Source organism: Pseudotabrizicola algicola (assembly GCF_010915705.1).
GTDB lineage: Bacteria > Pseudomonadota > Alphaproteobacteria > Rhodobacterales > Rhodobacteraceae > Pseudotabrizicola > Pseudotabrizicola algicola.
Genome location: NZ_JAAIKE010000003.1, coordinates 341,061 through 447,028, shown reverse-complemented (window position 1 = coordinate 447,028; position 105,968 = coordinate 341,061). Strand labels below are relative to the sequence as shown.

85 protein-coding genes and 2 tRNA genes (1 of these 87 only partly in view) are annotated in these 105,968 nt (G+C 65.3%); 36 read left to right on the top strand and 51 right to left on the bottom strand.

Annotated elements, in window-relative coordinates; translation table 11 throughout:
* The 18 genes from tuf (G3572_RS11750) to G3572_RS11665 all read right to left on the bottom strand — a co-directional run.
* Positions 1-1,094: elongation factor Tu (tuf, locus tag G3572_RS11750; protein ID WP_164612544.1), on the bottom strand; the 1,094-nt coding region annotated here is incomplete at its 3' end.
* Between the two features lie 88 nt (positions 1,095-1,182).
* Positions 1,183-3,309, bottom strand: coding sequence for an elongation factor G (fusA, locus tag G3572_RS11745; protein WP_164611993.1), 2,127 nt, complete (start codon positions 3,307-3,309; stop codon positions 1,183-1,185).
* 9 nt (positions 3,310-3,318) lie between these two features.
* Positions 3,319-3,789, bottom strand: a complete 471-nt coding sequence (gene rpsG / locus G3572_RS11740; RefSeq protein ID WP_100195924.1) for a 30S ribosomal protein S7 — start codon at positions 3,787-3,789, stop codon at positions 3,319-3,321.
* Between the two features lie 11 nt (positions 3,790-3,800).
* Entirely contained in the window at positions 3,801-4,172 is a 372-nt protein-coding gene (rpsL, locus tag G3572_RS11735; protein ID WP_100195923.1) for a 30S ribosomal protein S12, read from the bottom strand.
* A 279-nt stretch (positions 4,173-4,451) separates the two neighbouring features.
* Entirely contained in the window at positions 4,452-5,330 is an 879-nt protein-coding gene (locus G3572_RS11730; RefSeq protein WP_164611991.1) for a DMT family transporter, read from the bottom strand.
* Positions 5,331-5,487: 157 nt separating this feature from the next.
* The gene (locus tag G3572_RS11725) at positions 5,488-6,702 is read right to left on the bottom strand and encodes a metallochaperone AztD (RefSeq protein ID WP_164611989.1); all 1,215 of its coding nucleotides are present in this window, start codon (positions 6,700-6,702) and stop codon (positions 5,488-5,490) included.
* A 252-nt stretch (positions 6,703-6,954) separates the two neighbouring features.
* Positions 6,955-11,196 (bottom strand): DNA-directed RNA polymerase subunit beta', encoded by a 4,242-nt coding sequence (gene rpoC / locus G3572_RS11720; RefSeq protein WP_164611987.1) that lies wholly within the window; start codon positions 11,194-11,196, stop codon positions 6,955-6,957.
* 108 nt (positions 11,197-11,304) lie between these two features.
* Positions 11,305-15,438, bottom strand: a complete 4,134-nt coding sequence (rpoB, locus tag G3572_RS11715; RefSeq protein WP_164611985.1) for a DNA-directed RNA polymerase subunit beta — start codon at positions 15,436-15,438, stop codon at positions 11,305-11,307.
* A 239-nt stretch (positions 15,439-15,677) separates the two neighbouring features.
* Entirely contained in the window at positions 15,678-16,055 is a 378-nt protein-coding gene (rplL, locus tag G3572_RS11710) for a 50S ribosomal protein L7/L12 (protein WP_164611983.1), read from the bottom strand.
* A 66-nt stretch (positions 16,056-16,121) separates the two neighbouring features.
* Complete coding sequence (rplJ, locus tag G3572_RS11705) at positions 16,122-16,637, bottom strand: 50S ribosomal protein L10 (protein ID WP_164611981.1); 516 nt, start codon at positions 16,635-16,637, stop codon at positions 16,122-16,124.
* 230 nt (positions 16,638-16,867) lie between these two features.
* On the bottom strand, positions 16,868-17,563 hold the full coding sequence (gene rplA / locus G3572_RS11700; RefSeq protein WP_164611979.1) for a 50S ribosomal protein L1: 696 nt from the start codon (positions 17,561-17,563) through the stop codon (positions 16,868-16,870).
* A 5-nt stretch (positions 17,564-17,568) separates the two neighbouring features.
* Positions 17,569-18,021, bottom strand: coding sequence for a 50S ribosomal protein L11 (gene rplK, locus G3572_RS11695; protein ID WP_164611977.1), 453 nt, complete (start codon positions 18,019-18,021; stop codon positions 17,569-17,571).
* Positions 18,022-18,116: 95 nt separating this feature from the next.
* Complete coding sequence (nusG, locus tag G3572_RS11690) at positions 18,117-18,650, bottom strand: transcription termination/antitermination protein NusG (RefSeq protein WP_164611975.1); 534 nt, start codon at positions 18,648-18,650, stop codon at positions 18,117-18,119.
* 199 nt (positions 18,651-18,849) lie between these two features.
* Positions 18,850-19,044, bottom strand: coding sequence for a preprotein translocase subunit SecE (secE, locus tag G3572_RS11685; protein WP_164612542.1), 195 nt, complete (start codon positions 19,042-19,044; stop codon positions 18,850-18,852).
* 112 nt (positions 19,045-19,156) lie between these two features.
* Positions 19,157-19,232 (bottom strand) — tRNA-Trp (locus tag G3572_RS11680).
* A gap of 38 nt (positions 19,233-19,270) precedes the next feature.
* Positions 19,271-19,921: a CatB-related O-acetyltransferase gene (locus tag G3572_RS11675; RefSeq protein WP_164611973.1), complete on the bottom strand. Its 651-nt coding sequence runs from the start codon at positions 19,919-19,921 to the stop codon at positions 19,271-19,273.
* A 262-nt stretch (positions 19,922-20,183) separates the two neighbouring features.
* Positions 20,184-21,359, bottom strand: a complete 1,176-nt coding sequence (gene tuf / locus G3572_RS11670) for an elongation factor Tu (RefSeq protein WP_164611971.1) — start codon at positions 21,357-21,359, stop codon at positions 20,184-20,186.
* Between the two features lie 120 nt (positions 21,360-21,479).
* A complete protein-coding gene (locus tag G3572_RS11665) occupies positions 21,480-22,082 on the bottom strand; it encodes a hypothetical protein (RefSeq protein ID WP_164611969.1) in 603 nt (200 codons plus the stop codon).
* A 122-nt stretch (positions 22,083-22,204) separates the two neighbouring features.
* On the opposite strand from G3572_RS11665, the gene G3572_RS11660 reads away from it, so the two are divergent.
* Complete coding sequence (locus G3572_RS11660) at positions 22,205-23,584, top strand: cytochrome P450 (protein WP_164611966.1); 1,380 nt, start codon at positions 22,205-22,207, stop codon at positions 23,582-23,584.
* Positions 23,585-23,691: 107 nt separating this feature from the next.
* Here G3572_RS11660 and G3572_RS11655 read toward each other — a convergent pair whose 3' ends face one another.
* The 4 genes from G3572_RS11655 to G3572_RS11640 all read right to left on the bottom strand — a co-directional run bounded on the left by G3572_RS11655 (position 23,692) and on the right by G3572_RS11640 (position 31,058).
* Positions 23,692-24,405 (bottom strand): tellurite resistance TerB family protein, encoded by a 714-nt coding sequence (locus tag G3572_RS11655; protein WP_164611964.1) that lies wholly within the window; start codon positions 24,403-24,405, stop codon positions 23,692-23,694.
* A gap of 88 nt (positions 24,406-24,493) precedes the next feature.
* A complete protein-coding gene (locus tag G3572_RS11650; RefSeq protein ID WP_164611963.1) occupies positions 24,494-28,075 on the bottom strand; it encodes a hydantoinase B/oxoprolinase family protein in 3,582 nt (1,193 codons plus the stop codon).
* Between the two features lie 291 nt (positions 28,076-28,366).
* Positions 28,367-30,589 carry a xanthine dehydrogenase family protein molybdopterin-binding subunit gene (locus G3572_RS11645; protein ID WP_164611961.1) on the bottom strand — a complete coding sequence of 741 codons (2,223 nt, stop codon included), beginning with the start codon at positions 30,587-30,589 and terminating at the stop codon, positions 28,367-28,369.
* 1 nt (position 30,590) lies between these two features.
* Entirely contained in the window at positions 30,591-31,058 is a 468-nt protein-coding gene (locus G3572_RS11640; protein WP_164611959.1) for a (2Fe-2S)-binding protein, read from the bottom strand.
* Positions 31,059-31,146: 88 nt separating this feature from the next.
* On the opposite strand from G3572_RS11640, the gene G3572_RS11635 reads away from it, so the two are divergent.
* Positions 31,147-31,749: a TetR/AcrR family transcriptional regulator gene (locus G3572_RS11635; protein WP_164611957.1), complete on the top strand. Its 603-nt coding sequence runs from the start codon at positions 31,147-31,149 to the stop codon at positions 31,747-31,749.
* A gap of 94 nt (positions 31,750-31,843) precedes the next feature.
* Here G3572_RS11635 and G3572_RS11630 read toward each other — a convergent pair whose 3' ends face one another.
* Together G3572_RS11630 and G3572_RS11625 are read right to left on the bottom strand one after the other, a co-directional pair.
* Entirely contained in the window at positions 31,844-34,969 is a 3,126-nt protein-coding gene (locus G3572_RS11630) for an efflux RND transporter permease subunit (RefSeq protein ID WP_164611955.1), read from the bottom strand.
* A gap of 5 nt (positions 34,970-34,974) precedes the next feature.
* Complete coding sequence (locus G3572_RS11625) at positions 34,975-36,135, bottom strand: efflux RND transporter periplasmic adaptor subunit (RefSeq protein ID WP_164611953.1); 1,161 nt, start codon at positions 36,133-36,135, stop codon at positions 34,975-34,977.
* A gap of 353 nt (positions 36,136-36,488) precedes the next feature.
* Here G3572_RS11625 and G3572_RS11620 point away from each other — a divergent pair, with 353 nt between their 5' ends.
* Positions 36,489-36,869 carry a diacylglycerol kinase gene (locus tag G3572_RS11620; protein WP_164611951.1) on the top strand — a complete coding sequence of 127 codons (381 nt, stop codon included), beginning with the start codon at positions 36,489-36,491 and terminating at the stop codon, positions 36,867-36,869.
* A gap of 69 nt (positions 36,870-36,938) precedes the next feature.
* On the opposite strand, the gene G3572_RS11615 is transcribed toward G3572_RS11620, so the two are convergent.
* Both G3572_RS11615 and G3572_RS11610 read right to left on the bottom strand, forming a co-directional pair.
* A tRNA-Met gene (locus G3572_RS11615) sits at positions 36,939-37,015 on the bottom strand.
* A 49-nt stretch (positions 37,016-37,064) separates the two neighbouring features.
* On the bottom strand, positions 37,065-39,083 hold the full coding sequence (locus G3572_RS11610) for a hydantoinase/oxoprolinase N-terminal domain-containing protein (protein ID WP_164611950.1): 2,019 nt from the start codon (positions 39,081-39,083) through the stop codon (positions 37,065-37,067).
* 255 nt (positions 39,084-39,338) lie between these two features.
* Here G3572_RS11610 and G3572_RS11605 point away from each other — a divergent pair, with 255 nt between their 5' ends.
* Complete coding sequence (locus G3572_RS11605) at positions 39,339-40,577, top strand: lytic murein transglycosylase (RefSeq protein WP_240335512.1); 1,239 nt, start codon at positions 39,339-39,341, stop codon at positions 40,575-40,577.
* A gap of 47 nt (positions 40,578-40,624) precedes the next feature.
* Here G3572_RS11605 and G3572_RS11600 read toward each other — a convergent pair whose 3' ends face one another.
* Positions 40,625-41,611, bottom strand: coding sequence for a P1 family peptidase (locus G3572_RS11600; protein WP_164611948.1), 987 nt, complete (start codon positions 41,609-41,611; stop codon positions 40,625-40,627).
* A 198-nt stretch (positions 41,612-41,809) separates the two neighbouring features.
* On the opposite strand from G3572_RS11600, the gene yghU reads away from it, so the two are divergent.
* Together yghU and G3572_RS11590 are read left to right on the top strand one after the other, a co-directional pair.
* Positions 41,810-42,652, top strand: coding sequence for a glutathione-dependent disulfide-bond oxidoreductase (gene yghU, locus G3572_RS11595; RefSeq protein ID WP_164611946.1), 843 nt, complete (start codon positions 41,810-41,812; stop codon positions 42,650-42,652).
* A gap of 262 nt (positions 42,653-42,914) precedes the next feature.
* On the top strand, positions 42,915-44,123 hold the full coding sequence (locus G3572_RS11590) for an aminopeptidase P family protein (protein ID WP_164612538.1): 1,209 nt from the start codon (positions 42,915-42,917) through the stop codon (positions 44,121-44,123).
* 102 nt (positions 44,124-44,225) lie between these two features.
* On the opposite strand, the gene G3572_RS11585 is transcribed toward G3572_RS11590, so the two are convergent.
* A complete protein-coding gene (locus G3572_RS11585) occupies positions 44,226-44,480 on the bottom strand; it encodes a GlsB/YeaQ/YmgE family stress response membrane protein (RefSeq protein ID WP_164611944.1) in 255 nt (84 codons plus the stop codon).
* Between the two features lie 313 nt (positions 44,481-44,793).
* On the opposite strand from G3572_RS11585, the gene G3572_RS11580 reads away from it, so the two are divergent.
* Together G3572_RS11580 and G3572_RS11575 are read left to right on the top strand one after the other, a co-directional pair.
* On the top strand, positions 44,794-45,618 hold the full coding sequence (locus G3572_RS11580; protein ID WP_240335511.1) for a L,D-transpeptidase: 825 nt from the start codon (positions 44,794-44,796) through the stop codon (positions 45,616-45,618).
* 90 nt (positions 45,619-45,708) lie between these two features.
* Entirely contained in the window at positions 45,709-46,599 is an 891-nt protein-coding gene (locus G3572_RS11575) for a DMT family transporter (RefSeq protein ID WP_164611942.1), read from the top strand.
* Here G3572_RS11575 and G3572_RS11570 read toward each other — a convergent pair.
* Positions 46,586-46,927 (bottom strand): cupin domain-containing protein, encoded by a 342-nt coding sequence (locus G3572_RS11570; protein WP_164611940.1) that lies wholly within the window; start codon positions 46,925-46,927, stop codon positions 46,586-46,588. The two genes, G3572_RS11575 and G3572_RS11570, sit on opposite strands and share 14 nt — an antisense overlap.
* A gap of 175 nt (positions 46,928-47,102) precedes the next feature.
* On the opposite strand from G3572_RS11570, the gene panB reads away from it, so the two are divergent.
* Together panB and panC are read left to right on the top strand one after the other, a co-directional pair.
* Complete coding sequence (gene panB / locus G3572_RS11565; RefSeq protein WP_164611938.1) at positions 47,103-47,939, top strand: 3-methyl-2-oxobutanoate hydroxymethyltransferase; 837 nt, start codon at positions 47,103-47,105, stop codon at positions 47,937-47,939.
* A complete protein-coding gene (gene panC / locus G3572_RS11560) occupies positions 47,936-48,781 on the top strand; it encodes a pantoate--beta-alanine ligase (RefSeq protein ID WP_164611937.1) in 846 nt (281 codons plus the stop codon). The genes panB and panC overlap by 4 nt, the downstream gene beginning before the upstream one ends.
* Positions 48,782-48,912: 131 nt before the next feature.
* On the opposite strand, the gene G3572_RS11555 is transcribed toward panC, so the two are convergent.
* Genes G3572_RS11555 through G3572_RS11545 form a run of 3 tightly spaced genes read right to left on the bottom strand, consistent with a single transcriptional unit; the run spans position 48,913 to position 51,493 of the window.
* Positions 48,913-49,428, bottom strand: coding sequence for a flavin reductase family protein (locus G3572_RS11555; protein ID WP_435530974.1), 516 nt, complete (start codon positions 49,426-49,428; stop codon positions 48,913-48,915).
* Between the two features lie 14 nt (positions 49,429-49,442).
* A complete protein-coding gene (locus tag G3572_RS11550) occupies positions 49,443-50,336 on the bottom strand; it encodes an aldo/keto reductase (protein WP_164611935.1) in 894 nt (297 codons plus the stop codon).
* A complete protein-coding gene (locus G3572_RS11545) occupies positions 50,336-51,493 on the bottom strand; it encodes an LLM class flavin-dependent oxidoreductase (RefSeq protein WP_164611933.1) in 1,158 nt (385 codons plus the stop codon). The genes G3572_RS11550 and G3572_RS11545 overlap by 1 nt, the downstream gene beginning before the upstream one ends.
* A 116-nt stretch (positions 51,494-51,609) precedes the next feature.
* Here G3572_RS11545 and G3572_RS11540 point away from each other — a divergent pair, with 116 nt between their 5' ends.
* The 4 genes from G3572_RS11540 to G3572_RS11525 all read left to right on the top strand — a co-directional run bounded on the left by G3572_RS11540 (position 51,610) and on the right by G3572_RS11525 (position 55,808).
* Positions 51,610-52,311 carry a GntR family transcriptional regulator gene (locus G3572_RS11540; protein WP_164611931.1) on the top strand — a complete coding sequence of 234 codons (702 nt, stop codon included), beginning with the start codon at positions 51,610-51,612 and terminating at the stop codon, positions 52,309-52,311.
* 7 nt (positions 52,312-52,318) lie between these two features.
* Positions 52,319-53,437, top strand: coding sequence for a Gfo/Idh/MocA family protein (locus G3572_RS11535; protein WP_164611929.1), 1,119 nt, complete (start codon positions 52,319-52,321; stop codon positions 53,435-53,437).
* Positions 53,438-53,647: 210 nt separating this feature from the next.
* Complete coding sequence (locus G3572_RS11530) at positions 53,648-54,460, top strand: aldo/keto reductase (RefSeq protein ID WP_164611927.1); 813 nt, start codon at positions 53,648-53,650, stop codon at positions 54,458-54,460.
* 112 nt (positions 54,461-54,572) lie between these two features.
* A complete protein-coding gene (locus G3572_RS11525; RefSeq protein WP_164611925.1) occupies positions 54,573-55,808 on the top strand; it encodes an MFS transporter in 1,236 nt (411 codons plus the stop codon).
* A 9-nt stretch (positions 55,809-55,817) separates the two neighbouring features.
* On the opposite strand, the gene G3572_RS11520 is transcribed toward G3572_RS11525, so the two are convergent.
* Positions 55,818-56,867: a DUF4424 family protein gene (locus G3572_RS11520; RefSeq protein ID WP_164611923.1), complete on the bottom strand. Its 1,050-nt coding sequence runs from the start codon at positions 56,865-56,867 to the stop codon at positions 55,818-55,820.
* Between the two features lie 160 nt (positions 56,868-57,027).
* Here G3572_RS11520 and G3572_RS11515 point away from each other — a divergent pair, with 160 nt between their 5' ends.
* On the top strand, positions 57,028-58,194 hold the full coding sequence (locus G3572_RS11515; protein ID WP_164611921.1) for an MFS transporter: 1,167 nt from the start codon (positions 57,028-57,030) through the stop codon (positions 58,192-58,194).
* Between the two features lie 111 nt (positions 58,195-58,305).
* Complete coding sequence (locus G3572_RS11510) at positions 58,306-59,328, top strand: aspartate-semialdehyde dehydrogenase (RefSeq protein ID WP_164611919.1); 1,023 nt, start codon at positions 58,306-58,308, stop codon at positions 59,326-59,328.
* Positions 59,329-59,390: 62 nt separating this feature from the next.
* Here G3572_RS11510 and G3572_RS11505 read toward each other — a convergent pair whose 3' ends face one another.
* The 3 genes from G3572_RS11505 to G3572_RS11495 are packed head-to-tail and all read right to left on the bottom strand — an operon-like array spanning position 59,391 to position 61,377.
* On the bottom strand, positions 59,391-59,699 hold the full coding sequence (locus G3572_RS11505) for a P-II family nitrogen regulator (protein WP_164611917.1): 309 nt from the start codon (positions 59,697-59,699) through the stop codon (positions 59,391-59,393).
* A gap of 4 nt (positions 59,700-59,703) precedes the next feature.
* On the bottom strand, positions 59,704-60,684 hold the full coding sequence (locus G3572_RS11500) for a sodium-dependent bicarbonate transport family permease (RefSeq protein ID WP_164611915.1): 981 nt from the start codon (positions 60,682-60,684) through the stop codon (positions 59,704-59,706).
* A 48-nt stretch (positions 60,685-60,732) separates the two neighbouring features.
* Entirely contained in the window at positions 60,733-61,377 is a 645-nt protein-coding gene (locus G3572_RS11495; protein ID WP_164611913.1) for a carbonic anhydrase, read from the bottom strand.
* 143 nt (positions 61,378-61,520) lie between these two features.
* Here G3572_RS11495 and G3572_RS11490 point away from each other — a divergent pair, with 143 nt between their 5' ends.
* The 3 genes from G3572_RS11490 (at position 61,521) to G3572_RS11480 (ending at position 64,218) form a co-directional block, all read left to right on the top strand.
* Positions 61,521-61,910: a hypothetical protein gene (locus G3572_RS11490; RefSeq protein ID WP_205518694.1), complete on the top strand. Its 390-nt coding sequence runs from the start codon at positions 61,521-61,523 to the stop codon at positions 61,908-61,910.
* 95 nt (positions 61,911-62,005) lie between these two features.
* Positions 62,006-63,394, top strand: a complete 1,389-nt coding sequence (locus G3572_RS11485; RefSeq protein ID WP_435530973.1) for a leucyl aminopeptidase family protein — start codon at positions 62,006-62,008, stop codon at positions 63,392-63,394.
* Complete coding sequence (locus tag G3572_RS11480) at positions 63,394-64,218, top strand: C40 family peptidase (RefSeq protein ID WP_164611911.1); 825 nt, start codon at positions 63,394-63,396, stop codon at positions 64,216-64,218. The genes G3572_RS11485 and G3572_RS11480 overlap by 1 nt, the downstream gene beginning before the upstream one ends.
* A 50-nt stretch (positions 64,219-64,268) precedes the next feature.
* Here G3572_RS11480 and G3572_RS11475 read toward each other — a convergent pair whose 3' ends face one another.
* Both G3572_RS11475 and G3572_RS11470 read right to left on the bottom strand, forming a co-directional pair.
* A complete protein-coding gene (locus G3572_RS11475; RefSeq protein ID WP_164611909.1) occupies positions 64,269-64,616 on the bottom strand; it encodes a DUF2794 domain-containing protein in 348 nt (115 codons plus the stop codon).
* A gap of 243 nt (positions 64,617-64,859) precedes the next feature.
* On the bottom strand, positions 64,860-65,852 hold the full coding sequence (locus tag G3572_RS11470; RefSeq protein ID WP_164611907.1) for an asparaginase: 993 nt from the start codon (positions 65,850-65,852) through the stop codon (positions 64,860-64,862).
* A 174-nt stretch (positions 65,853-66,026) separates the two neighbouring features.
* Between G3572_RS11470 and G3572_RS11465 the strand changes: the two genes are divergently transcribed.
* The 5 genes from G3572_RS11465 (at position 66,027) to G3572_RS11445 (ending at position 70,817) form a co-directional block, all read left to right on the top strand.
* A complete protein-coding gene (locus G3572_RS11465; RefSeq protein WP_164611905.1) occupies positions 66,027-66,551 on the top strand; it encodes an invasion associated locus B family protein in 525 nt (174 codons plus the stop codon).
* A gap of 174 nt (positions 66,552-66,725) precedes the next feature.
* On the top strand, positions 66,726-67,916 hold the full coding sequence (gene rlmN / locus G3572_RS11460) for a dual-specificity RNA methyltransferase RlmN (protein WP_164611903.1): 1,191 nt from the start codon (positions 66,726-66,728) through the stop codon (positions 67,914-67,916).
* 142 nt (positions 67,917-68,058) lie between these two features.
* On the top strand, positions 68,059-69,105 hold the full coding sequence (locus G3572_RS11455; RefSeq protein WP_164611901.1) for a fatty acid desaturase: 1,047 nt from the start codon (positions 68,059-68,061) through the stop codon (positions 69,103-69,105).
* Between the two features lie 40 nt (positions 69,106-69,145).
* Positions 69,146-69,574: a hypothetical protein gene (locus tag G3572_RS11450; protein ID WP_240335510.1), complete on the top strand. Its 429-nt coding sequence runs from the start codon at positions 69,146-69,148 to the stop codon at positions 69,572-69,574.
* A gap of 31 nt (positions 69,575-69,605) precedes the next feature.
* The gene (locus tag G3572_RS11445) at positions 69,606-70,817 is read left to right on the top strand and encodes a winged helix-turn-helix domain-containing protein (protein WP_164612528.1); all 1,212 of its coding nucleotides are present in this window, start codon (positions 69,606-69,608) and stop codon (positions 70,815-70,817) included.
* Here the strand turns inward: G3572_RS11445 and uvrC are convergent.
* From uvrC to G3572_RS11390, 11 genes are all read right to left on the bottom strand, one after another.
* Positions 70,801-72,687: an excinuclease ABC subunit UvrC gene (uvrC, locus tag G3572_RS11440; RefSeq protein WP_354004023.1), complete on the bottom strand. Its 1,887-nt coding sequence runs from the start codon at positions 72,685-72,687 to the stop codon at positions 70,801-70,803. The genes G3572_RS11445 and uvrC overlap by 17 nt on opposite strands.
* A 319-nt stretch (positions 72,688-73,006) precedes the next feature.
* Positions 73,007-73,780, bottom strand: coding sequence for an SDR family oxidoreductase (locus G3572_RS11435; RefSeq protein ID WP_164611897.1), 774 nt, complete (start codon positions 73,778-73,780; stop codon positions 73,007-73,009).
* A gap of 3 nt (positions 73,781-73,783) precedes the next feature.
* Positions 73,784-73,966 carry a hypothetical protein gene (locus tag G3572_RS11430; RefSeq protein ID WP_164611895.1) on the bottom strand — a complete coding sequence of 61 codons (183 nt, stop codon included), beginning with the start codon at positions 73,964-73,966 and terminating at the stop codon, positions 73,784-73,786.
* Positions 73,967-74,761: a S49 family peptidase gene (locus G3572_RS11425; protein WP_164611893.1), complete on the bottom strand. Its 795-nt coding sequence runs from the start codon at positions 74,759-74,761 to the stop codon at positions 73,967-73,969.
* A 60-nt stretch (positions 74,762-74,821) separates the two neighbouring features.
* Entirely contained in the window at positions 74,822-75,031 is a 210-nt protein-coding gene (locus G3572_RS11420; RefSeq protein WP_164611891.1) for a hypothetical protein, read from the bottom strand.
* Between the two features lie 106 nt (positions 75,032-75,137).
* Complete coding sequence (locus G3572_RS11415) at positions 75,138-75,782, bottom strand: 4'-phosphopantetheinyl transferase family protein (protein WP_164611889.1); 645 nt, start codon at positions 75,780-75,782, stop codon at positions 75,138-75,140.
* Positions 75,775-80,280 carry a MupA/Atu3671 family FMN-dependent luciferase-like monooxygenase gene (locus G3572_RS11410; protein ID WP_164611887.1) on the bottom strand — a complete coding sequence of 1,502 codons (4,506 nt, stop codon included), beginning with the start codon at positions 80,278-80,280 and terminating at the stop codon, positions 75,775-75,777. Before G3572_RS11410 ends, G3572_RS11415 begins: the two co-directional genes overlap by 8 nt.
* Positions 80,280-81,284, bottom strand: a complete 1,005-nt coding sequence (locus tag G3572_RS11405) for a glycosyltransferase (RefSeq protein WP_164611885.1) — start codon at positions 81,282-81,284, stop codon at positions 80,280-80,282. Before G3572_RS11405 ends, G3572_RS11410 begins: the two co-directional genes overlap by 1 nt.
* Before the next feature lies 1 nt (position 81,285).
* A complete protein-coding gene (locus G3572_RS11400) occupies positions 81,286-87,732 on the bottom strand; it encodes a type I polyketide synthase (RefSeq protein WP_164611883.1) in 6,447 nt (2,148 codons plus the stop codon).
* Positions 87,733-87,810: 78 nt separating this feature from the next.
* Positions 87,811-89,097 (bottom strand): glycosyltransferase family 4 protein, encoded by a 1,287-nt coding sequence (locus G3572_RS11395; RefSeq protein ID WP_354004022.1) that lies wholly within the window; start codon positions 89,095-89,097, stop codon positions 87,811-87,813.
* Positions 89,094-90,554, bottom strand: coding sequence for a hypothetical protein (locus G3572_RS11390; RefSeq protein ID WP_205518693.1), 1,461 nt, complete (start codon positions 90,552-90,554; stop codon positions 89,094-89,096). The genes G3572_RS11395 and G3572_RS11390 overlap by 4 nt, the downstream gene beginning before the upstream one ends.
* A 337-nt stretch (positions 90,555-90,891) precedes the next feature.
* Between G3572_RS11390 and pnp the strand changes: the two genes are divergently transcribed.
* Both pnp and G3572_RS11380 read left to right on the top strand, forming a co-directional pair.
* Entirely contained in the window at positions 90,892-93,033 is a 2,142-nt protein-coding gene (gene pnp / locus G3572_RS11385) for a polyribonucleotide nucleotidyltransferase (RefSeq protein ID WP_164611879.1), read from the top strand.
* A gap of 193 nt (positions 93,034-93,226) precedes the next feature.
* Positions 93,227-93,820, top strand: a complete 594-nt coding sequence (locus tag G3572_RS11380; protein WP_164611877.1) for a L,D-transpeptidase — start codon at positions 93,227-93,229, stop codon at positions 93,818-93,820.
* 36 nt (positions 93,821-93,856) lie between these two features.
* Here G3572_RS11380 and G3572_RS11375 read toward each other — a convergent pair whose 3' ends face one another.
* On the bottom strand, positions 93,857-95,047 hold the full coding sequence (locus tag G3572_RS11375) for a hypothetical protein (RefSeq protein WP_164611875.1): 1,191 nt from the start codon (positions 95,045-95,047) through the stop codon (positions 93,857-93,859).
* 123 nt (positions 95,048-95,170) lie between these two features.
* On the opposite strand from G3572_RS11375, the gene G3572_RS11370 reads away from it, so the two are divergent.
* Together G3572_RS11370 and G3572_RS11365 are read left to right on the top strand one after the other, a co-directional pair.
* On the top strand, positions 95,171-96,373 hold the full coding sequence (locus tag G3572_RS11370; RefSeq protein WP_164611873.1) for a GTP-binding protein: 1,203 nt from the start codon (positions 95,171-95,173) through the stop codon (positions 96,371-96,373).
* Entirely contained in the window at positions 96,370-96,633 is a 264-nt protein-coding gene (locus G3572_RS11365) for a DUF6525 family protein (protein ID WP_164611871.1), read from the top strand. The genes G3572_RS11370 and G3572_RS11365 overlap by 4 nt, the downstream gene beginning before the upstream one ends.
* A gap of 47 nt (positions 96,634-96,680) precedes the next feature.
* Here the strand turns inward: G3572_RS11365 and G3572_RS11360 are convergent, their stop codons facing one another.
* Positions 96,681-97,337, bottom strand: a complete 657-nt coding sequence (locus tag G3572_RS11360) for a peroxiredoxin (protein WP_164611870.1) — start codon at positions 97,335-97,337, stop codon at positions 96,681-96,683.
* Between the two features lie 287 nt (positions 97,338-97,624).
* On the opposite strand from G3572_RS11360, the gene G3572_RS11355 reads away from it, so the two are divergent.
* The 8 genes from G3572_RS11355 to G3572_RS11320 all read left to right on the top strand — a co-directional run.
* A complete protein-coding gene (locus G3572_RS11355; protein ID WP_164611868.1) occupies positions 97,625-99,082 on the top strand; it encodes an aldehyde dehydrogenase family protein in 1,458 nt (485 codons plus the stop codon).
* Positions 99,083-99,341: 259 nt separating this feature from the next.
* Complete coding sequence (locus tag G3572_RS11350; RefSeq protein ID WP_164611865.1) at positions 99,342-100,415, top strand: coiled-coil domain-containing protein; 1,074 nt, start codon at positions 99,342-99,344, stop codon at positions 100,413-100,415.
* Positions 100,416-101,546, top strand: coding sequence for a hypothetical protein (locus G3572_RS11345; protein WP_354004021.1), 1,131 nt, complete (start codon positions 100,416-100,418; stop codon positions 101,544-101,546).
* 8 nt (positions 101,547-101,554) lie between these two features.
* A complete protein-coding gene (locus tag G3572_RS11340; RefSeq protein ID WP_164611863.1) occupies positions 101,555-103,483 on the top strand; it encodes an AAA family ATPase in 1,929 nt (642 codons plus the stop codon).
* Positions 103,483-103,680, top strand: coding sequence for a hypothetical protein (locus tag G3572_RS11335; protein ID WP_164611861.1), 198 nt, complete (start codon positions 103,483-103,485; stop codon positions 103,678-103,680). Before G3572_RS11340 ends, G3572_RS11335 begins: the two co-directional genes overlap by 1 nt.
* The gene (locus G3572_RS11330; RefSeq protein ID WP_164611859.1) at positions 103,677-105,038 is read left to right on the top strand and encodes a DUF6638 family protein; all 1,362 of its coding nucleotides are present in this window, start codon (positions 103,677-103,679) and stop codon (positions 105,036-105,038) included. Before G3572_RS11335 ends, G3572_RS11330 begins: the two co-directional genes overlap by 4 nt.
* Positions 105,035-105,304: a hypothetical protein gene (locus G3572_RS11325; protein WP_164611857.1), complete on the top strand. Its 270-nt coding sequence runs from the start codon at positions 105,035-105,037 to the stop codon at positions 105,302-105,304. The genes G3572_RS11330 and G3572_RS11325 overlap by 4 nt, the downstream gene beginning before the upstream one ends.
* A 7-nt stretch (positions 105,305-105,311) precedes the next feature.
* Positions 105,312-105,968: the 5' portion of a DUF1523 family protein gene (locus G3572_RS11320; protein WP_164611855.1), read on the top strand. The gene runs 15 nt beyond the window's last position; the window shows 657 of its 672 coding nt (coding positions 1-657); it begins with the start codon at positions 105,312-105,314; its stop codon lies beyond the right edge, outside the window.

The window sequence follows — 105,968 nt, the reverse complement described above, 5'->3', positions numbered from 1 at the left end:
GCGATCGGGGCGATCAGTTCGACGTTGAACTTCAGGTTGTCGCCCGGCATCACCATCTCGGTGCCTTCCGGCAGCTGGACCATCCCGGTCACGTCGGTGGTGCGGAAGTAGAATTGCGGACGGTAGTTCGCAAAGAACGGCGTGTGACGGCCGCCTTCTTCCTTGGTCAGGATATAGGCTTCAGCTTCGAACTTGGTGTGCGGCGTCACCGACTTCGGCTTCGACAGAACCTGCCCACGCTCCACGCCTTCACGGTCGATGCCGCGCAGCAGAACGCCGACGTTGTCGCCAGCCTCACCACGATCCAGCAGCTTGCGGAACATCTCGACGCCGGTGCAGACCGACTTCTTGGTGTCGCGGATGCCGACGATCTCGACTTCGTCGCCGACGTTGATCACGCCGCGCTCCACACGCCCCGTGACAACGGTGCCGCGGCCCGAGATCGAGAACACGTCTTCGATCGGCATCAGGAACGGCTGGTCAACAGCGCGGGCCGGGGTCGGGATGTATTCGTCGACGGCCTTCATCAGGGCGTGGATCGAGTCTTCGCCGATGTCCTTGCGCTCGCCGATCATCGCCTGGTGGGCCGAGCCCTTGACGATCGGAATGTCATCGCCCGGGTATTCGTAGGACGAGAACAGCTCGCGGATTTCCATTTCCACCAGTTCGATCAGCTCTTCGTCATCAACAAGGTCAACCTTGTTCATGTAGCAGACCATGTAGGGAATGCCGACCTGACGGCCGAGCAGGATGTGCTCGCGCGTCTGCGGCATCGGGCCGTCCGAGGCGGCGCACACCAGGATCGCGCCGTCCATCTGCGCGGCGCCGGTGATCATGTTCTTCACATAGTCAGCGTGGCCGGGGCAGTCGACGTGGGCGTAGTGGCGGTTCGCGGTCTCGTATTCCACGTGTGCGGTCGAGATCGTGATCCCGCGGGCGCGCTCTTCCGGCGCACCGTCGATCTGGTCATAGGCGCGGAATTCGCCGTAGTACTTCGTGATCGCCGCCGTCAGCGTCGTCTTGCCGTGGTCAACGTGGCCAATCGTGCCAATGTTGACGTGCGGTTTGGTCCGTTCAAACTTTGCCTTTGCCATCTGGGCAACTCCTCATTCAGGGATCGGATGCGGCGGGTTGCCCCGCCCTACAGGGGTGGTAGGGCGGGGTTCTCCCCGCCACACCGGATTAAGCGTATTTCTTCTGGATCTCGTCCGAGATGTTCTGCGGAACCGCGTCGTAATGGTCGAACTCCATCGAGAACACGGCACGGCCCGAGGTCATCGAGCGCAGCGTGTTGATGTAGCCGAACATGTTGGCCAGCGGAACCATCGCCGAAATCACGTTGGCGTTGCCACGGCTGTCCTGACCCGTGACCATGCCCCGACGCGAGGTCAGGTCGCCGATGACGCCGCCGGTGTATTCTTCCGGGGTGACGACTTCGACTTTCATGATCGGTTCCAGCAGTTTCGCGCCGGCCTTCTTCAGACCTTCACGCATGGCTGCACGCGAGGCGATTTCGAACGCGAGCACCGAGGAGTCGACATCGTGGAACGCGCCGTCGATCAGCGCGACCTTGAAGTCGATCACCGGGAAGCCTGCCAGCGGACCGGAGTCCATGACCGACTTGATGCCCTTTTCGACGCCGGGGATGTATTCCTTCGGAACAGCACCACCCACGATCTTCGACTCGAACGAATAGCCTTCGCCCGGTTCGGTCGGCGAGATCACCAGCTTCACGCGCGCGAACTGGCCGGTACCACCGGTCTGCTTCTTGTGCGTGTAGTCGATTTCATGCTCGCGCGAGATCGTTTCGCGGTAAGCCACCTGCGGCGCACCGATGTTCGCCTCGACCTTGAACTCGCGACGCATACGGTCGACGAGGATGTCGAGGTGAAGTTCGCCCATGCCCTTCATGATCGTCTGGCCCGATTCGAGGTCGGTTTCCACACGGAAGGACGGGTCTTCGGCAGCCAGACGGGCCAAGGCGATGCCCATCTTTTCCTGGTCGGCCTTGGTCTTCGGTTCCACCGCGATCTCGATCACCGGGACCGGGAAGGTCATGGTTTCCAGAACGACGGGGTTTGCCGGGTCGCACAGGGTGTCGCCGGTGGTGGTCTCTTTCAGACCGCCAAGCGCGATGATGTCGCCTGCGAAGGCTTCGGTGATTTCCTCACGCTCGATGGCGTGCATCATCATCATGCGGCCAACGCGCTCTTTGCGCTGCTTGGTCGCGTTCATCATCGCGTCGCCCTTGGCCAGCTTGCCCGAATAGATGCGGGTAAAGGTCAAGGAACCCACGAAGGGGTCGTTCATGATCTTGAACGCCAGCGCCGAGAAGGGCTGCTCGTCATCGGCCGAACGGGCGATGTTACGGGTTTCCGTCTCGTCACCCGGCGCAAAGCCCATGTAGGGCGGCACGTCGAGCGGGCTGGGCAGATAGTCGATCACGGCGTTCAGGAGAGGCTGCACGCCCTTGTTCTTGAACGAGGAACCGGCCATCACGGGGATGAACTCGATGGCCAGCGTGCCCTTGCGGATCAGCTCGCGCAGCTTTTCCGGAGTGGGCTCGTTGCCCTCCAGATAGGCTTCCATCGCCTCGTCGTCCTGACCGACTGCCGTTTCCAGCAGGTTCAGGCGCCATTCGTCGGCTTCGTCCTTGAGCTCGGCACGGATCGGCTGGCGCTTCCAGGATGCGCCAAGGTCTTCGCCCTCATAGACCCATTCTTCCATGGTCACGAGGTCGATGATGCCTTCCAGCTTGTCTTCGGCACCGATCGGCAGGACGATCGGAACAGCATTCGCGCCGGTCCGGTCCTTGATCATGCGCACGCATTTCATGAAGTCGGCGCCGGTCTTGTCCATCTTGTTGACGAACACGATCCGCGGAACCTTGTAGCGGTCAGCCTGACGCCACACGGTTTCGGTCTGCGGCTCCACACCTGCGTTGCCATCCAGCAGAACGACAGCACCGTCGAGAACGGCGAGCGAACGCTCCACCTCGATGGTGAAGTCGACGTGGCCGGGGGTGTCGATGATGTTGAAGCGGTACTTCTTGGACTTGTCGGACCCGTCGGTGCCGGGATCGATCTGGCGGTTCCAGAAGGTGGTGGTCGCAGCAGAGGTGATGGTGATCCCACGCTCCTGCTCTTGCTCCATCCAGTCCATCGTCGCGGCGCCGTCATGCACCTCGCCGATCTTGTGGGACTTGCCTGTGTAATACAGGATGCGCTCGGACGTGGTGGTCTTGCCGGCATCAATGTGCGCAATGATGCCGAAGTTCCGGTAGCGATCCAGCGGATAGTCGCGTGCCATGTAAACCCCTTACCAGCGGTAGTGGCTGAACGCTTTGTTCGCGTCGGCCATCTTGTGGGTGTCTTCGCGCTTCTTCACGGCGGTGCCACGGTTGTTCACCGCGTCCGAGAGTTCGGCAGCCAGACGTTCTTCCATGGTGTTCTCGTTGCGCTTGCGGGCAGCGATGATCAGCCAGCGGATGGCCAGAGCTTCGCGGCGCTCGGAGCGCACTTCGACGGGAACCTGATACGTTGCACCACCGACGCGGCGCGAACGCACTTCGACGGAAGGTTTCACGTTTTCCAGCGCCTCATGGAAAGCCTGGATCGGTTCGCGCTTCAGGCGGGTCTCCACACGGGACAGCGCGCCATAGACGATGGATTCTGCAACGGATTTCTTTCCGTCCAGCATCAGGTTGTTCATGAACTTGGTCAGAACCCGGTCACCATACTTGGCATCGGGCAGGATTTCGCGTTTTTCAGCGGCGTGACGACGAGACATGTTTCAAACCCTCACTTCGGACGCTTCGCGCCATACTTCGAACGACGCTGACGACGTTCCTTCACGCCCTGGGTATCCAGAACACCGCGCAGGATGTGGTAACGCACACCCGGAAGGTCTTTCACACGGCCGCCACGGATCAGAACCACGGAGTGTTCCTGAAGGTTGTGCTTTTCACCGGGAATGTAGCTGATGACCTCAAAGCCATTGGTCAGACGCACCTTGGCGACTTTCCGCATAGCCGAGTTCGGCTTCTTCGGGGTGGTGGTGTAGACGCGGGTGCAAACGCCGCGCTTCTGGGGGCAAGCTTCCAAGTGCTGCGACTTGGTCTTGCGCACGTTAGGCTCCCGCGGTTTGCGGATGAGCTGCTGAATAGTCGGCATTCACGTTCCTCGTGTTGCTGTCAATACTCGCCCCGAACCTCGGGACACTGCTTCTCGACGTGTGCCAAGCGCGAATCGCAAAGCACAAAACCGCATCCATCCCCAGCGCAGGGATGACGCGGTGGACTTCCAGAGGATCGGGGCATTTTCAGCCCGGATCTTGACCACATCAAGCATTCTGGCTCCGAAATGCCGATCTCTCCGCATGTCAGATAGGCGGGCGTATAGGGGGAGTCGCGTCCGATGTCAACAGCAGCCCCCCTTGCTGCCTTGACGGCATCAGGCCGGGCGGGCCTTGACCTTGCGCTCGCGCCACAGGGTGAAGATGCCCGTCGCCACCACCAGGGCCGCCCCCATCAGCGTGAGCGGGTCGGGCAGCGCGCCGAATACCAGCCAGCCCAGCAGGATCGCCCAGATCAGCGCCGTATACCGGAACGGGGCCACAAAGCCGATGTCCCCCACCCGCATCACCATCACCGCGAACAGATAGCCCACCACCAGCGCCGCCGAGGCCGCGACCACCAGCACCCCCTGCCCCGCCGTCAGCGGTTGCCAGCCTTCGGCCAGACTGGTCAGGGCCGCCGCACCCGTCACCGCCACCGCAGACCAGACCGCCACCATCACCGACGGCACCTCGCGGCTGACGCTGCGGGTGCTCAGATCGCGCACCACCACGAACAGCACCGAAAGCAGCCCCATCAGCGACCAGATATCAAAGCCCTCGGGTCCGGGGCGAATGACGATCAGCACCCCGACAAAACCGATCAGGATGGCGGTCATCCGCCGCCAGCCGATCCGTTCCTTGAACACCAGCGCCGCCGCCAGCGTCACCGCCAGCGGCAGCGCCTGCATGATCGCCGACAGGTTGGCCAGCGGCATATGCATCAGCGCGGCCAGAAACAGCACCGTTGAAACAATCTCGGCAATGCAGCGCAGCCCGATGATCTTGCCATCCCGCCGCGTCAGCAGCGGTTTCCACTGGCCCATCAGCTTGGCAAGCACGATCAGCCCTGCCAGCATCAGCCCTCCACGCAGCGTAATGGCTTGAAACAGCGGCACATCCTGCGTCAGCGCCTTCATCGCGGTGTCGTTCAGCGTAAAGGCCGCCATCGCCACCATCATATAGACCGCGCCGCGCGCGTTATCGGAAAGCTGCATCGCCGTCTCCTGCCCTCGGTCCCTGCTTAGGCCGGGCAGGCCCTGCCGGAAAGGGGCAGAGATGTGTGGGTTACAATCTGGGGTTAGGAAACGGCCCGCCCTGTCATGGCGCACCGCGTGAAATGGGCGGGCCTTTCAGCCCGCCCTTTGCCCTGCGCTAATGCGACGCGCCCGACCCGCCGGCCGCGACGATGGTATAGGGCACACCCGCCACCGGAATCTTGCGCACTTCGGCAAAGGTGTCGGTCGCGATCATCCGCACCAGCCCCTGCAACGGATCGGTGATGGCAATATGGTCGCCCGCCACCGCCAGACGCGGGCGCGGGTCCCGCCAGTGACCGTCCATCGAATAGGGCTCCGTCACCTTCACGCTCTGCGTGATCTCGCCCGACAGAATGTCCAGCAGGTGCAACTGCCCGTCTTCCGTCAGGATATAGGCATTGCGCGCCTTCACAGGGTCCAGCGCGAAATCCACCCGCCGGGTCGGCAGGTCAACCTTGCGGAACGGGGTATCGCTGCCCGGTTCGATCAGCACCACGGCATCGGCCCCGTAATTGCCCAGAAACACCTGCAAGGCGGTGCCACCCTTGAGGGTCGAGACATTCCCCTCTCCCAGATCTGCCGTCGGCAGGTGCTGGAACTGCGGTGCGCCGCCCGATGGCCCCGGCGTCGCCAGCACCACACCATCCTTGCAGCCAAAGGCAAAGACCCGTGCCGATTGCGCTTGCCCGTGAACACCGGGGCAGTCCACGCCCTCGCCCACTTGCGCGCCGGACTGGTCCAACAGCTTCAGCCCGCGCCGTGGCTCCTCCGGCGTTTCTCCCGGCATCGACACCACCAGATAGGCACCCATCGGCGCGGCAAGGCCGTGATGGGCCGCCCCCGGCTCCAGCACTTGCGGCACAAAGCTGCCCTCATGCAGCGCGCTTTCGTCAAAGACCGTCACAGCGCCCGTGCCATCATCAAACAGCGCGATCCGGCCCGATCCGTCCACCACATGCGCCGGTTTGGTGCCGGTCAGTGTCAGGTCCAGTAGTGCCGCATCGCTGACCTTCAGATCGGCATGGTCGCCGTGGTCCTCCACCGCAAGGCCGGTGTCGATCACCGCCACCTTGCCCGCATCGCCCTGCACCGCAAAAACCGTGCGGCCACTTGCGCTCGCGGTCAGCGCAGGCGTCATGTCGATGGCGAACTCGGCCAGGGCGTCGCCGGTTTCGGCATCAAAGGCCCGCACGACACCCTGCGCGTGATCCCCGATGAACAGCCGGTACTGGCTCTCTGTCGTGCCTTCGGCCCAGACTGCCGTTCCAGCCAGCGCCGTCAGCGTGGCCAAGGCCAGCACATTGCTGGCCGCAGATGAAATGCGGGTCATCCCCACCTCCTTTGTCAGATGTGGGATGTTGTTATAGTATAACATAACTGATAGCCAGAGACGAATGCGGGAAAATCGGTTTCGGTCTGCTCCCCCGCGCCAGAACCGGCCATTCCTTGCCAAATCATTAACACGCGAGGGTTAAGTAGTTGATTTCATTACATCCGTAGCCTTGTAACACAGGGGACAAAGAAAAACCCCCGCCTGCATCGCTGCAGGCGGGGGTCATCTTCAGATCAGACCGGCAGGGTCTCAGTCGCGGCTGTCAAAGGGGTCGGCCAGACCGACTTCCTTCTCCAGATCGATCACGTCCTCCATCGGAGCAGCAAGGGCAGCGGCCTGCTCGGCCTCACCCCGACGCGCCTCGATCACGTTTGTGTCCCGATCCGCGGCGATCTTCTTGACCTTGCTGGTCGCCCCGCCCGTGCCTGCCGGGATCAACCGGCCGACGATGACGTTCTCTTTCAGGCCGACCAGCTTGTCCCGCTTGCCCTGCACCGAAGCCTCGGTGAGCACCCGCGTGGTCTCCTGGAAGGAGGCCGCCGAGATGAACGACCGGGTCTGAAGCGACGCCTTGGTGATCCCCAGCAGCACCGGCTCGGCCTTCGCCTCGCGCCCGCCACGATTGCGGGCCTTCTGGTTCTCTTCCTCCAGCTCGATCTTCTCGACCTGCTCGCCCTTCAGCAGCGTGGTGTCGCCCCCGTCAAGCACCTCGAGCTTCACCAGCATCTGCCGGACGATGACCTCGATATGCTTGTCGTTGATCTTCACGCCCTGCAGCCGGTAAACGTCCTGCACCTCGTCGATCATATAGTTCGCAAGCGCCTCGACCCCCATGATCCGCAGGATGTCATGCGGAGCCGGGTTGCCGTCCATGATGTAGTCACCCTTCTGGACGAAGTCGCCTTCCTGAACGGGAATGTGCTTGCCCTTGGGGATCATGTATTCCACGGCCTGCATGGTCTCATCGACCGGCTCGACCGTGATGCGGCGCTTGTTCTTGTAGTCCTTGCCGAAGCGGACATAGCCGTCCATCTCGGCGATGATCGCGTGGTCCTTCGGACGGCGGGCTTCGAACAATTCCGCCACGCGGGGAAGACCCCCGGTGATGTCCTTGGTCTTGGCGCCTTCGCGCGGGATACGGGCCACCACGTCGCCGGGCTTGATATCCTGCTGGTCTTCGACCGACAGGATCGCATCCACCGACATCGGGTAGCTGATCGGATTGCCATTCTCGCCGCGCACCGGCTCTCCGGTGGACGGGTCCATGATGATGACCTCTGGCTTGAGATCATTGCCCTTCGGCGCGGAGCGCCAGTCGGCCACGATCTTCTGCGTCATGCCGGTGGCATCGTCGGTATCTTCGCGGACCGAGATCCCCGAAACCAGATCGACGAACTTCGCCACACCGCCTTTTTCGGCGATGATCGGCAGGGTGTAGGGGTCCCATTCGAACAGCTTGGCGCCGCGCTTCACCTCGGCCCCGTCCTTGACGTGGATCTTGGAGCCATAGGTGATCTTGTGCACCGCCCGTTCCTGACCGGCATCATCGACAATCGCGATCGACATGTTCCGGCCCATCACGATCTGCTCGCCATTGGCGTTTTCCAGCAGGTTGGCGTTCCGGAACTCGATCTTGCCCTCTTGGCTGGCCTCGAGGAACGACTGCTGACCACCCTGCGCAATACCCCCGATGTGGAAGGTCCGCATCGTAAGCTGGGTCCCCGGTTCCCCGATGGACTGGGCGGCGATGATGCCGACAGCCTCGCCCGAGTTGACCAAGGTGCCGCGGGCAAGGTCACGCCCGTAGCACATGGCGCAGACGCCCTCTTCCGCCTCACAGGTCAGCGGCGAGCGGATGCGCATGACCGCGATGCCGGCCTGTTCGATCAGGTCGGCACGACGCTCGTCGATCAGCTCACCGGCGGCCACCAGCACTTCGTCGGTGCCGGGAACCAGCACGTCATCGGCCGAGACGCGGCCCAGAACGCGGTCTGCCAGCGTCTGGATCACTTCGCCATCATTGACAGCCGCTTGCGCGGTGATCGCCCGGTCGGTGCCGCAATCATGGGCGCGAACGATGCAATCCTGCGCCACGTCCACCAGACGACGGGTCAGATAACCCGAGTTTGCCGTCTTCAACGCCGTGTCCGACAGACCCTTACGGGCACCGTGGGTCGAGTTGAAGTATTCAAGAACGGTCAGACCTTCCTTGAAGTTCGAGATGATCGGCGTTTCGATGATCGCGCCGTTCGGCTTCGACATCAGGCCGCGCATCCCGCCCAGCTGTTTCATCTGGCTGACCGAACCCCGCGCACCGGAGTGGGCCATCATATAGACCGAGTTCGGTTCCTGTTCCGCGCCTTCGGCGTTGAAACGGGGGGCCGAGATGGTCGACATCATGGCTTCGGTCAGCTTGTCGTTGCACTTCGACCAGGCATCGACAACCTTGTTATACTTCTCGCCCTGGGTGATCAGGCCGTCCATATACTGCTGTTCGAATTCCTTCACCTGATCGCGGACTTCGCCGACGATGTCCCACTTGTTCTCGGGGATCAGCATATCGTCCTTGCCGAACGAGATGCCAGCCTTGAACGCCTCACGGAAGCCCATCGTCATGATCTGGTCACAGAAGATCACCGACTCTTTCTGGCCGCAGTAGCGGTAGACGGTGTCGATGACGTTCTGCACGTCTTTTTTCCGCAGCAGGCGGTTGACCAGATCGAACGGAGCCTTGGCGTTCAGAGGCAAAAGGTTGCCCAGACGCAGACGGCCCGGCGTGGTGTCAAAGCGCTTCCACACTTCGTTGCCATGCTCGTCAATCTGCTTGATGCGCGCCTTGATCTTGGCATGAAGATGCACGGCACCGGCGGACAGGGCGTGTTCCACCTCGTCCACATTGGTGAAGACCATGCCTTCGCCGACCATGCCTTTGCGTTCCATGGTCGTGTAATACAGGCCAAGAACCATATCCTGCGACGGCACGATGATCGGCGCGCCGTTGGCGGGCGACAGCACGTTGTTGGTCGACATCATCAGGACGCGCGCTTCCAGCTGGGCCTCAAGGCTCAGCGGGACGTGGACTGCCATCTGGTCACCGTCGAAGTCGGCGTTGAAGGCCGAGCAGACGAGCGGGTGCAGCTGGATCGCCTTGCCTTCGATCAGGATCGGCTCGAAGGCCTGGATACCCAGACGGTGCAGCGTCGGCGCGCGGTTCAGAAGCACGGGATGTTCGCGGATGACTTCATCCAGGATATCCCAGACCTCGGGGCGTTCCTTCTCGACCAGCTTCTTCGCCTGCTTCACGGTGCTGGACAGGCCCTTGGCCTCCAGACGCGAGTAGATGAAGGGCTTGAACAGTTCGAGCGCCATCTTCTTCGGCAGGCCGCACTGGTGCAGCTTGAGTTCCGGCCCCGTGACGATGACCGAACGGCCCGAGAAGTCGACGCGCTTGCCGAGCAGGTTCTGACGGAACCGGCCCTGCTTGCCTTTCAGCATGTCCGACAGCGACTTCAGCGGGCGCTTGTTGGTGCCCGTGATGACGCGGCCGCGACGGCCGTTGTCGAAGAGCGCGTCGACCGCTTCCTGCAGCATCCGCTTTTCGTTCCGGACGATGATGTCCGGCGCGCGCAGTTCGATCAGCCGCTTCAGGCGGTTGTTGCGGTTGATGACGCGGCGGTAGAGGTCGTTGAGGTCAGACGTGGCAAAGCGGCCGCCGTCCAGCGGGACCAGCGGGCGCAGTTCCGGCGGGATCACCGGAAGCACGGTCAGCACCATCCACTCGGGGCGGTTGCCCGACTCGAGGAAGGACTCCACGATCTTCAAGCGCTTGATGATCTTCTTCGGCTTCAGCTCGCCCGTTGCTTCCTTGAGTTCCTCGCGGAGCGTGTCGGCAGTCTGTTCCAGATCGATGGCTGCCAGCATTTCGCGGATCGCTTCAGCGCCGATGTTGGCGGTGAAGGCGTCGGCGCCATACTGGTCCTGCGCGTCGAGGAATTCTTCCTCGGTCATCAGCTGGCCGTAGGTCAGGTCGGTCAGACCCGGCTCGATGACGACATAGTTTTCGAAGTAGAGGATGCGTTCCAGATCGCGCAGCGTCATGTCCAGCATGAGGCCGATCCGGGACGGCAGCGACTTCAGGAACCAGATGTGCGCGACGGGGGCGGCGAGCTCGATATGGCCCATCCGCTCGCGACGCACCTTCTGGAGCGTGACTTCAACGCCGCACTTTTCGCAGACGACGCCGCGATACTTCATGCGTTTGTATTTGCCGCAGAGGCATTCGTAATCCTTGATCGGCCCGAAGATACGGGCGCAGAACAGGCCGTCACGCTCGGGCTTGAAGGTCCGGTAATTGATGGTTTCCGGCTTCTTGATCTCGCCGAAGGACCACGACAGGATGCGCTCTGGCGAGGCCAGAGAGATCTTGATTTCGTCAAAGGTCTTGAGCGGCGCAACCGGGTTGAACGGGTTGGTGCTGAGTTCCTGGTTCATTTCATACCTTATGAATGGGGGCGGCGGGGGAAGGTGTGGTGCGTGCAAGCACGCACCCTACGGTCTCTGGGTAGGGTGCGTGCTTGCACGCACCCTCCTGAAACGACGTCACTCTTCCTCCGCATCCAGGAGTTCCATGTTGAGGCCCAAACCGCGGACCTCCTTGACGAGAACGTTGAACGATTCCGGCACGCCGGCCTCGAAGTTGTCCTCGCCCTTGACGATCGACTCGTAAACCTTGGTCCGGCCTGCCACATCGTCCGACTTCACCGTCAGCATTTCCTGCAGGGTGTAGGCGGCGCCGTAGGCTTCCAGGGCCCAGACCTCCATCTCCCCCAGACGCTGACCACCGAACTGTGCCTTACCGCCCAAGGGCTGCTGGGTGACCAGCGAGTAAGGCCCGGTCGAGCGGGCGTGCAGCTTGTCGTCGACAAGGTGGTGCAGCTTGAGCATGTATTTCACGCCCACCGTCACCTTGCGCTGGAACTGCTCACCCGTGCGGCCATCGAACACCACCGACTGGCCCGAGGTGTCGAAACCTGCGCGTGTCAGCGCGTCGTTCACGTCAGCCTCTTTGGCGCCGTCGAAGACCGGGGTCGCAATCGGCACGCCCTTGGTCACGTTGCCCGCCAGTTCCAGCAGATCGTCGTCGTCACGATCCGCGAAAGCCTCGGCATAGGTGTCTTCACCGTAAGCGATCCGCATGGCTTCCTTGACAGGCGTCAGATCTCCCTTGCGGCGATACTCTTTCAGAGCCTCGTCGATCTGGAGGCCCAGACCGCGTGCGGCCCACCCCATATGGGTTTCAAGGATCTGCCCCACGTTCATCCGCGACGGCACGCCGAGCGGGTTGAGCACGAGGTCGACTGCGGTGCCATCGGCGAGGAACGGCATATCCTCGATCGGAACGACCTTGGAGATAACGCCCTTGTTGCCGTGACGTCCGGCCATCTTGTCGCCCGGCTGCAGCTTGCGCTTCACCGCCACAAAGACCTTGACCATCTTCATCACGCCCGGAGGCAGATCGTCGCCGCGACGGACCTTTTCGACCTTGTCCTCGAAGCGGTGCTCGAGCGCGCGCTTCTGGGCTTCGAACTGGTCATGCAGGGCCTCGACATCCTTGGCCTCTGCTTCTTCGCCAAGGGCAAGCTGCCACCACTGGCCGCGCGACAGCGTGCCCAGCAGTTCCTCGTCAATGGTCGAGCCGGCCTTGATGCCCTTCGGACCCTTCACGGCAGTCTTGCCCATGATCAGCGTCTTGAGGCGCGCATAGATGTTACGCTCGAGGATGGCCAATTCGTCGTCACGGTCGCGGGCGAGGCGTTCGACTTCCTCACGCTCGATCTGGAGCGCGCGTTCGTCCTTGTCCACACCGTGGCGGTTGAACACACGCACCTCAACGATGGTGCCATAAGCCCCCGGCGGCAGGCGCAGCGACGTGTCGCGCACGTCAGACGCCTTTTCACCGAAGATGGCGCGCAGCAGCTTTTCTTCCGGCGTCATCGGCGATTCACCTTTGGGGGTGATCTTGCCGACCAGAATGTCGCCCGGCTGCACTTCGGCCCCGATGTAGACGATGCCCGCCTCGTCGAGGTTGCGCAGCGCTTCTTCACCCACGTTCGGAATGTCGCGGGTGATTTCCTCGGGCCCAAGCTTGGTGTCACGGGCGGCGACTTCGTATTCCTCGATGTGGATCGAGGTGAACACGTCGTCGCGCAGGATGCGTTCCGAAATCAGGATCGAGTCTTCATAGTTGTAGCCGTTCCACGGCATGAAGGCGACGATCACGTTCCGGCCAAGGGCCAGTTCGCCGAAATCGGTGCAAGGGCCATCGGCGATGACCTGTGCCCGTTCCACCGTGTCACCGACCTTAACCAGCGGGCGCTGGTTGATGCAGGACGACTGGTTCGAGCGCTTGAACTTGCGCAGACGGTAGATGTCGACACCCGGCTCGCCGGGTTCCAGCATCTCGGTGGCGCGCACGACGATACGGGTCGCGTCCACCTGATCGATGATGCCGGCACGGCGCGCCATGATGGCAGCACCAGAGTCGCGAGCCACCACGGCTTCGATGCCGGTGCCCACGAAGGGTGCGTCGGCCTGCAACAGCGGAACCGCCTGACGCTGCATGTTCGAACCCATGAGTGCGCGGTTGGCGTCGTCATTTTCAAGGAAGGGGATCAGCGAGGCCGCGACCGAAACAAGCTGCTTGGGCGAGACGTCGATCAGGTCGATCGCATCTGGCGGGTTCAGCATGAATTCGCCCGCTTTCCGGCTGGAAATCAGGTCATCCGTGAAGCGGCCCTCGGCATCCTGCGCAGCGTTTGCCTGAGCAACCGTGTGGCGCATCTCTTCGGTCGCCGACATATAGACAACCTCGTCGGTCACCTTGTTGTCGATCACCTTGCGGTACGGGGTTTCGATGAAGCCGTATTTGTTCACGCGGGCAAAGGTGGCCAGCGAGTTGATCAGACCGATGTTCTGACCTTCGGGCGTTTCGATCGGGCACATCCGGCCGTAGTGGGTCGGGTGGACGTCGCGGACTTCGAAGCCTGCGCGTTCGCGGGTCAGACCGCCCGGCCCGAGCGCCGACAGGCGGCGCTTGTGCGTCACTTCCGACAGCGGGTTGGTCTGGTCCATGAACTGCGACAGCTGCGAGGAGCCGAAGAATTCACGCACCGCAGCCGCAGCCGGTTTGGCGTTGATCAGGTCTTGCGGCATGATCGTATCGATTTCGACCGAAGACATGCGTTCCTTGATCGCCCGCTCCATCCGCAGAAGGCCGACGCGATACTGGTTCTCCATCAATTCGCCGACCGAGCGGACCCGGCGGTTGCCGAGGTGGTCGATGTCGTCGATCTCGCCCTTGCCGTCGCGAAGTTCGGTCAGTGCCTTGATGCAGGCGATGATGTCGTCGCGGTCCAGCGTGCGCTGGGTGTCAGGCTTGCCCAGATCGAGGCGCATGTTCATCTTGACCCGGCCAACGGCGGACAGGTCATAGCGGTCCTTGTCGAAGAACAGCGTGTCGAACAGCTGGCTTGCCGCTTCCACGGTCGGCGGCTCGCCCGGACGCATGACGCGGTAGATGTCCATCAGCGCGGTGTCGCGGCCCATGTTCTTGTCGGCAGCCATCGTGTTGCGGATGTAGGGGCCGACGTTGACGTTATCGATGTCGAGAACCGGAATATCGGTGATGCCCTGATCCAGCAGCACCTTGACGCTGCCGCCCTTGACCTCGCCGTCACGGTCCAGTTCCCAAGTCAGCTCGTCACCCGCTTCGACCCAGATCTCGCCGGTTTCTTCGTTGATGATGTCCTTGGCGACATAGCGGCCAAGGATATGATCGAAGGGCACCAGCAGTTCGGTGATCTCGCCCTCGTCGATCCACTTCTTGACCATGCGCGGCGTGGCTTTCTCGCCGGCCTTGAGGATGACTTCGCCGGTCGAGGCATCGACCAGATCGAACGTCGGACGGGTGCCGCGCACGCGGTCGGGAAAGAACTTGGTGACCCAGCCCTTGTTCTTCACATAGCGGTAATTCACGGTGTTGTAGTAAGCGTCCATGATCGCTTCCTGATCCATGCCAAGGGCATAGAGCAGGGTCGTCACCGGCAGTTTCCGGCGGCGGTCGATACGGGCGAACACGATGTCTTTCGCGTCAAACTCGAAGTCCAGCCACGAGCCGCGATACGGGATGATGCGGCAGGCGAACAGCAGTTTGCCCGAGGAATGGGTCTTGCCCTTGTCATGGTCGAAGAACACACCGGGCGACCGGTGCATCTGGCTGACGATCACACGCTCGGTGCCGTTCACGATGAACGTCCCGTTCGAGGTCATCAGGGGCATGTCGCCCATGTAGACGTCCTGTTCCTTGATGTCCTTGACCGACCGGGCGCCGGTGGTTTCGTCGACATCGAACACGATCAGGCGCAAGGTGACCTTCAGCGGCGCGGCATAGGTCATGTCGCGCTGCTGGCATTCGTCAACGTCATACTTGGGCTTTTCCAGCTCGTATTTCACGAATTCAAGAACGGCCGTTTCGTTGAAGTCCTTGATCGGAAACACCGATTGGAAGGTTCCCTGAATCCCCTCGCCATCGGCGGGCTTCGGGCCATCACCCGAGTTCAGGAACAAATCATAAGAAGATTTCTGAACCTCGATCAGGTTCGGCATCTCCAGAACTTCACGGATCTTGCCATAATAGCGGCGGATGCGTTTCTGGCCTACGTAAGCTTGCGCCATGCTCGTCGTCACCTTTGTCTGTCGTGTCGCGGGCGATTGAACGTCGGGCCACGTTCAGTCGCCGCTGGCGAAGGAGGGTTGGCTCTATTCATGCGATCCGTCCCGCAGGACCGCTCCCGAGCCTCGCCGCACCTGGAGAGGGGTTTCCGCGGAAACACCTTTCAAGACGCGTTTGGCTGGGGACGGATTCCTCCATCCCCAGCCGGAAGTCATCGTTGCGAATTGCTCCGCAAACGCGATTACTTCAGCTCGACCTTGGCGCCAGCCTCTTCGAGCTTCTTCTTGAAGCCTTCTGCGTCGGCTTTCGAGACTTGCTCTTTCACCTTGCCGCCAGCTTCGACCAGATCCTTGGCTTCTTTCAGGCCCAGACCGGTGATCGCGCGCACTTCCTTGATCACGTTGATCTTGTTTGCGCCAGCGTCGGTCAGAACGACGTCGAATTCGGTCTGCTCTTCTGCCGGGGCAGCAGCAGCACCAGCTGCCGGGCCAGCAACCATGACAGCGCCGCCAGCTGCGGGCTCGATGCCATACTTGTCTTTCAGGATGGTTTTCAATTCCTGAGCCTGCAGCAGGGTCAGGCCAACGATGTCTTCGGCGAGTTTGTTCAGATCAGCCATTTTTTCATTCCGTTAATAAAGATGGGGTTCCAACGACGTGAGATCAACCCACGCGAGACGCGAAGATCAGGCCGCAGCCTTTTCCTCGATGGTCGACAGGATGCTTGCGATGTTCGAAGCAGGCGCGCCAATCGCACCAGCGATGTTCGAAGCAGGAGCACCGATGCACGACACGATCTGAGCGATAAGCTCTTCACGCGACGGCATGGAGGCAACAGCTTTGACACCAGCCTGGTCCAGAACCGTGTCACCCATTGCGCCGCCGAGGATCACGAACTTGTCGTTCCCCTTGGCATAGGCTTCGGTCACCTTCGCAGCAGCGACAGGATCTTCCGAATAGGCAAACACAGTCATGCCCGTCAGAAGGTCACCCATTTTAGCGCCGGGTTTGCCTTCAAGGGCGATCTTGGCGAGCTTGTTCTTGGCAACGCGAACGGACCCACCTACTTCGCGCATTTTCGCGCGCAGGTCCTGCATCTGTGCAACCGTCATTCCCGCGTAGTGAGCAATCACCACAACGCCAGAGCTTTCGAAGATTTGGCCGAGTTCCTCGACCACTTTCTCTTTCTGGGCTCTATCCACAGTTTCACTCCAAGTATGGGGGTCTCCCCCCGGCTCAAGTTGGCCCCGATGGTCTGGGGCATTCGGGTCCGCGAAGGGTTCCGTAGGCCAAGATCACCCGAAGGTGAAAATCGTCTCGTTCCCCATCTCAGGCAGGAAATTAAGGCCGGATGGCCACCCACCGTCTCGGACAGGACCGGGCGGCGTGCGCCCGGCCATCCCTTCCCCGAAGGGTCGGGAATTCAAAAACCTCAGGCCGAAGCCGAGGTCAGGTCGACCGCAACGCCCGGACCCATCGTCGAAGAAAGCGACACTTTCTTCACATAGGTGCCCTTTGCGCCAGTCGGGCGGGCCTTGGTCACGGCATCGACGAAAGCGCGGACGTTTTCAGCCAGCTTTGCATCGTCGAACGAGATCTTGCCGATTCCGGCATGGATCACGCCGGCCTTTTCGACCTTGAACTGCACTTCGCCGCCCTTGGCAGCTTCGACAGCGGTTTTCACGTCCATCGTCACCGTGCCGACCTTCGGGTTCGGCATCAGGTTGCGCGGGCCAAGGATCTTGCCCAGACGGCCAACGATCGGCATCATGTCCGGCGTCGCGATGCAACGGTCGAACTCGATCTTGCCCTGCTGGATGGTTTCCATCAGGTCTTCGGCGCCAACGATGTCTGCACCGGCGGCCTTGGCTTCGTCAGCCTTGGCGCCACGGGCGAACACGGCGACGCGCACGGTCTTGCCAGTGCCGTTCGGCAGCTGGACCACACCGCGGACCATCTGGTCGGCGTGGCGCGGGTCAACGCCGAGGTTCATCGCGATTTCCAGCGTCTCGTCAAACTTGGCCGAAGCGGCCTTCTTGATCAGCGCAACGGCATCCTCGACGGAAACCATGTTTTTGCCGTCGAAAAGGGCGCGCGCAGCAGCGGTGCGTTTTGCAACTTTTGCCATGATGATCAGCCCTTCACTTCGATGCCGCAGGACTTGGCAGAGCCAAGGATGATCTGCATTGCCGCTTCGATCGAATTGGCGTTCAGGTCTTTCATCTTGGTTTCGGCGATCTGGCGGATCTGCGCCACGGTCACCTTGCCAGCCACCTGATGGCCCGGCTTGACCGAACCCTTGGCGCGGTTACGCTTGCCAACCGGAGGCAGACCGGCAGCCTGCTTGAGCAGGAAGGATGCTGGAGCCGTCTTCAGCTCGAGGCTGAACGACTTGTCCTGGTAGTAGGTGATGATGACCGGCGTCGGGGTGCCGGGCTGGATGTCCGCGGTCTTGGCGTTGAATTCCTTCACGAACGCCATGATGTTCAGGCCGCGCTGACCCAGTGCCGGACCGACCGGCGGGGACGGGTTTGCTTGGCCCGCTTTGACTTGCAGCTTGAGGCTGCCGATAATCTTCTTGGCCATCTGGCCTCTCCTTTGTCACTGCATCCTAAGATGCGGTTTAGTGGTCCGGTCCGTCACCGCGCTAGCACGCGGCGCTCGCCTCCCACACGCTGCACTCAGACCCCTTTGGTGACCTGAGTGAATTCCAGTTCAACCGGGGTGGCGCGGCCGAAGATCGACACCGACACCTTCAGGCGGCTGTGCTCTTCATCGACATCCTCGACCATCCCGTCAAAGCCTTCGAACGGCCCGTCGGTCACCTTGACCTTTTCGCCCACGTCGAAGCGGATCAGGTTGCGCGGCGCGGCTTCACCCTCTTCGACACGGTTCAGGATCTGGTTCACTTCCGAATCCCGCATCGGCATCGGCTTGCCCTGCGGGCCAAGAAACCCGGTGACGCGGTTGATCGACGAAATCAGGTGATAGCCCCGGTTCGTCATCTCCATCCGCACCAGCACATAGCCGGGCATGAAGCGGCGTTCTGACGTCACCTTCTTGCCGCGACGAACCTCGATCACCTCTTCGGTGGGGACCAGAACCTCGTCGATTTCTTCGCCCAGATTGGCCTCTGCCACGGCCGTCCTGATTTGTTCGGCAACTTTCTTCTCGAAATTCGAGAGAACGCTCACCGAATACCAACGCTTGGCCATGCCTGCTTCACCCTGTCTGCCCGAACGCCGCGACGCCCGAAATTCATGTATTTCCAACGACTTACGAAAACCGCTTATCGTCTCGAAGGAACAAAAAACAGCGCGCAACACGAATCATTGCGCGCCGGATCGCCCTTGAACAGGGGGCGGAATACCCCCGCCGGCCTTGGAATTCAAGGGCTAACGCGTGAAGCGCCGATCAGAATGCGGTCAGCACCGCCGAGAGTGCCGTGCGGATGCCCAGATCGACAAGGCTGAAGAAGGTCGCGGTCAGGGCGGCCATGATGAACACCATGATCGTGGTCAGCACCACCTCACGCCGGGTCGGCCAGACCACCTTGGCCACTTCGCCGCGCACCTGCTGAACAAACTGAAGGGGGTTGGTCTTTGCCATGAGCTGTCCGGTCATCCTGATTTCACGGGGTCAGATACGCGCTTGCACCGGCGAATTCAAGCCGGAACCGCATCACGGCACCGGCAGAAGACAAACGCATTGTGCGGGAGGATGGCAGGGGCAGCAGGGCTTGAACCCGCGACCTACGGTTTTGGAGACCGTCGCTCTACCAACTGAGCTATACCCCTATCCTTGGGCGGTGGGTTACGGCAGGACAGTGCGCCCGTCAAGGGGCAAACGCCAATTCCAGCGCGTCGATATCGGCCCCGACAAGCGCAGGGAGCGCCGCCTCGATCAGCGCCAGCGGCTTGTCCCACCACGACAGTGCCAGAAGGCGCGCGATCACCTCGGGCGCAAAGCGCAGGCGAAGCACGCGGGCAGGATTTCCGGCCACAATGGCGTAATCGGGCACATCGCGCGCCACCACCGCCCCTGCCCCGACGATCACACCATTGCCCAAGGTCACCCCCGGCAGAATCAGCGCGCCATGCCCGATCCAGACATCATGACCGATGACAGTGTCCGGCAAACCGGCGAAGCTGCCGCGATAAGCCGCCAGCGTCCCGGGATCAAAGACACCGAACGGATAGGTGGTGAAGCCGTCCATGGCGTGATTGGCGGAGGCCGTTATGAACCGCACACCATGCGCGATCTGGCAGAACCGCCCGATGACCAGCCGCTCGGGGGCGCCGGGATAGAGATAGGGGGCCAGATGCGCTGCCCAGTCCTGCGGCGGGTCAAAGTCATTGGCATAGCTGTGATCGCCGATGACCATGTTCGGGTGATCGATCACCCGGTTCAGATGCACCATCTGGCGGTGTGCGCGCCCATCGGGAAACACCAGCGGATGCCGCGCGCTCGGGTCAAGAAATGGCATGAATTCTCCTGTCGGTCTGAACGTCGAAAGAACGGCTCAGGCAGTCAGGTCCATGTCATCCTCCATTGGCTTTCCGGCAGGGTAGCGCAACGGGACCGCGCCGACAAGCCGCCGCCCCAAGGCCGCTTTGGCCCGTCCACGCGCAAGGCAGCGCCCCGCAGGCTGTGCCGGCAGGCAGGCAGCGCCTTCGCCCCCCGCAGCCACCAAAGAAAAAGGGCGCGCAGAACCCCGCGCGCCCTTCGATCACTAAGCCTAAAGTGGCTCAGGCGATGATTTTCGACACCACGCCTGCGCCGACGGTGCGGCCGCCTTCGCGGATGGCGAAGCGCAGTTTTTCTTCCATCGCGATCGGGGCGATCAGTTCGACGTTGAACTTCAGGTTGTCGCCCGGCATCACCATCTCGGTGCCTTCCGGCAGCTGGACCATCCCGGTCACGTCGGTGGTGCGGAAGTAGAATTGCGGACGGTAGTTCGCAAAGAACGGCGTGTGACGGCCGCCTTCTTCCTTGGTCAGGATGTAGGCTTCAGCTTCGAACTTGGTGTGCGGCGTCACCGACTTCGGCTTCGACAGCACCTGACCACGCTCCACGCCTTCACGGTCGATGCCGCGCAGCAGCACGCCGACGTTGTCGCCAGCCTCACCACGGTCCAGCAGCTTGCGGAACATCTCGACGCCGGTGCAGACCGACTTCTTGGTGTCGCGGATGCCGACGATCTCGACTTCGTCGCCGACGTTGATCACGCCACGCTCCACACGCCCCGTGACAACGGTGCCGCGGCCCGAGATCGAGAACACGTCTTCGATCGGCATCAGGAACGGCTGGTCAACAGCGCGTGCCGGGGTCGGGATGTATTCGTCGACGGCCTTCATCAGGGCGTGGATCGAATCTTCGCCGATGTCCTTGCGCTCGCCGATCATCGCCTGGTGGGCCGAGCCCTTGACGATCGGAATGTCATCGCCCGGGTATTCGTAGGACGAGAACAGCTCGCGGATTTCCATTTCCACCAGTTCGATCAGCTCTTCGTCATCAACAAGGTCAACCTTGTTCATGTAGCAGACCATGTAGGGAATGCCGACCTGACGGCCGAGCAGGATGTGCTCGCGCGTCTGCGGCATCGGGCCGTCCGACGCGGCGCACACCAGGATCGCGCCGTCCATCTGCGCGGCGCCGGTGATCATGTTCTTCACATAGTCAGCGTGGCCGGGGCAGTCGACGTGGGCGTAGTGGCGGTTCGCGGTCTCGTATTCCACGTGTGCGGTCGAGATCGTGATCCCGCGGGCGCGCTCTTCCGGCGCACCGTCGATCTGGTCATAGGCGCGGAATTCGCCGTAGTACTTCGTGATCGCCGCCGTCAGCGTCGTCTTGCCGTGGTCAACGTGGCCAATCGTGCCAATGTTGACGTGCGGTTTGGTCCGTTCAAACTTTGCCTTTGCCATTCGCCAGCGCCTTTGGATTCGGGGGGCCTGCACCGATCCGGCGCAAGCTCCATGCTACACGGGCGGCGAAGTAAGCTGTAAACGGGGGGAAATCAAGCCTGACTTGCCATAACCGCCCGCTCAGGGTGCCGAGACGAGCGTCGGCTCATCCGCAGGGCTAGGCCCCGTACGCGGCGGCAGGCCAAACCATTCGGGGTTTTGCAAAAACCACTCCTCGACCCGCTTCACCGCATTGAAGGCCAAGGCATCCATCTGCTGCTGCTTTGTCCTGGTGATCCCGGTCCCGATCACCGTATCGCCCGACAAGCTTTCAAAGACAGTAATCTGCTTACCCTCTTCATTCAGCTTTTTCTGCGCAGCATCATCCCAGACATTCGCGGTGATCACCAGAATGGACTTCGGGGCCGCCACCACCGGAATGCCCGGAGGCGCAAGCGCATAGCCATCGACCGAAATGCCGATGTTATACAGCTTGGTTCCCTCGTAACGGCCAAAGCGGTCATCGACCGCCTTCTTCATCGCGGCTTCCCATTCCTCGCCCGATGCCTCGCGCGAGATTGGCACCTTCTGCGTCTTGTCGGTCACCACGATGTTCAGCCCAAGCGCGAAATCCCCCAGCGGCACCGGCGGATCGGCAAGGTCATTCTTCGCGCATCCCAGCAATAACGAGAGGCACAGGCCAAGGCCAAGCAGAGGCGGGCTGAACAGGCGCGAACGGGTCATGATCGGTTTCCTTGCAGGGGTCAGTCTCGGGATAGCCCGTGGCGCAAGGTCGCGCAAGCGGGGGGCTATGGATGACAGAGGCGCAAATCCGCCTATATCCTGTGCAGCAGGCGGAGAAGATCATGACCGAACAACGCCCCATAACCCGCGAAACACCGCAAGCCGAACCGGTGAAAGTCCCGCTGGCAACGCGCCCTCTGGGGGTTTTCGGCTCGCTCTCTGCGGGCCGCCGCAACATCCTCGAACTGATTCCCGAGATCGCCACCCACGCCCCGATCCTGTCCGGGCGAACGGGAAAACGCTGGCATATGGTGATGGAGCCAGAGGCTTTGCGCCATATCTTGCGGGATAACGTAACAAACTACCCCAAATCCGTGGTAACCAAACTGATACTGGAACCCGCGATCGGCGACAGCCTGTTTGTCGCCGAAGGTCAGGACTGGCTTTGGCAGCGTCGCACCGCCGCGCCGGTGTTCAGCCATCGGAATGTGGCGGCGCTCGCCCCTGTGATGACAGCGGCGGCGGAACGGGCCGCCTCGCGCATTGCCAAGGGCGCGGGCCGGGCGGTCAACTGTTATGACGAAATGGTGACCGCAACCTTCGAGGTCATCTCGGATGTGACCTTCTCGGATGGCGAGGGGTTTGACCGTGCCTCGGTCCATCGCGCCATCGAGGATTACATGGCGCAGACCGCCCGCGTCTCTCTGCTCGACATCATAGGCGCCCCCGCCTGGGTGCCGCGTCCGGGCCGCCTGCTGTCGGGCGCGGCCATGCGGCAGATGAAGCGCGTCGCCGATGGCTCCATCCAGCGTCGCCGCAGCGAAGGCAATCCGGGCGTGCCCGATCTGCTCGATCTTCTGCTCGCCGGGGAAGACCCCAAGACCGGACGCAAGATGACCACACCGGAGTTGCGCGACAACCTGCTCACCTTCATCGTTGCCGGCCATGAAACGACGGCGCTCACCCTGTCATGGGCGCTCTATCTTTGCGCCTTTGCGCCAGAGGTCCAGTCTGCCGCCCGCGCCGAGGCGCAAGCGGTGCTGGGGGATCGTGCCGCGACGGCGGGGGATGTCGCGGCCTTGCCGCTGATCCGCCGGATCGTCGACGAAACCCTCCGCCTCTATCCTCCGGCGGCTTTCCTGTCGCGCACAGCCCAAGCGGCAGACCGGCTCTGCGGGCGGGAAGTGCAGCCGGGCGATACGGTGATCTTGCCGATCTATGCCCTGCACAGGCACCACGTCCTCTGGGACCGGCCCGACAGCTTCGATCCCGACCGCTTCCTCGACTCCCGTCCGGCCGACCGCTATGCCTATCTGCCCTTTGGCGATGGCCCGCGCATCTGCATCGGTGCCAATTTCGCGCTGCAAGAGGCGGTGATCATCCTTGCCACCCTGCTTGCCCGCTTCCGTTTCGATCTTGTGCCGGGCAAGCTTCCACAGCCGGTGATGATCCTGACCCTGCGCCCGCAAGGCGGGGTCTGGCTCGGCGTCACGCCCGCCTGATCTGGCCCTTCCCACCTTAGGCTTGCTGCTTTTCCAAATACTCCGGGGGTCCGGGGGCAGCGCCCCCGGGGACCGGGCCAAGGGGCCGCCTCCCGACCGGGCGCGCCTTACGACAACGCCTCCGCCTTGGCATGCAGATGCGCCACCAGCCCCGGGTCCAGATTGAGGCGTGCGGCAAGGAGAGCGAGATAGCCGCGCTCTGCCGCGCCCGTGCTGTCCACCGTCAAAAGCGACGCGGCATAGATTTCCGCCGCTTCCTCTTCGTTGCGCGCCAGCGCCGCGATGCGCCCCGCGTCCAACGGAGCATCGAGTTCTGCCGCGACCAGCGCCGCCGCCTCTGCCTCCAGCCCCAGCGCCGCGAGTTGTGCGTCAATCCGCGCGCGCTCTTCCGGGGTCACATGACCATCGGCCTTTGCTGCGGCCACCATCGCCTGCAACAGGCGCGCCGACAGGTCATTGGCCTGCGCCGGATCCGTGGGCAAGAACCGGGTTCCCTCGGGCGCAGGCAGGGCGACCGGACCGGGTTCCGCCGTCACCGCCTTGCCCGCCTGCCAGTCCTGATAGGCCTTGTAGGCAAGGCCGCCAATCAGCGCCGCCCCGCCCACCTTGGCCCCCGAGCCAAGCATCTTGCGCCCGCCCTTGGTCATCAGAATGCCCAGCAACCCGCCCGCAATCGCGCCTTTGCCAAGCGTCGACTGATTGCCCCAGATCTCTTTCGCCTTCTGGCCCAGATCACCGGCGCCTTTCGCCCCCGGCTGGCCGCCGCCGGCCTGCGAGAGCTGACCGATCACGGAATCGAGCAAAGACTTGGCGTTGAACATCATGACACTCCTGTAAGACCCACATCGGGTTTCAGATGGGGTCAGCCTGGTGGTTTCGCAACGCCCGGCCACGCCGATTTGCGCCCCTTCACGCGGGGCCCCAGCCGCCGCCCCCCGGAGTCAGCATTTCGAACACCGCATCGGCGGGCAGGCTGCATTCCGCATTGCCGCCCAAATCCTCTTGCCGTCCATCCGGCCAGATCACGCGGTTGCGGCCCAAGGCACCCGCCCTGCCGCCCGCCATGCCAAAGGGCGCAACCTCGCGGCTGCCGCAAAGCGTGGTCACTGTGACAGGCTCCAGAAACCTCAGACGGCGGACCGCGCCATCGCCTCCGGCCCATTCTCCCCCGCCGCCCGATCCGTACCGGATGCCAAAGGACTCCAGCCGCACCGGAAAGCGCTTTTCAAGGATTTCCGGATCGGTCATCCGCGTGTTGGTCATATGGCTCTGCACCGCAGCGCAGCCGTTGAAATCCGGCCCGGCCCCGGTGCCACCGGCGATGGTTTCGTAATTCTGGAACTGCGCGTTGCCCCAGACAAAATTGTTCATGGTGCCCTGCGAACAGGCCATGACCCCCAAGGCACCGTAAAGTGCGTTGCAGGCCGCCTGCGACACCTCTGTATTGCCGGCAATCACCGCCGCAGGGGGACGCGGGTTCAGCATCGTCCCTTCCGGCAGCACAATCGTCAGCGGCCGCAGGCAGCCCTCGTTCAGCGGAATGGCCTTGCCCACAAGGGTGCGGAAGACATAGAGCACAACGGCCCGCGCCACCGCTGCCGGAGCGTTGTAATTCCCGGCATGCTGGGCGCTGGTGCCGGTGAAATCCACCACCGCCTCGCGCTTGGCGCGGTCCACCCGCACCATAACCTTGATCGTGGTGCCGATATCCATCGGATAGGCAAAGGTGCCGTCCTCCAGCCCCGCGATGACCGCGCGCACAGATTCCTCGGCATTGTTCTGCACATGGCCCATATAGGCCGAAACCACCTCGGCCCCATAAGCCGCAACCACCCGCAACAACTCGCGTCGTCCGGTTTCATTGGCGGCAATCTGCGCCTTCAGGTCGGCCATGTTCTGTTCCACCGACCGCGCAGGATAGCGCGCCGAGGACAGAAGCACGCGCGTCTCCGCCTCGCGTAGCCGTCCCTGATCCACCAGCGGAAACAGATCGATCAGAACGCCTTCCTCGTCGATATGGCGACTGTCCGGCGGCGATGATCCAGGCGTGCGCCCGCCGATATCGGCATGGTGCCCGCGTGATCCCAGCCAGAACGCAGGGGTGCCATCGACAAAGACCGGCGTAATCACGGTCACATCGGGCAGATGGGTACCGCCGTTGTAGGGACTGTTGAGCATCCAGCCATCCCCGTCCCGCGCGTGGCCCTTGGTGGCGGCGATCACGGTTTTCACCGCATGCGACATGCTGCCCAGATGCACCGGAACATGCGGCGCATTGGCCACCAGATCACCCTGCGCGTCGAAGATGGCACAGGAAAAATCGAGACGCTCCTTGATGTTGACAGACCATGCCGTATTGGCAAGCGTGGCCCCCATCTGATCGGCCACCGACATGAACAGGTTGTTGAACACCTCGAGCAGCACCGGATCTGCATGGGTGCCGACCGCAGGCGCGCGGGTGATCGGAACCCTGCGCTCCAAGACCAGATTGGCCGCCGCGTCCACCCGTGCATCCCAGCCCGGCGCCAGCACCACCGTTCCCGTCGCCTCGCGCAGAATGGCGGGTCCCTCGATCCGCGTATCCTTGGGCAGATGCGCCCTGTCATACAGCGGCACCTCGGCCCATTTGTCGAACCACACAGCCTGCTGAGTCAGGGGACTGGCCGGCCCGTCAGGAGCGAAGGCGGGCGGCAGGGCGGCGCCGTCCCCGATCGCTTCCACCGCCAGCATCTCGAAGAGCAGCGCCCGTTCGGGCGAGACAAAACCAAAACGTGCCCGATGCGCCTCTTCGAATGCGGCGCGCATGCTGTCGACATCGGCAAACGCCACCTCCAGCGGTTGGTGCGAGCCCTCATACCGCAGGTGCGCGCGGGCGAGCAGGCGCGGCGCAGATGCGCCTTGGGCCGCCACCTCGGCGCGCACCTGTTCCTTGATCTCGGCCAGTTTCGCCTCGGCCTCGCGCATCGCCTCGATGGGCGCGTCGAACTGCACCTCGTGCAGGGCGCGGATCTCGGCCAGCCCCATGCCAAAAGCCGACAGCACCCCCGCAAAGGGGTGGATGAACACCCGCGTCATCCCGAGCGCATCCGCGACGCCGCAGGCATGCTGCCCCCCTGCCCCGCCAAAGCACTGCAAGGTGTAGCCGGTGACATCATGCCCGCGCTGGACCGAGATTTTCTTGATCGCGTTGGCCATGTTGTCGATGGCGATCCGGAGGAACCCCGTGGCAAGGTCTTGCGGGCTCATCTGCGGCTGGCCGGTGCTGGCGGCGATCTCGGCACTGATCGCGGCACAGCGCGCAAGGGCGGCGGCGGCGTCCAGCGGTGCGGTGCCGTCCGGGCCAAAGACCGCCGGAAAATGCGCGGGCGACAGGCGGCCCAGCACCACGTTGCAATCGGTGATCGTCAGCGGTCCGCCGCGCCCGTAGGCGGCGGGTCCGGGGTTGGCACCCGCGCTTTCCGGCCCCACCTGCAAGCGCCCGTCGCGGAAGGTGCAGACCGAGCCGCCCCCTGCCGCGACGGTATGGATATCCATCATGGGGGCGCGCATCCGCACGCCCGCCACCTCGGTTTCGAAACTGCGCTCATAGGCCCCGGCGTAATGGCTCACGTCTGTCGAGGTGCCGCCCATGTCAAAGCCGATCAGCCGGTCAAACCCCGCAGCTTTGGCCGTCTGCACCATGCCGACGATCCCGCCGGCAGGGCCGGATAGGATCGCATCCTTGCCCATGAACCTGTGTGCCTCGGTCAGCCCGCCCGAGGACTGCATGAACAGCAGCCGTCCGGTCGCGCGCCCCATGTCCAGCGCGCCCTCCACCTGTGCCACGTAGCGGCGCAGGATCGGCGAGAGGTAGGCATCGACCACCGTGGTAGCGCCCCGCGCCACCAGCTTGGACAGGCGGCTGACCTGATGGGACAGGCTGATCTGGGTGAAGCCTTCCTCGGCCGCGATCTCGCCCACGCGGGCCTCGTGCGCGGGGTTGAGGTAGCCGTGCATCAGGGCCACCGCGACCGCGCGGATGCCCTGACTGTAGGCGGCGCGGAGGGCGGTTCGGGTGGCGGCCTCGTCGAGCGGGGTGATCTCCACCCCTTCGGCATCGAGCCGCCCCGGCACCTCGGCCACCTGTTCGTGGAGGAGGTCAGGCCGCCGGATGTGGAGGGCGAAGAGATCGGGCCTTGCCTGCGTGCCGATCCGCAGCAGGTCTGCGAAGCCTTGGGTGATGAGGAGGAGGACCCGCTCTCCCTTGCGCTCCAGCAGGGCGTTGGTGGCCACGGTCGTGCCCATCTTGACCGCCGCGATGGTCCCCTCGGGGATCGGTTCGGAGGCGGTCAGGCCGAGGCACTCGCGGATGCCCTGCACGGCGGCATCGGGGTAGCGTTCGGGGTTCTCGGACAGGAGCTTGCGGGTCTCCAGCCTGCCGTCGGGGCGGCGGGCCACGACGTCTGTGAAGGTGCCGCCCCGGTCGATCCAGAATTCCCACGCCGCCGCCATGATCGCCCCCTTTTTGCCCCCCTTTTGGGTGGGGCATGTGGGGGGCGCTGTCAACGGGGGTTTGGCGGACCGCTGTGTTACACAGCCTCTGCCCCTGTTAAATCAATGGGTTAAGTTAGCGCGTTAACGAGTTGTTCAGACTTTCCCGCGCAGGGCCACGTGAGGGGAGCTGGCGCAGAGATGGGCCGTTACCGCCAAGTGCATTTCCCCGCCCGAGGCTTGGGCACGGGCGGCAACGGGCGGGCGGCTCGCGTCTCACCCCGCCACCAGAGAGGCGGCGGGGATGCAGGGTCAGGCGAAGCTGAAGGTTTTCGACAGGGGCAGTTCGCGCGCGCGGGTGCCGGTGAGGGCGAAGAGCGCGTTGGCGAGGGCGGGCGCGGCGGGCGGGGTGCCGGGCTCGCCGATGCCACGGATCTTGCTGCCGGTTTCCAGTATCCGCACCCCAATCTCGGGGCATTGGTGGAGGCGCAGGGGTTCGTAATCCCAATAGTTCTGCTGTTCCACATGCCCGCCGGCAAAGGTGATCTGCCCGTTGATCGCGGCAGAAAGGCCAAAGACCATCGCGCCGGAAACCTGCGATTCGATGTTGCGCGGATCGAGCGCGGTGCCGACATCGACCGCCGCCCAAGCGCCGGTGAGGCGGATGCCTTGCGGCGTGTCTTCCACCTCAATCACCTCGGCGGTGGGGACGCCGAAGGACAGCACGAACGCCACCCCCAGCGCGCGGTTCGGGCGCGGTGCGCCCCAGCCCGACATGTCGGCCACCGCTTCCAGCACGCGGCGCGAGGGCGCGTGGGTGATGTGCTGCAAGCGGAATTCGAGCGGGTCCACCCCCGCCAGATGCGCCAGTTCATCGACCGCACCTTCGTGGAAGAAGCCGTTGTGCGACGCCCCGACCGAGCGCCAGAAGCCTAAGGGCACCGTGCGCGGCGCGCGGTGGGCGGTGACGCGGTAGTTGGGGAATGTGTAGGGCTGTTCCCACGCGCCCTGTGACAGGGTGCTGTCGGGGCCTGCCATCGGCACGCCGAACCGCTCGCCAAAGGTTTCCATGATCGAGGGCGCAGCGATGGCAAGATCGAAGGTCTCGATCCGGCCATCGGCGACGCTGCCCGCAAAGCGGGCGCTGGCCATCGGGCGGAAGGGGCCTTGCGCCATGTCTTCCTCGCGCGACCACGTGACCAGAACCGGAGTGCCCGGCATCGCGGCGGCCACCTGCGCGGCATAGACCGAAGCGTCAAGCTCGCTGCGCCTGCCGAAGCCGCCGCCCATCAGGGTGGTGTGCAGGGTGACGTTTTCTTCGGCCAAGCCTGCCGCCTTGGCGGCGGCCTTGCGGGCAAAGCCGGGGGCCTGAGTTCCGACCCAAAGCTCCAGCCGCCCGTCTTGCAGATGGGCGGTGGCCTGCTGCGGCTCCATCGTGGCATGGGCGAGCGGGGGGACGTGATATTCGGCCTGCAGGGTCTGGCCCTTGGCCTGCGTTACATCGCCATCATTGCGGGGGGTGGCATCGACCGTTTCAGCGGCGAAGGCGGCGGCGATCTGGGCGCGCATGTCTTCGCTGGTGGCGGGGTAGCTGGCGGCGGCCCAATCGAAGGTGATGGCGTTTGCGCCCTGCATCGCGGCCCAAGTGGTGTTGGCGACCACGGCGACACCACGGCCAAGGTCGATCACCTGCTCCACCCCCGGCAGCGCGAGGGCGGCGGTGGCGTCAAAGCCGTTCATTGCGGCCCCGATGGCCGGATTCATGCGCACGGTGGCAAAGCGCATGCCGGGCAAGCGGATGTCGCCCGCGAATTGCGCGGTGCCGGTGGATTTTTCCACCATGTCGATGCGCGGCAGGGAGGTGCCGAGCAGCCTCCAGTTTTCGCGCGGCTTGAGCGGTGGAACGGCGGGCAGGTCGCTGGCCGCAGCCTCGACCGCGAGGTCGGTATACGGGATGCGGGTGCCGTCGGCGGCGATCACCGCGCCGTCTTGCGTGGTGAGCGTGTCGGCCCCCACGCCAAGGCGGCGGGCGGCGGCCTGCACCAGCGCGGCGCGGGCCACGGCCCCTGCCGCGCGCATCTTTTCATAGGCGTCTGGCGTGGAGGTGGAGCCGCCGGTGATTTGCAGCGCAAGGAACTTGGCCGGAATCGCCATCGCCCCGCGTGCGGTTTCGGCAAGCCAGCTTTCGTCGGTGGGGGCGAAGGGCACGCCCTCTTCCAGCATGGCGGCGTTGTAATAGGCGGCGGCGGGGGGGCCGTGCATGACGCGGACCTGATCCCACGGCAGGTCAAGTTCCTCGGCCACCAGCGCGGCGAGGGTGGAGTGGATGCCCTGCCCCATTTCGGCGCGGGGGGTGATGATGGTGACGCCTTCGGGGTCGATCAGCACATAGGGCGTGATGGCCCCGATGCCCGCGCCCGCGATGGGGTTGGCATGGGGTTTGCGATAGGCATAGGTGCCGAAGGCCACCCCGCCGACGATGGCGGCCGAGCCGATGAGGAAGGTGCGGCGGGCGATGGTGCGCAGGCGGCCCATGTCACACCTCCTTCAGGCGGCTGGCGGCATCCTGCACGGCGGCGCGGATGCGGGGATAGGTGCCGCAGCGGCAGAGGTTGCCATCCATCGCGTCGTCGATCTCTTGCGCGGAGGGGTTGGGGTTTTCGGCCAGCAGGCTGGCGGCCTGCATGATCTGGCCCGACTGGCAGTAGCCGCATTGCGCGACCTGATGGTCGATCCATGCCGCCTGCACCGCATGGAGCGCGGCGGGGGTGCCAAGACCTTCGATGGTGGTGACGGTTGCCCCCGCCACATCGGCCAGTGCGGTCTGGCAGGAGCGTTGCGCCACGCCGTCGACCAGCACGGTGCAGGCCCCGCAGGCGGCGACGCCGCAGCCGTATTTGGTGCCGGTGAGGTTCAGCCCGTCGCGCAGCGCCCAGAGGAGCGGCGTGTCATCGGGCAGATCGACGGTGGCGCGGGTGCCGTTCACGGTGAGGGTTGTGGGCATGGGGGCCTCCTTGTGGCTTCTGACAAAATGAGCGCGAAATGTCATAATGTCAATTGACATCGGAGAGCGGTTTCGACAGAGCTTGGGCATGAGCATCGAGGATGACAAGCTGTCCCCTGCGGGGACGGGCCGTGTGGCTGACCGTCAGGACATGATCCTTGACGCGGCCTTTCATGCCTTTGCGAGCTATGGCTATCGCCGCACCACGATGGATGACATCGCGCGCGGGGCGGGGATGTCACGCTCGGCGTTGTATTTGCACTACCGCAACAAGGAGGATGTGTTCCGCAGCCTTGCCGAGCGGTATTTCTCCGAGGCGGTGGCCGCACTGGAGGCGGCGCTGGCCGTGCCGGGGCAAAGCCCCGAGGAGGCGCTGGCTGCGGCTTTTCTGGCCAAGGATGGCAAGTTCATGGATGTGGTGCTGAGCGCGCCGCACGGGGCAGAGCTGCTGGACGCCGGAATGAATGTGACGCGCGATCTGGCCGATGCGGCATCGGCGCGCAAGGTGGCGATACTGGCGCGCTGGCTTGCGGGACTGCCGATGGCCGAGGGAATCGGTGCGCCCGAGGCGGTGGCGCGGACGATCATGGTCTCGGCGATGGGGCTGAAGTTTCCGGGCCAGACGCTGGAGGGCTATCGGCAGGGCCAGCGCCAGCTGGCGCGGCTGTTTGCGCGGGCGATTGCGGGATAGGGCGGAGGGGCAGGCACCTGGCCAATGCGCGGCGGTGCCTTGAGCCCTTGGGTGTGGCGGGTGGAGCGGTCCGGACCGGCCACGCGGCCGGCCCCTATTCGGCGGGGTGGGGGGCCGGTTTGGCGGTGGCCTGATCCAGTTCGGCGGCGAGCAGGGTGCCCTCGGCGGCGCGGGAACGCGACAGGCCCGCGAGCAGGAGATAGGCAACCGGGGTGATGAAGAGCGTGGCGAGGGTGGCAAGCCCGAGCCCACCCACGATGATCGCGCCCAGAACCGCCCGCGCCTCGGCCCCCGCGCCGCTCGCAAGGAGGAGCGGCAGGCCGCCGAGCACGGTGGCAACCATCGTCATCATCACCGGACGCAGGCGGGCGGTGGCGGCACCCTCGATCGCCGCGCGGACCGAGGCACCTTTCTCGCGCAGCTGGTCGGCGAATTCGACGATGAGAATCCCGTTCTTGGCCATGATCCCGACCAGAAGCACCAGCCCGATCTGCGAATAGACATTCAGGCTGCCCCCCGTCAGCAACAGCGCAAAGACCGCGCAGGCAAGGCCGAGGGGAACCGTGGCCATGACGATGATGGCGGAGACGAAACTTTCGAACTGCGCCGAAAGCACCAGAAACACCACGATGAGCGCGATGCCGAAGGTGATGGCGAGGCCCGAGGAGGTTTCGCCCAAGGTGGCGGCCTCGGCCAAGGGGACGACGCGGCTGCCTTCGGGCAGGACATCGGCGGCAAGGGTCTGCACCTGCGCGAGCGCATCGCCCAGCGCCAGATCGGGCGTCAGCCCTGCGGTGATCGGCACCGCACGCTGCTGCGATTCCCGTTCGAGTTGCGGTGCGATGGCGCGTTCGGTCAGCGTCACGAAGCTTGAGATCGGCACCATCTGCCCGCCGCGACTTGGCACGAAGATGCGTTCGAGATCGCCGGGGTCATTCACCGGATCAGCGTTGGAGACGAGGCGGATATCTAAGCTGTTGTCATCGAGGAACAGAGTGCCGACCGTGCGGCCATCGAGCACGGCTTGCAGGGCCTCGGCCATGCCCGCGATCTGGACGCCAAGATCTTCGGCGCGGGCGCGGTCGATTTCGACAAAGAGTTGCGGCTGCGTGGTGTCGTAGCCCAGACGCACCTGACCGAAGCGCGGGTCATCCTCCATCTGCTCGACAAGCGCACGGGCGCTTTCGGCCAGATCGTCGTAATTGTCCCCCACCAGCGCGAAGGACAGCCCCTGCCCCGCACCGCGGATGCCGAGCGAATTGCCCTGAATGGCAAAGGCGCGCACCCCGATGATGCCGCGCAGCTTGCCGCTGATCTCGGCGGCAATCTCTTGCTGGCTGCGCTCGCGGTCCGCCCAGCTTGCCAATGTGATGACGATGAAGCCGCGGTTGTCCTGCCCGCCCATGCCCGCGATGGCGAAAAGGCTGGTGACCTCGCCGCTTTCGCGCAAGGGTTCGACCAGAGCCTCGATCTCGCGCATCCGCGCATCGGTGTAATCGAGCGAGACGCCCTGCGGGGCCTGAACCGACAAAAGCACCACCGCGCGGTCTTCGGGCGGGGTGAGTTCTTGGCGCAGGGTCGGGAAGATGGCCACCGCAAGGGCGGCGAACAGCACCGCCACGGTGACGGTGACCAGCGGCGCGGCAAGGCAGAGCCGCAGGGCCGCGCCGTAAAGCCGCGCCAGCCGGTCGCCCAGCGCCGTGAGCAGGCCCGAGGGCGGTCCGGCGGGACGCAGAAGCCGCGCGGCCAGCACCGGACAGAGGGTCAGCGCAGTGGCCGAGGACAACAGCACCGCAATCGCAAGCGTGAAGCCGAATTCGCGGAACAGCCCGCCCGTCTGGCCGGGAAGGAAGGACAGCGGGATGAACACGGCGGCGAGCGTGGTGGTGGTGGCCAGCACCGCGAAGAACACCTGCTGGGTTCCCAAGACGGCGGCAGCGCGCGCGCCCATGCCTTCGGAGCGGCGGCGCACGATGTTTTCCAGGACCACGATGGCATCGTCGACCACCAGCCCCGTGGCCAGCACCAGCGCCAGAAGCGTGATGATGTTGACGGAGAAACCCACGATCCAGATGGCGGCCAAGGTGCCGATCAGCGCCACCGGCATGGCGATGATGGGAATGAGCGTGGCGCGCGGATCGCGCAGGAAGAGGAAGATCACCGCCGTCACGATCAGGACGGAGAGGACAAGGGCCAGTTGCACCTCGTTGATGGCGCCCTGGATGAAATCGGCGCTGTCGGAGGTGACGAACATCTGCACGTCATCGGGCAGAAGCGGTTGCAGATCGGCCACCACCTGACGGACCGCCTCGGAGATGGCGAGCGAATTGCCGTTGGCCTGCCGGATGATGCCGATGCCGATGCCCGTCTGCCCGTTGGCACGCAGGATGGATGCGCCCGGATCGGGGCCGAGCGTGACCTGTGCCACATCGCCAAGCCGGACGTTGCCCGCAATGGTCAGCGCCTCGATCTGTTCGGCGGTGCGGATGGCAGCGGTGGTGCGCACCAGAAGGCTCTGGCTTTCGGAACTGAGCGCGCCCGACGGGGAATCAAATGCCGCGTTGCCCAGAACGCCGCGCAGATCGGCCAGGGTGAGGCCGCGCGCGGCGAGTTGCATCAGGTCGACATCGACGCGGAACGACAGCTCGCGCGCGCCGAAGATTTGCAGATCTGCGACACCGGGGGCGGCCAGCAGGCGCGATTCGGCCAGATCGGTGACGAGTGTTGTCAGCTCGTCCGCGCTGCGGCGGTTGGAGGTGACGGCGACGCGCAGGATGGCTTCGGCATCGGCATCGGATTTGACGACGCGCGGCGCATCCGCGCCCGAAGGCAGGTTGCCTGCCTGCCGCGCCACCGCGTCGCGCAGATCGGTGGCGGCGACATCGAGATCGACGCTGTCATTGAATTCCACCGTGACGCGGCTGGAGCCGAAGCGCGAGGAGGAGGAAATGGATTTGACCCCGGCCACGCGGCCCGCCGCGCCTTCGATGACGGCGGTCACCTCGCGGTCGATGGTTTCGGGGGCGGCGCCGGAATAGCTGGTGGTGACAGAGACGACGGGGCGGTCTACGGCGGGCAATTCGCGCACATCCGCGCCGAGAAAGCCCGCAAAGCCCGCGATGACGATGAGCGCATTGAGCACGAAGGCGAGGATGGGGCGGCGCACGAAAAGGGCGGTGCTCTGCCCCATTGCGGCGGCGGTCTTGGCGCGGTTTTCCATGCGTGTCAGCTCCGTGGCGGGGCGAGCGAGACCTCGGCACCGGGGCGGAGGGCCTGCACGCCTTCGGTGACGACCAGATCGCCGGGTTCGAGGGCGGCGTCGATCAGCACCGCATCGGCATTGCGTTGCAGGATGCGGATGGGCAGGCGGCTGGCCTTGCCCGCGCGGATCAGCCAGATGAAGGCCCCGTCCGCCCCCCACTGGATGGCGAGCGGGCTGACGGCTGGCACCTCGGCTCCGGTGAACTCCATCGAGACGCGGAAGGCCATGCCGGCGCGCAGACTGTCATCGGTGTTGGCGATGCTGGCCTGCACGCGCAGGGTGCGGCTTGCCTCGTCCACACGGTTGTCGACCGCGACGATCTGGCCGGTCACGCTGTGGCCGGGGGTGGCGACGGGGCTAACCTGCACCGGCGCGCCGGGGGCGATCCGGGCGGCGATGCGTTCGGGGACGCGGAAATCGACGATCAGGCTGGAGCGGTCTTCGATGCGGGTGATGGTGGTGGTCGGGGTGACCAGATCACCGACCTGCGGCTCGATCAGCCCGACATAGCCCGAGATGGGGGCGGTGAGGGTGTGATCGTCGAGATCGGCCTGCGCGGCCTGCAGGCCCAGTTCGGCGGTACGCAGGGCAAGGTCGGCATCCTGGCGTTGCAGGCTGGTGGTGGTGCCCGATCCGGCGAGCTGCGACAGGCGGTCAAGGGTTTGCTGGGCGTCGGCGCGCATGAGGCGGGCGCGTTCGAGGGCAAGGCGGGCGCTGGCGGCGTCGAGTTCTGCGAGCACCGCGCCCGCCTCGACGCGGCTGCCTGCGGCGACGTGCAGCGCGGTGATGCGTCCGGTGACGCCGAAGGACAGGTCCACCGCCTGAGCGCCGCGGGACGAGCCGATGGCATCGACCACATTGCGCTGCATCTGGCGGTCGGGTTCGGCGGCGATGACCTGAATGCCGCCGCCACCGCCCTGTGCCCCCGGTCCGCCGCTGCCGCGCGGTCCGCCTGCGGGGGCAGCGGCCCCGGCGCTGGCGGGCACGACGCCGAGTGCGGTCAGCGGGGCCAGCATGCCCGCGCTTTGCAGCCACGGATGGGTGCCGGGAACGAAGCGGGCGGCCAGCGGGATCGCGAGCGCCACGATCAGCGCAGCGGTGAACACTTGGGGCACAAGTCTCATCTGGCCTCTTTCATGCGGATTTGGTCCTTATGGCTTCGGCGGTCGGATGCGCCGGCAGAGCGGCGTGCCCGCCAAGGGGCGGCGCTTTGACACGGCAAGGTTGCGGCATCTCGGGCCAGAGCATAGGGCTTGCGCCACAAAGAGAAAGTGCGCTGACTGATTTTTGAAGCCCGAGGGCGGGGGGGCGCGCGCTTTGCCCGCTTTTGCCGCGCATATGCGCGGGCTCGGGGCTGTTCCGGCCCCTGCCCACGCGCGACGGGGGCGCGAAGGGGGGCCGGTGCGATGTGGATGGACATCGGGCGGCGCGGGCGCAAGGCTGGGACGGCAGGGCAGGCAAGGACATCGGGGGCAGCATGGCCGTGGAACCACCGCGCAAGGGGCTTTGGCACATGGTGGATGCCACCCGCTATTCCCGCGACGGTCTGCGCCGCCTGCTGCGCGAAACGGCGGCGCGGCAAGAGGTGGCGGGCGGTCTTGTGGCGGCAGCGGGTCTGCTATGGCTGGGGGCGGGCCTGTGGCAATGGCTCGGCTTTGTTGTGCTGTTCTGCGCGCTGCTGGCGGTGGAGGCACTGAATACGGCCATCGAGGTGCTGGCCGACCATGTCTCGCCCGGCTGGTCCGAGGCGGCAAAGCAGGCCAAGGACCTTGGATCGCTCGCGGTCGGGCTGATGATTCTGGCGAACATCGCCTATCTTGGCAGCATCGCCGCGCTTGCGCTGACCCAAGGGGAATGACCGGCCTAGGCTGGCGGCGCGCGCCTGAACGAGGCTGCTGCGGACGTTACGCATGTAAAGGGAGAAAAGTGGTGGCGAGGGGGGGACTCGAACCCCCGACCCCGTGATTATGAGTCACGTGCTCTAACCAGCTGAGCTACCTAGCCACTGGCGCGGGTCGTATTGCGCCCGCCATCGCGCGTCAAGCCCCATTCGTCAGATTTGCACATCGCGCGCATGGGCAACGCGGGGGCGGCCCGCGGCGGTGACGCTGACCACGGCTTCGATGAACATGCGGCGGCCTTCGACCTCGGCCTCGCGGATGTCGCGGGTGGTGGTCAGGTGCAGATCGACCGCGCCGGCGCGCAGGGCGCGGTCGGTGGCCTCTCGGGTCAGCGCATCGGTCAGGGCATCAAGTGCGGCATCCTGATCGGCAAAGACCTGTATTCCGCCGGGCAGATGCGCTGCAAAGCGCCCTTCCGACGGGCTGGTGAGTGTGCCCGTGGCACGCTGGCTGACCTGCCCCACCACCGCGCCGATGGCATTGGCCACACCGGCATGTTCGGGGAGGATCATCTGGCAGCCCAGAACCTCGCCCACCGCGCCGTAATAGGCCGGGGCCGAGGCGCCAAGGCCGATGACCGGAACGGCAAGGCGAGCGGTAAGCTGCACGACGCCGCGATGCCCCTGCAGAGCCGCGCGGGTGAGTCTGTGGCGCGCGAGGATTTCGGGCGCATCTTCGGCAAAGGCAGGGTCTTCGGCGAAGGCGGCTTCGAGCAGGCAATCGACGGTCTGGCGGGTCAACTGGTCGATGATGGCCTGTGCCAAGGCCAGCGGATCGGCGGCGAAACGCTCGCCCGCGCCGTTGCGGCGGCGACCGAGCAGGCGCAGCGCCTTTTCGGCGGCCTGCGCATCCCAGACCGCCAGACGGCCAAGGGCGTGGCTGGCATCGGAGGGGGTGACGCCGGCGATCATCACCAGACCGCGGGCGACGAGGCGGTCGAGCGCCGCCGCCTCGAGCCGCGAGGTGAGCGCCTGCGCCAGCGGCATCGGCGCGGTGATACGGGCAAGGAGCGTGGCTTCGCGGGGCGAAAGCCCGCCCTGCGCCCCCTGCATCGGGATGACGAAGCGCCCGTCATATTCGCCGGACACCTCGGTGGACAGGGCACGGTCAAGCGCGGCATGCACCATGTCGCCGTGGGTATCTGCCAGCAGCGAGACGGGAATCAGGCGGCGCGGGCCGAGGCGCAGGCCGCCGGTGAGGCCCTCGGTCTGCAGATGCACCTCGGAATCGCCGCCAAGGCCGGTGGTGCGCATCGCCACCGCCTCGACCATCGTGCGGAAGCCGCCGACGCGTGCGCCCTGCGGATCGATCTCGGGCAGGCCGTTGCGCAATAGCGCGACATCGGTCGTGGTGCCGCCGATGTCGGAGACCAGCGCATCGGACGCGCCGGTGAGCCAGCGCGCGCCGACGATGCTGGCGGCGGGGCCGGAGAGGATGGTTTCGATCGGGCGCTCGCGCACCATCGCAGCCGAGATCAGCGCGCCATCGCCGCGCACCACCATGAGCGGCGCGGTGATGCCGATGGCGGTCAGGTGCCGCTCGCAAGCGGCGACCAGACGGTCGATCATGCCGATCAGACGGGCGTTGAGCACCGCCGTCAGCGCGCGCTTGGGGCCGTTGAGATTGGCCGAAAGCTCGTGGCTGCAGGTGACGGGCCGCCCGGTGACGCGGCGGATCAGGTCGCGCGCGGCGATTTCATGCGCGGGGTTGCGGGTGGCAAAGCGGGCGGCGACGGCAAAGCCCATCACCTGATCGCCCCTCTCGCGCAGGTGCTGTTCCAGCGTTGCGGTGTCCAGCGGGGCAAGTTCCTGCCCCGCATGGCCATGACCGCCGCCGATGCGCAGGATCGGGTCGCCCCTGAGCGCCTCGTCCAGCCCCGCGCGGGCCTCGTCGCCCGCGTCGAAGCCGATGAAGACGAGGGCGACGCGGCCGCCCTGCCCTTCGACAAGGGCATTGGTGGCAAGGGTGGTGGACAGGGACACCAGCGAGATGTCTTGCGGGACGACCCCCGCCTGTGCCAGCGCGGCATCGACCGCGCCGCCGATGCCGAGGGCCAGATCGTTACGGGTGGTCAGCGACTTGGCCTTGCCGATGACGCGGGTCGCGGCCTCGTCCACGATGACCGCGTCGGTATAGGTGCCGCCCGTATCCACGCCCAGAAAGTAACCCATCGCCTGCCGTTCCTTGTGATATGGCTGTCAGCTAGGCCATTGCGGGGCGAAGATCAGCCCCTGTTGCGACATTTGCGGTCGCGGATCGGACAAGGAGGCGCTTATCGGTCCGTATCCGTCCCTCTGCGCGCGGGGCGCGACATGGAGGGCCTGCGAGAAGCGCCCGCAAGGGAGCGCCGAGCCGCCGGGCTTGGACGCGCGGGTTTGCCCTTTGCGCCGGGGGCAGCTAGGCTCGGGCAAAACGGGGCATGGCAGATGCGGGCAGGCTTGATCTTTGTGATGTTGGCGATGGCGACGCCGGGGGTGGCGCAGTCGCCCAACACGAGCGAGCCCGGCCCGGTGGCGGCGCAGGTGGAGAGTGTGGCGGTGGGAACCGAACAGGGATTTGCAGACTGGCTGGACGGGTTTCGCCCGCGCGCGCTGGAGGCGGGCATCGCGCCTGCGGTGCTGGAGCGCGCGCTGCCCTTGGCGCGGTTCAACGCGAAGATCATCGAGCGCGACCGCAACCAGAACGAGTTTACCAAGACCATCTGGGATTACCTTGATACCGCCGTATCCGAAGACCGTATCGCGCATGGCAAGCGCGCGCTTGCGCAGCATGGCGCGATGCTGGCGCGGATCGAAGCGGAATATGGCGTCGACCGGCACATCGTGGCGGCGATCTGGGGGCTGGAATCGGCCTATGGCAGCTTTCGCGGCGATATCCCGACCATCGAGGCGCTGGCCACGCTGGCCTATGATGCGCGGCGGGCGGCGTTTTTCGAGAAAGAGCTGATCGCGGCGCTGAAGATCCTCGAGAGCGGCGATGTGACGCCGGAGGCGATGCGCGGCAGCTGGGCCGGTGCGATGGGGCACACGCAGTTCATGCCGACAAGCTGGTGGGCGCATGCGGTGGATTTCACCGGCGACGGGCGGCGCGATGTCTGGTCGGATGATCCGGCCGATGCGCTCGCCTCTGCCGCCGCCTATCTGCGGCATTGGGGCTGGACACCCGGCGCGCTCTGGGGGCTGGAGATCCGTCTGCCCGAGGGGTTCGACTATGACCAGACCACCGAGCGGGTGAAAAAGCCGGTGGCGGAGTGGGCGGCGCTGGGGGTGGCGCCGGTGGCGGGCGGCGCGCTGCCCGATCACGGGCTGGCCTCGGTGCTGCTGCCCGGGGGCGCGCGGGGGGCGGCGTTTCTGATCTTCTCCAACTTCCAGGTGATCGAGCGCTACAACACCGCCGATGCCTATGTGATCGCGGTGGGGCATCTGGCCGACCGTTTGCGCGGCGGGCCTGCGATACAGGCGGTTTGGCCGCGCGAATTGCGCGCGCTGACGCTGGCAGAGCGGATGGAGTTGCAGGAAAGGCTGGGGGCTGCGGGCTTCGATCCGCAGGGGGTGGATGGCAGGATCGGGCCGAACACGATTGCGGCGGTCAAGGCGTTCCAGCGCGCGAACGGGCGGGTGCCGGATGGCTATGCGAGTCTCGAGGTTCTGGAGGCGCTGCGCTGAGGGCAACCGCCGGATGCCTCCGGCGGGAGTATTTGGAAAGCAGCAATTCAGGCGCGAGACGACCAGACGGGTTGCAGATCGCCCGGCCGCGCGGTGGCGCTGAACACGGCGCGGGCGATGGCGCGGGCAAGGCAGGTGGCGGCGGCGTGGCCGAGCTGGAAGCTGTCGGTGAGCGGGTCTGTCAGCACGCGGGCGCCGGTGGCGGCGGCGAAGACGAGATCGCCGTCGAGCGGGGTATGTGACGGCACGATGGCGCGGGCCATGCCGTCATGTGCGGCGATGGCCATGCGCTGCGCCTGTGCCTGCGTCAGCGCGGCATCGGTGGCGACGATGGCGATGGTGGTGGATTCCCCCATGCGTTTGCGCGGCAGGGGGGCGTCGGGCGGGGCCATGCGCGGGGCGGGGCCGAGGCCGCCGAACTCGTCCCCCTCTTCCCACGGGGCGGCCCAGAAGTGGCGGCTGTCGCCCGCGGTGACCGAGCCCAGCGCGTTCACCGCGACCAGCGCCCCCACGGTCAGGCCGGAGGGCAGCACCGCCGAGGCCGAGCCGAGACCACCCTTCCAGTTCAGCGTTGCCGCGCCATAGCCCGCGCCTGCGCTGCCCAGCGCAAACTGCTCCGCCGCGGTGTGCAGGGCCTGCGCGCCGAGGGCGGCGTAGGGGTTGCGCGCCCATGTCTTGTCACCGCCGTTGAGCAGATCGAACAGGATCGCGCCCGGCACGATGGGAATGCGCTGGTCCCCGACCGCGAAGCCGCGCCCCTGCCCGCGCAGCGCATCGGCCACGCCCGAGCAGGCATCGAGGCCGAAGGCGGAGCCGCCTGACAGCACCAGCGCGTCGACCTCCTGCACGAGGCGGTCGGGGGCGAGCAGTTCTGTCTCGCGCGTGCCGGGGGCGCCGCCCATGACGTGCACCGCCGCCGTGAAGGGCCGTGCGGCGGTGAGCACGGTGACGCCGGAGCGCAGGGCCGCGTCATGGGCCTGCCCGACCAGCAGGCCGGAGACATCGGTGACGAGGTTTCGGGGTCCGGGGCGCATGCGGTCAGGGGGCCGCAAATGGCAGGGTTTGGCAAGGGGTTTTCCCCCGGCGAGGGGGAGTTGGGGCCGGGTTTTGCAGCGCGGCGCGGGTGCAGGGGCGCGTGGGCGCACAGAGGCCCCGCCATCTGCGCCCATTGCCGAGGGGCGGGGCGCAGCTTAGGTTTTGCGCTGATGGACAGCAGTCAGATGGGATGCAAGATGACCGATACCCCTTATGTGCCGCCGAAGGTCTGGACCTGGGACAAGGCGAATGGCGGGCAGTTTGCCAGCACCAACCGCCCGATTGCGGGTGCCACGCATGACAAGCCGCTGCCGCGCGGTGTGCATCCGTTCCAGCTTTATTCACTTGCCACACCCAACGGGGTGAAGGTGACGGTGATGTTCGAAGAGCTGCTGGAGGCGGGACATGCGGCGGAATATGACGCCTGGCTGATCAAGATCGGCGAGGGGGAGCAGTTCGGGTCCGGCTTCGTCGGGGTGAACCCCAATTCCAAGATCCCCGCGCTGATGGATTATTCCGGAGCAGAGCCGCTGCGGGTGTTCGAATCGGGGTCCATCCTGCTGCATCTGGCCGAGAAGTTCGGGGCCTTCCTGCCCGCCGCCGGCCCGGCGCGGACCGAGGTGCTGAACTGGCTGATGTGGCAGATGGGATCGGCCCCCTTTGTCGGCGGGGGCTTCGGGCATTTCTATGCCTATGCGCCCGAGAAATACGAATACCCCATCAACCGCTATGCGATGGAGACGAAGCGGCAGCTGGATGTGCTGGATCGGCAACTGGCCGAGCGTGCCTATGTGGCGGGCGACGACTATACCATCGCCGACATGGCGATCTGGCCGTGGTATGGCGGTCTGGTGCTGGGGCGCGCCTATAATGCGGCCGAGTTTCTGGATGTGACCTCTTACAGGCATGTGATGGCCTGGGCCGAGAAGATCGATGCGCGGCCGGCCGTGGTGCGGGGCCGCAAGGTGAACCGCAACTGGGGCGAGGCGTCGGAGCAGTTGCCCGAACGCCATTCGGCGGCGGATTTCAGCGCAGGCTGAGTCCGGGAAGGGTGCGTGCAAGCACGCACCCTACACGCGGCGCCCGCCGGTCGGGACTTTGTGCGTAGGGTGCGTGCTTGCACGCACCTTTCCCTTGCGGGGCCGAAGGGCAGCGGGCATGATGCTGGCGAGCCGTGGCGATGGCGTCGCCACAAGGGATAAATCCCGCCGCTTGCGGTCCTGCCGCTTTCGTCCTGCACGCCGGGACCTTTCGGGGTTCCGGGCAAGGTGTCCGGCCCCATTCACGAGGTCTGACATGAATCTGATCCGCCCGGAACACTACCGCTTTCACAACGGCGCCGGCAAAGACGCCCTGCCCTTTGCAGAGAGCGAATACCACGAGCGCCTTGCCGGTCTGCGCGACATCATGGAGTTGCACAGTCTGGATGCCGTGGTGCTGACCAGCATGCACAACGTCGCCTATTACTCGGGCTTTCTCTATTGCAGCTTTGGCCGCCCCTATGCCTGTGTGGTCACGAAGACCGATTGCATCACCGTCAGCGCGGGCATCGATGCGGGCCAGCCGTGGCGGCGGTCGATCGGCGACAACATCACCTACACCGACTGGACGCGCGACAATTTCTGGCGCGTGGTGGCGGGGATCACCGGCACCGGCAAGGCGATCGGCTGCGAGGCCGACCATCTGACGATGGAGCGGGCGGAGAAGCTGAACACCTTCCTGCAGCCCAAGCGCGGCATGGACATTGCGCCCGCCACGATGCAGCAGCGCATGATGAAGTCACCCGCCGAGATCGCGCTGATCAAGCACGGGGCCAATGTGGCCGATGTGGGCGGCTATGCCATCCGCGAGGCGATAAAGGTGGGCGCGACGGAACTCGAGATCAGCATCGCAGGCCGCGACGCGATGGAGCGCGAGATTGCCAAGCGCTTTCCCGATGCGGAATATCGCGACACATGGGTCTGGTTCCAGTCGGGGATCAACACCGATGGCGCGCATAACCCGGTGACCAACCGCAAGCTGAAGCATGGCGACATCCTGTCACTCAACTGCTTTCCGATGATTTCGGGCTATTACACCGCGCTGGAGCGCACCTTGTTCGTGGGCGAGGTGGACGATGCCTCGATGAAGATCTGGCAGCACAATATCGACGCGCATGAATATGGCATGACCCTGCTGCGGCCCGGGGCGTCCTGCGCCGAGATCACGGCCAAGATCAATGCGTTTCTGGCCGAGCGTGACATGCTGCAATACCGCACTTTCGGCTATGGCCACAGCTTTGGCATCCTGTCGCATTACTACGGGCGCGAGGCGGCGCTGGAATTGCGCGAGGATATCGACACCGTGCTGGAGCCGGGCATGGTCATCAGCATGGAGCCGATGCTGACCATTCCCGAAGGCGCGCCGGGGGCGGGGGGCTACCGCGAGCATGACATCTTTGTCGTGACCGAGGATGCGCCCGAGGATATCACCCATTACCCCTATGGACCTGCCTTCAACGTGGTGGGCTGACGCCGGAACGCCAGACCCCCGCCCCTGCCCTCGGCAGGGCGGGTGGAACGAGAAAGGCCGGGGAAACGCCCCGGCCTTGCCTTTTGTCTTCGCAGCCCGAGGTCAGACGCGTTTGACCAGACGGATGAGGAAGAGCAGGATCACCGCGCCCAGCGTCGCCGCGATGATGGAGCCGAGGATGCCGCCGCCGAAGCCGAGGCCGATGGCCGGAAACAGGAAGCCCGCGACCAGCGCGCCGACGATCCCGACAACGATATTGCCCAGCAGGCCGAAGCCGTAACCTTTTACGATTTGTCCGGCCAGCCAGCCCGCGATTGCGCCGATCAGCAAGATGATGAGAAGTGCTTCAATAGCCATGATGGTCCCTTTTTCTCTGAGGCCCCGCGCGTGCAGCGGGGATATGCTCACAAACTCTTGATGGGCGCTGATGGTTCCCGGCAACTTCCTGCCGATTGCGGAAACGGGTGAAACCGCCGTCCGGCGCGGGTCCGGCGGTGCGCGGCGCAAGACCACAGAGGCGAGCAGGCAAAGGGTGCGGTCATGCAGATCTGCGGCCGGTCGCCCGGTATTTGTGCAAAATCGCGGAGCCGGAGCGGAACCCGTTGCCGGGCCTTTTCGTTTGGCAGTCTCGCGTGGTAGGTAACATTCGACTCGTATTATAAGGCTGCCAATGTCATTTTCTCCCATCAGCCGCCGTGGCTTTCTTGCCATGTCAGGATTTGCCGCATTGTCGGCCTGTGCTCCGGCAGCGCCCGGACCGGAACAACCCTCTCCCTTTGCGGGCTTTCTGCCGGGCTATGGCCCGATCTTTGACAGCGGTTACGCGTTGCCGGGGATCGATCCGCAATACACCCAAGGCGTGAACCGCCGGATCACCGGTCAGTATCTGGGCGAGCAGCCGATTGGCACCATCGATGTCGATCCCTATGCCAAATTCCTCTACTTCGTCCGCGAAGGGGCGAATTCCGTGCGCTATCCGGTGGGCGTGGGCCGTGCCGGTCTGGCCTTTGCGGGCAATGGCACCATCCAGCTCAAGCGCAAATGGCCGGGCTGGACGCCGACGCAGAACATGCTGCGCCGCGAGCCCGAGGTTTACGGCCCCTTTGCCCGCGGGATTCCGGGCGGTCTGCGCAGCCCCCTGGGCGCGCGTGCGCTGTATCTGTTCCGTGGCGGGCGGGACACCTATTTCCGCATCCACGGCACCAGCGATGTGGAGTCCATCGGCAATTCCGGTTCGGCGGGATGTATCCGCATGTTCAACCAGGACATCATCGACCTGTATGACATGGTGCCGATCGGCACGCGGGTGCATGTGCGCACCGAGGCGGAATCGCTGCGGGTGGACCCCGAGAACTTTGGCCGCGGCGTCGATCTGCCCTCGCGCACCGTGGACCCCGAGCTGATCTATGGCCCGAATGCGAACACGCAAGCGCCGGTGTTCGACGACCCGCGCGACGGCGCGCCGGTGACCGGCGGCGATTTCGTGACGCTGTGATGCTGTGATCTTGCGCGTGGCCGCTGCCCTTCGGGCCAAGGCCGCGCGCGCCCCCTTTCCTTTCGCCGCGGCGCCAGCAATAGTCGCGCCATGACATCCCAGCGCCCCCTTTGGCTGATCGCCGCCCCCGCCGTTTTTCTGGTCTTGTGGTCGGCAGGCTTTGCCGTGGCCAAGCTGGGCCTGACCCACGCCGAACCGATGACCCTGCTGGCCCTGCGCTATTGCCTTGTGCTGGCGGTCTTGCTGCCCTTTGTCCTGATCCTGCGCCCGCCGATGCCTGCCAGCCTGCGGGCTTGGGTGGATGTGGCGGTGGTCGGTTTCCTCATTCAGGTGGGCTATTTCGGCCTGTGCTATCTGGCGTTCAAATCCGGCGTTTCGGCAGCGGGGGTGGCGATCGTGGTCTGCCTGCAACCCATTCTGGTGGCGCTGATCGCCCCGCGTTTCGTGGGCGAGATCGTGAGCCGCCGCGCATGGGCGGGGCTGGGCCTCGGGCTGGCGGGGGCGCTGGTGGTGATCCTTGCCCGCGCGCAGATACAGGCGGAAAATCCGTGGGGCCTGCTGGCTGCGGTGGGTGGTCTGATCGGCATCACGGCGGGCACGCTCTATGAAAAGCGCTTTGGCATCAGCCAGCATCCCGTCACCTCGAACATGATCCAGTATGCGGTGGGGGCCGGATTTACCCTGCCGCTGGCGCTGATGACGGAAAGCCTTGCCATCAGCTGGGACGCGGAATTCATCGCGGTGATGGCCTATCTGGTGGTGGGCAATTCCCTTCTGGCGATGTCGCTGCTGCTGGCCATGATCCGCGCGGGCGAGGTAAGCCGGGTTTCGGCGCTGTTCTACCTTGTGCCGGCCATGTCGGCGCTGTTCGCATGGCCCCTCTTGGGCGAGGCGATGCCACCGCTGGCATGGGCGGGACTTGCGCTGGCGGGTGCGGGGGTGGCGATGGTGAGCCGCAAGCCGAAACCTAAAGCCGGATGACGTAATCCTTCAGCGTGGTTTCCACCACTTCCCACACGCCGGTGAATCCGGGGCGGATGATATAGCTGTCCCCTGCCCGCAGATGTGTTTCGGACCCGTCCTCGCCGCGCAGGATGGAATGGCCCGACAGGATGCGGATGTATTCCCATTCGGCATAGGACACCCGCCACGCCCCGGGGGTAGACTGCCACAGGCCGCAGTAAAGCCCGTCTGCCTCCTCAAGGTTCCATGTGGTGTGCACCGGATCGCCCGACACCACCTTGGCAGGGTCGGGCCGCTCTTCTTCGGGCGTGACAGCATCGCGGGTGACGCGTTCGATCAGGGTCATGGCAGGCTCCGTTGACTGGCTTGTGGCATGGGGCACAATGGCCGTCGCAACGTCAAGCCCGGCAGATGTGCCGCAGTGCGGCGCAATATTCTTGCGCATCTTCGCGGGCTGATGCACTGATGACGGGCAGTTTATGGATGCCCCTGCTTCGGGGCTTCACAGGCAGGAGACGATCATGAGCGCCAATTCCCCCGTTCGCCCGGTGCTGCCGCCTGATATCAAGGCCCGCAAGGGGGGGCAGCCGCTGGTGGTGCTGACTGCCTATACCACCCCGATGGCGCGTCTGGTCGATCCGCATTGCGACGTGGCGCTGGTGGGCGATTCGCTTGGCATGGTGCTGCACGGGATGCCGTCCACCGTGGGGGTCACGATGGAGATGATGATCCTGCATGGCCGCGCGGTGGTGCGGGGGCTGTCACGCGCGATGGCGGTGATCGACATGCCCTTCGGCAGCTATGAGGAAAGCCCGGCGCAGGCCTATCGCAACGCCGCGCGCCTGATGGCCGAAACCGGCGCGCCCAGCGTCAAGCTGGAGGGCGGGCAGCACATGGCGGAAACCATCGCCTTCCTGACCGCGCGCGGGGTGCCGGTGATGGCGCATATCGGGCTGACGCCGCAGGCGGTGAACACGCTGGGCGGATACAAGGTGGTGGGCCGCGATGCCGAGGCGGACAAGGTGATGGCCGATGCCAAGGCGTGCGAGGCGGCGGGGGCCTTTGCCATCGTGCTGGAAAAGGTGCCGCAGGGCCTGACGGGGCGTATCACCGCGGCGCTGTCCATCCCCACCATCGGCATCGGGGCCGGCGTGGATTGCGACGGTCAGGTGCTGGTGATCGACGACATGCTGGGCCTGTTCACCGATTTCCGCCCCAAATTCGTGAAGCGCTATGCCGAACTGGGCAAGCTGGCCGATGCCGCCATCGCCGACTATGCCGCCGAGGTGCGCGCGCGCGCTTTCCCCGGCCCCGAACATGCCTTTGCCGATGTGCTGCCCGCGAAGGCCAGATCGTGAGCACGCCCGTAATCGTCCGCACCGTCGAGGCGCTGCGCGCCCACACCCGCGCCTGGCGCGCCGCAGGAGAGAGCATCGGCGTGGTCCCCACGATGGGCGCGCTGCATGACGGACACCTGAGCCTTGCGCGCGCCGCCCGCCGCGATTGCGCGCGCGTGATCACCACGATCTTCGTGAACCCGATGCAGTTCAACAACCCCGAGGATCTGCTGAAATACCCGCACAGCGAAGAGGCAGATGCCGCCCTGCTGGCCACGGTGCCGGTGGACCTGATCTTCGCCCCCGCCCGCGAAGAGGTCTATCCCGACGGTTTCAAGACCGTGGTGACGGTGGGCGGTGTTTCCGAACCCCTCGAAGGCCGGATGCGCCCCGGCCATTTTGACGGGGTCGCCACGGTGGTGACCAAGCTTTTCGGCATGACCATGGCCGACCGTGGCTATTTCGGCCAGAAAGACTGGCAGCAGTTGCAGGTGGTGCAACGTCTGGTGCGCGATCTGAACATTCCGGTGCAGATCATCGGCTGCGAGACGATCCGCGAGGCTGACGGGCTGGCGATGTCCTCGCGCAATCTGCGACTGACCGAGGCGGGCCGTGCCAAGGCTGGTGTTCTCTATGCCGCGATCACCGCCGCCGCCGAGGACATCCGCGCCGGACAATCCGACCGCATGGCGATCCGCGAAGCCGCAGAGGCGATCCGCGCCGCCGGTTTTGAACGGGTGGAATACATCGAACTGCGCGATGCGGCCACGCTGATGCCCTCGGATGACCCCGCAAGCCCCCGCCGCATGCTCGCCGCCGCTTGGCTCGACGGCGTGCGCCTCATCGACAATATTCCGGTCTGAAAAGGGCGGGACTCCCTCGCCTCATTTTCTGTCCTTAAATATCCCGGGTTGCTCATTGGTTTCGCCATTGGTTCGAGGAACCAATGGGCTGGGGGCGGAGCCCCAGTCGACATCGGCACAATACGCAACGCCTAGAGACCGCCGCTGAACCGCCCGTAAGCGCCTTGCGAAAACACCAGCGGCGCGCCGTCGCGGTAGGCGGCGCTCAGCACGCGGCCCACGATGATGAGGTGATCGCCGCCGTCATGCGCGGCGTGTTGCACACAGTCGAAGCGGGCCAGCGCGCTGTCGATCAGCGGCACGCCCTCGGCGCCGACCGCATGGGGCAGGCCATCAAATCCCGCGCCGCCGCGCGCAAAGCGGGGCAGCCAATCGGCATGGGCGGCCTCCAGCACATGGATCGCATAGTGGCGTGCTTCGGCGAAATGGGCAAAGCGGCTGGAGGATTTCGCGGGCGACCACAGCACCAGAGGCGGGTCAAGCGACACCGCGGCAAAGCTGTTGGCCAGAAAGCCCATCGGCCCGCCCGGCGTGGCGCAGGTCACCAATGTGACTCCGGTGGCAAAACGGCCCAGCGCGTCGCGGAAGGCGCGCGGGTTGCCCTCGGGGGTGAACTGCACATCGGTCATCATCGCTCCATCCGCCATTGCGCTCTCCGCTGTCACGGAACCTCGTGTCCCATCGCATGGGTGTAGAGCTCGAACCACGTCTGGCGATCCATTTCTACACGGCAGGCGTCAGAAAGTCTGCCGATCCGCTCGAGGCTGTTGGTCCCCATCACGGGCAGGATCCGCGCGGGGTGGCGCAAGAGCCATGCCACCGCCACCGCCGACCAGTCGGTGCCCTGCTCGGCCCCGATGCGGTGCAGCGCGTCGCGCAGGCGCAGATCGGCCCCCGACAGAAGGCTGCCGCCTGCAAGCGGGCTCCACGCCATCAGCGGCTGGCCCTTGCGCTGGTGATAGGCCACATCGCCATTGGTGAATCCGGCATGGGCGCTCAGGCTCAGTTCGATCTGGTTGGTGACCAGCGGGGCGGTCATCGCCGATTGCAGCAATTCCACATCCCAGGGCCGGAAGTTCGACACCCCCACCGCGCGCACCTTGCCGCTGGCCACCAGAGCATCCAGCGCCGCGCCGGTTTCGTGATGGTCCATCAGCGGGTCGGGGCGGTGGATGAGCAGAAGGTCGATCCGGTCGGTCGCCATGTCGCGCAAGGACGCCTCGACGCTGGCGTTGATATGTGCGGCGCCTGTGTCGTAATACTTCACCCGCGCGGCGGCATGGCGGCCGGCGGGGGCCACGATATCGCATTTGGTGACGATCTCGATCCGGTCGCGCAAGGCAGGGGCCGCGCGCAGGGCCGCCCCGAGGATCGCCTCGGCGGTGTAGCCGCCATAGATGTCGGCCTGATCCATCGTGGTGATGCCCTGGGCAAGGCAGGATTCTATCTTGGCCTGCACATGAGCGGGGCTGGTGTTTTCATCATCGCCCAGCCGCCACATGCCGTAGACGAGGCGAGAGAGCGAGACTTCGGGCGAAAGGGCAATCTTTTCCATCAGCGGCGGGGTCCGTTTCCTAGGGGGGTGGCGGGCGTGCCGGAAGGCACGCGGCCATATTCATGGGGCAAAGAACAGGTTTTCAACTGCGGCAACACCTTGGTGCCGAAATGGTCACATTCATCCATATGGGGATAGCCCGAGAAGATGAAGGCGCGGATGCCCATCTTGCGATATTCCTCGATCTGGGTCAGCACCTGATCGGTCGATCCGACCAGTGCCGCCCCGCAGCCAGACCGCGCGCGGCCGATCCCCGTCCACAGATGCGGTTCGGTATAGCCGTATTGATCGGCCAGTTCGCGCGCGCGGGCCTGATGCGCGACGCCGAGCGAGATGCTGTCATGCGCGCGGTCGCGGATCAGCTTGCCGTATTCGTCATCCAGCTTGCTGGCGATGTGTTCGGCATAGTCCCGCGCCTCTGCCTCGGTGTCGCGCACGATCATGTGGACGCGCAGGCCATAGTCGAGCGTGCGGCCATGCGCCTCGGCGCGGGTATGCACATCGCGCATGCGCTGCGCCAGCATGTCCTTGGTTTCGGGCCACATCAGGTAGACGTCGCATTGCGCGCCGCACAGTTCCAGCGCATCGGGGGAATAGCCCCCGAAATAGAGCAGGGGGCCGCCGTTCTGCTGGTAGGGCCGCGCGGGATCGGCGCTGACCCTGGAAATCTGGTAGACCTCGCCCGAGTATTCGATGTGGTCCTGCGTCCATGCCTGCCGCAAAATCTCCACCACCTCGTGGCTGCGCTTGTAGCGATAGGCGCTTGGCGCGACCTCACCCGGGAAATCGGAACTGATGACGTTCAGCGTCAGCCGCCCTTGCAGCATATGGTCGAGCGTGGCGACGGTGCGGGCGAGCATCACGGGCTGCATCTCGCCGCAGCGGATGGCGGCCAGAAAGTTGATGCGGTCGGTGATCGGCGCACAGCCCGCGACGAAAGACAGCGTGTCCTGCCCCACCTGATAGGACGAGGGGCAGAGGATGTTGCGAAAGCCATGCGCCTCGGCCCGTTTCACGATGCCGGAACAGTGCGCCCAGCTTGACCGCAGCGCAGGGTCGGGCACGCCGAGATAGGCGTAATCATCCGAGCAGAGGGCGGCGAACCAGCTGACCTCGCTTGCCCCGAGATCGGCCGAAGTGACGGGCACAACTGTCATGACATGGGTCTCCGTGAAAATCCCGTGGCGGGGATGCATCTTTGCCCTTGCGTAGCATCCGGATTGCTATAGATCAATCCTATATCAATTCATGCAGCCCCCGTGACCCTGCCCTGATGACCCTCTCTGGCGCCCTGCCCCTCTACCAGCAGATCACCGAGCTTCTGATCCGCGACATCGCGGCGGGCCGGTTGCTGGACGGCCAGCGCCTGCCGCCGGAACGCGAGATGGCGGCAGAGCTGGGGATTGCGGTCGGCACCTTGCGGCAGGCGTTGCAGGCCCTGAGCGACAAGGGGTTGGTGGAGCGTGTGCAGGGATCGGGGAATTACATTCGTGCCAAGCCCGATCCGGCATCGGTCTATGCGCTGTTCCGGCTGGAGTTGCTGGCGGGGGGCGGCCTGCCCACCGCGCGGGTGCTGTCGGTGGAGCGCTGCGCCAAGGACCCGTCCTTGCCCGGCTTCGGCACCAGCGCCGAAGGACACCGGATACGCCGCTTGCGGTTCCTGTCGGGTGTGGTGGCGGCGGTCGAGGAAATCTGGCTGGACGGCGCGCTTGCGCCCGAAATCACCGCCGACGACCTGTCGGAGTCGCTCTACCTTTTCTATCGTCAGCGGCTGAAGCTGTGGATTGCACGGGCCGAGGACCGCGTGGGCCTTGGCCCCCTGCCCGATTGGGCACCGCCGCAGTTTCCGCACGCGCCCGGCACGGCGCTGCCGAAGATCACGCGCATCACCTGGGGGCAGAGCGGCCAGTCGGTCGAAGCCTCTTTCACCTGGTACGACCCCGAGCGCGTCGCCTATGTCGCGCGTCTGAAATGAGGCTGTCATGGAACTGAGATATGGCGTCATCGGCTGCGGCATGATGGGGCAAGAGCATTTGCGCAACATCGCCCTGATCGCGGATGCAAGCGTGGCCGCGATCTTCGAGCCGGATGCGGGGATGCGCGCGCTTGCGGCGGAGCTGGCGCCGGAGGCGGTCATGATGGACAGCCTTGCAGACGTGGTGGCGCATCCGGCGGTGAATTGCCTGCTGATCGTCTCGCCCAATTACATGCATCTGGCGCAGCTCGAGGAGATCGCGGCGATCCGCCCGCTGCCGATCCTGTGCGAAAAGCCGCTGTTCACCGACCCTGCCGATGCGCCGCGTCTGGCCGCGCTGCGCGCCGCCTATCCGGCGCCGATCTGGGTGGCGATGGAATATCGCTACATGCCGCCGGTGGCGCATCTGATTGCCGAGGCACGGGCGGCGACGGGGGGCATCAAGATGCTGACCATCCGCGAACACCGGTTTCCCTTTCTGGAAAAGGTGGGCGACTGGAACCGGTTCAACCGCAATACGGGCGGCACGCTGGTGGAGAAATGCTGCCATTTCTTTGACCTGATGCGGCTGATCGCCGGCTGTGATCCGGTGCGGGTGATGGCGAGTGCGGGTCAGGCGGTCAACCATCTGGACGAGCGCTATGACGGGCAGACGCCCGACATCTGGGACAATGCCTATGTGATCGTCGAGTTTGAAAGCGGGCTGCGCGCGATGCTGGAGCTGTGCATGTTTGCCGAAGGCGCGCGCTATCAGGAGGAAATCTCGGCGGTGGGGCCGAAGGGCAGGATCGACTGTCTGGTGCCGGGGCCGGGCCGGTTCTGGCCCGCGCATCTGGGCGAGCCGCCGGTGCCGCAGGTCATCGTGAGCCCGCGCGAGCCCAAGGGGCCGCGGGTGCTGGACGTGCCGGTGGACCCTGAGATTCTGGCGGCGGGCGACCATAATGGCAGCACCTTCTACCAGCATCAGGGCTTTGCGCGCGTGGTGCGCGGGGTGCAGTCCCCCGAGGTGAGCCTGCTCGATGGCTGGTGGGCCGTCGCCATGGGCATGGCGGCGCAGGAAAGTGCCGCGACCGGGCAGGCGGTGGACCTGACCCGCGCGCCCTATGCGCCCGCCAGCGTGATCTGACTGCGCCCCCGCCAAGGGCGGGGGCACGCTTTTTGGCCGGGGGGCTCCGCCCCCGCCGCGCGGCGGCAGCGCCCTTGGCAGGCACCTGCGCTGCGACGCGCGGCTCCCCCGGAGTATTTTTGAAAGCAGCAAACGCCGCGAGGGGCAGTTCGCGCTTGCATCCCCCGCCTGAAATCTGTTCCCTGACGCCCAGATTTGCGGGAGACAGCGATGGCGGTGTTGAAGCTGAATGACGGCAACCGGATTCCGGCGCTGGGGCTGGGCATCTGGCAGGTTCCGGCGGACAGGACCGCAGAGATCGTCGCCGAAGCGATCGGCATGGGCTATGGGCTGATCGACGGCGCGGCCATTTATGGCAACGAGGCGGGGCTGGGCGAGGGTTTGCGGGCCGCGCGCGTGGCCCGCGAGCAGGTGTTCGTGACGACGAAGATCTGGAACGACCGGCAGGGCCATGACGAGACGCTGCGCGCCTTTGACGAGTCTGTGGCGCGGCTGGGGCTGACGCCCGATCTTTTGCTGATCCACTGGCCTTGCCCGGACAAGGGCCTGTATCTGGACACATGGCGGGCCATGATCCGCCTGCGCGACGAGCGGCGGGTGAAGTCGATCGGCGTGTCGAACTTCATGGCCGACCATCTGGAGCGTCTGATCGGCGAGACGGGGGTGACGCCGGTCTTGAACCAGATCGAGCTGCATCCGCAGTTGCAACAGGCCGAGTTGCGCGCCCTGCACGACCGGCTGGGGATCGTGACGCAGAGCTGGACACCGCTGGGGCTGGGCCGCTCCTTTGACGCAGCTCCGGTGCAGGCGGTGGCGGCGCGCACGGGCAAGAGCCCGGCGCAGGTGATCCTGCGCTGGCATGTGCAACTGGGCTGCTCGGTGATTCCGCGCAGCACCAACAGCGGGCGCCTGGCCGAGAACCGCGACATCTGCGATTTCAGCCTGACCGCCGAGGAGATGGCGGCGATGGCGACGCTGGACAGCGGCGAGCGCACGGGACCTGATCCGCGCGCGTTCGGCTAGGGCCAGCCTGCGCGGCGCGGCCCTGTCCGGGCGCGATTGTGCGCAGCACAAATCAGCATTTGACGCCGCAGGGCCGCAGGCACATCGTCCGCCCGTGACAGGAGCCCGCGCCATGACCAGATCCCCGATCATCACCCCCGTTCTTGTTGCCGGATGTGTGATCCTGATGCTGGGCTTTGCCATCCGCGCCAGTTTCGGGGTGTTCCAGATTCCGATTGCCGAGGATTTCGGATGGGCGCGGGCCGAGTTTTCCCTCGCCATCGCCATCCAGAACCTTGCCTGGGGCATCGGGCAGCCGATCTTTGGCGCCCTGGCCGAGCGATTCGGTGACCGGCGCGCGATTGTGCTGGGCGCGCTGACCTATGCTGCGGGGCTGGTTCTGTCCTCCTTTGCCGTGACGCCGGGGCAGCACCAGTTTCTGGAAATCCTTGTGGGCTTTGGCATCGCGGGGACAGGTTTTGGCGTCGTACTGGCGGTGGTGGGCCGTGCCGCCGCGCCCGAGCACCGGTCGATGACCTTGGGGATTGCCACGGCCGCGGGGTCGATGGGGCAGGTCTTTGGCGCGCCTCTGGCGGAATTCCTGCTGCAATCCTACGTCTGGCAAGAGGTTTTCGTGATCTTTGCCGCGTTGATCCTTGCGAGCCTGTTTGCGCTGCCCTTCATCCGCTCGCCCCATGTGGCGACGCGGGCGGAACTGGAGGAAAGCATGGGGGCGGTTCTGACACGCGCCTTCAAGGACCCGTCCTTCAGCCTGATCTTTCTGGGCTTTTTCAGCTGCGGCTATCAGCTTGCCTTCATCACCGCGCATTTTCCGGCCTTTGTCACCGAGTTATGCGGCCCCATCGATCCGGCAGGCATGCTGGCGGGCATGGGGATCACCAGCACCTCGGCGCTGGGGGCGGTGGCGATTTCGGTGATCGGGCTGGCCAATATCGCCGGAACGCTGACGGCGGGCTGGCTGGGCAAGCGCTATACCAAGAAATACCTGCTGGCGGGGATTTATGTGGCGCGCACCATTGCCGCCGCCACCTTCATCCTGCTGCCGATCACGCCGGAATCCGTGCTGATCTTCTCGGCGGTGATGGGGTCGCTCTGGCTGGCGACGGTGCCGCTGACCTCGGGCCTTGTCGCGCATATCTACGGGCTGCGCTATATGGGAACGCTCTACGGCTTTGTTTTCCTGTCGCATCAGATCGGCGGGTTTCTGGGCGTCTGGCTGGGCGGCAAGATGTATGACATCACCGGCGATTATACGCTGGTCTGGTGGATCGGCGTGGGCGTGGGCGCGTTTTCGGCCATCGTCCATCTGCCGATCCGGGAAAGGCCGCTGGTGGCGCTGCCTGCCTAGGCGGGCGGCCTACTCTTGAAACGGGGCGACGATCAGGATGTCCAGATCGGCATCGGGGGTGAAATCGCGCTTTTCGACCTCAAAGGTCGTCGGCCCGGTTTTCCTGACACCCTCGGCACAGAGCGACAGGCCATGATCGGTGTCGCCCTTGTCGATGGTGAGCCGGAAGCGGCCGATCGGCCCTGCCCATGAATTGGCGGTGCGCAGGACATAGGACAGATACCATGCGGTGCCGGTGACAAAGCCATCTTGTTCGGATCCGGCAAGCCGCGCGGCAATGGCGCGCGAGGTGGGGGCGTCGATGCAATACTGCGCTTGCAGGCCTGCCAGCCATTCGGCCTCTGGCGGGTCTTGCCAGACGAAGATGCCCCCCGGCGGCCGGTTGTCATAGCTGTGGGAAATGCGCAGCGCCTGACCGGCGGGAAAGGTCTGCGTCCAGTGATAGCGCAGCACAATGGACCACAGGGGCATCACATCATCGGCGGTCAGGCGCGGGGCGTCGCTGAAGCTTTCCAGAAGCCCTTCGTCGACCATCGCGCGGAGCTGCGCCGAATCGCGGGCCGCCAAGGCCGCAAGAACCGCATCGACATCGGGCACCAGCGGCATGCCGTGGCGGAGCAGCGCGGCGGTCACATCCGCGCCGGGGGTATCATATTGCTCGGCCGGATCGCGGTTCTCTTGCCACGGCGGCTCGATCACGGCGATGCGGTCGATGCTGACCGGCACCTCGGTGCCATCGACGATGGCGCGAAAGTTCACCAGATCGGCGCGGGCGGGATCATCGGGCAGGTTGTAATCGGAGGTGAGCAGATAGGTCAGCGAGATCGGCGACAGCGGAAAGATCACCTCGCCCGTCACATCGGCGCCGGTCAGGTTGCGAAAGACATAGTCCACCCGCACCGCGTCTCGGCTGATGAAAAGGTCTTCCTCCTCCATCGCGATGGCCTCGGTCTGGCCGAAGGTGAGGCCGGTGGCACTCAGGCCGCCAAAGCCGTCATTGGCCAGAGCCATCGGCGCGGCAAGCAGCGCCCAGACCGAAACCACACCGCGCAGAAACATCGCCCGCCCCCCGTTCGTGATGCCTGCCGCACTCTGCCCGCGGGCGCGCGCGCGGACAAGCCTGCAATGGCGCAAACCGCCGCCCAATATCCGTGACTGCCCCCGTTGACCCTGTCTTGCGGGCCTGCAATGGTCACGCATCATCAAGGGGATACTGACCATGCGTGCCGGAATTGCCGCCCTGCTGGGGGCCTATGTGCTCAGCCAGTTCTACCGCGCCTTTCTGGCGGTGCTGACGCCGGTTCTGGGGCAGGATCTGGGGGCCAGCGCGAGCGATCTGGCCGCCGCCTCCGGCCTGTGGTTCCTGGCCTTTGCCCTCATGCAGATTCCGGTGGGCGAGGCGCTGGACCGCGTCGGCCCGCGCCTGACCACCGCCACGCTGATGGGGATCGGTGCGGCGGGCGCGGCGATCTTTGCCACTGCGAGCGGACCGGGCGCGATCAAGCTGGCAATGGTGCTGATCGGGGTCGGCTGCTCGTCGGTGCTGATGGCGTCCTATTACATTTTCGCGCGCAGCTATGCGCCCGCGGTTTTCGGCACCCTTGCGGGGGCCACGGTGGGCATCGGCAATCTGGGCAATATCGGCTCGTCGCTGCCGCTGTCGATGGCGGTCGAGGCCTTTGGCTGGCGGGCCTCGCTCTGGGGTCTGGCCGCGGTCACCGCGCTGATCGCCCTGGCCATTCTGCTGCTGCTGCGCGATCCGCCGCGCTCGGCGGGCGGGCAGAAGGGCAATCTGCTCGACCTGCTGAAAATGCCCGCGCTCTGGCCGATGCTGGTCATGATGGCGGTGTGCTATGCGCCTGCCGCCTCGATCCGCGGGCTGTGGGTGGGGCCGCTGTTCCGTGACGTCTTCGGCGCCGATGCCGCATGGATCGGGCAGGTCAGCCTGATCATGGGGCTGGCGATGGTGGCGGGCAGCTTTGCCTATGGCCCCCTGGAACGCGCGCTCGGCACCCGCAAATGGCTGATCTTCGGCGGCAATGCCATCGCGCTTGCCTGTATCATCGGCCTGTGGCTCTCGCCGCAAAGCCCCGCGCTCACCATCGCGCTGCTCGCGGGCCTCGGCTTTGCCGGTGCATCCTTTCCGATGGTCATCGCGCATGGCCGCGCCTTCATCCCGGCGCATCTCACAGGGCGCGGGGTGACCCTGCTGAATCTGTTCGGCATCGCGCCCGTGGGTCTGCTGCAACTCGCCACCGGCCGCATCCACGCAAGCACGCCGCCTGATCCCGCCTCCGCCCCCTATGCCGCCATCTTCGGCTTCATCGCCCTGCTGCTGGCGGCGGGCCTTGTGATCTATGCCTTCTCGCAGGACCGCACCGACTGACATTTTCTGTCTCCAAATATCCCGGGGTGCGGGGCAGAGCCCCGCTCTCGCTCTTTCCACTCTCCCCCCTTTGCTGTAAGGGGGCTCGTCGTTTGACGCATGGAGGGCCAGATGGGCTATAAAGTCGTTGTCGTGGGCGCGACGGGGAATGTGGGCAAGGAAATGCTCAACATCCTCGCCGAGCGTGAGTTTCCCGTGGATGAGATCACCGCGCTTGCCAGCCGCAAGTCGCTGGGCACCGAAGTCAGCTTCGGTGACAAGACCCTCAAGACCCAGGACCTCGACACGTTCGACTTCACCGGCTGGGACATCGCGCTGTTCGCCATCGGGTCGGATGCCACCAAGATCTATGCGCCCAAGGCCGCAAGCCAGGGCTGCGTGGTGATCGACAACTCGTCGCTCTACCGCTACGACCCCGACATCCCGCTGATCGTTCCCGAAGTGAACGCCGATGACGTGGTGCGCTACAAGAACAAGAACATCATCGCCAACCCCAACTGCTCGACCGCGCAGATGGTGGTGGCGCTCAAGCCCCTGCACGACCGCGCGCGGATCAAGCGGGTGGTGGTCTCGACCTATCAATCGGTGTCGGGCACCGGCAAGGAAGCGATTGACGAGCTGTGGAACCAGACCAAGGGCATCTATGTGCCCGGTCAGGAAGTGGCACCAAGCGTCTACCCCAAGCAGATCGCCTTCAACGTGATCCCGCATATCGATGTCTTCCTCGACAGCGGCGACACCAAGGAAGAGTGGAAGATGGTGGTCGAGACGAAGAAGATCCTCGACCCCAAGATCAAGGTCACCGCGACCTGCGTGCGCGTGCCGGTCTTTGTCGGCCATTCCGAGGCGGTGAACATCGAGTTCGAGGATTACCTCGACTGGGAAGAGGCAACCGATATCCTGCGCGAGGCGCCCGGCGTGCTGGTCGTCGACAAGCGCGAGGCCGGCGGCTACATCACCCCCATCGAATGCGTGGGCGAATATGCCACCTACGTCAGCCGCATCCGTCAGGATGAAACGGTGGAGAACGGCCTGAACATCTGGGTCGTCTCCGACAACCTGCGCAAGGGCGCGGCACTGAACGCGGTGCAGATCGCCGAGGTCTTGGGCAGCCGCTGCCTGAAGAAGGGCTGATCTCGCCTGCCACACATCATGCAAAAGGCCCGCCTTCCGGCGGGCTTTTTCATGGGCCGCGCCTAGAACCGTTCGGCCCGCAAAACCTCGCAGTCCACGACCGAGACGACGCCGATATGGCGCTCGACAACGGCAAAGGCCGCGTCGAGCAAGGTCTCCAGCCGCTCGGGCCGGATCAGGCAGACAACCGCGACCATGCCGGCGCGCCCGACCTGGCCTTCGCGGGTCCAGTCGCCGGATCGGCCCGATCCGCCCAGCACCGGCAAGACCGTGTAGCCCGTCACCCCCGCGCGGGTCAGCGCATCGGTCAGGCGGTTCTGCATCGGCGCTTCGATGATGATTTCGACGCGTTTGGCGGCATGGGTCTGCATCGCATCAGCCTCCGGTCACGGCTTGGGCAAGGGCGACATAGGCCGGAATGCCAAGCGTCAGGTTAAAGGGAAAGGTTACCCCGAGCGACAGGGTCAGGTAGACCGAAGGATTCGCCTCGGGCAGCGCCACCCGCATGGCCGCCGGCACCGCGATATAGCTGGCCGAGGCGGCCATCACCATCATGAGCGCGACGCCCCCCGTGGACAGCCCCAGCACCAGCCCCGCCGCAAGCCCCGCCACAGCCCCCACCACAGGCATGAGGAAGCCGAAGGCCACGGCACCGAGGCTGAGCACGCCCCTCGAGGCGCGCAGGCCGCGTCCGGCGACCAGCCCCATGTCAAGCAGGAAGAGGCAGAGCACCCCCTGAAACGGCGAGACGATGAAGCTTTCGATCCGCGCCATGCCCTCTTGTCCGGTGATGATGCCGATCACGAAAGAGCCGACCAGCAGCACGATGGACCCGTTCAGCAGAATTTCGCGCCAGAGTTCGGCATCCATCCGCTGCGCGCCGCTGCCCTTGCGGCTGACCAGCCAGAGCGCCGAGATGATGGCGGGCGCCTCCATCGCGGCGGCAACGGCCACCATATAGCCTTCTGCCGCAATGCCTTGTGCGGTCAGGACCGAGGCTCCGGTCACGAAGGTGACAATCGAGATCGACCCGTAATGCGCCGCGACCGCCGCCGCATCGGTCACCGAAAGGCGGGTCATGGTGCGCAGGAGGCCGAAGGCGACGAAGGGCAGCGCGAAAGACAGCACCACCCCTGCCCCGAGCGCCGCGATCAGGCGGGCATCGACCCCGTGATCGGCCACGGCGACCCCGCCCTTGAAGCCGATTGCAAACAGAAGGTAGATCGACAGCGCCTTGGCCGCTGCCTCTGGCACCGTCAGCTCCGAGCGCGCGAGCGCGGCAAACAGACCCAGGGCAAAGCACAGGATCATGGGGGAGAGCAGGTTGTCTGCGGCCAAGCTCAGGATGTCTTGCATGGGGCCTCCGCGGTCGTGAAACGAGTGGGAATGGTCCTGTCAGGGCCGTCAGACTGGCACAAACCCGCGCAGCGGGTCATAGTGTTCCAAAGAGCCTGCCCCGGTATCATTCCAGAGCCCGTGCAGCGTCAGACACTCCCCCTGCACCGCGTCGCGCACAAAGGGGAAGGACATCAGGTTTTCGAGGCTGACCAGCACAGCCTCTTTCTCCAGCGCGCGCGGGCGGTCGGCATCGGGCAGGTCTTTCACCCGCTCGAAGCCGGGGCGCAGGATATCCATCCAGCGGCCGACGAAAGAGGTCTTTTCCTCGAGCGCGGGGGCATGACCCATGCACATGTCATGGCAGCCCTTGACCCCGCCGCAGTTGGAATGGCCCAGCACCACGATATGCGCCACACCCAGCGAGGTGACCGCATATTCCACCGCCGCCGAGGTGCCGTGATAGGTGCCATCGGGAGAATAGGGCGGCACCAGATTGGCCACATTGCGGTGGATGAAGAATTCGCCCTCGTCGGCCCCGAAGATCGAGGTGACATGCACGCGGCTGTCACAGCAGGAAATCACCATCGCGCGCGGATGCTGCCCGCTTTCGGCCAGACGGCGGAACCATGCCTTGTTGTCCTGATAGGTCGTCGCGCGCCAGCCATGAAACCGCTGGACCAGATAGGCGGGAAGAGGGCGAGCAACATCCATATCGGGCGGGCCTTCGCAAAGCTTTCAGACCTAATAGGCAGCAATTGCGGAAAATTCGAGAGGGATTGTGCTGCGTCTGCAACCTTTTCTTCAGCATGCGCGGCGCAGTCTGTCCACGGGTGTGAAAACAAGAGGTGTGGGCCATGCAGGCTGACAACGTGGTGGTCTTGCGACCGATGGAAAGGGTGCGGCAAGACGCCGGACCGATTGCATCAATCTACCGGGATCTGGGAACGCAATCGGCCGAAGAGGTCGTCACGCGGGCCTTGGGGGAACTGGCGCTGACGATGGCGGGCCTTGCCAGTCAGGTGCGGGCGCATGATCTGGCCAATCTGACACGGCATTTGCGGCGCTTGCAGCGGATGGCCGAAAATCTGGGGCTGATTTCACTGGGGCTGGTGGCCGCCGATGTGCGCGCCTGTCTGGCGGTGGGCGATTCGACGGCCTTTGCGGCGGTCTGGGCGCGGCTGTTGCGCATTGCAGAACGCTCGCTTGCGCCGGACAAGGATTTGCTGGACCGCTCGCTGATCTGAGGCTGCCTCGCATTTCGCGCGGACGGCGCGCTGCGGGGGGCTTGCGGGTGGCGGCGGAACGACTAGGCTTTGCCCGTGCCAAAAGGAGCCGTCCGATGCCCCGTCTGCCCGCCTTTGCCCCTGCCGATGCCCCGTCCCTGCCGCTGCATGTGCTGTCGCCCGACGACCTGCCGGACTGGTTGGGCGGACCGGGGGGGGCATGGGCAGCATGGCTGACGGCAAGCGGGTTCGAGGCGGGGTTGGGCGATGTGCGCCTGTTGCCCGGGCCGAAGGGGCTGGCGGGGGCTGTGATTGGAACCGGCACTGCCAAGGAGCGCGCGCGGGGCCGTTTCGGCCTTGCAAAGGCGGTTGCCGCCCTGCGCACAGGCGATTGGCACCTGTCGGGCACGCTGACCGAGGCGGCGGCGAAAGAGGCTGTCCTTGGCTGGTTGCTGGCAAGCTATCGTTTTGACGCTTATCGCGGCACACCTGCCGCCGAACCGCCCCGGCTGAAGTTGCCGGAGGGGCTGGACGGAGAGACCTTGCTGGCGATGGCGGCAGGCGAATATCTGACCCGCGATCTGATCAACACCCCCGCCAATGACATGGGGCCAGAAGCGTTGCAGGAGGCGTTTTTCGCACTGGCCGATGCCTATGGGGCCAGCGCCAGCGCGATCGTGGGCGATGATCTTCTGGCGCAGAACTTTCCGATGATCCACGCGGTGGGCCGCGCCTCGGACCGCGCGCCGCGGCTTCTGGAGATGCGATGGGGCAGCGAGGGGCCGCAACTGACGCTGGTGGGCAAGGGCGTGTGCTTTGACACCGGCGGGCTGGACCTGAAGCCCTCGGCTGGCATGCTGCTGATGAAAAAGGATATGGGCGGCGCGGCCACGGTGATGGGGCTTGCGCTGATGATCATGCGTCTTGCGCTGCCGCTGCGCCTGCGGGTGCTGGTGCCTGCGGTGGAAAACAGCGTCTCGGGGTCGGCCATGCGCCCGCGCGACATCCTGCGCAGCCGCAAGGGCCTGACGGTGGAGGTGAACAACACCGACGCAGAGGGGCGCCTGATTCTGGCCGATGCACTGGCCTATGCCAGCGAGGAACCGGAGGCGACCATCATTTCGATGGCGACGCTGACAGGAGCGGCGCGGGTTGCGGTGGGGCCGGACCTTGCGCCCTTTTTCACCGATGATGCGGAAATGGCGGCGGCGATTGCGGCAGGGGCGGCGACGGGGTTTGATCCGGTCTGGCGCTTGCCGCTGTGGGACGCCTATGAGCCGATGATAGAGCCGGGCATCGCCGATCTGGACAATGCGCCAAGCGGCGGATTTGCCGGTGCGATCACGGCGGCGCTGTTCCTGCGCCGCTTTGTGGACAGCCCGCGTTACGCGCATTTCGACATTTACGGCCATGTTCCCGCTGATCTGCCGGCCCGGCCCAAGGGCGGGGCGGGACAGGGCGCACGGGCGCTGCTCTACGCCCTGCCGCAGATGCTCGATCTGTGATGGACCGCCGCAGCACGCCGTTTTCGGGCCGCTTTGCGCTGCCCTCGCTGCGCGGGCGGGTCGAGGCGACGCTGACCGAGGGCAAGGCGGGCAGTGTCCGCCTGCCGCTTGCCGACCTTCTGGCACATCCGGGCGGCGCACGGGACCGTCAGGTGCTGCTAGGCGATGCGGTGACGGTGATCGACCTGCAAGACGGCCACGCCTTTGTGCAGGCGGCCAAGGATGGCTATTGCGGCTGGCTGGCCGAAGATGCGATCGGCCCGCCGATGCAGCCGACCCATTGGGTAAGCGCGCGTTCGAGCCATCTTTACACCGCGCCCAAGGTGCAGGCGCCCGAGGTGGCGGCGCTGCCTTTCGGCGCGCGGCTGACGGTCCGCGCAAGCCGGGGCAGCTTTGCCGAAACGCCGTTCGGACATGTGCCGATGGCGCATCTGCGCAAACTGGAGGACAGGCCGCGCGATCCGGTGAGCGTGGCAGAGGGATTTCTGGGTGCGCCTTACCTGTGGGGCGGCAATTCGGCGGCGGGGCTGGATTGTTCGGGTCTGGTGCAGGCGGCGATGCTGGCCTGTGGCCTGCCCTGCCCCGGCGACAGCGACCAGCAGCAGGCCCTTGGCCAGCCATTGTCGGACGGGGCCGCGCTGGAGCGGGGGGATCTTTTGTTCTGGAAAGGCCATGTGGCCTGGGTCGCCGACAAGCGCCGGATCTTGCACGCGAATGGCCATACGATGAGCGTGACCTTTGAACCCATCGCTTCTGCCATCGCGCGTATTCTTGCACAGGATGGCGGCCCGGTGATTGCGCGGCGGCGTCTCGTGATGTCCTGACAGGCCTCCATCGCGCCTGATGCGGGGCGGAGGTTAATCGACTACGCAGGCTAATCGACAGGGCGGATCAGCTTGCGTTCCAGCACGCGCAGCACCTGCGCCAGATCGCCGCCGCGCCGCAGGATTTGTCCGTCCATCCCGACCACCGCATAGAGCCCCTGCCGCGTGCGCAGTTTGGGCCGTTTTTCGATCCGGTAGAGCGGGTTTTCGGCGGTCCGGCGGTAGATTTCGAAGACCGCAAGATCCCGCAGGGTCGAGATGCCATAATCGCGCCATTCCCCGAGGGCCACCATGCGCCCGTAAAGCGCAAGGATTGCAGACAATTCGCGCCGATCAAAACAGACCTGCTCGTGCAGGGTTGTGGCGAAGGGCAGGTGGCTCGGGGGTTGAACCGTCATATCCACAGCTTACCGCCCAGCGGGCGTAAATCAAGCCTGCTGGTGTTGCCGCAGTTCCACCATGAAAACACCCCGCCCCCGACGCATCTGCACCCGAATGCCGCCACAGCCCGCAGGCATATCAAGGGTCAGTAGCGAGTGAGGCCCGGGGGACGGATGTTGACTGCCCCCGCCCAGATGTCCGGCTTCCGGGCCGAGCCGATACGACAGAGAGCCCCCATCATTGCGATGGGGGCTTTTTAGTCAGGCAAAGCCCGCTGCCAGACGCAGCTCGCCGGTTTCCAGACCCCGCCAGTTGCGTTGCACCGCCGGAAGCCGCTTTTGCGCCATCGGATGCGCGGCATCCAGCGCGCCAAGCCGCACCAGCAGCGCGACGACCGCCGCTTCGGCAGCGCGGGTGCCGCCATCGGCGATTTTCAGGGCAAGCCCCAGTTTGCGGTCGGGAATCATCGCGACGAACACCGCCTCGGCCCCGGTCTTGATCGCCACGCGCCCGCCCATCGCGCGCATCAGTTCGGTGCAGGCGCGGCCCTCTCCGGCCACCATCTCGGGGTGGGTGGCCATTGCGTTACGCAGCCGCACCATCGCGCGCGCCCGCGCATCGCCACTGTCTTGCGCGGCGGCAAAAGCCTGCATGGCGCGCGCCAGTCCGGCCAGCGATGTGGCAAAGTTGGGGGCCGAGCAGCCATCGATCCCGAAGCCCGCGACCGTCTCGCCGCAGACCTCTTCCGTCGCCTGCCGGATCGCGCGTTGCAGCGGGTGGTCGGGGTCTACATATTCTGGTCCGGCCTTCATGTGCTTTGTCCATGTCACAAAGCCGCAATGCTTGCCCGAGCAGTTGTTGTGCAACTGGCAGGGTGCCTCGTCTGCGCGGATCAGGCGGTTGCGTTCGTCCCTGTCATAGGGTTCGTGCGCGCCGCAGCGCAGGTCGGATTCGCCCAGTCCGAGGCCCGCCAGCCAGCGCCCTGTCGCCTCGACATGCAGCGCCGCGCCCTGATGGCTGGCGCAGGCCAGCGCAAGCTGACGGTCGGTCAGACCCGCCGCATCGGCCGCGCCGCTTTCCAGCAGAGGCAGGGCCTGAATCATCTTGCAGGACGAGCGCGGGAAGATGATCGCATCGGGGTTGCCCCAGGACTCGACAACGCCTCCCTCGCCCCAGATCACCGCATGGCCCGCGTGGCAACTTTCCAGCCTGCCGCCGCGCCAGACCTCTACCAATGGCTGCGCGTGTGTCATCCCGTCCTCCGTCACAGATGCGCGATTTGTTGCCCATGGGGCTTTCGCGGATTGGCCTTTTTGCGTTAAAGGAGGGATATCGGGTTGAACGCCCCCATGCCAGATAAAAGCCGCAAGACAACAACGGCGGCAGACAGGGGGGAGGCAAAGGACAGCTTGGAGGCTGTAACTATTATGACATCCATCTTCGTGCGCACCGCACTTGGCGTTGGCATGGCCTTGGCCGCTGCGCCTGCCTTGGCACAGGAATCCACCAACCGCGTCGCCACCAAGACCGACTGGAGCGTGTTTACCGAGGCAAACCCAAAGGAATGCTGGGGCGTGTCCAGCCCCAAGGAAACCGTGAACAGCCGTGACGGCCAGCCGGTTTCGGTGCGCCGCGGCGATATTCTGCTGTTCGTGACCTTCCGCCCCGGTTCGGGCGCACGCGGCGAGATTTCCTTTACCGGGGGCTATCCCTTTGCCAATGGCTCTACCGTGAAGGTCGAGATCGACGGCCAGTCCTATGACCTGTTCGCCGATGGCGAATGGGCTTGGCCCGCCAGCGCCGAAGCCGATGCCGCCCTGCTGACAGCGATGAAGCGTGGCGCGACCGCCGTGCTGACCGGCGCCTCGGGTCGGGGAACGCAGACCAAGGATACCTTCAGCCTGCGCGGCTTTACCGCCGCGATGCAAGAGGCCGAGGCGCGCTGCAAGTAAGCCTGCGGTCCGCCGCCCTGATGCGCCCCGGAGCTTCCGGGGCGTTTTTCGTTTTCCGGCGATGCGGAGCGGCGAAGCCGCACACGCGAACGTTTTCGCTCGCCCGTCATGACCCGTTCCGTTTTGCGCCGAAATCCCTTATAGCAAAGCCTTGCCTTGCCAATGGAACCACCGATGACCCCGACTGCCCCCATCACTCAGGATGTGCTGACCCTGCCGCGCAAGCTGCCAGAGGGGGGGCCGACCAACATCGTCGGCCTGACGCGCGACCAGTTGCGCGAGGCGCTGATCGCCGCAGGCACGCCGGAAAAGCAGGCCAAAATGCGGCTGGGGCAGGTCTGGCAGTGGGTCTATCACTGGGGGGTGCGCGACTTTGCCCAGATGACCAATCTGGCCAAGGATTACCGTGCCCTGCTGGCCGAACATTTCACGATTGCCCTGCCCGAGGTGGTCAGCAAGCAGGTCTCGAGCGACGGCACCCGCAAGTATCTGGTGCGCATCGCGGGCGGGCATGAGGTAGAGGTGGTCTACATCCCCGAAACCGACCGCGGCACGCTGTGCATCTCGTCGCAGGTCGGCTGCACGCTCACCTGTTCGTTCTGCCACACCGGCACGCAGAAGCTGGTGCGCAACCTGACGGCGGGCGAGATTGTGGGTCAGGTCATGCTGGCGCGCGACGATCTGGGCGAATGGCCGGTGCAGGGCGCGCCCAAGGATGAAACGCGGCTGATCTCCAACATCGTTCTGATGGGCATGGGAGAGCCGCTCTATAACTTCGAGAATGTCCGCGACGCCATGAAGGTGGTGATGGACAACGAAGGCATCGCACTCGGTCGCCGCCGCATCACGCTGTCGACCAGCGGTGTGGTGCCGGAAATCGCCCGCACCGCCACCGAGATCGGCTGCCTGCTTGCGGTGTCGTTCCACGCCACCACCGACGAGGTGCGCGACCAGCTGGTGCCGATCAACAAGCGCTGGAACATCGCAACCCTGCTCGAGGCGCTGCGCGCCTATCCCGGCCTGTCGAACTCCGAGCGGATCACCTTTGAATATGTGATGCTGGACGGGGTGAATGACACCAAGGAAGATGCCTATCGTCTGGTCGAACTGTTGCGCGGGATTCCGGCCAAGGTGAACCTGATCCCGTTCAACGAATGGCCCGGTGCGCCCTACAAGCGATCAAGCGGCAACCGGATTCATACTTTTGCCGACATCATCCACAACGCAGGCTATGCCAGCCCGATCCGCACCCCGCGCGGCGAGGATATCATGGCGGCCTGCGGCCAGCTGAAATCGGCCACCGAGCGCGCGCGCAAATCATCGCGGGAGATTGCCGCCGAGGCAGGTCTTGCGCATGGGCAGTAACGGAAGGGCAAATTGCCGCGTTCCGGGTGCTGTCAAAATTTTTTGTAGCTTATTTGTGTTGCACGACATACCAGTCTGGCACCGCGCCTGCGCGGCCCAGACTGACAGACCTACCCCGCCCAAAGCCGCAAAAGGCCCCTGAATGACGATGATGCAGAACGACCTGGCGAAAGCCCAAGAGGCAAGCGCCAGAAAATGGGTGCCTTTGCTGGCCAAATACCGCGACCCTTCGACCGCGCGCTCCCTGTTCGAGTTGGCTGTGACGCTGGCGGGCTTTCTGGCCTTTTGGGGTGCGGCCTGGGCGGCGCTTTCTGTCAGCCCCTGGCTTGCCGTGGGGCTTGCGGTTCTGAATGGCTTCTGGCTGGTGCGCCTGTTCCTGATCCAGCATGATTGCGGGCATCAGTCCTTCTTTGCCAGCCGCGAGGTGAATGACTGGGTGGGGCGTGCCATCGGTGTTCTGACCCTGACACCCTATACAGTGTGGAAGCGCACCCATTCCATTCACCACGCCCATGCCGGAAATCTGGACCGGCGCGGGATTGGCGATGTGCTGACGCTGACCGTCGAGGAATACCACAAGCGGAGCTGGCTTGGCCGGCTGCTTTACCGCGCCTATCGTCACCCGCTGGTGATGTTCGGGATCGGTCCGGCCTATCTGTTCATGCTGGAATACCGCCTGCCCTTGGGGCTGATGACCGCCGGCTGGCGCTACTGGCTTTCGGCGATGGGCACCAACCTTGTTCTCGCAGCGCTGCTGGCGGGCCTGTACCTGCTGGGGGGCTGGCAGGTTCTGGCCTTTGTCTTTGCGCCGACCGTGGTGGCAGGGGCGACCATCGGGGTCTGGCTGTTCTTCGTGCAGCACCAGTTCGAGGAAACCTATTGGGATCAGGAAGCCGCATGGCAGGTGCATGATGCCGCGCTGCTGGGCAGTTCGCACTACAAGTTGCCGCAGCCCTTGCGCTGGATGACCGCGAATATCGGCATCCATCATGTGCATCACCTTTACAGCCGCATCCCCTTCTATCGCCTGTCGGAAATCCTGCGCGACTATCCCGCGCTGGCCGAGGCGCAGGTGCTGACACTGCGCGAAAGCCTGTCTTGCGCGCGCCTGCACCTGTGGGACGAGGCCGGTCGCCGTCTGGTCAGCTTCCGTGAAGGGCGTCAGGTCTGGGCGGCCCAGGCGGCTTAACACTGCTTTAACCATGGGCTGCCATGCTTGGCCCATGGATATGACAGAGATCACCCTGAAACTGCCCTCGGCGATGCTTGACGCATTGCGCCGCGTTGCCGCCGAGGATGACGTCACCCCCGGCCAGTTGGTCCGTGAGGCGATTGAGCGCGACCTGCGCCGCCGCGCCACAGCGAAGACGCCCGTCAGGGCGGATGAGCGGCTCGTCGCTCCCTTGCGGGCGCTCCTCGCCGGGGATTTCGCCTATGCGCGCACATGGCAAGACCTGCAGGCCCGCCTGTGTGCCAAAGGCTACCGCCTTGCCGAATCCGGGGGCGGCCTTGTGTTGATCTCGCACCCGGATGGCAACCGCATCTGCAAAGGTTCGGAACTGGGCCACAGCTATTCCGCCCTTCTGCGCAAGTTCCGGCAGCCTTTCCCCGGCCATTCCCGCGCGTGGCTGTTGCGTGTTCACGCAAATCCCCATTGACCGCGCCTGCTGTCCGGCCTTTCCTGCCGCCATGCACCTGCCCAACGCCACCGCCCGCCACCTGTTCCTGCATCACCATGCCTTGACCGAGCCGCGCGGCGGCCCAGCCAAGGGGGCCGGGCTTGCCGCGCTGATCGACCGGATCGGCTTTGTGCAGGTTGACAGCATCGCCTCGGTGGAGCGGGCGCATCACATGATCCTGTGGGCGCGCCGGCAAAATTATCGCCCCGCCGCGCTCAAACCCCTGCTGGAGCAGAATCGCGCCCTCTTCGAACATTGGACGCATGATGCCTCTATCCTGCCCGTCGCGCTGTTCCCGCAATGGAAGCACCGCTTTGCCCGCGATGCCCTGCGCCTGCAGACGCATTGGCAGCGCTGGTTCCGTGAAGGCTATACGGCACAGTTCGACAGCATCCTGAACCATATCGCGCAGAATGGCCCCGTCAGCAGCAGCGATGTCGGCAAGGACGAGCCGCGCAGCAAGGGCGGGTGGTGGGATTGGCATCCGTCGAAAACCGCGCTGGAATGGCTGTGGCGGACGGGGCAAATCTCTGTCACGCGCCGCGATGCCTTTCGCAAGGTTTATGACCTGACCGAGAACGTGATTCCCCCTGCGCTTTACAGTGCCGAGACGACGCCCGATCAGCATCTTGACTGGGCCTGCGCCTCGGCGCTCGGCAACCTCGGCTTTGCCGACGAGACAGAGATCGCCCGCTACTGGCATGCCGTCGACAAGCCCGCAGTGCAGGACTGGGTGCGCGCCGAACTGGCGGCGGACCGGCTGTTGCGCATCACGGTGGAGCAGGCCGATGGCACGCGGCGCAGCGCCCTTGCCCGCCCCGATCTGGCGGGCCGTGTCGCTGCCCTGCCCGATGCCCCCACCAGCCTGCGCATCCTGTCGCCGTTTGATCCTGCGCTGCGTGACCGCGCGCGCATCGAGCGGTTGTTCGGCTTTCATTACCGGATCGAGGTTTTCGTGCCCGAGCCCAAGCGCCAGTATGGCTATTACGTCTTTCCCGTGCTGGAAGGCACGCGGCTGATCGGGCGGCTGGATGCCCGCGCCGACCGCGCCGCCGCCACCCTGCGCATCCGCGCCTTCTGGCCCGAGCCGGGTATCAGCCTGACCAAGGCGCGGCTTGCGAAACTGGAAAGGGAACTGGCCCGTCTGGCCGACTTCAGCGCCTGCGCGATTTGCGACTACACCGCCGACTGGCAGCGCAGCCCCCTTAGCCCCGCGCGTTGAAATAGTCGTAGATCACCTGCGCCATCGCCTCGGATATGCCGTCGACCGCCGTCAGATCGGCCAGCCCCGCACGCGAGACGGCCTTGGCGCTGCCGAAATGCGCCAGAAGCGCCCGTTTGCGGGTCGCCCCCACCCCCGGAATATCATCGAGCGGGGTCGCCCCCACCGCCTTGGCGCGCTTGGCGACATGCGCGCCATTGGCCCAACGGTGCGCCTCGTCGCGCAGGCGCTGCACGAAATAGAGCACCGGATCGTTGCGCTGCAGTGCAAAGGGACGCTGGCCCGGACGGTGGAATTCTTCCTTGCCGGCGTCGCGGTCTATCCCCTTGGCGACCCCGATGAAGGGCACATCATCCACCCCCAGTTCCGCCATGATCTCGCTGACCGCCGAGACCTGCCCCGCGCCGCCGTCGATCAGCAGAAGATCTGGCCACATGCCCGAGTTCCGGTCGGGGTCTTCCTTGAGCAGCCGTTCGAAACGGCGGGTCAGCACCTCTTTCATCATGCCGAAGTCGTCCGAATTGGCTCCTGCAGCCGACTTGATGTTGAACTTGCGGTATTGCGATCTGAGGAAACCCTCTGGCCCCGCCACCACCATGCCGCCCACCGGGTCCGCGCCCTGGATATGCGCGTTGTCGTAAATCTCGATCCGCTGCGGCGGTGTCTCCAGATCGAAGGCCTCGGCCAGCCCGGCCAGCAGTTTGTTCTGCGTCGCGCCCTCGGCCATCTTGCGCGCCAGACTTTCGCGGGCGTTGCGGGTGGCGTTTTCGACCAGTTCCGCCTTTTCGCCGCGCAGGGGCACCGCAAGCTCTACCTTGCGCCCTGCCCGGTCTGACAGGGCCTGCACCACCAGATCTTCATCCTCGACCGGATGCGACAGCAGGATCAGCTTTGGCGGCTCCTTGTCATCATAGAACTGGGTCAAAAAGGCGGTCAGGATCTCCGCCTCCTCTGCCCCTGCCCCGGTGCGCGGGTAGAAGTCGCGGTTGCCCCAAGACTGGTTGGCGCGGATGAAGAACACCTGCACGCAGGCCTGCCCGCCCTCCAGATGCAGCGCCACGATATCCGCCTCGGCCACCCCGCGCGGGTTGATGCCCTGGGTCTGCTGCACCTGCGTCAGCGCGCGGATACGGTCTCGCAGGGCCGCCGCGCGTTCGAACTCCATCTCTTCCGAGGCCTTTGCCATCTCGGCGGCCAGATTGGCCTGCACCGTGGTGGTCTTGCCCTGCAGGAACCGCTCGGCATCGGCGACGAGCTGGCCATAGCCTTCGGGGCTGACCTTGCCCACACAAGGCGCGGCGCAGCGCTTTATCTGGTATTGCAGGCAAGGGCGCGTGCGCGATTCAAACATCGCATCGGTGCAGTTGCGCAGCAGGAACACCTTTTGCAACTGGTTCAGCGTGCGGTTCACCGCCCCCGCACTGGCGAAGGGGCCGAAATAGGCACCTTTTTCCGTCTTTTTCCCGCGATGCTTTTTGATCTGCGGATAGGCATGGGTTTTCGAGATCAGGATATTGGGGAAACTTTTGTCATCCCGCATCAAGACGTTGTAGCGCGGCTTCAACTGCTTGATCAGGTTCTGCTCGAGCAGAAGCGCCTCGACCTCGGTGCGGGTGGTGAGGAACATCATGCTTGCGGTTTCGAAGATCATCCGCGCGATGCGGGCCGAATGGCCGGTTCCGCGCGCGTAATTCGACACCCGCGCCTTGAGGTTGCGCGCCTTGCCCACATAGAGCACTTCGCCCTTGCTGTTGAGCATGCGATAGACCCCCGGCGAGGCGTCGAGCGTCTTGAGATAGCCCTGTATCACCGCCTGCCCGGTGGCAACGGCGCTTTGGCCCGCATCGGTCGGGGGGATCAGTTCGGTCACGCCGCCATCCTCTGAAACATCTGCATCCGAGTCATCGATTCTGCCCTATCGCTGCAATGATATCGCGCCTTGGGCAAGGGGGAAGAAGTCCACCGTTTCTGTGGATAAACCTGCGGAAAAACTTTGGCCGAGGCCGGATTTCCCTTGTTTTCCACCCATTTCGTTAACATGCACATTTTTTAGGCAGAAATGTAACCAACTGAAATACATGTATAAATTTTATTGCCTAGCGTAATTTCATTCAAAATCAGGGGGTTGTGTAACGGATGTGTGAATGGGCGCTCAAAAGTGGACAACTTTCGCCGCCTTTCGCGCCGCCTCACTCGACGCCAAGGACATCCGGCGTCTTCCAGCCCAGATGCTGCCCGCCATCGACCGCGATCATCTGCCCTGTGACCGCAGGCGAGTCGAGAAAGAAGCCCAGCGCCGCCGCGATATCTGACGGGTGCGCGCCGCGCCCCAGCACGGTGGCGGCGCGTTGCCGGGCGAAGTGATCTGCCGACTGCCGCCCCCCCTGCAAGGTCGGCCCCGGCCCGATCCCGTTCACCCGCACATGCGGCGCCAGCCCTTGCGCCGCCGTCTGCGTCAGCGCCCAGAGACCCATCTTGGCAATGGTATAGCTGGCAAATTCGGGCGTCAGCTTATGCACCCGCTGGTCGATCATGTTGACGACCAGCCCCTGCGCCAGAGGCTCGCCATTCTCGTCCGGCAGCGCCTTCGGGCATTGCGCGGCAAAGGCTTGCGTCAGCACAAAGGGCGCGCGCAGGTTGCTTTCCATCGCGCGGTCCCAGCTCGACCGCGTGCCGGTCTGCACCGTGTCATATTCAAAGATCGAGGCGTTGTTGACCAGCACGGTCAGCGGCCCCAGCGCCGCCGCCGCACGCGGGACCAGCGTTTCCACCTCGGCCTCGTTCAGCAGATCGGCGTGCAGCGCCACCGCTCGGCGGCCCATCGCCCCAATCTCGGCGACCACGGCGGCGGCCTCGGCTTCCGAGGCGGCGTAGTGAACGGCCACATCATGACCGCGCCCCGCCAGATACAGCGCCATCGCACGGCCAAGCCGTTTGCCCGCGCCGGTTACCAATGCCACCATCACTCAGCCCCTTTTTCCGCAGTCACAGCTTTTGCCGATGACATAGCGCCCGCAGGCGCGACACACAGGCCCCCGCCCCAAGGCTTTGCGTTTCATGCGGTCGAGCGCGGTGGGGAACACCACCTTTCCGATCATACCCACCAGCACCATGGCGAGCAGGAAGATGAGGATGATCTTGACCAGCATCTAGAGCCCGTAGCGCGCCCAGAGGGCACGTTCCTCGACGCTCGAGACGAAGGTATCGGTCATCGTCATCCCGAAACGCTGCAACAGGCTGCGCCGCTGGCCATAGGGGACAAACCGCACCTTGTCGCCGTAAAGTTCCTTCATCTTCGGCACCAGATGCCCGATTCCGTCGGTCAGCCCGTTTTCAACGCTGGCCTGACCCACCCAGATATCGGCGTTGAACAGGTCGGCATCGGGTTTGAGCCGAGCGCCGCGCCGTGCCTTGACCTGTGCGATGAAATTCTCGTGCAGCGGGGCAAGCATGGCATGGATGCGCGCCACATCTTCGGGACGTTCTGGCTTGAACGGATCGGCAAAGGATTTTGACCGCCCTGCGGTATGCACCCGCCGCTCGACCCCGTTCTTTGCCAAGAGTTCGTGCAGGCCGAAGCTGGCATAGATCACCCCGATGGACCCGACCAGCGAGGAGGGGTCAACCCAGATCCGATCGGCGGCCGTGGCCAGCCAATAGCCGCCGGAGGCCGCCACATCCTCGACAAAGCAATGCACCGGAACCCGCTTTTCGTCGGCCAGCCGCCGAATCCGCGCCGCGATCAGCGAGGACTGCACGGCCGAGCCTCCGGGCGAGTTGATGACCAATGCCACGGCGGCGGGTTTGCCACGGGAAAAGGCCCGCTCCAGCAAAGGGGCCAGCGCCTGATCCGACAGGCTGCGCCCGCCGGCGCCGATCGCGCCTTGCAAACGGATCACCGGCACGATGGGCGGTTTGGGAAGGAACGGGATGAGATGTTTCATGGCCCAGAGGTAAGTCGGACCCCGGCCCCGAACAAGGGCAAAGCGGCGTTTCGCCCTGCTTTAACCGTGACGCGCCCGCGTATAGGTTTGCGGCTTGTCGCGCGCCAGTTTGATATAGGCGAACACCCCCGTCAGAAAGCCGATGCCGGCAAGAAGGCTGGCCACGAGAATCTGGTTCTGGTCCCGAATATCCGCCGACAGGGCCAGATAGCCAAAAGCCCAGAAACCTGACCAGCTTATCACGCATACCAAGGCGACAAGTTTGTTCATTGCATCCTCCGGCCCAGCACGCGATCTCCTCAAGGCGGGTGGGCTGCGGCAAGAGTAGCGCTTTTCTCGGCCATGTCGCGACAATTCGTCGCTGCACTGCGGCACATTAGCCGTGCGGCGGGATGTGGGCGGCGGCCAGCAGATGGCCCGCGACGCGCAGCACCGACCCGGCAATCCGGTCGCCGCCGCAAAAGGGCGGCACGTCGCGGGTGAAGGTCGCCGCGAAATGATTGCCCGCAAAGGTAACGTGCAGGGTGTCAAAGCCGAAAAGCTGGCGGCTTTGCGCATATTGCGCCTTATAGGCCGCCTCTTTGGCGCAGAAGATTGCCTTTGCCTGCGCGCCGGTCATGCCGTCCCGCTCATCGGGGCGCAGGACCACATCCCACAGGGCCATGTCGAGCGGCGTATCCGCTTCCAGATCGATTCCGATGCCCCGGCAGAGGGTAGAGGGCAGCGCAACCGCGAGACAGTGGCTGTCTGTATGGGTGATGGAGCCTGTAACAGCCGGAGGCCATTGCGGCGCGCGGTCGGCACCCATCGGAATAGCCTGCGCCGCCACCTCGCCGATCGCTGCCATTGCCCTGCGGGCCGCCGCGCGCCCCGCAGCAAACTCGCGCAGGCGTGCCGGCACGGCGCCCGCAATGGCTTCGCCCGCCAGCAGCGGATGGTCCGCGCGCGGATCGGCGCGGCCAAGGCCCGCACCGGCGGGGACGATGCCCCGCAGCGCCGCCAGCAGGGCGGCGTCAGGCATCCACGCCCGCCCGCCCTGCCCGCATGGCCCGTCTGCGCGCCATCGCCTCGGCGCGGGCATCGGCCTGCGCTGCCAATCCGGCAGGCTTGACCGCCGGTGCGGCGGCGGGCCGGGGGCCATCGTCAAGATGGGCAGCGAGAGCTTGCAGCGTGGGAAAGCGGAAAATATCGGTGATCGAGAGTTTCGCCGCCCCCAACGCCTCGCGGATTTCGCGGTGGGCCTGCACGGCAAGCAAAGAATGCCCGCCCAGCGCAAAGAAGTTGTCCTTTGCGCCCACCTTCGGCACCCCCAGCACCCGCGCCCAGACGGCGGCGATCTGCGCTTCCACATCCGATGCGGGCGCCACGAAGCTGACCGGCTCCGCCCCACGCGCTTGCGGTACGGGCAGCGCCTTGCGGTCGAGCTTGCGGTTGGGGGTCAGCGGAAAGGCGTCAAGAGTCACGATATGCGCAGGCACCATATGTTCAGGCAAGACAGCGGCCAGTTCCGCACGCAATCCCGCCTCATGGGCGGTGCCGGTGACATAGCCCACCAGCCGCAGATCGCCGGGCGTGTCCTCGCGCGCCATCACGACGGCCTGCCGCACGCCGGGCTGCGCCTCCAGCACCGCCTCGATCTCGCCCAGTTCGATCCGGTAGCCGCGCAGCTTGACCTGATGGTCGGCGCGGCCCAGAAAGTCGATCTTTCCATCGGCCCTGCGCCGCACCAGATCGCCGGTGCGATACATGCGCGCGCCCCAAGGGCAGGCACGATCTGGCGTGACGAAAGGATCGGGCAGGAAACGTTCGGCGGTCAGATCATCGCGCCGCCAATAGCCGCGCGTCACCCCGTCGCCGCCGATCCACAATTCGCCCGGCGTGCCGACCGGCACAGGATCTTGTGTCTCGTCCAGCACATACATCTGCTGGTTGGGCAAAGGTGTGCCGATATTGACCACCGCTTCCCCTGCGCCAACCTCTTCGACCGAAGACCAGATCGTGGTTTCGGTCGGGCCATACATGTTGAGCAGGCGCGCCGAAGTCGCCGCCCGCAGGTCTTGCACCAAGGCCCCCGGCAGCGCCTCGCCGCCCACCATCACGGTTTTCACCCCGGCAAGGGCCGCCCGCGAGTCTTCGTTCAGGGCGATCATCCGGGCCATGCTGGGGGTGCATTGCAGGTGGGTGACCTTGTGCCGGATCAGTTGCGCCGCGATCGAGAAGTCATCCGCCTCGACCCCGCCGCCTGCATTGGCGCGGCGCACCACTTCGGCGAGGGGATAGAGCCCCTCCATCACCTGTTCGGGCGCGATGCCATAGTCGATGAGGCAGGCCACTTCACCCACGCCGATGCGTTTGAGTTGTTCGACCCGCGCCAGCGCGTCTTCCACCGTGCCGAACAGGCCCGAATCCTCGAAATAGCGCTGGAAGGCGAAATCGAGGATCGCGTCATTCTCTTCGGCGCTCAGGCTGCGCAGGTCGATGTCCATCGGGTTGGTGACACCCTGCGGCTTCTTGAAGGCGGGGAAGGCCCAGGCATATTGCTTGACCAGACCGACCGCCGCGGCCAGATAGGCCTTCATCGGCGCTTCGGCCACGCGACGCACCTGTTCGCGGTCACGCCCGACATAAGTGTGCAACATCAAGGTGATGATGCCCGCCTGCGGGTCGTGGCCCGCCTTGGCGCGGGCCTCGCGGTAGAGCTTGATCTTGGCCGCCACCTCATCGACCGACTGGCCCAGAAGGTGGGTCAGCACATTGGCCCCCATCTCTCCGGCCTCGCGCCATGTTTCCGGATTTCCGGCGGTCGTCACCCAGATCGGCAGTTCCGCCGACACGGGGCGCGGCTGGCTGACCACGGTGAACATGCCGCCATCGGCCTTGGGGAAATCCACCCCTTCGCCGCGCCACAGCCTGCGCACCTGATCGGCCGCCTCATACATCGCGGCCTTGTTGCGGGGCGGCGTGTTTTCAGGTTTTAGAACGAAATCATCGGGTTGCCAGCCGCTTGCGATGGCAATCCCCGCGCGCCCGCCGGTCAGATTGTCGATCACCGCCCATTCCTCGGCGATGCGGGCGGGGTGGTGCAGCGGCACCACGCAAGACCCCGCGCGCACCCCGATGTTCTTGGTGACCGCGGCCACGGCGGCACCTGTCACCGAAGGGTTGGGATAGGGGCCGCCAAAGGCGTGGAAATGCCGCTCCGGCGTCCAGACGGCGACGAAGCCGTGGGTGTCGGCGAACTTGGCGCCTTCGAGCAAAAGCTCGTATTTCTTGGGGCCGACGCCATCGTCATTTCCCCAGTAATAGATTGAAAAGTCCATCTTTTCTGACGAAACGATGCGCCCGGACGAAACCAGCGCCCGGTTCTCGTCGGACGAGATCACCACCTTGAATCCGCGCGCCAAGGTCCAGAACAGTTCCAGCACGGAAATGTCGAAGGAAAGCGAGGTGACGGCCAGCCAGACGCCGGGTTCGGGGCCGATGCGCTGGTCCATGCCCGTGAAGAAATTGGCCACGTTGCGATGTTCGACCATCACTCCCTTGGGCCGTCCGGTGGAGCCGGATGTATAGATCATATAGGCCAGATCGGCGGGCCCCACACCAGATATGGGGTTGGTCTGGTCGGCCACGGGGATGCGCCCATCGGTATCAAGGCAGAGCGCCGCCACAGAAGACGGCAGGCCACGCGCCAGATCGGAGGTGGTGACGATCACCGGACAGGCGCTGTCTTCGATGAAAAGTGCCGTGCGATCAGAGGGATAGGCCGGGTCCATCGGCACATAGGCCCCACCCGCTTTTTGAATTGCCAAGGCGCCCACCAGCATGTCGAGACTGCGGCGGATGTGCAGGCCGACCAGAACCCCCGGCCCGACGCCCAGCCCGCGCAGCACATGCGCCACGCGGTTGGCGCGGGCGTTGAGCGCGGCATAGGTCAGCGTCACCGCCTCGAAACTCACCGCCGGAGCGTCGGGGGTGCGGTCGACCTGCGCCTCGAACGCCTGATGCACGCAGTATGCAGCGCGTGCGGCGAGCGTCTGGTTCACGTCATGCAGGACAGCATGACGTTCCTGCGGTGTCATGCGGGGCAGATCGGCAAACCTTTCGACCCGATCCGCCGCCTGAACGACGAAGGCGAGACGGTCGGCCAGCGCCCGCGCCTCGGCCTCGGACAGGCGGGAGAGATCGGCGAGCAGCGCCCCATCGGTCAGGGTGACCACCGTTCCTGCAACCGGCGCGCCGTGGCGCGAGACGCCCACCTGCGGCACCGCCAGATCGGCCAGCGCCACGTCACGCGTCATCAGGTCAAGCGCGAAGCCGGGGGCGGTGTCTGCCGAAAGCGCCGCCCGCGCCTCGGCCAGCGTGCCGCCGGTCGGCACCCGCACCGGCACCCAGTCGCTGACATAGCCGGGCAGGCCCGGCGACGTGGAAAGTGCCACATCGGGGCTGTCCTGCCCCGAGACATGGGCGAGGGCCACGGCCAGCGTTGCCGCATCGCCCGCAAGGTCGATCCGCAGCCAGCCCTGCCCGCCCCCCGTGCCTGCCACCACCAGAGGCGACAGCGCGGCAAGCCGCTTGCGGATCGCCGGTTCGGCGGGGGCCAGCGCGGCAAGCGCGGCGGTCAGCGCCTGCGCGTCGGTCAGGGGCGCGAGATCCTGCACCGTTTCGGGGCTGACGGGCAGGCCCCGGCTTTGGCAGGTCAGACGGTGCAGACGCACCGCGCCCGATCCGCAGGCCACCACCACGCCTTCGGGCGAGGCGGACAGCACCGTGCCGGGCAAGCCCGACCCCGCGACCACATCGGCGGCGCCGACGTTCAGCACGCCGAAAGAGCCTGCGATCTTGGCCGTGGTCAGCGGGTTCCAGTATCGGCCATGATCCAGCGCGCGCACCTGACGCGCCACCGCTTCGGCAGGGGCGGTGAAATCGAGCCGCCCGAAGGCTGCGGGGCGATCCGCGCGCGCGAACACCTGCCGCCGGGTGAAATCCTGCGGCTGCGGGCGCAGGCCGCTTTCCATCTGCGCCATCAGCGCCGAGAAACTTTCAAGCCCCGTCTCGAAACAGCAGGTGTTGAGCGAGAGCGCGGTTTCTGCCGGGGCGATGTCGAACAGGCGCTGTTCCAGAATGTCGCCTTCGTCGACGCCATCGGTCATCAGGTGCCATGTGATGCCGTGCTGCGCCTCGCCCGCCAGCAAGGCCCAGACGGGGGCGTTCAGGCCCGCATAGCGCGGCAGCGGCCCGTCATGGAAGTTGATCGCCCCCCGCGTGGCCAGCGCCCGCACGGATGCAGGCACCAGCGACAGGTTGGCGACCGACAGGAGCCAGTCGCAGGACGCGCCCGCCAGACGCGCGGCAAGCCCTGCGCCCGGCGCCTCGACGCGCAGGCCCGCGCCTTGCGCCCAAGTGCGCACCGCCGCGTCGCGTGTGACCACCGCCACCAGACGATGCCCGCGCGCCAGCCATGCCGCGCCGCAGGCCTGCGTCAGGCTTTCGTTGCCGATCAGAATCGCACTTTGACTCATCACACTCTCCTCGCCGCCGCTGCGGCCTCTCCCTGCGCCACGGGCCGGAACCCGGACAGCGCCCATGCCGCCGCATGGGCCGACATATCGCCAAGGTAATGCGCGGGATCGATGAAATCCTTGCGCTGAATCAACGCACGCGCGCGCCAGATCAGGCCGCCCGCCACATGCGCCGCCGTCGCGGCCAGCGCATAGGCGCGGCCATGCGATTTGGCGTAGTAATAGAGGCGCGAGTCGAGCCAGAAGCGGGGAATCCGCTGCCAGCCCTTCATTCCGGTGGAGGCAGAGCCGATATGCGCGACGCGGCTTTCGACCACGTAATCGGTGGGCCAGCCCGCCCGCGCCGCGCGCAGGCAAAGCTCGGTTTCCTCGAAATAGAGAAAGAAGGTTTCATCGAAGAGGCCGATCCGGTCGAGCACGCTGCGGCGCATCATCAGGCTGGCCCCCGCCAGCCAGTCGACCCGGCCCGTAACCTGCGGCAAGGGCGGGGCGACGATGGCGCGGCGCAGCAGGCGCGAGATCGGGCCGAACCGCGCGGCCTGTTCAAATTCCCCCGCGATGGAAGGAAAGCGGAAGGCGGTGTGGTGCGGCGTGCCATCCTCGCCGTGGATGTGGCTGCCGGCAAAGCCTGTGTCGGGGTGGTTTTCCAGATGGGCAAGCAGGGCGGCAATGGCATCCGGCGCGGGAAAGGCGTCGGAGTTCAGCAGATAGACGTAATCGGGCGGCGTGCCATCCGGCAGACCGGCGCGGATGCCGAAGTTGTTGCCCGCGCCAAAGCCGCCGTTGCGCCCCGATTGCAGCACCCGCACGCGGTGGGGGCCATGATCCCAGCCGCGCGCCGCGACTTCGGCGGCCATCACCTCGAAACTGCCATCGCCGGAGTCGTTGTCGACGATCACCAGCGCGCCCTCGATGCCGTGCATCGCGATCAGCGCGGCCTCGGCGGCGCGCAGGGTCATCTGCGCCGTCCGCCAGTTCAGGATGACCGTCAACACGCGGGCCATGCTATTCCGCCGCTGCGGCCAGCCACGCCACCGGCGCGGTGCCTTCTGCCGCTTCGATCACCGCGCGCAGGCGGGCGGACAGCACCCGCACATTCGGCTCCAGCACCATGCTGTCATGGTCGCCCGGCACCTCGATCACGTCCAGCGCCGGGGCGAATTGGCCCAGGTCATTGTCGGGGAACACGAATTCGCGTGCGGTGCTGACCCAGCGCCCGCCGGTCACCTGCCAGCGCCTGTCGAGCGCGGGGCGGAACAGCACGGTGGCCCCCTGACGCGGGGCCATCTGGTAGAGCGGCAGGGCGGCGCGGAAGGCGGCCTCGATCGCGGCGTTGTGGAAGGCGCCCTCGTCGGTGGTCTGCGCGCCTTGCGCGCGTTTCCATGCCTGTTTCTCGCGCCACCAGCGGGCGAAGAAAGCCGGCCCTTCGGCGCGCAGTTCGGCGGCGCGGATCATCAGCTTGTCCAGCTTGGACAGCTGGGGCCGCATCGGCACCGGCGTGTCGAGCAGCACGACCAGCGGCACCGCTTCTCCCTCTGCCTCGAGCTGGCGGGCGATTTCCCATGCGATCAGACCGCCGCCCGAGAAGCCACCCAAGAGATAGGGGCCAACGGGCTGCACCTGCCGCATTTCCGCGATGTAGTCGCGGGCGGCGGTGACGAAATCGGCATGCGGCTGCGCGTCGCCATAAAGACCGCGCGCCTGCAACCCGTAGAAGGGCCGGTCGCCGCCCAGAAGTTGTGCCAGATGGCGCAGGTTGAGCACATTGCCGAACATGCCCGCCACAAGGAAGAACGGCGTCTTGGCACCGCCATCGCCGCGCCCCTCGCCCTTGTGCATCGGCACGATATGGGTGAAGCGGCGCTGCGGCGCGCGCGGCTCTGCCGCACCGTCGGGCCCTGCCCCTTCCCCGCTGTCCTGCGGGCCGATCTGGTCTTCGATCAGACGCGCGCAGGCGGCGATGGTGGGGGCCTCGAACAGGACCGAGATCGGGAAGTCGACGCGGTAGGCCTTTTTGACCATCGCAAACAGGCGCACCGCAATCAGGCTGTGGCCGCCAAGGTCGAAGAAGCTGTCCTCGACCCCGACGCGGGCGACGCCCAAGAGGTCCTGCCAGAACCCCACAAGAGTGCGCTCGATGTCATTGCGTGGCTCTACATAGGCGCTGTCCAGATCGGGGCGCTCGAAACTGGTGCCTTCGCTGCGTGTCTCCTCCGCCACCGCCGCCGCGCGGATCAGCGCGGGCAGGTCGAGCGAGGAGACGATGATCTGGCTTTGCCCCAGCGCCACCGCGCGGCCAAAGGCCTCGGCCCCCTCCTCGGGGCGGATGCCTTGCGAGAAGGCATGCAGCAGGCGTTCCTCGGCGGGCGAGCTTGCGCGGGTCTGCACGGCATCCACCTCGAGGCCGCGCGGATCGGGGGGCGTCAGGCGCAGGCCGCCGTCCAGCCGGTGCATGGTGAAGCCTTCGACCTCGATGCAGACCTCGCCATCGGGCGTGGCGAGCGTCACGTCAAAGCTGGCGCTGCCGCGCGCCGCCGTATTGGCGGCGGCGTTGCGCATGTGGCTGACGATGCGGGCGGGCAGCGGGCGATAGACGCGCACCCGCGCATAAGAAACCGGCACCCAGAGCGCGTCGGGCGTGTAGCCGTCGATCAGCCCCATGGCCCAGCCCGTCGCAAGGTCCATCAGCGCGGGGTGGATGCGCCAGCCCTGATCGGGTTCGGCGGCAAAGGCGTCGGGCAAGGCCAGATGGGCCAAGCCCTCGCCCTGCCCCAGACTGCGCGAGGTCAGCACCCGCCAGCGCGGACCGAAATCGAGATGCGCCTCTTGCGGGCTGACCAGCCCCGCGCCCACCTCGGGCGCGGGCAGGCGCGAGGAAAGGGCCGCCACATCAAGCCGGGGCGCGGTCCCTGCCAAGGGCATCAGCCGCGCCGACGCATGCAGGAGCCAGCCGGTGCGGCCCTTGACCATCAGGCCCGAGTGCAATTCGAACCCGTAGCCTTCGTCGCTGCGCTGAAGGCGCGCGCGCACGGGGCGCGGTTCATCGCCCACATCCAGCGCGCGGAAGAAGGTCAGATCGCGGATCTCGAAAGCATCGCCTTCGCCCTGGGCGGCCCAAGCCTCGGCCATCACCTCCAGATAGCCGGTGCCGGGGATCAGCGCGGTGCCATCCTTGGTGCGGTGCCCGTCCAGCACCCAGCGGTCAAGCCCGTAGCGCGCATGGAACACACGGTTGCCGTCGCGGTCAAAGCCGGATTCGTCCAGCATTGGCGCTGCAAGCGGCACGCGCGGGGATTCCACCCGCCCCGCACGGTCGGCCAGCGCCTCGGCCGCCATCCCGACGCCCTGCCAGATGCCCCAGTTGAGCGCCACCACGCGGGTCTTGCCGCCCGCGCGGTGCTTGGCATAGGCGTTGAGGTATTCGTTGGCCGCCACATAGTCGATCTGCCCCGCCGGCCCCGTCACCGTGGAGGTGGAGGAGAACAGCACCAGAAGCGCGATGGACCCGTCGGGGAACAGACGTTCGAGCACCTGCGTGCCGTGGAGTTTGGGGGCGAAGACCTCTTCGACCTCGGCCGGGGTTTTCACCAGCAGCGGGCCGTCATCGACCACACCCGCCGCATGGATCACCGCATGAACGGGCCCAAAGCAGGTTTCGCCTGCCGTGCGGGCGGCCTGCATCTCATCGACATTGGCCACATCGGCGCGGGCGACCAGCACCGCGCCGCCCAAGGCCTCCAGCCGTTGCAGGGCAAGGATGCGCCGCGCCAGCGGATCGCCCGGCGCGGCCTTGGCCAGAACCGCGGGCCAGAGCCCGCGTTCCGGCAGGGGTCTGCGCGCGATCAGCGTGATCCTGACACCGAAGCGGCGGATCATATCTTCGGCCACGGTCAGGCCAATGCCACCAAAGCCGCCGGTGATCAGCACATGCGCGCCCGTGGGAAGCGTCAGCCCGCTTTCGGGCAGGGCCACCGGCTTTACCCCCGCCTGATAGCGCCGCCCCTTGCGCCATGCGGCGATGGCGGGCGTGTCGGACAGCACCTCTTCGAGCACCACTTCCGCCGGGGCATCCGGCCCCAGATCGAGCAGGCCGACCTGCACCCCCGGCACCTCGCGCGGGATCACGCGGGCGGGACCGAGGACCATCGCCTTTTCGGGATAGGCCAGCACCTCGTCCCGCACCCGCGCCGCGCCAGTGGTGAGCACGGTCAGCCGGATCGGGCGCGGCAGGTTTTCCTCGGCCAGTGCCTGACCGAGGAACATCAGCGCGTAGAAGCCCTGCTCGATGTTGCGGTGCAGGAAGCTGGAGCCGGGACGGAAGGTTTCGCGCGCGGTCACAAGCCAGCCATGCAGGATGCGCGACGGGGCCAGACCGCGCGCCACCAGATCGCGGATCAGCGCGTCATAGCCTTCGCGCCCGCGTTCGGGCGACAGGCGGTAGTCGCCCTGCGCGTCGCGGGCAAAGGCATCGCCTGCGCGGACCCGCACCACGCGGTGCCCCGCCTGCGCCAGACGGTCGGCCACCGATGCGCAAAGGCCGGTGTCATCGAGGAACACCAGCCATGTTTCCGGCGGGGCGTCGGGCAGGTCATCGACATCGAAACCCGCCGCCACGGGCCGCCACTGGGGCCGCCAGCCCCATGCCGACAGATCGTCGATACGGGCAGGCAGCGGCTGTTCCTCGGGCGTCTGACCAAGGGCGGGGGCGATGAAATAGGGTTTGCGCTGGAAAGCATAGCCCGGAAGCGGCACCCGCTGGCGCGGGGCGTCGCCCCAGATCTGGTCCCAGTCGATCGCCACCCCGCAGGCCCAGAGCCGCGCGAGGGTGACCATGTGCCATGCGTCATCCGCCATGCGCTGGTCGGGGTGGCGCAGGGCCGGAATCACCTGACCCGACGCAACCCCGTTTGCCTGCGCGAGCGAGGACAGCGCCCGCCCCGGCCCCATTTCCACATAGACCCGCCCCGGAGTGGCGGTCAGCGTGGCCATGCAGGCGCGGAAATGCACGGTGTTGCGCAGGTGCTGGACCCAGTATTCGGGGTCGGTCGCCTGCGCCGCCGTGAGTTCCGCGCCGGTGCGGTTGGAGATGATCGGGACATCGGGCGCATTGAGCGCGATAGAGCGCAGGTAGTCGCCGAAGCGCCGGAGGATCGGCTCCAGCATGGCGGAATGGGCGGCGATGTCGATGGCGATGCGCTGGGTCTCGATCCCCTCGGCGGCGAGGGAGGCGGCAAGGGTGGCGAGGGTGGCATCGGGGCCGGAGAGGACGCAGAGGTCGGGCGCATTGACCGAGGCGATGTCCAGTTGCGCCGTCGGACGGCGGGCCTGCCCCGTCGCCAGTGGTTCGGGAACCAGGGGCGCAGCACTGGCGGTCTCTGGCAGAGAATAGCCGAGGCGGGACAGGGTCTTGCGAAGGTTTTCCTCCGACAGCGGCACCGAGAGCATGCCGCCGGGCGCGATCGTATCAAACAGCGTGCCGCGCAGGTGGACGAGGCCGATGCAATCTTCGAAGGACATCACGCCCGCGAGGGCGGCGGCGGTGTTTTCGCCCATCGAATGGCCGACCAGCGCCGTCGGGGTCACGCCCCATGACTCGAAGAGTTTGGCCAGCGCGTATTCGGTGATCATGATGAGCGGCAGTTGCACCGAGGGGCGCTTGAGCGCCTCGGTCGCCGCCGCCTCGGCCCCCGGCGCGGGCAGCCAGAGCGCGCGGATGTCATAGTCGAGCTTCGGCTCCAGCACCGCAAGGCCGCGATCCATCCAGTCGGCGAAGACGGGTTCCGTCTCATACAGGTCGCGCGCCATGCCCGCATATTGCGCGCCGCCGCCGGGGAACATGAACACCACCTCGGGGTCGTCGCCCAGATGGTCATGGGTGAAGATCCGGCGCGGATCGCCGCTTTCCAGTATCTCGGCGGCTTGCGCATGGGTTTCGGCCACCAGCACGCGGCGCTTGTCAAAGGCGCGGCGGCCTTCCTTCAGCGTAAAGGCGACATCGGCGAGCGGCTGATCGGGGTTGGCGCGCAGATGCTGCGCAAGGCGGGTGCTGGCGGCATCGAGCGCGGATTTGCTGCGCGCCGACAGCACCAGCGGCTGGAAGGGCCAGTCGCTTTGCGCGGAAGCGGGGCGCGGCGGGGCCTCCTCCAGCACGGCATGGGCATTGGTGCCGCCGACGCCAAGGCTGTTGACCCCGGCGCGGCGCAGGGGCGCGGACCAAGGCGACAGGCGGTCATTCACGCGGAAGGGCGAGGTTTCGAAGTCGATGGCCGGATTGGGCGCTTCGTAGCCGAGGCTGGGCGGCAGTTCGCGGTGGTGCAGCGCCAGCGCCACCTTGATGAGGCTGGCCACCCCTGCGGCGGTGTCGAGATGGCCGATGTTGGTCTTGACGCTGCCGATGCGGCAATGGCCCACGGCATCGGTGGTTTCGCGGAAGGCGGCGGTAAGGGCCGCCACCTCGATCGGGTCGCCCAGATAGGTGCCGGTGCCGTGACATTCGACGTAGGTGACGGTGTCGGCGCTGACCCCCGCCACCGCCTGCGCCTCGGCGATGCAGCGGGCCTGACCGTCGACCGAGGGGGCGAGATAGCCCGCCTTGGCCGCGCCGTCATTGTTCACCGCAGAACCCTTGATGATGGCCCAGATGTGGTCGCCATCGCGCACCGCATCCGCTGCGCGGCGCAGCACGACGCAGCCCGCGCCCGAGCCGAAGACGGTGCCTTGCGCGCGGTGGTCGAAGGCGTGGCAATGGCCATCGGGCGACAGGATTTCGCCTTCGGTATAGAGATAGCCGCGCGCATGGGGCAGTTCGATGGTGACGCCCCCCGCAAGAGCCATGTCACATTCGCCATTGAGCAGCGCCTGCGCCGCGTAATGCACCGCCACGAGGCTGGTGGAACAGGCGGTCTGCACATTGATGCTCGGCCCCTTGAGGTCGAGGATATGGCTGACGCGGGTGGCCAGAAAATCCTTGTCATTGCCGGTATGGCGCAGAAGGAACATGCCGGTCTGATCGACCAGATCGCGGTGCGAGCAGAGGTTGAAGTAGAAATACGACCCCATGCCGCAGCCCGCCCAGACCCCGATGGGGCCGGAAAACCGCTCTGGCGGGTGGCCCGCGTTCTCAAGTGCCTCCCATGCCACTTCGAGGAACTGGCGGTGCTGGGGGTCGAGGATGGCGGCTTCTTTGGGGGAAAAGCCGAAAAACTCGGCGTCGAACTGTTCGAACCCGTCAAGCAGCGCGGCGGCGGGCACGTAATTGGGGCGCGCCAGACGTGCGGGCGATTCCCCTGCTGCCAGCAGGGTGGCTTCGTCGAGCACCTTGATCGACTCGATCCCGCCGCGCAGATTCTGCCAATAGGTCGAAATATCGTCCGCGCCCGGAAGATGCGCCGCCATGCCGACAATCGCGATGTCGGTGTCTGAAAGATCGGGCGGGATCAGGGAATCGGGCATCAGGAAAAACACTCGGCAGACAATCAAGACCCGTTTGGTATGTAGCAAACTTGGCTAAAATAAGGAACCGGGGCTGACTTATTCCTGCCCGAAGGGGTCCGGTTTCGGGCGGTCCGGGGTCACAATCCAGTGATAGATGCCGAGGACCTGTTCGGCCTTGCGTTCCCATGTGAACAGCGCCTGCACCCGCGCGCGGGCAGCCTCGCCCTTGGCAGCAACCTCGGCGGGGTGATCGACGCACCACGCCAGACGCGCGGCCAGCCCCGCGATCACGCCCGCGCGCCCCGTGATCGGCACCTTCCAGCCGGTCGCATCGGTGACCAGTTCGGCGGGGCCGGCGTAGTCGACGACAACCGGCGCAAGGCCCAGCGCCATCGCCTCGAGCACCACACCGCCGCCGAATTCGCGGATGGAAGGAAAGGCCAGAAGCTGGCAGCGGGCGGCAATGTCCTGCACCTCGGCATGCGCCTTCCAGCCGTGGAAGATCACCCCGCCTCCGAACTCTGCCGCCTGCGCGCGCAAGGGGGCCATCATGTCACCATCGCCGATGATCTCGAGCACCAGCCTGCCGTCGCGCAAGAGGGGGGCGGCAGCGGCGATCAGCATGTCGACCCCCTTGAGCGGCACCAGACGCCCGATGAAACAGGCGCGCATCGGCCCCGGCCCGCCATGCAGCGCCCGCGCATTGAACCGCGCGGGGTCAATCGCATTCTCGGGCAGGTAGATCACCCTGTCATGGTGGCGCGCGGGAATGTCGCGCAGGGTCTGGCGCGATCCGGCCAGTATGGCATCGGCGCGCAAGGTGGACCGCCGCCCCGGCAGCGCGCGGTAGAGGCCCCGCACCTTTGACAGCCATTCGCGCTCGCGCTTCATCTCGGCCTCGAAGCCTTTGGGCCAAGGCACGCCGCCGTTGATCGGCCCCAGCACGAATGGCACCCCTGCGGCACGGCACTTCGCCGCAATCGGGCTTTGCTGCACAGGAGACAGCGGGGTGATGCGGTGCACCACATCATAGCGCCCGGCGCGGATGTCCGGACCGAACCGCTTCCAGACCAGATGTTCGAAATAGGGATAGCTGATCGTTGCCACCGCCTGCTGGATCGTCCAGCCGCCGCGCCCGCCCGACAGGAAGGTGCCCAGCTTCCAAAGGGGCCCTGCCAGCGCCTCGGAATCGATGGCGGTAAAGTCGCGCCCCTCGACCAGCCCCGCGCGCAGGAAGGCGTCGCGGTTGCGCACCTGCGTCACCACATGCACATCGGCCACCTCGGCCAGCGCACGGGCCAGCGACCAGCCCACCAGCGGCACCGACACCCATTCGGGGTTTGCCGCCTCGGCCAGCAGAAGGACGCGCAGGCGGCGCGTCACAGCACGGTCCGCCCTGGTTGCAACTGTGCCGCGGCAGGCAGATGACCGGACTTCCAGCGGGCGCGCAACGCCTCGGCATAGCCCAGCACCGCCCCTGCCATCAGCCATGTGAAGGGAATCTGCGTGTCATTGGGCAGAAGATCCACCAGATTGACCGCAAGGATCAGTGCCACGGCGCAGGCGAAGGGGGAAAGCGCCGATCCGGGTTGGCGCAGCGCCTCGCGGGCGAGCAACAGGATCGGCAGCGCCAGCAGCCCGAATTCGGCGATGTAACCGGCCCAGCCGAAGGTGCCGAGCGTGATGATCCAGCCGCCATCGGCGATCACGTTGATCTGGCCCGTGATCGGGTCGTGCATCAGCCCCCGCCCGTAGAGCCCCCAGCCGAACCAGGGCCGCTCTGCCGCGCGGTCGAGCAGCAGTTCTTCGTTCAGGATACGGAATTGCAGCGAGGCCCCGCGTTCGGGGTTGAGGCCGAGCGCGAGGTTCAGGATGTCATCGACCGGCACCAGATGCAGGCCGCGCAGCAGCGGATAGGTGATGACCACCAGCACCATGAGCCCCGCCAGCAGCACCTGCATCCGCCGCGAAAGCAGCGTGACCATCGGCACCAGCAGCAGCGCATAGATGAGCGGCCCCGCGCTGCGGCAATAGAGCAGCACAACCAGAAGATAGAGCGCCAGTACCAGATAGCGCGGGCGCGCCGCGGCAGGACCGATGCGGAACAGCGTGACCGCCGCGATGAAGCACATCAGGGCAAAGAAGGCGACCCACAGCCCGTGCGGCATGAACACGAAAGGGCGGAATCCGCCAAAGCGGATGGCTTGGCTGAAATCATGCTGGAAGAAGCCGTAGACCCAGAGGTTCAACTGGGGCGAGATGCGCGCCTCGAGCAGCATGGGCAGCGAGTAGATCAGCCCCGCCACCACCAGTGCGACGACCAGCGCCCGCATGGCCTGTTCGCTGCCCAGAAAGCGGCGGCCCAGAAAGAAGGGGATCAGCGCGATGAACTGCGTGCCGACGACGGCCAGACTGTCATAGAGGCGCAAGGCGGGCAGCGTGCGTTCGGGAAACCAGATCGGGTCCGTGTTGGTCATCACCGTGGCAAAGGGGCTGATGAGGTAAAGCAGGATCAGCCCGCGCCCCAGCATCGCGTCGGGCCACAGCCCGAACCGCTTGCGCAGCAGGAACAGCACCGCCACCAGCGCCGCGAGGCTGCCCGCCGCGTATTTGTCGATATCCGGCACCAGCGGCAGATCGATCGCCACCACCGGAGGCAAGAGCATATAGGCCCCGAGGATGGTCCAGATCAGCGCGCGTGCCGGAGGCATTTTCGTGAAGAATATCCACGAAACCACCGGCCATATGGCCAGCATGAAAAAGGCGAGCGCGTTTCCTACGGGCATGGGGTCGGGGCGGGCATCCGTCTTGGGGTGGTGCGTCTGGTCAGGCGATAGCATGGAACGGCATGGCTGTCTTGGCATGACATGAGGGCAGCACCACGCCCGGAATGCGGCACACAAAGGGCGGGGGAAGGTGGCGCGCCGCCCTGTCCGCCCGCCCCTGCCCGGTGACCGCTTGCGAGCCGAGGCCGGAGCAGGGACCGGAGCCTGCCCGGAGGCCGGCCACAAACAGGCCGCTTCCCAAAGCCGCCATTTTCCTGTATGGCCCCGCCATCTGTGACGTGAGGCCCGCCCCCGGCCGCATGCAAAGGATTGGGGGGCGGCGGCAATGGGGCCGCCATGCAAAGGGAAGCCGCGGCAGGGGCCGTGGGTGCTTCCATATAGGGAACGATAGATGTTCAACGTGACTCGTAAATCCATCCAGTGGGGCAAAGAAACCCTGACACTGGAATCCGGCAAGGTTGCCCGTCAGGCCGACGGCTCGGTGATCGCCACCATGGGCGACACCTCTGTGATGGCCAACGTGACCTTTGCCAAGAAGGCAAAGCCGGGGCAAGACTTCTTCCCGCTGACCGTGCACTACCAGGAACGCTACTACGCCGCCGGCAAGATCCCGGGCGGCTTTTTCAAACGCGAAGCCCGTCCGAGCGAAAAGGAAACGCTGACCTCGCGTCTGATCGACCGTCCGATCCGCCCGCTGTTCGTCGAAGGCTTCAACCACGAGGTTCTGGTCATCGTGACCGTGCTGAGCCACGATCTGGTGAACGAGCCCGATATCCTTGCCATGATCGCTGCCTCGGCCGCGCTGACCGTTTCCGGCGTGCCGTTCATGGGCCCGATCGGCGCTGCGCGTGTCGGCTTTGTCAACGGCGAATACGTTCTGAACCCCGATGTCGAGGACATGCAGAACCTGCGTGCCAACCCGGACCAGCGTCTTGATCTGGTGATCGCGGGCACCAAGAACGCCGTGATGATGGTGGAATCCGAAGCCTATGAACTGACCGAAGCCGAGATGCTGGGCGCTGTGAAGTTCGGCCATGACGCGATGCAGCCGGTGATCGACCTGATCATCGACTTCGCCGAAGAAGCCGCCAAAGAGCCCTTCGACTTCCAGCCCGCCGATTATTCCGAGCTTTATGCCAAGGTCAAAGCGGCTGGCGAAGCGCAGATGCGCGCCGCCTTTGCGATCAAGGACAAGCAGGAGCGCAGCAACGCCATCGAAGCGGCGGTGCAGGCGATCAAGGACTCGCTGGGCGAGGAAGACTTGGCCGACGTCAACCTCGGCGCGTCGATCAAGAAGCTGGAATCCTCGATCCTGCGCGGCGACATCATCAACGGCGGCGCGCGCATTGACGGGCGCGACACCAAGACCGTGCGCCCGATCGTGTCGGAAACCGGCATCCTGCCGCGCACCCACGGCTCGGCCCTGTTCACCCGCGGCGAGACGCAAGGCCTGGTCGTGACCACGCTTGGCACCGGCGAAGATGAGCAGATCATCGACGCGCTGCACGGCAACAGCCGCTCGAACTTCCTGCTGCACTACAACTTCCCGCCCTACTCGGTTGGTGAAGTCGGCCGTTTCGGCCCGCCCGGACGCCGCGAGATCGGCCACGGCAAGCTGGCATGGCGTGCGCTGCAGGCCGTGCTGCCTGCGCCGACCGATTTCCCCTATACCATCCGCGTGGTGTCCGAGATCACCGAATCCAACGGGTCGTCCTCGATGGCATCGGTCTGCGGCGGTTCGCTGTCGATGATGGATGCGGGCGTTCCGCTGAAGGCGCCGGTGGCCGGTGTGGCGATGGGTCTGATCCTTGAGGATGATGGCCGCTATGCCGTGCTGACCGACATCCTTGGCGACGAGGATCACCTCGGCGACATGGACTTCAAGGTGGCTGGCACCGCGAACGGCATCACCAGCCTGCAGATGGACATCAAGATTGCCGGGATCACCCCGGAGATCATGGAGCAGGCGCTTGCGCAGGCGAAGGATGGCCGGCTGCACATTCTGGACGAGATGGCCAAGGCGCTGACCAGCGCACAGGCGTTCAGCCAGTATGCGCCCAAGATCGAGACCATGCAGATCCCGACCGACAAGATCCGTGAAGTGATCGGGTCGGGCGGCAAGGTGATCCGCGAGATCGTGGAAACCTCGGGTGCCAAGGTCGACATCAACGACGACGGGATCATCAAGATCGCATCGAGCGATGCTGCCGCCATCAAGCGCGCCTATGACATGATCTATTCGATCGTGGCCGAGCCGGAAGAAGGCCGCATCTACACCGGCAAGGTGGTGAAGCTGGTCGATTTCGGGGCTTTCGTGAACTTCTTCGGCAAGCGCGACGGTCTGGTGCACGTGTCTCAGATCGCCAACAAGCGCTTGAACCACCCGAACGAGATCCTGAAGGAAGGCCAGGAGGTCAAGGTCAAGCTGCTGGGCTTTGACGACCGTGGCAAGGTGCGCCTTGGCATGAAGATGGTCGATCAGGAAACCGGCGAGGAAATCGTCGAGAAGAAAGAGGAAGCGTCGGAAGCCTGAGCGCTCTGACACGCCCCGAGAACACGGAAAAGCCCCGGCCCCCGCGCCGGGGCTTTTTCTTTCGGGTGCAGGGTGCCGCACGGACATGAGGCAGAGACACGGGGCAACACATGCGCGTGATTTGGTCCGCTGCGGGTTCCTTTGAATCATATCTGTGGCAAACGTAGGCAAACACTTGCGAGGAATGATCTTTATGCCGATTGACCTGACGCGTCGCCTTTTCCTGTCCTCGTCGGCTGCGGTTCTGGCCAGTCCCGCGCTTGGCCAGACCAAGCGGAGCCTGAACACCTATGTGGTGCCGCCGGAACATGAGCCGGTGATCGTGCGCCTGCGCGATACGTTCGAACCCGGCTCGCTTCTGGTCGATCCGAATACCTTCTCGCTCTACTGGCTGCTGGAGCCACGCCGCGCGCTGCGCTTCATCGTGGGGGTCGGGCGCGGTGATCTCTATGAGGCGGGGCAGTTCACCGTGGGGGCCAAGAAGGAATGGCCAAGCTGGACCCCGACCAAGAGCATGATCGAGCGCAATCCCGATGCCTATGCGAAATGGGCCGACGGGATGCCGGGTGGCCCCGGCAACCCGCTGGGTGCGCGGGCGCTGTATCTGTTTGACGAACGGCGGGGCGACACCTTCCTGCGCATCCACGGCACGCCCGAGCCTTGGACAATTGGCTCGGCGGTGTCCAACGGCTGTGTGCGGCTGGTCAACGAGCATATCACCCAGCTTTACGACATGGTGCCGATTGGCGCGAATGTGACGCTGTATCCGAAGGTTGCCATTTCTTGACGGCGCGCGCCGGCCCCTTGCGGGGCCGGTGCAGGTTCAGGCGCTGCGGCTGGCAAGCCATGCGTTCAACCGCCACATCCCCCATGCGAGCGGGATCGCGGCAAATCCGCCGATGACATAGGCCAGCGGCTCGTCGGCGAAGCTTTCGAACATCTGGGTATAGGCATGGATGGCGGCAAAGGTGACGCCCGCGTTGAACAGCGCGCGGCGGTTGGTCTGCGCGGCCCATGCGATGACCGCGATCAGCGCGATGGCCCAGAGGATCGAATAGGCGTTGGCCGAAATCACGAAGGCATTGGCTTCGAACGCCTGACGCGCGGCGTCATATTCCTCATAGCTCATGTCGGTGGTCCAGTCGTAGCCCGGCCCCCAGATCGTCTGGCCCACCACATCGCCCCAGAGTGACCCGACAAGGGCGCAGAGGTTGGCGACGACAAAGCCGAGGGTGGCAAGGATGCGGCTGTGCCGCGCGCTGCGTTCGGGCAACCGGTTGCCCAGCCAGACCATCGCCACCACCAGCGCCGACATTTGCAGGATGCTGAGCGTGGGTTCGGGCGACATGAACACATAGGCCGCGTGGAAATAGCTGGTGCTGGTCGAAAGCATCTGCGCGAAAGGCACGATGGCAAGCGCCGTGACCAGCCGCACATCGGTGGCCCAGCCTGCGAGCGCCAGCAAGATTGCCGTGTAGGCATAGACTAGCGGCATCACCGCGCCACCGGCCTGCCATTGCTCGGTCAGCACGGCCAGACCGGACAGATGCAGCGCAAGACCCATGAGCAGGATCGCGCCCTGCACGAAGCGGGTCGTCAGCCCGCCGCGCAACAGCGCCCGCCCTGCAATCAGGGCCACCAGCGCCCCCGCCGGAAGCATGATGGTGGGGGCAAGATCGTAATACTTGTCCAGCAGCTCGATCCCCGCGCCGCCGATCAGCATGCCCGCCCCGATCAGCGCGGCGGCATTGCCGAACATCCGGTAAAGCTGCCCTGCCCGTGCGAGGATCAGCAGCCCTGCCCCCAGCAGGACCGACCCGAACACGGCAACCGCGGGCGCGCTTGCCAGCCAGAAGATGGTGCCCAGCGTGGCGGCAAGAATGCCCGCGCTGAGCAAACTGTTGATGCCGAGGGCCACCATCGCCTCACGCGCGCGGGCCTCGATGATGCGGGCCTGCTCCTCGGTAATGATGCCGTCAAGGGTAAGCTGTCTGGTATCGGCTAAACTGTGCATGTCACACTCCCATGAACACCGTTCAAAACCTATACCGCGCCCGTGAACGTCGTTCAAGCATTTCGACTTGAGACGCCGCGTCACTAGAGATAGATATGTTATATTATTACAAATGGAGTCGACATGACTGACCGTCTGCCCGTGACAGTTCTTTCCGGTTTTCTGGGGGCCGGAAAGACGACGCTGCTTAACCATGTGCTGAACAACCGTGACGGCCGGCGCGTGGCCGTGATCGTGAACGACATGAGCGAGGTGAACATCGACGCCGATCTGATCCGTGACGGGGCGGGCCTGTCGCGGACAGAGGAGAAACTGGTGGAAATGACCAATGGCTGCATCTGCTGCACCCTGCGGGATGATTTGCTGGTCGAGGTCCGCAGGCTGGCAGCCGAGGGGCGGTTCGACTATCTGCTGATCGAAAGCACCGGCATTGCCGAACCCCTGCCGGTGGCCGCCACCTTCGATTTCCGCGACGAGGCGGGCGACAGCCTGTCGGATGTGGCGCGGTTGGATACGATGGTGACGGTGGTCGACGCCATCAACCTGCTGCGCGATTTTTCCAGCCATGATTTCCTTGCCGACCGCGGCGAGGTGACGGGGGAGGGCGACACGCGCACGCTGGTGAACCTGCTGACCGACCAGATCGAATTTGCCAATGTGGTGATCTTGAACAAATGCCGCGATGCCGGGCCTGCGCGGGTGGATGCGGCGCGCAAGATCATCCGCGCGCTGAACCCTGATGCGCGGCTGATCGAGGCGGATCATTCCCGCGTGGACCCGCGGGCGATCTTTGGCACCGGGCTGTTCGATTTTGACCGCGCGCAGGAACATCCGCTTTGGGCCAAGGAGCTGTATGGCTTTGCCCATCACACACCGGAAACCGAGGAATACGGGATTTCTTCCTTTGTCTACCGTGCGCGCCGCCCGTTTGACCCTGCGCGCATCCATGCGGTTCTGAACGGCGATCTGCCGGGGGTGATCCGTGCCAAGGGGCATTTCTGGCTGGCGACACGCCCGAACTGGGTGGCCGAGTTTTCGCTGGCCGGAGCGGTGTCATCGGTGACGCCCTTGGGCGGCTGGTGGGCCTCGGTCCCGCGCGAGCGGTGGCCGACGCATCCCGACGCCTTGGCCGAGGTGGCGCGGCATTGGCAAGACCCGTGGGGCGACCGGCGCCAGGAGATCGTGTTCATCGGGGCAGGAATGGACCGCGCCGCGCTGACGGCGCGCCTTGATGCCGCCCTGATCGACGCGGCGGATTATACGCCCGCGCTTTGGGCCGGAATGGCCGATCCCTTCCCGCTGTGGCGTCGGCAGCAGGCGGCATGATGCGCAACCTGACCTCTCCCCGCGCGCGCTGGCGCAAAGGCAATGCAATGGCGGCGCACGACGGCCTGCCCCCGCCATTGCGGGCATGGGCGACGCAGGCGGCGCTGCCGTGGAGCCCTGCATCATTGCACAAGCTCTGGCTGCGGGCCTTGCGCGAGACGGGCTGCACAAAGGCCGCCCTGGCCCGCCTGTCTGCCGCCGAGGCTGCCAGCCTGCGGCGCGAGGCGGCGCAGGTCTGGGGCCGTGATTATCCGGCCTAGCAAAAGGCCCCGGACGGTTCCGGGGCCTTTCGCTGAACGTCACACCGTCACACGGGGCGTTTGGCAAAGCGCAGGTAGGGCAGCTTGATGTCAAGCTCGCCAAACTTTTCCTTGGCCTGCTCGTTGTTCAGCGACAGCGCGACAATCACATCCTGCCCCGGCACCCAGTTGGCGGGGGTGGCGACCGGAACACCATCGGTGGCCTGCACCGCATCGAGCGCGCGGAGGATTTCGGCGAAGTTGCGGCCCACCGACATCGGGTAGGTCATCGTCAGCCGCACCTTCTTGTCCGGCCCCACGATATAGACCGTGCGCACGGTGGCGGTGTTGGCGGGCGTGCGGCCTTCGGTCGGCAGGTAGTATTCGGCGGGCAGCATGTCATAGGCCTTGGCCACCGTCAGGCTGGTATCGTCGATGATCGGGAAGTCGGCGGGCGCGCCTGCAAACGCCTCGATGTCGCGCTTCCATTTGCCGTGGTCTTCCACCGAGTCGACCGAGACGCCGATCACCTTGGTGTTGCGCTTGGCAAATTCGCCCGCCAACTGCGCCACAGCGCCGAATTCCGTGGTGCAGACGGGGGTGAAGTCGCGCGGATGGCTGAAGATGATGGCATAGCTGTCGCCCAGCCAGTCGTGAAAACGGATCTCTCCGGCGGTCGAGTCGGCGGTGAAATCGGGGGCAATGTCATTGATGCGGATCGACATGGGACAACTCCTGATGTTGGTTGCCGCCAAGCTAGTGGGTTTGGAACAGAATTTCATCCCCCCGCGGTCTCTTGCGCGAAAAAGGGAAAAATCACCCAGCACAGCGCGGGCAGGCACCTGCTTTGTTCTGTTGCGCTGCGTGTTCGCAGGATGCGTCGCTTGCGCGGCCCCAAGCGCGGGAATGATCGAAACACGGCAGGCTTCCCGAAGGGCAGGTCGCAAAGATGCTTGCGCACGGGGCGGGGCGCGTCCACCCTGCGGTCAAATTCTTTTACGGGAGCAGAGCGATGCTGACAAAGCGCGATTTCTACATCAACGGCGAATGGGTCGCCCCGAAGACCCCCAGCGACCATCAGGTGATCAACCCGTCCAACGAAGAACCTTGCGCCGTGATCTCGCTGGGCGATCAGGCCGATACCGATGCCGCCGTCGCGGCGGCCAAGGCCGCGTTTCCGGCCTGGGCGGCGACGCCACCCGCCGAGCGCGCGCGTCTGGTGGCGGCCATCCTTGACCAGTATAACGCCCGCCTGCAGGAGTTCGCCGAAGCGATCTCGATGGAAATGGGCGCGCCGATTGATTTCGCGCTGCAGGAACAGGCGCCCTGCCTGCCCTGGCATACCGAAAACTTCCTCAAGGCATTCGAGCAGATCGAATGGGTGCGCCCGCTTGGCCCGCAGGCGCCGCGTTCGGCGGTCATCATGGAACCGATCGGGGTGGTCGGGCTCATCACCCCGTGGAACTGGCCGGTGAACCAGATTGCCCTGAAGGCGATTCCGGCGATGCTGGCGGGCTGCACCTGTGTGCTCAAGCCATCAGAGGAAAGCCCGCTGAATGCGATGCTGTTTGCCGAATTCTGCCATGATGCGGGGATTCCGCCGGGGGTGTTCAACCTTGTGAATGGCGACGGGGCGGGTGTGGGCAACCAGCTTTCCACCCATCCCGATGTCGAGATGATCTCCTTCACCGGATCGACGCGGGCGGGCAAGGCGATTTCCAAGGCCGCCGCCGAAACGCTGAAGCGGGTGACGCTGGAGTTGGGCGGCAAGGGCGCGAACCTGCTGTTTGCCGATGCCGATGACAAGGCGGTGGAACGGTCGGTGCGGCGGATGATGGAGAATACGGGGCAGTCGTGCAACGCCCCGTCGCGCCTGCTGGTGGAGCGCAGCGTTTACGAGCAGGCGGTGTCGCGCGCGGCCGAAGTGGCCAAGGCCATCAGCGTCGGCCCCGCGCATGAGGCAGGGCCGCATATCGGCCCCGTGGTCAACAAGCGCCAATGGGATCAGATTCAGGGCTATATCCAGAAGGGCATCGATGAGGGCGCGCGACTGGTCGCGGGGGGCCCCGGCCTGCCCGAAGGGTTCAACCGCGGCTTTTATGTCAAGCCGACCGTCTTTGCCGATGTGCGGCCCGGCATGACCATCGAGCGCGAAGAGATCTTTGGCCCGGTTCTGGCCATCCTGCCCTTTGACTCGGAGGAAGAGGCGGTGCGGATCGCCAATGACACGCCCTATGGTCTGACCAACTATGTCCAGACGGGCGATGCCCTGCGCGCCAACCGTCTGAGCCATGCGCTGAAATCCGGCATGGTCGAGATGAATGGCAAGTCGCGCGGCGCCGGCTCGTTCTTTGGCGGGGTCAAGCAATCGGGCCGCGCCCGCGAAGGCGGCATCTGGGGGCTGGAAGAGTTTCTCGAGGCCAAATCCGTTTCGGGCTATGATTTCACGCTCAGGGACGCGGCCGAGTAATCCGGCCACCCTGCCAGTCTGGAAGGCCCGGCACAGTCCGGGCCTTTTCCTTTCTGGCCGAGCGTGCCCATGCCGCGCCGCCTGCAATATTGGGGCTTGGCGCATGCAGGGGACTGCGGCAAGACTGCACCTGCGGGGCGTGCGGGGGATGGCGGCCCGCCGGAGGCCCGAGGCGCGTGCATTTTCTTTGAGACAAGCAATGTAATTCGGATTTACATACCCATATCAACGCGTGTGTCACAGTCCAGCGGAGGACAATATGGCTGATTTCAATGCGCAGATTCTCGAAAGCCAGAAGCAGGTGGCCGAGGCCCAAGCCAAGATCAGCGCGGTGACAAGCCGGATCGAGAGCGCGCGGCAGAGCCTCGATCAGGGCGAGGCCGCCATCGACATCGAAAACGCCACTCTGGAAGATGTGCACAAGCATGCCGAGGTGATGAACGCCAACATTGCCGAGCTGATCATGGGACTGGACGATGTGACATCGGCCTTTTCCAAGGATTTCGACGAGATGCGCTCGAAAACCGGAATGGAAAGTTTCATCGGGATTTTCAGCAGCGCAAAGTCCGAGGCCATGCGGCAAGAGCGGATGCGCACCGCCAGCATCGACGACAAGTTGCAAGATCTGATCGCCAAATCCGACGTGATCGTGAGATTGCTGCAAGGCCAGCTCGATCTTCTGAACAGCCAGAAGGCGCGGGTCGAGACGAACCTTTCTGCCACCTTGGCAGAGCGCGAGGCGACAGTGGCGACGCTGGAGGCGCTGCGCGCCGAGATTGCCGGACTGGACCCCACGATCATCGATCTGGAAAACCGGATCAGCGTCGAGCAGGACGCCGCCGCCCGCACGCGGCTGGAAACGCAATTGGCCGAGATCAACACCCGCTTCAACGCCTTGGTGCAGGACGAACAGGTGCAGCTGGCCAAAAGCCAGACGCTGGAGCGCTATATCGAAAAGGGCAAGACATGGATGGACAGCCTGCAGAATCAGGCGGCCACCCAGATGGTGCTGATCAACAAGCTGCAGACCGATACCAAGCAGCGGGTTGTCCTCTATGACGCGCTGTCCAGCAGTCTGAAAACCGCGCAACAGCAGGATGTGGCGCACCGCATCAACGAGATCGGCGTGAAAACCGACCAAGAGGCGCAGGCGGCGATGGCCGCAATCGGCTCGGCGACCAATGACCGTATGGCCGGGATGCTGGAGGCGCACGAGGGCCATATGGTCTTTGCCCGAAAGATCCTCGAGCAGAAGGCCAAGGCGGATGAGCGGTTCAACCGCCGCTTTGCCGCGATTGTCGAGAAACACGACAAGAACGCGTATGGGGAATAAGTGGCAAACGAGGTCAAGGCGCAGCTGACGAACGACCATACCGAGCTTTATGACACGCTGGTCGCGCGGCGCTATTTCGCCAAGTTCGACAATATCTCCGGCCATCTGGCCCGTGTCGCGGGCGAGTTGGAGCGCGAGGGCAGCCTGACCCGCACCGAGGCGCGGGTGCTGGGGCGCTATATCAGCGCCTTGGCCAGCACCTTTCGTGCGCTGTCCTGCAAATACCTGATGACGGGGCGGTCAGAGGTGGCACAGCGCCTGACCTTCGACCGCCACGAAAGCGGGTTTCCGGTCGCGCAAGAGCTGATGGTGATGGCCGTCGATGCCGCACAGGCGGGAAAGCATCTTTCGGGCAGCGCCTCGGTTGACGAGTTGAAGGACCGCATGATCCGCCGCATCGTGGGCGATCTGGCGCTGCCCACCGACCTGCAATTCGCGCTGTCGCAGCGGCTTTACCACGAGGCTCTGGCGCAAGGCGGCCTGTTTCTGGCCCGCAATGACCCCGATGCGCAGTGGATCGAGGACCGCAACGGCCGGCGTCACTATCTGGTGCATTGGGCGGTCTATGACACGCAGGTCAACCTGCCCGTGGTCTATCTGCTGGATCTGGAAGACAGCGGAAAACGCCCCCTGCCCTCCGATGACGGCCGCTGGCCCCGTGCCAAGCACCATCTGATGGCGCAATCGGTGGCGGGGCTGAAGCTGCTGACCATCGCGCAGGGCTTTGATACCGATTTCCCCACCCTGCACCCCAAGCGGTTGCGGCGCATCCATCTGGGGCCGATGTATTCGCACAGTTTCACTCTGCAATCGGGGCCGATCTCCGATGTGCTCGCCACCGCGCGCGCGCCCGAAGGGCAGGATTGGGCGCTGGTCTGGACGGTGGAGGATCTGCGCGCCGAACGCGTGGAGCAGGTCAGGGACGGCTGGTTCAGCACGGCAGAGCGGCAGATCTTCGCGCTCGACCCCTTTGCCGGCAAGGGGGCAGACACCGGCACCACGCGCATGGACCGCATGGTGGTGCTGCCCGAACAGCCCTATCAGGCCCTCGCGGAGCTGAACCCGCCGGGGTTTCGCGATGTCAGAAAGTTCGTTGTGGGGGCTGGCGGGCGCATCATCGCCACGCGCTAGGGGGCAATATGTCGACACGCGACACGATGGAACTGAAAGAGGAGACGATCCGCGCGCAGTATGACGCGGCGCTTGCCCTCTTGACCGGATTTGACCACGCGCCGCGCCTCGGCAAGGCGATGACACCCGACAGGGTGGAAGAGCGCTCGCCCGGGCTGGGCAGCCGTCCGCGGTTTCGGTCGACCACGCCCGGTCTGGTCACCCGCCCGACCGCGCGGCCCGGTGGCGTGCGCATCGTGGAGCGGGTCGAATCCGGCTCTGACGGTCTGCTCTCGCCCGCGCAAGCCTCGGTGCTGCATGCGCTGCGCCGCGCGCTTGCGATCGCGCTTGCCATGGGCGAGACCTTTGCCGCGCAATCGCCCTTGGGCGAGCTGAAAAAGGCCAATCTTGAAGGCCGCCTGCCCGACCTGCGCCGCGCCGAATTCACCGACCTTCTTGGTGCCGAAGCGTTGCTGTGCCTTTACACCTTTGCCAATGCGACCGCCTTCCTTCTGGCCCCGCATCTGGGCACCGCCAGCGTAGAGGTGGGCGCGGTGGATGAGGTGCTGACCGACAACGCCCCCCTCGCCCTGCAAGGCGCGCTGTGGGAGCTCGATCAGGACATTGCGCTGCATGCCAGCGACGACACGCGCCTTGCCGCCACCGTCGCCGCCTTTGCCGAAACGGTGATGGAAAAGGTCGCCCTGCGTGCCCAGACTGCCCCCCGCCTCGAGGCATTTACCGGCGCAAGCTGGAAGGTAGAGGCAGACGGGCTGACCATCGCGGGCTTCAAACCGGCCCGCGCTGCCAAAGGCGGCGCGCTGACGATGACCTTCAAGAAACCGCATGAGGTGGTGGGCAATCACATTGCCAAATACCAGTCGCTGCGGCTGGCCAAGATGCTGATGGCCTATGATTTTGAACGCCGCCTGAACCCTTTTGCGGAACTGGGCGGCTTTATCTTCACCTTCATGGGGGATGGCAAACCCGGCACCGGCAAGACCACGCTGATCCAGATGATGGCGGGACTTCTGAACGATTACTGCACGGTCGCGGGCTATCCGTTCCGCTATCAGAATTTCAGCATCGACCAGATCGACAGCTATCAGGGCAAATCCGGCCAGAACGCCAAGGCCTTTATCGATGCGGTGCTGGACCCTGCGGTGATCGGCTTCGGCACCATTGACGATATCGATCAGGTGGCGGGCAAGCGGGGGGACCGGCAATCGAGCGCGGGCCAGCAAGAGGTGACAGCTGTGTTCATGCAGGCCTTTGCGGGAGCTGGCACCGTGGTGCGCGGCAACTGCACCTTCGGCATGTTTTCCAACTTTCCCGAAAATGTGGATGATGCCCTGCGCCAGCGGGCGGGGGCGCGCTTTCTGGTCGACGGGCCGCAGACGCGCGAGGATTACATCGACATCCTGTCGCTGCTGCTGGGGAAGAACCATTCCATCCCCTTGGGAGACCACGATTTGTTCGCGGCACAGGAAATCAGGAAGGCCGTCGCCGCGAGTTTCGAGGGCCATTCCCGCCCGCATGAAGACGGGCTTGTCAAGGTCTGGGACAAGGTCACGGCAGAAATCGGGCCGCTGGACACCATCGCCAGGATCGGTCGCTATCTGAAGGCCATTCAGGAAGCCGACCCGCGTTTCACCGGCCGCGCCATCAAGAACATCACCGATGCGGTGAAGGTGCGGGCGATGGATTTCGAACTGCCCGATGACTGGATGGAAAAGCCGGACCTGTTCCTGTTCAAACCCTATGACGACAAGCTGGCGATGATCCGCAGCCTGATGACCCCGATCACGGTGGACATGGTGATCCAGGAGGTCAACCGTTACGCCGACAGCGAATTCCGCTATGCCGACAAATCGGACGAGGTGGCGATCGAAGGCATGCTGCGCGACTACCAGCGCAACGAGGAGGCTAAGCGGCGTTATCTGGAGGGCAAGGGGTGATGGCACACGAACCCGGCTGGGACGCAAAGGCAATCGCCCGGATCGCCAAAGAAAACCATGGCAGCACAACGGCAATGTTCGAGGCGCACAACTGGCCGGAGCGTGGCTCCAGGATGATGATTTCACAACAAAAGCACGTCAAAGAGCACTATGGCTCTGTCTTGGCCTTCGTTCAGCATCACGAAGGAAAGCAATGAAACGCCTCATCGAAAACGGCCTGATGTTTGGCAATCTGGTCGAGGTCAGCTCGCCCGCCCTTGTCGAGCGGTACAAACGGGCGATGAAGCATCTATGCGGGCGCGAGACGACGCTGCCGGATTTTCACATCGACATTTCCGGCTATTCGCCGGAAATCGGGGCGGAACTGGGGGATGATCTTTACCTCAACCCCAAGGGGGCCAACCGGCAATTCATCCTGCTGACCACGGCGCAAAAGAATGCGCCGTTGCTCAACTCGAAATTCTCGACCAGTCGCGGGATCATCCGGCAATTCATCGAAACAAACGAGGCGCAGCTTTTCGCGCTGACCGCGCGGGATGCGGTGGCGGGGTCCTTGCAGAACTCGGTCTATGAAATCTCGACGCCCGCCAAGCTCTTGGACATCCGCCGGATCACGGTCGAGGCGGATACCATCGGCGGGCACGTGGCGGATGCGGGCAAGCTGGCCGCCCTGATCGAGCGGTTCCGCACCGAGCCGGATGGCTGGCGCGATGATCTGCTGATCGCCGAGATGATCGGTCTTGCAAAGCGCACCGGAGATGTGACGCGGGTGCCGATCCATCTGCCGCAGATGGCCTTCGAGCAGCCGAATTTCTGGACCAGCCATTTTGGCGGGCTGTATGTGTTCCGCGATCTGCCCAGCCCGGCGCTGATTGCCGCGATGCCGCGCGAGAGTTTGGGCGCGGTGCCGATCTCGCAGGTGTTCGATCTGACCCAGCGCAACCAGGTTGCCGACTGGCTGGAGCGCAACCAGCTGGTCGAACCCATCGTGCAGGCGCGGGGGATGGATGCGGCGGCGGTGATCCGGCAGAAGATGGATTTCATTCTGGTGGAAGCGGCGGACCGGCTGGGGCTGGAAATCGGCGATGCGCGTCGCACGGAATTGCGCGCCCTCGCACATCGGCTGGGGGATGCCCTGCCGCCCGAGTTTCAGGGGCTTGCGGCGCTTTTGCGCTGGATCGAGGCGGGCGGACCTTGGCCGCGCATCACCAGCGAGCATCCGGCCTATTTCTACACGCTGCGGGCGCGCGCCCATAAGGACCGCGATCTGGTAAACATGCTGCTGTCGGAACTGGCCCCGCTGGATGTGCGCCAGATGTTCATCGTGCACAAAGAGCTGTTCTACGCCAGCTATGCCCACTGGTCGGAGCGCAAGCGCCGCTATGTCGCCGAGTTTCTGGTGCGGGAATATGTGGTCGACAAGCAGGGGGCGCGTGCGGCGCTGTTCGGCCCCGAACCCGGCATGGATGAACGCAGCCGCCCCGAGCCGCGCCCCGCGCGCGATCTGGGCCCGGTGGTCGGGCCTTGGGGCAAGGCACAGGGGCGACGGGCATGATCCTTGGCTGGGTCAGGCTGGCGGTCATCGGTTTTGCCGCCCTGACGGTGGTTTATCTGGTCATGCGGGTCTACCTGCGGTCCGTCCGGCGCGAGCGGCTGGAAAAGCGTTTCGACGCGGGCGGCATTGCGGGGGACCGTGCCGCCTATATCGAAAAGGGCATGGCCATTTATGACAGGGGCTTGAAGAAGCGGCTTCTGTGGCTCATCTACGTCGTCCCGGCCGTTGCTGTTGTGGTGACGCTCTACATCCTGAACTTTCAGTGAGGCGGCAATGCGTTATGTGAAATGGGGCTTCTGGCTGATGCTGGCGACGCTGGTGTTCGGCTTTTTGCACTACACCCTGCCGCAAACCGATATCGTGCGGATCGTCGGCACCGAGAACCGCCGCGTGGACATCGGGGACAACTCGATTTTCTGGAGCCGCGCCGAGGTGGGAATGGCCAATTCCACTTCGCGCGATGTGTTCTTCATCAATGCGGTCTACCCGAATGGCCGGACGATGGAATACCGCAACGAAGATACCGGCTGGGGCTGGCCGCCCTATTTCAAGATCAACAGTTTCGGCTTGCAGACACAGGCCAAGGAAGCGGTTTCGACCGACGCGGCCCCCGTATGGGTGGCCCTGCGCCATTATGGCTGGCGCAACCAGTTCTTCACCATCTTCCCGAATGCGGTGTCGATCAAGCGCGTGGCCGGTCCCGATGTGACGCTGATCCCTTGGCTGAACATCGTGATCCTGACCTTCCTTGCCTTTGTGCTGTTCATGATCCGGCGGGTCTGGCTGCAATTCCGCGAGCGCACCATCGACCCTGCGCTGGAGGACGTGGCCGAGACTTGGGATGCAGTCGATGCGCGGGCCGACGCAGCGCGCGACCGCGCCAAGGGGGTGTTTGGCAGCCTCTGGGCGTGGCTGGCAAGCTGGCGCAGC

Excerpts from the sequence above, each read along its gene's own strand:
- G3572_RS11675 (WP_164611973.1), bottom strand. The coding sequence starts at position 19,921 with ATGCCATTTCTTGACCCGAGCGCGCGGCATCCGCTGGTGTTTCCCGAT.
- G3572_RS11580 (WP_240335511.1), top strand. The coding sequence starts at position 44,794 with ATGTCATTTTCTCCCATCAGCCGCCGTGGCTTTCTTGCCATGTCAGGA.
- G3572_RS11525 (WP_164611925.1), top strand. The coding sequence starts at position 54,573 with ATGACCAGATCCCCGATCATCACCCCCGTTCTTGTTGCCGGATGTGTG.
- G3572_RS11370 (WP_164611873.1), top strand. The coding sequence starts at position 95,171 with ATGACTGACCGTCTGCCCGTGACAGTTCTTTCCGGTTTTCTGGGGGCC.
- fusA (WP_164611993.1), bottom strand. The coding sequence starts at position 3,309 with ATGGCACGCGACTATCCGCTGGATCGCTACCGGAACTTCGGCATCATT.
- G3572_RS11495 (WP_164611913.1), bottom strand. The coding sequence starts at position 61,377 with ATGGATGTTGCTCGCCCTCTTCCCGCCTATCTGGTCCAGCGGTTTCAT.
- G3572_RS11545 (WP_164611933.1), bottom strand. The coding sequence starts at position 51,493 with ATGACAGTTGTGCCCGTCACTTCGGCCGATCTCGGGGCAAGCGAGGTC.
- G3572_RS11725 (WP_164611989.1), bottom strand. The coding sequence starts at position 6,702 with ATGACCCGCATTTCATCTGCGGCCAGCAATGTGCTGGCCTTGGCCACG.
- rlmN (WP_164611903.1), top strand. The coding sequence starts at position 66,726 with ATGACCCCGACTGCCCCCATCACTCAGGATGTGCTGACCCTGCCGCGC.
- G3572_RS11510 (WP_164611919.1), top strand. The coding sequence starts at position 58,306 with ATGGGCTATAAAGTCGTTGTCGTGGGCGCGACGGGGAATGTGGGCAAG.
- G3572_RS11500 (WP_164611915.1), bottom strand. The coding sequence starts at position 60,684 with ATGCAAGACATCCTGAGCTTGGCCGCAGACAACCTGCTCTCCCCCATG.
- panB (WP_164611938.1), top strand. The coding sequence starts at position 47,103 with ATGAGCGCCAATTCCCCCGTTCGCCCGGTGCTGCCGCCTGATATCAAG.
- G3572_RS11330 (WP_164611859.1), top strand. The coding sequence starts at position 103,677 with ATGAAACGCCTCATCGAAAACGGCCTGATGTTTGGCAATCTGGTCGAG.
- G3572_RS11415 (WP_164611889.1), bottom strand. The coding sequence starts at position 75,782 with ATGCCTGACGCCGCCCTGCTGGCGGCGCTGCGGGGCATCGTCCCCGCC.
- G3572_RS11430 (WP_164611895.1), bottom strand. The coding sequence starts at position 73,966 with ATGCTGGTCAAGATCATCCTCATCTTCCTGCTCGCCATGGTGCTGGTG.
- G3572_RS11335 (WP_164611861.1), top strand. The coding sequence starts at position 103,483 with ATGGCACACGAACCCGGCTGGGACGCAAAGGCAATCGCCCGGATCGCC.
- rpoB (WP_164611985.1), bottom strand. The coding sequence starts at position 15,438 with ATGGCGCAAGCTTACGTAGGCCAGAAACGCATCCGCCGCTATTATGGC.
- G3572_RS11455 (WP_164611901.1), top strand. The coding sequence starts at position 68,059 with ATGACGATGATGCAGAACGACCTGGCGAAAGCCCAAGAGGCAAGCGCC.
- G3572_RS11555 (WP_435530974.1), bottom strand. The coding sequence starts at position 49,428 with ATGGCGGATGGAGCGATGATGACCGATGTGCAGTTCACCCCCGAGGGC.
- G3572_RS11540 (WP_164611931.1), top strand. The coding sequence starts at position 51,610 with ATGACCCTCTCTGGCGCCCTGCCCCTCTACCAGCAGATCACCGAGCTT.
- G3572_RS11485 (WP_435530973.1), top strand. The coding sequence starts at position 62,006 with ATGCCCCGTCTGCCCGCCTTTGCCCCTGCCGATGCCCCGTCCCTGCCG.
- G3572_RS11630 (WP_164611955.1), bottom strand. The coding sequence starts at position 34,969 with ATGGAAAACCGCGCCAAGACCGCCGCCGCAATGGGGCAGAGCACCGCC.
- G3572_RS11390 (WP_205518693.1), bottom strand. The coding sequence starts at position 90,554 with ATGCTATCGCCTGACCAGACGCACCACCCCAAGACGGATGCCCGCCCC.
- G3572_RS11380 (WP_164611877.1), top strand. The coding sequence starts at position 93,227 with ATGCCGATTGACCTGACGCGTCGCCTTTTCCTGTCCTCGTCGGCTGCG.
- G3572_RS11405 (WP_164611885.1), bottom strand. The coding sequence starts at position 81,284 with ATGGCCCGCGTGTTGACGGTCATCCTGAACTGGCGGACGGCGCAGATG.
- G3572_RS11575 (WP_164611942.1), top strand. The coding sequence starts at position 45,709 with ATGACATCCCAGCGCCCCCTTTGGCTGATCGCCGCCCCCGCCGTTTTT.
- secE (WP_164612542.1), bottom strand. The coding sequence starts at position 19,044 with ATGGCAAAGACCAACCCCCTTCAGTTTGTTCAGCAGGTGCGCGGCGAA.
- G3572_RS11465 (WP_164611905.1), top strand. The coding sequence starts at position 66,027 with ATGACATCCATCTTCGTGCGCACCGCACTTGGCGTTGGCATGGCCTTG.
- G3572_RS11355 (WP_164611868.1), top strand. The coding sequence starts at position 97,625 with ATGCTGACAAAGCGCGATTTCTACATCAACGGCGAATGGGTCGCCCCG.
- rpsL (WP_100195923.1), bottom strand. The coding sequence starts at position 4,172 with ATGCCGACTATTCAGCAGCTCATCCGCAAACCGCGGGAGCCTAACGTG.
- yghU (WP_164611946.1), top strand. The coding sequence starts at position 41,810 with ATGACCGATACCCCTTATGTGCCGCCGAAGGTCTGGACCTGGGACAAG.
- G3572_RS11645 (WP_164611961.1), bottom strand. The coding sequence starts at position 30,589 with ATGGGCCGCCTGCGCACCATCGCCCGCCGCACCTTCCTCATCGGCTCG.
- rplL (WP_164611983.1), bottom strand. The coding sequence starts at position 16,055 with ATGGCTGATCTGAACAAACTCGCCGAAGACATCGTTGGCCTGACCCTG.
- G3572_RS11620 (WP_164611951.1), top strand. The coding sequence starts at position 36,489 with ATGGCCGTGGAACCACCGCGCAAGGGGCTTTGGCACATGGTGGATGCC.
- G3572_RS11365 (WP_164611871.1), top strand. The coding sequence starts at position 96,370 with ATGATGCGCAACCTGACCTCTCCCCGCGCGCGCTGGCGCAAAGGCAAT.
- G3572_RS11360 (WP_164611870.1), bottom strand. The coding sequence starts at position 97,337 with ATGTCGATCCGCATCAATGACATTGCCCCCGATTTCACCGCCGACTCG.
- rpsG (WP_100195924.1), bottom strand. The coding sequence starts at position 3,789 with ATGTCTCGTCGTCACGCCGCTGAAAAACGCGAAATCCTGCCCGATGCC.
- G3572_RS11490 (WP_205518694.1), top strand. The coding sequence starts at position 61,521 with ATGCAGGCTGACAACGTGGTGGTCTTGCGACCGATGGAAAGGGTGCGG.
- pnp (WP_164611879.1), top strand. The coding sequence starts at position 90,892 with ATGTTCAACGTGACTCGTAAATCCATCCAGTGGGGCAAAGAAACCCTG.
- G3572_RS11635 (WP_164611957.1), top strand. The coding sequence starts at position 31,147 with ATGAGCATCGAGGATGACAAGCTGTCCCCTGCGGGGACGGGCCGTGTG.
- G3572_RS11655 (WP_164611964.1), bottom strand. The coding sequence starts at position 24,405 with ATGTTCAACGCCAAGTCTTTGCTCGATTCCGTGATCGGTCAGCTCTCG.
- G3572_RS11505 (WP_164611917.1), bottom strand. The coding sequence starts at position 59,699 with ATGCAGACCCATGCCGCCAAACGCGTCGAAATCATCATCGAAGCGCCG.
- G3572_RS11375 (WP_164611875.1), bottom strand. The coding sequence starts at position 95,047 with ATGCACAGTTTAGCCGATACCAGACAGCTTACCCTTGACGGCATCATT.
- rplK (WP_164611977.1), bottom strand. The coding sequence starts at position 18,021 with ATGGCCAAGAAGATTATCGGCAGCCTCAAGCTGCAAGTCAAAGCGGGC.
- G3572_RS11340 (WP_164611863.1), top strand. The coding sequence starts at position 101,555 with ATGTCGACACGCGACACGATGGAACTGAAAGAGGAGACGATCCGCGCG.
- G3572_RS11520 (WP_164611923.1), bottom strand. The coding sequence starts at position 56,867 with ATGTTTCTGCGCGGTGTGGTTTCGGTCTGGGCGCTGCTTGCCGCGCCG.
- G3572_RS11605 (WP_240335512.1), top strand. The coding sequence starts at position 39,339 with ATGCGGGCAGGCTTGATCTTTGTGATGTTGGCGATGGCGACGCCGGGG.
- nusG (WP_164611975.1), bottom strand. The coding sequence starts at position 18,650 with ATGGCCAAGCGTTGGTATTCGGTGAGCGTTCTCTCGAATTTCGAGAAG.
- G3572_RS11610 (WP_164611950.1), bottom strand. The coding sequence starts at position 39,083 with ATGGGTTACTTTCTGGGCGTGGATACGGGCGGCACCTATACCGACGCG.
- G3572_RS11570 (WP_164611940.1), bottom strand. The coding sequence starts at position 46,927 with ATGACCCTGATCGAACGCGTCACCCGCGATGCTGTCACGCCCGAAGAA.
- G3572_RS11400 (WP_164611883.1), bottom strand. The coding sequence starts at position 87,732 with ATGCCCGATTCCCTGATCCCGCCCGATCTTTCAGACACCGACATCGCG.
- G3572_RS11730 (WP_164611991.1), bottom strand. The coding sequence starts at position 5,330 with ATGCAGCTTTCCGATAACGCGCGCGGCGCGGTCTATATGATGGTGGCG.
- G3572_RS11445 (WP_164612528.1), top strand. The coding sequence starts at position 69,606 with ATGCACCTGCCCAACGCCACCGCCCGCCACCTGTTCCTGCATCACCAT.
- G3572_RS11625 (WP_164611953.1), bottom strand. The coding sequence starts at position 36,135 with ATGAGACTTGTGCCCCAAGTGTTCACCGCTGCGCTGATCGTGGCGCTC.
- G3572_RS11640 (WP_164611959.1), bottom strand. The coding sequence starts at position 31,058 with ATGCCCACAACCCTCACCGTGAACGGCACCCGCGCCACCGTCGATCTG.
- rplA (WP_164611979.1), bottom strand. The coding sequence starts at position 17,563 with ATGGCAAAAGTTGCAAAACGCACCGCTGCTGCGCGCGCCCTTTTCGAC.
- G3572_RS11585 (WP_164611944.1), bottom strand. The coding sequence starts at position 44,480 with ATGGCTATTGAAGCACTTCTCATCATCTTGCTGATCGGCGCAATCGCG.
- G3572_RS11535 (WP_164611929.1), top strand. The coding sequence starts at position 52,319 with ATGGAACTGAGATATGGCGTCATCGGCTGCGGCATGATGGGGCAAGAG.
- G3572_RS11480 (WP_164611911.1), top strand. The coding sequence starts at position 63,394 with ATGGACCGCCGCAGCACGCCGTTTTCGGGCCGCTTTGCGCTGCCCTCG.
- G3572_RS11515 (WP_164611921.1), top strand. The coding sequence starts at position 57,028 with ATGCGTGCCGGAATTGCCGCCCTGCTGGGGGCCTATGTGCTCAGCCAG.
- G3572_RS11660 (WP_164611966.1), top strand. The coding sequence starts at position 22,205 with ATGACCGAACAACGCCCCATAACCCGCGAAACACCGCAAGCCGAACCG.
- G3572_RS11425 (WP_164611893.1), bottom strand. The coding sequence starts at position 74,761 with ATGAAACATCTCATCCCGTTCCTTCCCAAACCGCCCATCGTGCCGGTG.
- G3572_RS11325 (WP_164611857.1), top strand. The coding sequence starts at position 105,035 with ATGATCCTTGGCTGGGTCAGGCTGGCGGTCATCGGTTTTGCCGCCCTG.
- G3572_RS11350 (WP_164611865.1), top strand. The coding sequence starts at position 99,342 with ATGGCTGATTTCAATGCGCAGATTCTCGAAAGCCAGAAGCAGGTGGCC.
- G3572_RS11475 (WP_164611909.1), bottom strand. The coding sequence starts at position 64,616 with ATGACGGTTCAACCCCCGAGCCACCTGCCCTTCGCCACAACCCTGCAC.
- G3572_RS11420 (WP_164611891.1), bottom strand. The coding sequence starts at position 75,031 with ATGAACAAACTTGTCGCCTTGGTATGCGTGATAAGCTGGTCAGGTTTC.
- G3572_RS11650 (WP_164611963.1), bottom strand. The coding sequence starts at position 28,075 with ATGGCGGCGGCGTGGGAATTCTGGATCGACCGGGGCGGCACCTTCACA.
- rpoC (WP_164611987.1), bottom strand. The coding sequence starts at position 11,196 with ATGAACCAGGAACTCAGCACCAACCCGTTCAACCCGGTTGCGCCGCTC.
- G3572_RS11600 (WP_164611948.1), bottom strand. The coding sequence starts at position 41,611 with ATGCGCCCCGGACCCCGAAACCTCGTCACCGATGTCTCCGGCCTGCTG.
- G3572_RS11470 (WP_164611907.1), bottom strand. The coding sequence starts at position 65,852 with ATGACACACGCGCAGCCATTGGTAGAGGTCTGGCGCGGCGGCAGGCTG.
- G3572_RS11435 (WP_164611897.1), bottom strand. The coding sequence starts at position 73,780 with ATGGTGGCATTGGTAACCGGCGCGGGCAAACGGCTTGGCCGTGCGATG.
- G3572_RS11530 (WP_164611927.1), top strand. The coding sequence starts at position 53,648 with ATGGCGGTGTTGAAGCTGAATGACGGCAACCGGATTCCGGCGCTGGGG.
- G3572_RS11550 (WP_164611935.1), bottom strand. The coding sequence starts at position 50,336 with ATGGAAAAGATTGCCCTTTCGCCCGAAGTCTCGCTCTCTCGCCTCGTC.
- G3572_RS11665 (WP_164611969.1), bottom strand. The coding sequence starts at position 22,082 with ATGACCCGTTCGCGCCTGTTCAGCCCGCCTCTGCTTGGCCTTGGCCTG.
- G3572_RS11450 (WP_240335510.1), top strand. The coding sequence starts at position 69,146 with ATGACAGAGATCACCCTGAAACTGCCCTCGGCGATGCTTGACGCATTG.
- tuf (WP_164611971.1), bottom strand. The coding sequence starts at position 21,359 with ATGGCAAAGGCAAAGTTTGAACGGACCAAACCGCACGTCAACATTGGC.
- G3572_RS11410 (WP_164611887.1), bottom strand. The coding sequence starts at position 80,280 with ATGAGTCAAAGTGCGATTCTGATCGGCAACGAAAGCCTGACGCAGGCC.